Genomic DNA, 101,647 nt, shown 5'->3' with positions numbered 1-101,647 from the left:
GTCCTGGCTCACCAGCTCATCGAGCATCAGCGGAAACAGCGTCGCCTGCCCCCGGTCCTGTCCGTGCCGATGTCCCATTGATCGCTCTCCAATGAAAAATGCCCTCCAGACCAACGTCTGAAGGGCATTCAAGGCAGACTCAACGCCGACTATTTACACAGACTGCATGCTCGGCTTTTTCTTTGACTGACGGAGCCTCAATGCAGCGTATGGTTGCCCGGCGCCATCGGCGCGACCTTGAAGAAGCCCGTGCCCGCCGAGCCGCGGCCGACTTCCTCTTCGGTGGCCTCGCGCACAGAGCGGACCGTGATGTCGAGCCGGATCGCGATGCCTGCCAGCGGATGGTTGCCGTCCAGCACCAGGTGCTCCGGATAGATCTCGGCCACGGTGTAGATCGCGTCTTTCGGAATGTCGCTGTTCACGCCCTGGGGAAGGGCGGAGCCGTCGAAGGTCATGCCTTCTTCCGTGCCTTCGGGGAAGAGCGAGCGCGGCTCCAGGAAGAGCAGCTGGTCGTTGAAGTCGCCGAAGCCCTGTTCGGGTTCGATCTGCAGCTGCACCCGGGCGCCGGGCTCATGGCCTTGCAGGGCCGCTTCGATCACGTCGAAGAGGTCGTCGCCGCCGACCATGAATTCCACCGGCTCGTCGAGCACGTCGAGCACGTCGCCGAGCGTGTCTTTCATGGTCCAGGTCAGGCCGACCACGCATTGTTCAGAGATTTCCATTGCAGAATTCTCCCATGGAGATCAATCAACCCCTGCCGTTGCTTGGCGGCCTGAGTGCCGCGCAGTTCATGCGGCGGCACTGGCAGAAAAAACCCTTGCTCGTCCGACAGGCGATACCCGCGATGGTGCCACCGATCGAACGTGCTGCGTTGTTCGCGCTGGCCGAACGCGAGGAGGTCGAATCGCGGCTCATCCGGCATGGCAAGGCCGGCTGGTCGCTCAAGCATGGGCCGCTGGCCCGGCGTGCCTTGCCGCCGTTGAAGCAGCCAGCCTGGACGCTGCTGGTGCAGGGCGTCGACCTGCATCACGAAGGCGTACACGAACTGTTGCAGCAGTTTCGCTTCCTGCCTGACGCGCGCCTCGACGACCTGATGATCAGCTACGCCAGCGATACCGGCGGCGTCGGCGCGCATTTCGACAGCTACGACGTGTTTCTGCTGCAGGCGCAGGGGCGCCGCCGCTGGTCCATCGGCAAGCAGAGCGACCTGCGCCTGCAGCCGGGCGTGCCGCTCAAGATCCTCGAGAACTTCGAACCCGAGCAGACCTTCGTGCTCGAGCCCGGCGACATGCTGTACCTGCCGCCGCGCTATGCCCACGACGGCGTGGCCGTGGGCGACGACTGCATGACCTGTTCCATCGGCCTGCGTTCGTCCGCATTGGGTGAACTCGGCGCCGACCTGCTGGCGCGCATGGCGCAGGCGTACGCCGAAGACCTGGAAGATGCGGGGCCTGCCGAGCTGGCGCGCTACCGCGACCCGATGCAGCCGGCAGTCGATGCACCCGCGCAGATGCCCGCCGCATTGCAGGGCTTCGCGCGCAAGGCCGTGGAGGCCGCGCTGCGCGATGCCGACGCCGTCGACCGCGCACTCGGCGAATCGCTCACCGAGCCCAAGGCCAACGTCTGGTTCAGCGAAGGCGGCGAGGCCCCCGATGCAATGCAGCGCGTGGCACTCGACCGCCGTACGCGCATGCTCTACGACACGCGGCACATCTACATCAACGGCGAGAGCTTTCGCGCCGGCGGGGCCGACGCCACGCTGATGCGCCGCCTTGCCGACCGGCGCGCGCTGGGCTCCCGCGAACTGGCCCGTGCCAGCGAAGGTGCGCTGGCGTTGCTCGGCGAATGGTGCGAGGCAGGCTGGCTTCATGCCGAATGACCACGCTGCAGCGCCGCTGAGCGAAGGCCGCTTCGATGGCCGCGAAGCCTTCGATGCGATCCTGCGCGCCGCACTGTCGGCCGCCGCGCGCGAGGGCTGGAAGGAGATCGTCTTCAGCGACCCCGACTTTGCCGACTGGCCGCTGGGCGAGCGCGCGAGCATCGAGGCGCTGCAGGCCTGGTCGGCGAGCGGGCGCCGCTTCGTGCTGCTCGCGCAGCGCTTCGATGTTCTCGAACGCGGCCACGCGCGCTTCGTGCCGTGGCGCCGCATGTGGGACCACATCATCGAATGCCGCGCGACGGGCAAGGCCGCGGGCTCCGAAGTGCCCAGTGCCATCTGGACGCCCACCTGGTTCGTGCATCGCATCGACCCCGAACGCAGCCGCGGCGTGAGCGGCACCGATGCGCCCGCCCGCCGCGCCTTGCGCGAGTCGATCGACGAATGCTGGCGCATCGCGCGGCCGGCGTTTCCGGCATCGACATTGGGCTTGTAAGCCAATGCCGCGAATGCGGCTGCGAGACATATTTGGACAGGGAGGCGGGTCTAGAATTTTTTAGTTCCAGCCTTCATTGCCAAAGGAGTTTCCATGAAGAAGTCATCGTCCGTCCTGGTCGCCTCGCTGATTGCCGCTGCCGCGCTCGTCGCCTGCGGAAAGAAGGAGGATGCCGCGCCGGCTGTCGTGACGCCGCCTCCTGCGCCCGTGACCGAACCCGCGCCCGCTCCGGCCCCTGCGCCTGCCACCGATCCGGCCGCATCTGGCGCGGCAACGCCGACTCCCGGCGCATCGTCCGCGCTCGATGCCGCAAACGCAGCCACCGAGGCAGCGAAGAAGAATGAAGCGCCGAAGCAATAGGCAAGGCCTCGGCACCCCGTGATGAAAGCCGCCATGAGGCGGCTTTTTTTTCTTAGGAGAGCGTGAGGACCACGCGGCTCACACGTCGAGCCAGGGCGAGCCCTGCGATGCCGTGGCGGTGAGCATCTCGGCCTCGTTGCCGCCGAGGGCCTCGGCCATCAGGCGGCGCACGATGTCGGGCCGGTTGTTCTGCTCGCTCAGGTGCGCCGCGACCACATGGCGCAGGCCGTCGTGCAGCACCGCGCGCGCAATCTCTGCGGCGGCTGTGTTCGACAGGTGGCCGTAGTTGCCGCCGACACGGTGCTTGAGAAAGGGCGGATAGGCCGAATTCGCCAGCAGCTCGCTGTCGTGGTTGAACTCCAGCAGCAGCGCATGCACGCCGCTCAGGCGGGCCAGCACATGGGCCGTGGCGTGGCCCAGATCGGTCAATACGCCCAGCGTGCGGTTGCCGTCGGTGCAGCGAAGCTGCAGGGGCTCGCGCGCATCGTGGGGCACGGTGAAGGGCTGCACGCAGATGTCGCCGACCTCGAACTGCGCGTCGTCGCGCGCCAGGTTCAGCAGGCCCTCGAAATCGCGCCCGGCGGTGGCGAGCCACGTGCCTTCGCTCATCCAGACGGGAATGCGGTTGCGCCGCGACAGCGAATGGGCGCAGCCGATGTGGTCGCCGTGCTCGTGCGTGACGAAGATCGCATCGATGTCGCTGGCCGCAAGGCCTGCCTGGGCCAGCCGCAGATCGAGCTGCTTGAGGCCGAAACCGCAGTCGATCAGGAGGCGGGAGGTTCGGCCGGCGCTGGTCGCTTCGACCAGCGCGGCGTTGCCCGTGCTGCCGCTGCCGAGGCTTCGGAAGCGGAGCATGCGGGTTACTTCAGGTCGTCTGCAATGACCTTGACGATGCGTTCGGCGTTGGCCGAGGTTTCAGGTGCACCGGCTGCGTCGAGCACGGACACCGTCGTGGCTTCGCCCTGTCCCTTGACCGAGATGCGGAACTTGATCGGTGCTTCGTCCTTGGGCGAGCTGCTGAACAGCTTGCCGAAGAAGCCCGGCTCCTTCTTGTCGGGGTTCGGGGTCACGTAGCGCACGTAGTACAGGCCGGCGCTGCGGTCGCGGTCTTCCACGGTGAAGCCGGTGCGGTCGAGCGCGAGGCCGACGCGGCGCCATGCGCGCTCGAAGCCTTCGCTGATCTGCACGACCGGCTGGTTGCCGACCTTGGCGACGGTGGCGGTCTTGGTCGGCGCGGTGGTGGCGGCCAGGATCTTCGACTGCTCTTGCGAGACGCCGAGCTTGACCATCAGGCGGCGCAGGAATTCGGTCTCGAGTTCAGGATCGCTGGGGCGGGGCTGCCACACGGTCTGGTCCTGGCGCGAGTTGTTGTAGACCTCCTGCATGCCGCGGTGGCTGATGAAGATCTCGGTGCCGTTGGGCGTGCGTTCCAGGCGGGTGCGGAAGCGGTCGAGTTCGCCGGTCGAGTAGACCGAGTCGACCAGCTTGCCCAGCGTGCCGCGGATGATGTCCTGCGGCAGCTTGGCGCGGTTCTCGGCCCAGTCGGTTTCCATGATGCCCAGGTTGCGCTGGTCGGTGGTCAGCAGGAAGCCGCTTTCCTGCCAGAAGTCCTTCACCGGGTCCCACAGCTGGTCGGGCGTACGGTTGACGACGATCCAGCGCTGCGTGCCCGAGCGCTCCATGCGCACGTCGCCGAGGTTGCTCACGGCGGTGGGCACGCCCGGGGCGTTGGCGATGCCGGCCTGGTAGGCATTGGCGGTCACGGCGCCGCCGGGGATGGCGTAGCGGTTGTCGCGCGAGAGTTGGGAGAGATCGGGTGGGACTTCGAGCGTCGGGGCCTTGCCTGCACTCTTGTAGTCGATCTTGTCGCTCTCGAGGACGGAGCAGGCGGCGAGGCTGGCAACGAGGGCCAGCAGTGCAAGTCGCGAAAGGTTCTTCAACGTCGTCTTCCTTGTTGGAATGGTTCGGTCAATCTAGGGGCCGCAGTGCCCGCCATCTCAGAGCACGGTTCGGGCAAAAGGTTGCTTAACCTTGCTGCGGCCAGGGGAAAGAGTGCTCAGCCCTTCAGCAGGCCGGTGGCGCGCAGAGCGCCTTCGACTGCGGGGCGGCTCGCTTCGCCGAGTTCGGTGAGCGGCAGCCGCAGCGTGCCGCCGCACAGGCCGAGCCGGGCCATGGCCCACTTCAGCGGGATCGGGTTGGGCTCGACGAACAGGTTGCGGTGCAGCGGCATCAGCTCGAACTGGATCTGCATGGCGCGCTTGACGTCGCCCGCCAGTGCAGCCACGCACAGTTCGTGCATCTTGCGCGGCGCGACGTTGGCCGTGACGCTGATGTTGCCCTGGCCGCCGCAGAGCATGAGTGCGACCGCGGTCGGGTCGTCTCCGGAATAGACGGCAAAGCTCTTCGGCAGGTCGCGAATGAGCCACTGGGCGCGTTCGATGTTGCCGGTGGCTTCCTTGATGCCGATGATGCCGGGCACCTGCGCCAGTCGCAGCACGGTGTCGTGCGCCATATCGGCGACGGTGCGGCCGGGCACGTTGTAGAGCACGACGGGCAGGTCACCCACGGCTTCGGCGATGGCCTTGAAGTGCTGGTACTGGCCCTCTTGCGTGGGCTTGTTGTAGTACGGCACGACCTGGAGCTGCGAATCGGCGCCCACGCCCTTGGCGAACCTGGCGAGCTCGATGGCTTCCTTGGTCGAGTTCGCGCCGCAGCCGGCCATCACGGGCACGCGGCCCCGGGCCTGCTCGACCGAAACACGGATGATTTCGCAGTGCTCTTCGACATCGACCGTCGGCGATTCGCCGGTGGTGCCGACCACGCCGAGGCAGTCGGTGCCTTCTTCGATGTGCCAATCGATGAGCCGCCGCAGGGCGGGGTAGTCGACACTGCCGTCGTCGTGCATCGGCGTGACGAGCGCGACGATGCTGCCTGTCAGTTGCTCCAAGGGGAATCTCTTTGTCGGTGGACGAAAGTGCCGATTCTACTTACTCCGGCGTGCCGCAAGACAGCCGCCCCGGCCCCCTCAGTTTCCCGCAAGGAGGTGCCGGGGCGGCTGGCCGGCGTCGGTGCCAGCGGGGCGGATGGCGGCAATGCGCTGCACGAAGCGCGCCGGTTCGGAAATGAAGCCGTCCTCGTAGGCCACTACGCGCAGCCCGGTGCAGGCCGCCAGCAGTTCGCCGGGCTGCAGCAGGAAGTCGGGGCGCGAGGGCTTGCCGACGGTCTCGTTGCCCGCCGCAAAGGTTTCGTAGAGCAGCACGCCGCCCGGCGCCACCGCGGCCACGATGTCGGCCATGCGTGGCCGCCAGAGGTAGTTGGTGACGATCACGGCGCCAAAGGCCTGGCCGGGGAAGGGCCAGGGGCCCGACTCGATGTCCGCCGCGACGGTGCGGCCGAAGGCGCCGGCCGCCGCTACGGCTTCAGGCGAGCGGTCGACGCCGGTGGCCGGATGCCCGCGGCCCGCGAACCACTGCATGTGCCGTCCGGCGCCGCAGGCCACGTCGAGCACCGTGGCGCCGGGCGCGAGCAGGTGCGACCAGCGGACGATCCATTCGGAAGGCGCGGACAGGCCGTGCATCGGTGCGGCATCTTTCATGGCGGGGGCGGGCCTCAGAAGCAGGACCAGATCTGGTCGACCAGCGTCACGAGGAAGTCCGGGTGCACGTAAAGCGCGAACACGCCGCCCAGCACTGCCAGCGCGGCGGCCAGCCAGCCCGCGTGGACGATGTGGTGGCGCATTTGCGAAGTCATGACCGTGTTTATACGCAATCAGCCCGCGGCCCCCAGCGGCTGTGGCGACGAGCGCGAGATGGCGCTTTCCTTCACCGGCAGGTTGATCAGCGCCGCGAACACGCCCAGCGCGATGGCGATGTACCAGACGATGTCGTAGCTGCCCGTGGTGTCGTACAGGTAGCCGCCGAGCCACACGCCCAGGAATGAGCCCACCTGGTGGCTCAGGAACACGAAGCCGCTGAGCATCGACAGGTGCGCCACGCCGAAGATGCCCGCCACGATCGCGTTGGTCGCAGGCACGGTGGACAGCCACAGGAAGCCCATCGCCGCCGAGAACACATACACGCTGAGCGGCGAGATCGGCACCAGCAGGAACAGCGCGATCGACACGGCCCGCGCGAAATAGATCGCCGCCAGGATCTTGCGCTTCGCCAGCTTCTGCCCCAGCAGCCCCACCGTGTAGGTGCCGAAAACGTTGAACAGCCCGATCAGCGCCAGCGCATAGCCCGCCACTTCGGCCGGCAGGCTCCGGTCGCGCAGGTAGGTCGGCATGTGGATGCCGATGAACGCAAGCTGGAAGCCGCAGACGAAGTACCCCGCCATCAGCAGCCCGAAGCTCGGATAGCGGAAAGCCTCGCCTACCGCCTGCAGCACCGATTGTTCGCGGTGCCCGGCCAGCGCGGACGTCTTCGGTTCGCGCAGTCCGAAGGCCATCGGGATGATCACCAGCACCAGCACCGCCACCACGGCAAGCGCCGTCTGCCAGCCGAGGTGGCCGATCAATCGCCCCTCGATGGGCGCCATCAGGAACTGCCCGAAGGAGCCGGCCGCCGCCGCAACGCCCATCGCCCACGATCGCCGTTCGGCCGGAATCTGCCGGCCGATCACGCCGTAGATCACCGCATAGGTCGAGCCCGCCTGCGCCGCGCCGATCAGCACGCCCGCGCTCAGCGTGAAGAGCAGCGGCGTTGGCGAATGCGCCATGCCGAGCAGCCCCAGCGCATAGAACACCGAGCCGCCGATCAGCACCCGGAACGCGCCGAAGCGGTCGGCCAGCATGCCAGCGAACACCCCGAAGATGCCCCATGAAAGATTCTGGACCGCCAGCGCGAACGAGAAGGTCTGCCGGCTCCAGTCCTGCGCCTGCGTGATCGGCTGCAGCCAGAGCCCGAAGCCGTGGCGGATGCCCATCGACAGCGTGACGATCATGGCCCCGCAGAACAGGACTTGCTTGATGGAGAGGGCGGGGGCTGGGGCTTGCATCGCGTCGAATGTAGCGACATGCGGGCTTCGGCAGGCGGCAGGGTGGCCGACGGCATTGATGATTTATCGAGGCGGCTTTGATGCGATCGGCGCATCAAAACCGGTGAGGGCCTCGCAAACCCTTGTGTGTGATTCGTTACATTTGTCTTCCAGCGCACTTCCCCACAAGGAATCCAGACAATGAGAAGAACCGCCCTGAAGTTCGCCGCGCTCGCGGTGCTGACGATCCTCGCCGCAGGCTGCGCCAGCACCGGCGTCAAGCACCAGGACATGGCCGGCACCATTCCCGCCGTGAAATCAGGCGAGGGCCGCATCTACTTCTTCCGCGCCGCGACACCCTACGGTTCGGCACTGCAGCCCCTCATCCGCCTCAACAAGGTGGTGGTGGGCGCATCGAAGTCCGGTGGTTTCTTCTACGTAGACCGTCCGGCCGGCACCTACCTGGCCGCGACCACGACCGACGCCGGGAAGACGCTCGGCATACCCCTGGAAGCGGGCGAAACCAAATACGTGCGCATGTCGCCATCGTTCGGCCTGGTGATCGGCAGTATCGTTCTCGACCTCGAGCCGGCCGAAAAGGCCACGCACGAACTCGCCTCGCTGGCCTATACCGGCCAGGCCATCATCAACAAGTAAGTCCGGTCATCGTGCAAACCTTCGGCTTCCGGCCGAAGGTTCCTGTATGGGTATCCAGTCATTTGGTGGCGACTGACTACAATCCGCCCCCATGGCGACTCCCCTCAAGACTCCCCCCAGTTCAGCGTCCGCATCGTCCGGCTACTCGGAAGGCTCCATCCGCGTGCTCAAGGGCCTCGAGCCCGTGAAGCAGCGCCCGGGCATGTACACCCGCACCGACAACCCGCTGCACATCATCCAGGAAGTGCTCGACAACGCCGCCGACGAGGCGCTGGCGGGCTACGGCAAGAAGATCAAGGTCACGCTGCATGCCGACGGCTCGGCCAGCATCGAAGACGATGGCCGGGGCATTCCGTTCGGCCTGCACCCCGAAGAAAAAGCGCCCGTGATCGAGCTCGTGTACACCCGGCTGCACGCGGGCGGCAAGTTCGACAAGAGCTCGGGCGGTGCCTACAGCTTCTCGGGCGGCCTGCATGGCGTGGGCGTGTCGGTGACCAATGCGCTGTCCAAGCGGCTCGAAGTCACCTCGCACCGCGAAGGCTCCGTCGCCAAGCTGGCCTTCAGCGCCGGCGATGTGATCGAGGCGCTCGAAATCCGCAAGCTCGAAGCCGGCGAGCGCCGCCAGGGCACCACCGTGCGCGCCTGGCCTGACGCCAAGTATTTCGAGACCGCGGTGCTGCCCATGGGCGAACTCACGCACCTGCTGCGCAGCAAGGCCGTGCTGATGCCCGGTGTGAGCGTCACGCTCGTCAATGAGAAGACCAAGGAAACCCAGCAGTGGCTCTACAAGGGCGGCCTGAGCGACTACCTCATGCAGACGCTCAACGGCGACCCCGTCATTCCGCTGTTCGAAGGCAGCGGCCATGCCGACAAGAACGCCGACAACTTCGCCGAAGGCGAGGGCGCCGACTGGTGCGTGGCCTTCACCGAAGACGGCCAGCCGGTGCGCGAGAGCTACGTCAACCTGATTCCCACCAGCGCCGGCGGCACGCACGAAAGCGGCCTGCGCGATGGCCTGTTCACCGCGGTCAAGGGCTTCATCGAGCTGCACTCGCTGCTGCCCAAGGGCGTGAAGCTGCTGCCCGAAGACGTGTTCGCGCGCGCCTCGTACGTGCTGAGCGCCAAGGTGCTCGATCCGCAATTCCAGGGGCAGATCAAGGAGCGCCTGAACTCGCGCGACGCCGTGCGCCTGGTGTCGAGCTTCGTGCGTCCCGCACTCGAACTGTGGCTCAACCAGCACGTCGACTATGGCCGCAAGCTCGCCGAACTGGCCATCAAGGCCGCGCAGACGCGCCAGCGCGCCGGCCAGAAGGTCGAGAAGCGCAAGGGCTCCGGCGTGGCCGTGCTGCCCGGCAAGCTGACCGATTGCGAAAGCAAGGACATCAGCCACAACGAAGTCTTCCTGGTCGAGGGCGACTCCGCCGGCGGCAGCGCCAAGATGGGCCGCGACAAGGAAAGCCAGGCGATCCTGCCCCTGCGCGGCAAGGTGCTCAACACCTGGGAAGTCGAGCGCGACCGGCTCTTCGCCAACACCGAAATCCATGACATCTCGGTGGCCGTGGGCGTCGACCCGCACGGCCCCGCCGACACGCCCGACATGAGCGGCCTGCGCTACGGCAAGATCTGCATCCTGAGCGATGCCGACGTGGACGGCTCGCACATCCAGGTGCTGTTGCTCACCTTGTTCTTCCGGCACTTCCCGAAATTGATCGAAGCCGGCCACGTGTATGTCGCGAAGCCGCCATTGTTTCGGGTCGACGCACCTGCGCGCGGCAAGAAGCCGGCCTCCAAGGTTTATGCGCTGGACGAGGGCGAACTGACCGCCACGCTCGACAAATTGCGTAAAGACGGCGTTCGCGAAGGCGCCTGGAGCATCAGCCGCTTCAAGGGTCTGGGCGAAATGAGCGCGGAACAATTGTGGGAAACCACGCTCAATCCAGACACCCGGCGCCTGATGCAGGTCCAATTGGGGAGGTTCGACTTCACGGCCACCCAGGGCGAGATCACCAAGCTCATGGGCAAGGGCGAAGCGGCAGCGCGGCGCGAACTCATGGAGTTGCGGGCCGACGATGTCGATATCGACGTCTGATTCCTCCACCACGCATGCCAGCTTTCAAGCGTTCGTTGTTGCTTTCGGCCTTCCTGCTGTGCATGCAGCAGGAGGCGGCGCACGCCGCTGACATCTACGGCTACGTCGACAGCAAGGGCGTCGCGCATTTCGCTGCCGAGAAAGTCGACGAGCGCTACCAGGTCTTCTTCCGTGGCGGCCAGAGCTTCGACACGGCGCAGGGCCTCTCTCCGCTGGGCCGCGGCGCCCGCAAGGTCGACGGCAAGGTGCCGGCCGCGTCGCAGTCGCTGCTGGCCATGTTCGAGGCCTCGCCCGGCTACAAGACCGCCAAGTCCGCGCTGCGCGACGCATCGAACAAGCACGACATCGACTACGAACTGCTCCAGGCCCTGGTCGCGACCGAGTCGGGCTTCGACGCGCAGGCCGTCTCGCCCAAGGGCGCCATGGGTCTCATGCAGTTGATGCCCGCGACGGCTCAGCGTTATGGCGTGTCGGCCGACAAGCGCGCGACCATCGAGAAGAAGCTGTTCGACCCGCGCATCAACATCGCCGCCGGCTCACGCTACCTGCGCGACCTGATCGCGATGTTCCCGGGGCAGATCGAATTGGCGCTGGCTGCCTACAACGCAGGCGAGGGTGCGGTGCAGCGTGCGGGCAACAAGATCCCGAACTACAAGGAAACGCAGAACTATGTGCAGACCGTGCTGCAGCTGTATGCGTACCTGAAGCCTTCGGCAGTGACGGTGGGCGGCAATCTTCGGGGTGGCAGTGGCGGCGGCAGGATGCCGGGGCGCATCCGCATGGAAATGGCGGTGCCCAAGGGCGGCGCGATCGGCCGCGGCAACATGCCCTCCGAATCGCCGCGCAGCGCGCCGGCGATACCCGAACTGCCCGACGCGCCGACCGGCGCGGCCGAGCCGGGCGCCACCGCGCCGCCGTCCCCGCTGTCCTGACTTCCGGGGACTGCCAAGTACCGTCGAAGCTCCGTCCTCGCGACCACAAACTGTTTTTCTTTCCCTCTCATTCATGGACGACTCCCAACCTCCGCTCGATCTCCAGGGTCCCACCGACGGTGACACGACCCTGACCCTCGCCGACTACGCCCAGACCGCCTACCTCGAATACGCGCTCAGCGTGGTCAAGGGTCGCGCGCTGCCCGATGTGTCCGACGGGCAGAAGCCGGTGCAGCGCCGCATCCTGTACTCGATGTCGCGCATGGGCCTGGGCTTCGGCGGCACCAACGGCACCGTGGGTGCCAAGCCCGTGAAGAGCGCGCGCGTGGTCGGCGACGTGCTCGGCCGCTTCCATCCGCACAGCGACCAGGCCGCGTACGACGCGCTGGTGCGCATGGCGCAAGATTTTTCGCAGCGCTATCCGCTGGTCGACGGCCAGGGCAACTTCGGCAGCCGCGACGGCGACGGCGCCGCGGCCATGCGCTACACCGAAGCGCGCCTGGCGCGCATCACCAGCCTGCTGCTCGACGAGATCGATGAAGGCACGGTCGACTTCATTCCCAACTACGACGGCAGCACCGAAGAGCCGCGCCTGCTGCCCGCGCGGCTGCCGTTCACGCTGCTCAATGGCGCCAGCGGCATCGCGGTTGGCCTCGCCACCGAGATCCCGAGCCACAACCTGCGCGAGATTGCCGACGCCTGCGTGGCGCTGATCAAGTCGAACGGCAAGCTCAGCGAGGAGGAACTCTTCGGCATCGTGCCCGGCCCCGACTACCCGGGCGGCGCGCAGATCATCAGCAGCGCGAGCGACATCGCCGATGCCTACCGCACCGGCCGCGGCTCGCTCAAGGTGCGTGCGCGCTGGAAGATCGAAGACCTTGCGCGGGGCCAATGGCAGTTGGTGGTCAACGAACTGCCGCCGGGCGTCAGCACGCAGAAGGTGCTCGAAGAGATCGAGGAAATCACCAACCCCAAGGTCAAGACCGGCAAGAAGGCGCTGAGCGCCGACCAGACGCAGCTCAAGGCCGCGATGCTGTCGGTGCTCGACGTGGTGCGCGACGAGTCCAGCAAGGACGCGGCCGTGCGCCTGGTGTTCGAGCCCAAGACCTCGCGCATCAGCCAGGACGAGTTCATCACCACGCTGCTCGCGCAGACCTCGCTCGAGACCTCGTCGCCGATCAACCTGACGATGGTCGGCATCGACGGCAAGCCCACGCAGAAGTCGCTGCGCCAGATGCTCAACGAGTGGATCGCGTTCCGCGAGGTCACCGTCGAGAAGCGCTCACGGCACCGGCTCAACAAGGTGCTGGAACGCATCCACATCCTCGAAGGCCGGCAGCTGGTGCTGCTGAACATCGACGAGGTGATCGCGATCATCCGCGCGGCGGAAGACCCGAAAGCGGCGCTCATTGCGCGTTTCAACCTCAGCGAACGGCAGGCCGAGGACATCCTTGAAATTCGCCTGCGCCAACTTGCGCGGCTCGAAGCCATCAAGATCGAGCAGGAGCTCTCGGGCCTGCGCGACGAGCAGAAGAAGCTCGAAGACATCCTCGGCAGCCCGACCGCATTGCGCCGCCTGCTCGTGAAGGAAATCGAGGCCGACGCCAAGACCTTCGAGGACGTGCGCCGCACGCTCATCCAGGCCGAGAAGCGCGCCGTGGCCGAGGTGAAGGTGGTCGATGAGCCCGTCACCGTCATCGTGTCGCAGAAGGGCTGGGTCCGCGCGCAGAAGGGCTGGGCGAGCGAGAAGGCCGCGGGCAACGGTGCGAACGGAGAGAAGGGCGCAGCGCCCGAATACAGCTTCAAGTCCGGCGACTCGCTCTACGGAGCCTTCGAATGCCGCAGCGTGGACACGCTGCTGGTCTTCGGCAGTGCCAAGGATAAGAGCGTGCGCGTCTACACCGTGCCCGTGTCCTCGCTGCCCGGTGCGCGCGGCGACGGCCAGCCGGTCACCACGCTCATCGAGCTCGATGCCGGCACGCACGTCACGCATTTCTTTGCCGGCCCCGTCGGCGCCAGTCTGCTGCTTGCCAACACCGGTGGCTACGGCTTCATCGCCACGGTCGAGAACATGATGTCGCGCCAGCGCGGCGGCAAGGCCTTCATCGACGTGGGCGAGGGCGAGCAGCTGTGCCGTCCGTCGCTGGTGGGCGGCGCGAGCGGCGCCGAGCCGATGCCTGCCGCCACGCACGTGGCCTGCGCCTCGACCGGCGGCCGCATCCTGACCTTCGACATCGCCGAGCTCAAGAGCCTGCCGAAGGGGGGGCGCGGCCTCACGCTGATCGACCTCGAGGCCAAGGACACCCTGGCCGGCGCCGCCGCCTACACGCGCAGCGTGAAGATCGAGGGCATCGGGCGCGGCGGCAAGGAGCGCGATGAAACGCTGGAAATCCGCACGCTCAACAACGCCCGCGGCAGCCGCGCGCGCAAGGGCAAGGCTGCCGATCTCGGCTTCAAGCCGTCGAGCATCGTGCGGGTGCAGTGATGGGCGGCATCGACATCAGCGTCATCGGGATCTTCATTGCCGTGGTCACCGGCTTCGGCAGCTATGTGCTGGGCCGGCGCATGCGCGAGAAGCGGGCGGCGAAGAAGCGCGAGAAGGACCGCATCGCTTCGCAGGCGAACGAGACGCGGCAGGTGCGGCGGGCGCGGGAGCGCAAGGAGCGCGGCGAGTAGATCGGTAACGAGCAGCAGGGCCGGTCAGCGCAGGCCGGTCCACCAGCGCACATTCGTGCGCGCCTGCCCCACCGTCACCACCTCCCCGATCACCGGCGTCGCCAGTTCGATCTTCTTCGCTTCGGTGAGGTTCGCGATGCGGTCCAGCGGGTCGTGCCAGGTGTGGAAGGAGAGGTCGAAGGTGCTGTTGTGCACCGAGAAGAACACCTTGCCGCGCAGGTCCTCGAAGGCCTGCACGCTTTGCTCGGGCGTCATGTGCACGGCGGGCCACATGCTGTCGTAGGCGCCGTTTTCCATCAGCGCGATGTCGAAGCCGCCGAAGCGCTCGCCGATCTGCTTGAAGCCGGGGAAGTAGCCCGAGTCCCCGCTGTAGAACAGGCGCTGCTCGCCGCTCTGCACCACCCATGAGGCCCACAGCGTGCGGTCGCGGTCGCCCAGCGTGCGGCCCGAGAAATGCTGCGCAGGCGTGGCGGTGAGCTTCACGCCGTCGTGTTCGCCGCTTTGCCACCAGTCGAGCTCGCTCACGCGCTCGGCTGGCACGCCCATCACGGCGAGCCGCGCGCGCACGCCGAGCGGCACGAAGTAGTGCCGCACGCTCTTCGAGAGGTACTCGATGGTCGCCACGTCGAGGTGGTCGTAGTGGTCGTGCGAAAGGATCACGCCCTCGATCGGCGGCAGCTGTTCGAGCGCGATCGGCGGCTGGTGAAAGCGCTTCGGTCCGGCCCACTGCACCGGCGATGCACGGTCGCTGAACACGGGGTCGATCAGCCAGTACTTGCCGCGCAGCTTCAGCAGATGCGACGAGTGGCCTAGGCGCACCACGTGGTTGGCCTTGGTGTCGAGCGCATCGAGCGCGCTGCGGTCCAGCGCCTGCACGGGGATCGCATCGATCGGCACGGTGTCGACCTTGCTGCCCACGACGAAGCGCGACCAGATGCGCCATGCGCTGGCCTGGGCCGGCAGGTCGGGGTTGGCCATGTTGTGGAAGCCGCCGTCGCGGAACTGCGGCGAGTTGTCGTAGCGCGTTTCGCCACCGCCGGCGGCGCCGCAGCCCGCCACGAACGCGCAGCCAGCGGCCGCCAATGCGGTGCCGCGGCGCAGCAGCTGAGGCAGGTAGGAGCCCTGCGAACCTGAATCGTCAGCCATGGGAGTGCCTTCTGGATTGTGTTTGTCGGATGGCGCGAGACTAGCGACGATGCGCGTTTCAATGGTTTCAGCCGTAGAAACATTTGGGGAGCGGGGGTATCTGGGGCGCTTGTCCGGGGCGCGTGCACAGGCCACCGGGTACTCCCCTCCGCGAATGTCCCCCGGCCTTCGGCCTCCTCCTTTATTTCGCTGCGGGGAGCACCCGGTGCCCTGCGCACGAGGGCACGCTGCCGGTGCACCGCCGGCGTGAGCGCGCCCCGAACAACGAACAGTCCTATGCCATGCGCGATATGGCGCCCCCCTTCACCCCTCGGCAAACTGAAAGTCTTCATCGATCCCAAGGAACGAGGCGGCAGATCCATGAGCACCAATCGCTATCCCATCATCTACGTGCGTGGCTACGCCATGACCGAAGCGGAGCGCGACGACACCGCCGCCGATCCGTTCTGCGGTTTCAACATCGGCTCCACGGTGTATCGCGCCACCGTCAAGAAGGAGGCGCCGGCGCGGAAGTTCGTCTTCGAGTCGCCCATGGTGCGGCTGCTGGCCGACTTCCAGTACCAGAGCGTCTACCAGAACGGCCTGGACATCCTCGACCCCGACTGGAAGCCCTCGCCCGACGAGAACGGCAGGGACGTCGACGGCATTCCCTCGGCCTCGGTCATCATCTATCGCTACTACGACTCGGGCTCCGAGCTGCTCGGCGACGGCCGGGCCAGGGACATCAAGGTGTACGCGCAAGGCCTGAGCCAGTTGATCCTGCGCGTGCGCGACCTCGTGGCGCTGCGCGAGGGGCCCGGCTCCTCGCCCGCGGATTTCCGCTGCTACCTCGTCGCGCATTCGATGGGCGGCCTGGTGGTGCGCGCCTTCCTGCAGAACCCTGAGCTCGGCGACGCGGCCGCGCGTGCGTGCGTCGACAAGGTGTTCACCTATGCCACGCCGCACAACGGCATCGACATGGGCGGCATCAACGTGCCGGCCTGGCTCACGGCGGCCGAGATGAACACCTTCAACCGCGAGAAGATGTCGGAGTTCATGGCCACGCCGGCGGTCAACGGCCGCATGGACTACCTGCCGGCCACGGCCTTTCCGGCCGAGCGCTTCTTCTGCATGGTCGGCACCAACCGCGGCGACTATGAAAGCGCCAAGGGCCTGTCGCGCATGTTCGCGGGCCACGGCAGCGACGGGCTGGTGCGCATCGAGAACGCCTCGCTCTGGGCCTCCGACGCGGCGGGCAAGACGCAGCCGGTGGCCACCGCCTACACCTACCGTTCGCACTCGGGCTTCTTCGGCATCGTCAACTCCGAAGAGGCCTACCAGAACCTCGCGCGCTTCCTGTTCGGCGACGTGCGGGTCGACCTGTGGTTCGACGTCGAGGGCGTCACGCTGCCGCCCGACCTGCCCAAGGGCGCCGACGTCGATGCGCTCTACCAGGTCGAGCTGCTCGCCGCACCGCGCGGCAAGCGCTGGTACCTGAGCCGGCGCGTGGCCGAGGAAGATTCGCCCGCCTGCCGCACGCACAAGGAACTGACCGATCCGGCCAAGGCGGATCGCCGGTCGATCTACCTTTCCACCGTGTTTCTCGCCAACAGGGCCCGCGTGAAGCAGGACCGCCCGACGCTGGCCTATGCCATGACGCTGGGCGTGCGCGTGCCCGACTACCAGGTCAATAACAAGTTCTGGCTCGACGGCCACTACGAAGGCAGCTCGCTGTTCCGCGACACGCTGGTCATCGAGATCGCGCCGCCCGCGCCCGGCGATCCGGCGCAGAAGTGGAACGTCAAGTACGGCTGGCAGACCGACACGGCGGGGCAGGCCTCGCTGCCGATGAACCCGAAGCAACTGGCCAGCGGCAAGCTGCAGTTCATGGTGCCGCTGTCGAGCCTCGGCGCCGCACCGGCGGCGCCCGGCATCAGCGGGAAAGTACGGCTCGAAGTGAGTGCCTGGAACTGAGGGGGGCGGCTACGATTGGCGCATGAACACTGCCGTCCTCGTCATCGATGTCCAACGTGGCCTTTGCGACGATCCGCCGCGCCCCTATGAAGCCGGGCAAGTGATGCAGCGCATCAACGCGCTCACCGAACGTGCCCGTGCAGCCGGTGTGCCCGTGGCCTTCATCCAGCACGAAAACGCGGTCGACCTGGAATTCGATTCCGAGCGCTGGCAGCTCGCCGGCGCGCTGAACACCGATTCGCGCGATGTCCGCATCCGCAAGACCACGCCCGACTCCTTCCTGCGCACGCCACTCGAAGCCTGGCTGTCGGAGCATGGCATGAAGCGCGTGGTGATCTGCGGGTATTCGTCGGAGTTCTGCGTCGACACCACCGTGCGTCGCGCCGCCGCGCTGGGCTACCACGTGGTGCTCGCGGCCGACGCGCACACCTCGCACGACAAGCCGCATGCCACGGGCGCGCAGATCCGTGCGCACCACAACGCCACGCTGTCGGACATCACGAGCTTCGGGGTGCCGATTCGCGCGGTGGCCAGCGCCGACATCGCGTTCTGATCAGTCGGCCCCCGGCCGCCACACCCGCGCCAGCGCGGCCATCTTCCCCTTGAAGCCCAGCTTGTCGTTCGACAGCGCGTCGATGAAATCCGACAGCCGCTGCGACTTCACCATCGTGTAGATGGTGAGCCAGGTCGTAAGGACGAACACCACGCCGAACCACAGCGCCTTGCGCCACAGCGGCGCGTCGGCCTCGGCCAGCAGGTTCATGCCGAGGAAGCCGGTGGTGATGGTGCCGATCAGGCCGAACAGCGTGACCACCGTGAGGCGCACCACGGTGCTGGCCTGCCGGCGCAGGCTGTCGGCGTCGAGATACGTGTTCATGTCGGCGATCCGTGCCTTGACCTCGTCGTAGAGCGGGTCGAGCCCGAGGTGCGTGGCGCACATGTGCGACAGCGCGCGCACCTGCGCCTGTTCCGAGATCTCGTGGAACCAGTAGCGGTGCGTGAAGCGCAGGAAGCGCTCGAAGCTCGCTCGGATCGCGCGCTTGAACTGCTTCACGCTCGGCGTGCTGCGGATGTCGAGCCGCTTGAGCGCCTCCACCAGCTGGTCGGAGAACATCAGCAGCGAGGCCTTCTGGAAATGCGCGATGAGGAACAGCAGGAAGTGCTGGTGCCTGAACTGCGCGAGCACGCCGCGGTCGCGGCAGCAGAAGAACTCGGAGTGCGTATCGCCCACCACGATGAGGGCGTGGCCGTTGCACAGGTAGCGCGTGTTGGGCGCCGCGCCGGCGTTGACCCAGAAGCGGTCGTAGCAGTACTTGTGTTCGAAGTCGGCGAGGTGGTGGTCGGCGTAGGGCAGGTGCGCGTCGGTGGTGCCGGCACCCGTTACCAGCGCGAGCCGCACGAAGTCGTCGCGTGTGAGGCGGCGCGGATCGTCCAGAGAGAGGTAGGCCATGACCGGCATGCGGTAGTACTCGATCTGCCGGTAGCGCAGCACGCCGGGGTCTTCCGAATGGTCGCTCACCAGCGGCTGCATCAGGTAGGCCCAGTGCGAAGAGATGCGCGGCGCGCGGTGCTGCGCCACGTGCGAGAGGAAGCTCTCGCGCTGCTGCGCGTCGGAGCTTGCGAGGACGCGGCCGTCGGCGCCCAGCCATTCGACGCTGGCCATGCAATGCAGCGCCGAACCATCGGGCTCCCAGCCGGAAGGGTAGGCGCGGCCGAAGCGGTAGAGAACGTCCTGCGCCTGCGCGAGGCTCAGGTGGTCGGCCCCGACCTCGAGGTTCACCATGACCACGTCGATGTCGAAGAAGAAGTAGAGGTCGCAATGCACCACGTCGAGCGTGACGGGTGCGTCGCCCGCGCGGGCCACCACGCGCACCGATGCGATGTCGTGGCGGCGGAAGACGCGCATCGGCGAATCGCCGTCGTTGCCGGAGGCCGGGCCGCCGCTGCTGCCGTTTCGCGAGCGGCCCTCGCCATAGAGAAAGCGCTGCACGTACGGCAGGAAGCTCACGAACTCGTTGTAGTGCCGCTCGTGAAAGCGGCTGCTGTCGCCGGTGTATTCGTCGACCTCTTCGCGCCATGGCGAGGCATCGCCCATCTCGCGCAGCACATGCCAGGGCGCGTGGTGGTGCGCGTGCCCGGCGTCCGGCGCAGGCATCAGCCGCAAGGGCCAGAGCAGGGCCTGGCGGAAGTGCTGCACGGTGGGGGCGCCTGGGGAGAGCGCAGTTGCCTCTGTGGGCATGGTGGCCGCGGGTGGGTTCAGCATGGCTCAGTGTAGGCAGAAGGCGAGACAAAACGACCACCTAGGGGAATCCCTAGGCAATCGTGAAACCGGTTTCAGATAAGCTGCAAGCATTGCTTTCGAGGCATGCACGCGCCACGCGCGCACCTTCCGGGTTCGCCCTCCATGAACTACCAGTTTCAATTCGACGCCGTCTTCGCCGCCTGGCCGTTGTTGCTCAAAGGCACGTGGATCACGGTCCAGCTCTCGCTCGTGGCCACGGTGCTCGGCCTCGTGGTCGCCGTCTTCTGCGCCTGGGGCAAGACCTCCGGGCCGGGCTGGCTGCGCTTCATCGTGAATGCCTATATCGAGGTGATCCGCAACACGCCGTTCCTCGTGCAGCTGTTCTTTTTCTTCTTCGCGCTGCCGGCCATCGGGCTGCGCTGGTCGCCGCAGACGGCCGCACTGGTGGCCATGGTGGTGAACCTCGGTGCGTATGCGACCGAGATCATCCGCGCGGGCATCGAGTCGATCCCCAAGGGGCAGATCGAGGCGGGCAGGGCGCTCAACCTCAAGCCCTGGGAAATCTTCCGCTTCGTCATCATCAAGCCCGCGCTGAAGGCCATCTACCCGGCGCTCACTAGCCAGTTCATCCTGCTGATGCTGAGCTCGGCGGTGGTGTCGGTCATCTCGGCCGACGACCTGACCTCGGTGGCCGCCAACCTGCAGTCGCAGACCTTCCGCAGCTTCGAGATCTACATCGTCGTGGCTGCGATCTACCTCGCGCTGGCGCTGGCCTTCTCGACGATGTTCAAGCTGATCTACAGGCGCACGCTCAACTATCCGGACCGCCGGTAAGAAACGACGGACGGAGACAACACCATGCGCACCTTCGGCTTTCCCGAATTCCTTTTCATCCTCGAAGCGGCCAAGTGGACGCTTGCGCTGTCGGCCATCGCCTTCGTGGGCGGCGCGATCCTGGGGCTCATCGTCGCGTTGATGCGCACGTCGCAGTCGACGTGGGCGCGCGGCGTGTCGACCACTTTCATCCAGATCTTCCAGGGCACGCCGCTGCTGCTGCAACTGTTCCTGGTGTTCTTCGGCGCACCGGTGCTGGGGCTGGACATCAATCCGTGGGTGGCTGCCGGTGTCGCGCTCATCCTGAACAGCGCTGCTTTCCTCGGCGAGATCTGGCGCGGCTGCATCGAAGCCATTCCGCGCGGCCAGTGGGAAGCCGCCGAGGCGCTGAGCCTCAAGTACACGTCCCGCATGCGCGACGTGGTGCTGCCGCAGGCCTTCAAGATCGCGCTGGCGCCCACGGTGGGCTACGTGGTGCAGATCATCAAGGGGACGTCGCTCGCGGCCATCATCGGTTTTGTCGAGGTCACGCGCGCCGGGCAGATCGTCAACAACGCCACCTTCCAGCCGCTCATCGTGTTCTCGGTGGTGGCGGCCATCTACTTCGCGATCTGCTGGCCGCTGTCGCTGCTGGCCGCGCGCATGGAGCGCCGCCGCGCCCGGGCGCTTGCCCGCTGACCCTTTCCGTTTTCTCTTTCTCGTCGCTTCCTTTCTTATTCAGGAGACACACCCATGACCCGTACCACCACCCGCCGTGCCGCGCTCGCCGCGCTGGGCCTCGGCGCCGCCCTCACCGTGTTCACGTCTTTCGCCTCTGCGCAGAGCGTGGCCGACATCAAGAAGAAGGGCGAGATCACCATCGGCATGCTGGTCGACTTCCCGCCCTACGGCACCACCGACGCGAAGAACCAGCCCGACGGCTACGACGCCGACGTGGCCAAGCTGCTTGCGAAGGACTGGGGCGTCAAGGCCAACATCGTGCCGGTCACGGGCCCCAACCGCATCCCGTTCCTGCTGACCAACAAGGTCGACCTGCTGGTCGCCTCGCTGGCCATCACGCCCGAGCGTGCCAAGCAGGTGCAGTTCTCGCAGCCCTACGCGGCCGCGACCATCGTGCTGTACGGCGCGACCAAGGCCCCCATCAAGGCGGCAGGCGACCTGAAGGGCGTGCGCGTGGGCGTGGCCCGCGCTTCGACGCAGGACGTGGCCGTGACCAAGGCCGCGCCCGAAGGCACCGAAATCCGCCGCTTCGACGACGACGCCTCGGCCATGCAGGCGCTGATCTCGGGCCAGGTCGATGCCATCGGCTGCTCGGTGACCGTGGCGGCGCAGATCGCCAAGCGCGTGCCTGCCGGAACCTACGAAAACAAGTTCACGCTGGTGCAGCAGTCGATGGGCATCGCAATGCGTCCGGGCCAGGAGGAGCTGCACAAGGCCGTGAACGACTTCGTGCAGAAGAACACCGCGAACGGCGAGCTGAACAAGCTCTATCAAAAGTGGCTGCAGGCTGACCTGCCGAAGATGCAATAAGCGAAAGCGCTTGAAGGGAATCCTGGCATGACGACGGAATCGATCATCCGCATGGAAGCGGTCAACAAGTGGTACGGTGAATTCCAGGTGTTGACCGGCATCGACCTGTCGGTGCGCCAGGGCGAGCGCATCGTGATCTGCGGGCCCTCTGGCTCGGGCAAGTCCACGCTCATCCGCTGTATCAACCGGCTGGAGACGGTGCAGAAGGGCCGCATCGTGGTCGACGGCATCGACCTTACGGCCGGCGGCAAGAACGTGGATGCCGTGCGCGCCGAAGTCGGCATGGTGTTCCAGCAGTTCAACCTGTTCCCGCACCTCACCATCCTGGAGAACTGCACGCTGGCGCCGATGCGCTCGCGCGGCATGACGAAGGCGCAGGCGGAAGAGGTGGCCATGAAGTACCTCACGCGCGTACGCATTCCCGAGCAGGCCGGCAAGTATCCGAGTCAGCTCTCCGGCGGCCAGCAGCAGCGCGTGGCCATTGCCCGCGCGCTGTGCATGGCGCCCAAGATCATGCTGTTCGACGAGCCCACTTCCGCGCTCGACCCCGAGATGGTCAAGGAAGTGCTCGACACCATGATCGGCCTCGCCGAGGACGGCATGACCATGCTCTGCGTGACGCACGAAATGGGTTTTGCCCGCAGCGTGGCCGATCGCGTGATCTTCATGGCCGAAGGCAAGATCGTCGAGCAGGCGCCGCCGGAGGAGTTCTTCGGCAACCCCAAGGACGAGCGCACGCGCCAGTTCCTCGGCCAGATCCTCAGCTCCCACCAAGCGCACTGAATGTCCTTTTCCGTTCTGATTTCTCTGTCGTCCTTCGGTGCGGCCGAGGTGGGGCGGCATGGCCAGCTCTGGTGCTCGCAGCTGGCGTTGGCGGCTGGCGCCGATTCGGTGGAAGTGCGCGGCGAGATGCTGCGCGACGCCGAGGCCGAACTGCCCGCGCTGAGCGGCCTCGCTTCCGTGTACTCCAGCCCCGAGGGCCTGTGGGCCCAGGGCGGCTGGCTCGACAGCGCCGCGCTCAAGCGCGGCATCGCCGCGGCCATGCGCATAGGTGCCAAGCGGCTCAAGATGTCCATCGGCGACTTCCAGGCCTCGTCGCACGGCTCGCTCTGGGGCCTGAAGGTGGAGCTGGCCGAAACCCGCGTCGAACTGCTCATCGAGAACGACCAGACCGCGCGCGCCGGCACGCTGCCCGCGTTGCAGACTTTCTTCGAGGTGGCCGACCGCGCCGGCGTGTCGCTCGGCATGACCTTCGACATGGGCAACTGGCACTGGCTCGGTGAATGCCCGCTGCAGGCGGCGCAGGCGCTGGGCCACCGCGTGCGCTACGTGCATTGCAAGGGCGTGCAGCGCCTGCCGCACAAGTGGGTGGCGGTGCCGCTGGGCGATTCGGCCGCGCCGTGGCGCGCGGTGCTGCGTGCATTGCCGGCTGACGTGCCCCACGCCATCGAATACCCTCTTGCAGGCGACGACCTGCTGGCCGTTACCCGCGCGCAGATCGATTTCATCCGCGCCGCGCGCGCGTAGATCGAGAGATACACACATGACAGAACCAACCGCCTTCGACGTCGCCCTGTTCGGCGAAGCCATGCTGCTGCTCGTGGCCGACCGGCCCGGTCCGCTGGAAGACGCCCAGTCGTTCCACAAGCGCACCGCCGGCGCCGAGACCAACGTGGCCATCGGCCTCTCGCGCCTCGGCCTCAAGGTTGGCTGGGCCAGCCGGCTCGGCACCGACTCGATGGGCCGCGCGTTGCTGGCCGCGATGCGCGCCGAAGGCATCGACTGCTCGCACGTGATCACCGATGCGACGCAGCGCACCGGCTTCCAGTTCAAGGGCCGCGTCACCGACGGCAGCGACCCGCCGATCGAATACCACCGCAAGGGCTCGGCCGCGAGCCAGATGGGCCCGGCCGATGTCGACGAGGCCTGGCTGCGCTCGGCGCGCCATTTGCACGCCACCGGCGTGTTCGCCGCCATCTCAGACACCAGCCTGCAGGCCGCGCTGAAGACCATGGACGTGATGCGCGCCGCGGGCCGCACCATCTCCTTCGACACCAACCTGCGCCCGACGCTGTGGTCGTCCACCGAGACCATGCGCCACTGGGTCAACGAACTCGCCTCGCGCGCAGACTGGGTGCTGCCCGGCATCGAAGAGGGCCTGCTGCTCACGGGCCACGACAAGCCCGAGGATGTTGCAAAGTTCTATCGCGAACGCGGCGCGAAGCTGGTGGTCGTCAAGCTCGGCGCCGAGGGCGCCTACTACGACAGCGACGTGGCCGGCACCGGCCGTGTCGACGGCTTCCCGGTGAAGGAAGTGATCGACACCGTGGGCGCGGGCGACGGCTTCGCGGCCGGCGTGGTGAGCGCGCTGCTCGAGGGCCGCAGCGTGCCCGATGCCGTGCGCCGCGGCGCGTGGATCGGCGCGCGCGCCGTTCAGGTGCTGGGCGATACCGAAGGCCTGCCGACGCGGGCGCAACTCGAAGAAGCGGGGCTCTGATGACCATGACCCAGAAGAAAAACATCCTCGTCTTCCGGCCGCTGCCTGAAGACCAGCTGGCGCGCCTGCAGGCCGCGCACCACGTCACCGAAGCCGATCCGCGCAAGGAGCCCGAGGCATTCGCCGCCGCACTGCGCACCGCGCACGGGTTGATCGGATCGAGCCATACGGTCGATGCCGCGCTGCTCGATGCGGCGCCGCAGCTGCAAGTCATTTCGAGCGTGTCGGTCGGTGTCGACAACTACCCGCTGGCCGAACTGCACAAGCGCGGCATCGTGCTGTGCCACACGCCCGACGTGCTGACCGAGACGGTGGCCGACACAGTGTTCGCGATCCTCATGGCCACGCAGCGCCGCGTGGTCGAACTCTCGAACCTCGTGCGCGAAGGCCGCTGGACCAGGAACATCGGCGAAGAGCTCTTCGGCACCGACGTGCATGGCAAGACGCTGGGCATCCTGGGCTTCGGCCGTATCGGGCAGGCCGTGGCAAGGCGCGCCGCCCTGGGTTTCGGCATGCCGGTGCTGTACCACTCGCGCCGCGCGGTCGACCTGGCTGCGCAGGCACCCGAACTGCAGGGCCGTGCCACGCACACGCCGCTCGACGATCTGCTCGCGCGCGCCGACATCGTGCTCGCGATGCTGCCGCTGACCGACACGACGCGCGGCATGATCGACGCGGCCTTCTTCGCGCGCATGAAGCCCGGTGCGTCCTTCATCAACGGCGGCCGAGGCGCCACCGTGAACGAAGACGCGCTGCTGCACGCCCTCGATCACGGCACGCTGCGCGCCGCCGGCCTCGACGTGTTCGCGAAGGAGCCGCTGCCGGCCGAGTCGCCGCTGCGCACGCATCCGCGCGTGACGCCGCTGCCGCACATCGGCTCGGCCACGCACGAGACCCGGCACGCGATGGCGGAGCTGGCGACGACCAATCTGCTGCAGGTGCTGGCCGGGGAGAGGCCGACGGCGCCGTACGACACGGCGGCCGCATGAGCTCAGCCGGGCTTTACTCCCTCCCCCTCTGGGGGAGGGCAGGGGTGGGGGCAAGCGGCGCATCCAGCGGGCACTCTGCCTGCCCCCATCCCAACCTCGGTGCAGGCAGCCAGAGGCTGCCGCTCTTCAGGCCGTCCAGTTCCGCGCAGGCGGAACTGGAGCCGCGGCCTTCAGCCCCAGAGGGGGAAGGGGCAAGACCATGAAGCCGACCGGCCGTGCCACCATCGCCGATGTCGCCGCGGCGGCCGGCGTCTCCAAGGCCACCGTCTCGCGCTTCCTCAATCATCGCGAGCGCCTGCTGAGCCCCGACATCGCCGCGCGCGTCGAAGTCGCCATCGCCGCGCTGGCCTATTCGCCGAGCCCGATGGCGCAGGCCCTGAGCCATGGCCGTTCGCGCCTCATCGGCCTGATCGTGGCCGACATCACCAACCCGTATTCCGTCGCGGTGCTGCGCGGCGCCGAGAAGGCCTGCCAGGACGCCGGCTATCTCGTGATGCTGTTCAACCTCGGCAACGAGAGCGAACGCGAGCGCGAAGCCATCGATGCGCTGGCGGGCTACCAGGTCGACGGCTTCATCCTCAACACGCTCGGTCGAGGCAGCAACGTGGTCGATGCGGTCACGCTGCACGGCAAGCCGGCGGTGCTGGTCGATCGCCGCCATGCGGGCATGCACACGGACTTCGTCTCGCTCGACAACCCTGCCGCGATGACGGCCACCTGCGGCCACCTGGTCGAAGGCGGCTACCGCGATCTGCTCTATGTCACGGAGCCGCAGAAGGACGTGAGCTCGCGGCGCGAACGCACGGCAGCGTTCGGCGCCTGCGTGGCCGCGCATGAGCCACGCGTGGCGGGCGAGGTGTTCGAATCGGTGGAGGGCGAGAGCGATGCGCTCGACGAGGCTCTGCGCGCCTTGCGCCAGCGCGCCAAACGCGGCCGACGCGCGGCCGTGGTCGCGGGCAATGCGGTGGTCACGCTGCGCATTGCGCAGGCGATGGCGCGGCTGGGCTGGCAGTTCGGCACCGACCTGGGCTTTGTCGGCTTCGACGATCCGGAATGGGCCTCGCTCATCGGCCCCGGCCTGAGCACCGTGGCCCAGCCCACCGACGCCATCGGCCGCACCGCCGCAAGCTGCCTGATCGAGCGGCTGCGGGGACTGGATGCGGCGCCGCGCCAGTTGCTGCTGCCTGGGGAGCTGGTGGTGCGGGGCTCGTCGCGGGCGCTCTAGCATCCGCGAACAGTCGAAGCTGGCATCATCGCGTGCCCAGACCGCCATGTCACCTTCCGCAGACTCCTTCGTTCGCCGCGTTCGCAGCCAGCTCGACCAGCTGTCCGCGACGGAGCGCCAGCTTGCCGACTTCGTGCTGGAGTTCCCGGGCGAGCTGGCGAGCTATGCCGGCAACGAACTGGCGGAGCTTGCGGGCGTGTCGCCCTCGACGGTAAGCCGCTTCATCCGCCGCATCGGGTACGAGAACTACGAGGAGGCCCGGCGGCAGGTCCGTGAGGAAAAGCAGACCGGCTCGCCGCTGTTCCAGAACGCCACCGAGGCCTCCAAGCGCGGCCACCTGGTGGCCACGCATTTCCAGCAGTCGCAGGCCAACCTGGCCAGCACCTTCGATCGGCTCGACGACCGGCAGATGGCAGAGATCGTCAAGGCGATCATCGGCGCGAACCAGGTGCTGATCTTCGGCAGCCGCAGCAGCCATGCCTTCGCGCAGTACCTGCGCTGGCAGATCATCCAGGTGGTCCCGCGCGTCACCGCCATTCCGGGGCCTGGAGAAACGCTGGCCGAGCACCTGGCCGGGCTGGGCACGCGCGACTGCGTGATCGTCTTCGGCACGCGCCGGCAGACGCGGCAGATGGACACCCTGCTGGAGGCCGCGAGCCGCATCGGCGCGCGCATCGTCTACATCAGCGACCGGGCGTCGCCGGACTTTGCCGGTGCCACCTGGTCACTGCAGTGCGATTGCCGCGGCCCCGGGCTGCTGGACAACCACACCGCGGTGATGGGCGTGTGCGATCTGCTCGCCACCATGGTGATCGAGGCTTCCGGCTCCGCCGGCCGCAAGCGGCTGGCAGCCATCGAGCTCGGCCACGAGGAAAACGGCGAGCTCTGAGCCGCACGCCAACGGTGCGCACCCGCACGTTCACAGTGCGCCCGGCCTGAAATTTCCCCTGTACGTCTCCGAAAGTTCGGGCATGGCGCTTGCTCATGCTTGCCTGTGACTGAAATTTTGATTTCACGAAACATATATAGGTGAAATCGATATGTCATTGCAACGAGGTCGCCGATAGCATGCGAAAGGCGATTCCGGACAGCACCGAGCAAGTACTTCTTCCTTTCTCAAGGGGTTTCCAATGGCTGGACCTGCACTTTCCTCCGGGCCTGACTCGCCCCGGGTTGCCGAGCTCGACCGCGCGCTCGACAAGATCGGTGTCACGCGCTCGCATCACACGATCATCTTTCTGATCCTGATCGGTTGCCTGTTCGACAGCTTCGAGCAGAACGCCGTCGGCATCGTGGGGCCCATGCTGCGCCAGCAGTGGGGCCTGAGCGCATCGGACATCGGCCTGCTGAACACCGTCACCTTCACCTGTGCGGCGATCGGGCGGATCGTTTCGGGCTTCATTGCCGACCGCTACGGACGCCGCGTGATGCTGTCGCTCGATCTGCTGCTGTTCACGCTCGGCGCGGGCGTCTGCGCGACGGCGCCGAACTTCACGGTGATGGCGCTCGGGCGCGCCATCGTCGGCTTCGGACTCGGCGGCGAGATTGCCATTGCGGTGACCATGCTGGCAGAGTTCTGCTCGACCAGATTCCGCGGCACGGCTGTGGGGCTGGTGAACGTGGGGGCGGGCGGCCTCGGCAACTTCCTCGCGCCGGGCTTCGGCCTGCTGGTGTTCTGGATGTTCCCGGGCGACAACGCGTGGCGCTGGCTCTTTGCGTGCCTCATGGTGCCGGCGCTGCTCGGCGCGTTCTATCGCCGCTACATTCCGGAAACGCCGCGCTTCCTGCTCTCGCAGGGCCGCGTGAAGGAGACGAACGCGGTGCTGTCGCGGCTGGCGTCGGGCCGGCTCTCGGCGAAGAAGGTACCGCAGCAGAAGTACATCAACGAGGACGGCGCGGACGCGCAGCCCGCGAAGGTCAAGGTGCGCGTCACCGAGATCTTCCGCGGTGCGCTGGCGCGGCGCACCATCCCACTGTGCATCACGATCTGGATGACCTACGGCGCGCAGATCTCGGTGCTTACGCTGATGCCGACCATCCTCGTCACGCTGGGCTACAGCATGTCGAAGAGCCTGGTGTTCACGATGGTGATGCAGGGCGGCAGCCTGCTCGGCGCCATTGCGGCGTCGCTGCTGGGTTTTCACTTTCCGCGCAAGCGCGTGCTGACGGCCGGCGCCGTGTGCGCCTGCCTGGCGGCCCTGACGATCGGCTTCGTGGCCAAGAGCATCGCCGTGATCCTCGTTGCGGGCGCGGTGTTCCAGTTCTTCGTGCTGCTGCTGAACACGACCATCTGGATCTTCGCGCCCGAGCTCTACCCGACGCGCGTGCGGGCCTTCGGCACTGCCTTCATCCTGGCCACGGGCACCGCGGCGGGCGCGTTGATGCCGCTCGTCGCCGGGCGCCTGTTCGATGCCTTCGGCCTCGTCGGCGTGTTCGGGCTGGCGGCCGGCATGTACGCGGTCTTCGTGATCAGCGTGCAGAGCGTGCCGGAAACCTACGGCCAGTCGCCCGACGCACTGCCCCTGCCCGGTGAAGGCCGGGCCACCGACGCCACCCCGGCCGCCAAGATCGCGCAGCCGGGTTGAACTTCCAGAAAGCCTCTTGCATGACGGACATCCTGCTCATCAACCCCAACTCGTCGAGCGCCACCACGGAGATGATGGCGAAGATCGCCAACGGCGAGGCCCCTGCGGGCTGCCGCGTGACCGGCCGCACCGCCACGGGCGGGCCCTCGATGATCGTCAACGAGCAGGAGCTCGAGGCCGCCGCCGCCGAGGTGCTGAAGGTGTGGCGCGAGGCTGGCGCTGCGCGCTGGGACGGTGTGATCGTCAGCGCCTTCGGCGACCCGGGCATCGACCTCGTGCGAGCGAACGCGAGGGTGCCGGTGGTCGGCATCGCGGAGGCGTCGATGCGCGAGGCGAGCGATGGGTATCGGCGCTTCGGCATCGCCACGGTGACGCCCGAGCTGGTGGCACCCATCGAGCGGCGCGCTCGTGCGCTCGGGTTGCTCGGGCTGTACGCCGGCACCCGCCTGACACAGGGCGACCCGCGCGAACTGGCGGCCGAGCCGCAAGCGCTGGAGGACGCGCTGGCACGGGCCGTGCAGCGCTGCATAGACGAAGACGGCGCGCAGGCCGTGATCATCGGCGGCGGCCCGCTGGGCCAGGCCGCGCTGGCGCTGGCACCGCGCTTCGGCGTGCCGGTGATCGCACCGATTTCCGCCGCGATGCGGCAGCTGTGTGCGCGACTCGAAGTCGCGTCCTGAACACGAGGAGCAAGACATGAGCACGAGCACGGCGGCAAATCCGGGCGCATCTGCAGCGGCGTCCGGCACGGGCGTGGACTCGCTCGCGGAACGCGACCTGACCTTCAGGCGCATCGTCTGGCGCCTGATTCCCTTCCTCACGCTGGTGTGGTTCCTGGCGTGGATCGACCGCGTCAACGTCGGCTTCGCGAAGCTTACGATGATGAGCGACCTGCAGTGGTCCGACGCCATCTACGGCGCGGGTGCGGGCGTGTTCTTCATCGGCTACTTCTTCTTCGAAGTGCCCAGCAACATGCTGCTGCAGAAGTTCGGTGCCAAGAAGACCATCATGCGCATCACCATCGGCTGGGGCGTGGTGTGCGTGCTCATGGCCTGGGTGAAGACACCGCTGCAGTTCTATGCGCTGCGCTTCCTGATGGGGGCGTTCGAAGCGGGCCTGCAGCCCGGCGTGATCCTGTACCTGACCTACTGGCTGCCCGCGCACCGGCGCGGCAAGGCGCTCGCGTTCTTCGTCTCGGCTTCGGCGCTGTCGCTGATGTTCGGCAGCCCGATCGCCGCCTACCTGATGGAAGCGCTCGGCGGCGTGGGTGGCTTTCGCGGCTGGCAGTGGCTGTTCGTGATCGAGGGCATTCCATCGATCGTGGCGGGGGCCGTGGCGTACTTCGTCCTCAGCGATCCGCCCGCCAAGGCACGCTGGCTGAGCGCGCGGCAGAAGGCGCATGTCGATAGCGAACTGGCGCTCGAAGCCAGGAGCCTGGGCCACCGCGAGCACAGCTTCCTGGCATCGATGCGCAACCCGCAGCTCTGGGTGCTCACGCTGATCTTCTTCTGCATCGTGGCGGGCAATGCCACGCTGGTGTACTACGGGCCGAGCATCGTGCGGGAGGTCGGCGTGAACGACATCAAGACGCTGGGCTGGGTCATGGCGGGCATCTACGCCTGCGGCTGGATCGGGATGATCGGCAACGGCTACCTCTCGGACCGGCGCAAGGAGGTGAAATGGCACACGGCCATCGCGGCCGGGCTGGGAGCGCTGGGCCTGCTGCTCACGGCCTACTTCCTGGGCCAGAAGAACATGGCCGGCGTGATCGTGTCGCTGGCGCTGTCATCGGCCGGCACGATGGGCTCGATCCCGATCTATTGGCAGATACCGAGCCGCTACCTGTCGGCCACGGCGCTGGTGGTGGGCCTGGCGTTCATCAATTCGGTGGCCAACCTCGCGGGGTATTTCTCGCCGCAGCTGCTGGGCTACCTGAAGAGCAGCACGGGGCAATATGCGCAGGGCCTGACGATCATCGCGGCGGTCGAATGCATGGCGACGGTGCTGATCGTGCTGTTCGTCTCGCGCGAGAAGGCGCGCAGCCCCGCGCCGGGGGCGTGACTGGACGAGCGCTGCCCGCTACGGCGGCGGCTCGCCCGAGCCGGGCGTCAACTGAAAGAGACTGACGGGATCAGCCGACTTCGGCGATCAGCTCGATCTCCACGCAGGCTCCCATCGGCACCTGCGCCACGCCGAAGGCGCTGCGTGCATGCGCGCCCTTTTCGGGGCCGAAGACTTCGGCGAAGAATTCGCTCGCGCCGTTGGTCACGAGGTGCTGCTCGGTGAAGGTGCCGACCGAGTTCACGAGGCTCATCACCTTGACGATGCGCTTGACCTTGTTCAGGTCGCCCACGGCCGCGTGCAGCGTGCCGAGCAGGTCGATGGCGATGGCGCGTGCGGCTTGCTTGCCTTCCTCGGTGCTGATGTTGGCGCCGAGCTGGCCGGCCCAGACCTTGCCGTCCTTCTTCGCAATGTGGCCCGAGAGGAACACGAGGTTGCCGGTCTGCACGAAGGGCACGTAGGCGGCCGCCGGGGCGGCGACCGGGGGCAGGGTGATGCCGAGGCTGGAAAGTTTGTCGTAAACGCTCATGGAGACTCCTTGTCTTGGGAAGGCGATTGTGTCTGTGTTTGCGGCAGGCCCTCGACCACTTCCCCCACGGGCTGCACGGTCACGCCGACCCGCAGCGTGTGCCTGGCGCCGCCATGGAGTACGCCGCGCATCGGCGACACGTCGGAATAGTCGCGGCCAATGGCGAGCGTGACGTAGTCCTCGCCCGGCTGGCGGCCGTTGGTGGGATCGAAATCGGCCCAGCCGCCCGCGCTCTCGGGACCGTCGTCCTCGCCCTTTCCGGGCAAGTACACCGACACCCAGGCGTGCGACGCATCGGCGCCCACCAGCCGGGGCTGGCCGGGCGGCGGCTGCGTCAGCAGATAGCCGCTGACATAGCGCGCGGGCAGGCCCATGGTGCGGAAGCACGCGATCATGATGTGGGCGAAGTCCTGGCACACACCCTTGCGCTGCGCGAGCGCCTCGACAGCGGGGGTGTTGATCTCGGTGCTGTCGGCGTCGTACGCGAAGTCTTCGTACATGCGCTCGGTGAGGTCCATCGCCACGTCGAAGGTGGGGCGGCCGGGCACGAAGCTGGCGCGCGCATAGGCCGCGAAGTCGCCGTGGCGCGGCACGTAGGGCGAGGGAAAGACGAACTCCGAAGCCGCATCGAAGGTGGCGTCCTTGCGGAAGCGGAAGCGCTCGCGCACGGCCTCCCACGGCAGCTCGCGCGCCACGGCGGGCGACAGCACGGGCTCCGAGGTTTCGACCACGCTCTCGGCCGTGACGACGAGCCGGTCGTGCGTGGCTTCGAGTGCGAAGAAGGCGCGCGTGTTGCCGTACAGGTCGGCCAGCTCGTTGCGCTGCGCAGGCGCCGGCTCGATGGCAAGCCGGTGGCTCACGAGCCGCTGCGAATCGGTGGCCAGCGGCTTGAGGTGGGCGAGGTGCTGCGCGGTCTCGACCGGCGGCGAGTACTCGTAGCGCGTTTCGTGGGTGACGTGAAGCAGCATGATCGACAGTGCCCGTTGCGTGGATCTACTTGGCCTCGGCGCCGAAGTGCGAAGCGTAGATCTTCGCGTAGGTGCCGTCGGCCCGGATGCCTTCGAGGCCCTGGTTGATCCTGGCCAGCAGTTCGGCGTTGCCCTTCTTCACGGCAATGCCGTACTTCTCGACCGGAAAGCCTGCGTCGCTCACGGTCTTGAAACCGCCCGCGGTGTTGTTCGCGATGTAGTGCACCACCACGCCGTTGTCTGCCACCACGGCCTGCACGCCGCCGGCCTCGAGTTCCTTGAGCGCGAGCGGCGTCGATTCGAAGCGCTTGATGGCGGTGCTCGACTTGCCCAGCAGCTTGCCCACGACCTCGTCGCCGGTGGTGCCGTTCTGCACGCCGACCTTCATGTCCTTGATGTCCTCGAATTTCGCGACGGGCGAGTCGCTCTTCACGGCGATCAGCTGCCTGGCGTCGAAGTAGGGCTGCGAGAAGTCCATGGTCTGGCGGCGCTCGTCGGTGATGGTGATGGCCGACACCAGCAGGTCGCGGTCGCCCTGGTCGAGCGCATTGAAGATGCCTTCCCACGGCGTGTTGACGAACTTCACCTCGAAGCCCGCCTTCTGCGCGACCGCCTTCACCACGTCGATGTCGAAGCCCACGATCTCGCCCTTGTCGTTCTGCGATTCGAAGGGCGTGTAGGCGGCGTCGGTGCCGACCACGAGCACGCGCGCGGCGGCCGGTGCTGGCGGGGCGCTTGCGGCGGTTGGCGTGGCGGGTTCCTGCTTGCTGCAGGCGGCGATGGCAAGGGCCACGCACAGGCCGGCGGTGGTGAGTGCGAAGCGGCGGTTGATGGTGACGCGGTGGGGCATGGCGGTGCTACTCCTTGAACTTATTGTGGAACGCCGCGGAACCGGCTTTGCCGGGCCGCAGGCGTTGCCCCCAGCGAGGGGGTGTGCGCAGCGACACGAAGTGCGCGAAGCATGGGGGAGTGCCTGTTCACGCCCCGACGGAGCGCAGCGATTCGGAGGTCAGCGTGAAGTAGCGTGTGCCGATGGCGTCCGACACATGGTAGGCCGCTGTCTCGCAGTTGGCGAGCAGTTCGGCGAGGGCCGGATAGTTGCCGTGAGGCCCCGTGGCGCAGAGGTGTTCGAGCGTCCAGCTGGCCGGGTCGGACAACTCGTACGACAGCGCCGTCAGCTTGCCGGGCGCACTGCCGGCCAGCCGCGCGATGCGTCCGCGCAGCGTCTGCGTGACCCATGCGAGCGAGCGCGGGTTCTCGGCGTCGAGCACCAGCAGGTCGACCATGGTGGCGACGTCGCGGCGCTGCTGGTAGCGGGCATGGAAGGTGATGGTGCTGTCGAACAGCGCCACCATCGCCTCGAAGCCGCTGACCTCGTGCACGGCGCCGTTCTCGAAGCCGGCCTCCAGGGCGTTCGACAGGAAGCCCAGGCGTTCGATATGGCGGCCGATGGACAGCAGGCGCCAGGCATCGTCGCGCGTCATGCGGTCGGTTTGCGCGCCGGTCATGGCGGCCAGCGCGGTGCTGGCGGATTCGAGGGCGCGCAGCGCGGCGCCGGTGGCAAAGTTGCCTTCGCCGGCCTGCTCGGCCGCGCGGCGCAGGAAGTCGGTCTCGGCGCGCACGATCTGGTTCCAGTTGTCCTGCGACAGGCGTTCGCGCACGGCGGCCGCGGCCTGCCGGATGCACCTCAGGCTGAAGCCCACGCTGCCGCCGCGCTCCACGTCGCCGAGTTCGGCGATCAGTGCGCGTTCGAACACCCGGCGCGACTTCGGCGCGCTGGGCGCCTCGGCGGGCACCAGCGCATTGCGCAGTGCCATGCGGTGCAGCCATTCGAGCAGCGGGCGCGACGACTGGTCTTCGCTGCCCAGCAGGTTGAGCGTGAGGCGCGCGAGGCGCACGGCGTTCTCGGCGCGCTCGGTGTAGCGCCCGAGCCAGAACATGTTCTCCGCGGCGCGGCTGGTGACGGGCGCGCGGTGCCGCGCGAGCGAAGCCGGCGTGGCGTGCGGCTGCAGCAGCGTGGTGCGGTCGACCTCGCCATGGGTCTGCACCCACACGTCGGCGCTGCTGCCGCCGCGCTGCATCGAAGCGATCTGCGCGTCGGGGCCCGCGAGCCGGGCCAGGCCGCCGGGCAGCACGCGCCACGACTGCGCGCCGTCGCTCACCGCGAACACGCGCAGCAGCACTGCGCGCGGCGCGATGTGGCCCGGGCCCATGTCGTTGGCCCAGGTGGGCATCTGCGACAGCGGCAGATAGCCCTGCACGGTGTGGCCGTCGCCTTCGCGCACGATGCGGCCGGCCCATTCGTCGAGCTCGCGCCGCCCGAGCTGGCTGCCGAGCACGGCGTCGAAGCTGGCGTGGCCGTCGAAACCGGGGTAGGTGGGCTTGATGGCGCAGTCGGCCAGTTGCGGCAGCACCGATTCGAGCGCCGCGCGCTCGCCGCACCACCAGGTGGGCAGCGCGGGCAGCTTGAGCTTCTCGCCGATCAGGCGGCGCGCCAGCCCCGGCAAAAAGCCGAGCAGCGCGGGCGATTCGAGGAACGCCGAGCCCGGCATGTTGGCCACCAGCACATTGCCGGCGCGAATGGCCTGCAGCAGGCCGGGCACGCCGAGCGTGGAATCGGGGCGCAGCTCCAGCGGGTCGAGGAACTGGTCGTCGAGCCGCTTGATGAGGCCGTGCACCGGGCGCAGGCCCTGCAGCGTCTTGAGGTACAGCCGCTGGTCGCGCACCGTGAGGTCGCTGCCCTCGACCAGCGTGAGGCCCAGGTAGCGCGCGAGGTAGGCGTGCTCGAAATAGGTTTCGTTGTACGGGCCGGGCGTGAGCAGCGCGATGTGCGGCGGCACGCCGGCCGGGCACATGCGCTGCAGGCCTTCCATCATGGCGCTGTAGGTGGCGGCCAGGCGCTGCACGTGCAGCGCCTCGAAGGCCTGCGGAAACTGCCGCGTGATGGCCAAACGGTTCTCGAGCAGGTAGCCCAGGCCCGAAGGCGCCTGGGTGCGCTGCGACACCACCCACCAGTTGCCGTCGGGGCCGCGCGCGAGGTCGAAGGCCGCGATGTGCAGCCAGGTGTCGCCCGGCGGCTTCACGCCGTGCAGCGCGCGCAGGTAGCCGGGGTGGCCGCGCACCAGGGCCGGCGGAATGAGCCCTTCGGCCAGCAGCTGCTGCGGACCGTAGACGTCGGCCATCACGCGGTCGAGCACGCGCACGCGCTGCAGCACGCCGGCCTCGATCTGGCTCCAGCTCTCGGGCGAGACGATCAGCGGGAACAGGTCGAGCGACCAAGGCCGCTGCGGGCCGTTGGCGTCGGCGTACACGTTGTAGGTGACGCCGTTGTCGCGGATCTGGCGCTCGAGGCTGGCTGCACGGCGGGGCAGGTCGCTGAAGCCGTCGGGGCCGAGCTGGTCGAAGAAGGCGTTCCAGGCGGGCGTGAGCGGCGGTTGTTCGCCGGGCGGGGCCTGTGTCTGCGTCTGGGACTGCGATTGAGACTGGCCGGGCGCCACCGGCCGTTCCCCGGCGGTGTCATAGAGCGGCGCAGCGGCGGCAGGCACGGCTCCCGCCGCCGGCCGCACGGGCGCAGCCGCCGTGGCCGCTCCGCGCAGTTCATCGAAATGACCGGGCAGGGCCGGAGGGGCGAGCGCCGACGCCAGGGCCGCTGGAAACTCCAGCGCCTCGGCGTCGAACAGGGATTCGTTCAAAGGTTCCACAGGGGTGGATTGTCACACTGCCGTCACGGGGTGTCCGTTTGGGCAGTGTGCCGGATGACCCCCTACCGCCGCAGGTCCAGCGTGAACGGGAATTCGCGGCTGCCCGGCAGCTCGATGGTCGCCGGGGGCGTGCGCATGAGCCCGGGCGTGTGTCCGGTGCGGGTGAAGCGCGAATGGCGGCGGCTTTCGGCCTCGTAGGCGTTGACCGGGAAGGTGTCGTAGTTGCGCCCGCCCGGGTGGGCGACGAAGTACTGGCAGCCACCCAGCGAGCGCTTCATCCAGGTGTCGACCAGGTCGAAGGTCAGCGGCGCATGGGCCTTGATGCTCGGGTGCAGCGCCGAGGGCGGGTTCCAGGCCTTGTAGCGCACGCCCGCGACGAATTCGCCGGTAACGCCAGTGGGCTGCAGCGGCAGCACCTTGCCGTTGACGGTGACGACGTGGCGGCTTTCGTTCAGGCCGGTCACGCGCACCTCGATGCGCTCGAGCGACGAATCGACATAGCGCACCGTGCCGCCGGCCGAGCCTTCCTCGCCCATCACGTGCCAGGGCTCGAGCGCGTTGCGCAGCGACAGCTCCACGCCCATCGCCTGCATCTGGCCCACGAGCGGGAAGCGGAACTCGAAATGCGGCGCGAACCAGTCGGCGTCGAAGGCGTAGCCGGCCTGGCGCATCTCGCTGATGACGTCGTCGAAGTCCATCTTCACGAAGGTCGGCAGCAGGAAGCGGTCGTGCAGCTCGGTGCCCCAGCGGGTGACGGGGGCCTTGTAGGGTTCGTCCCAGAAGCGGGCCACCAGCGCGCGGATCAGCAGTTGCTGCGCGATGCTCATGCGCGCATGCGGCGGCATCTCGAAGGCGCGCAGCTCCAGCAGGCCGAGGCGGCCGGTGCTCGAGTCGGGCGAGTAGAGCTTGTCGATGCAGAACTCGCTGCGGTGCGTGTTGCCCGACACGTCGATCAGGATGTTGCGCAGCGTGCGGTCGACCAGCCATGCGGGCATGTTGGCGCCGTAGATCTCGCGGTTCTTCGCGATCTCCTTCAGCGCGATTTCCAGTTCGTAGACCTGGTCGTTGCGCGCCTCGTCCACGCGCGGCGCCTGGCTGGTCGGGCCGATGAACATGCCCGAGAACAAATAGCTCAGCGACGGGTGGTTGTGCCAGTACAGCAGCAGGCTGGCCAGCAGCTCGGGCCGGCGCAGGAAGGGGCTGTCGGCCGGCGTGGCGCCGCCCATCACGAAGTGGTTGCCGCCGCCGGTGCCGGTGTGGCGGCCGTCGGTCATGAACTTCTCGGCCGACAGGCGGGTTTCGAACGCGGCGTTGTAGAGGAACTCGGTGTGATCGACCAGTTCCTTCCAGTTGTGCGCCGGGTGGATGTTGACCTCGATCACGCCCGGGTCGGGCGTGACGGCCAGCATCTTCAGACGCGGATCGCGCGGCGGCGGATAGCCTTCCATCACGATGCGCATGCCGAGTTCGCGCGCGGTGGCTTCGACGGCCGCGACGAGGTCGAGGTAGTCCTCCAGGCGCGCGAGCGGCGGCATGAAGACGTAGAGCACGCCCGAGGCATTGCCCTTCTTCTCGGCCGCGGGGCCGTTGGCGCGACGCGGGTCGCGTACCTCGACGCACAGCGCGGTGCGCGTGACCCAGTGGGCCGATTCGCCGCGCAGTGGCTGGCGCGTGGTGGTGGACGACTTGTCGGCAGCATCGTCGGCGGCCGTGGCTGCGTCGCCTTCGCCTGCACTGCCCGGCGCCTGCATGCGCAGCGAGGCCGGCACGACGGGCGGCGTGCCGAAGGCATAGGGAACGGCGCCGCGGTCACCCTCCGCACCGCCTGCCGCCACGGCATAGCGCGCACTGTAGTCGGCCGCGCTCGGCAGTGCGCCGCGCGGCGCGGTCGGGTCGCGCTCGATCAAGTAGGGATAGTCGCCTTTGCTCGCCCACGGCTGCGAGTCGAGCGGCAGGCGGTAGCCCATGGGCGAGTCGCCCGGGATCAGGTAGAGCCGGTCGTCGCGCAAGAACCAGGGCCCGGTCTTCCAGCCGGGGCCGGCGAGCGCGGGTGCATCGCTGTTTGCGTTGCCGGGCTCGATGGGCAGCATGTAGCCGATCACCGCGTCGAGCTTCTGCGTGAACACGCGGCGCAGGCGCACGCGTTCGAGTTCGTCGTCGAGCTTCGACTCGAAGGGGTCGACGTTCACCGGCAGGCGGCGTTCGCGCCAGAGGTAGTAGTAAATGTCTTCGTAGCCGGGCTGGATGTAGCGCTCGGTCAGGCCGAGCTTGTGCGCCAGCACGGTGGTGAAGCGGCGCGCGTCCTCGCTCGTGTACTGCGTGGGAAAGCGCTCGTCGGCGAAGAGCTCGGGGTCGTGCCACAGCGTCTGGCCGTCGGCGCGCCAGAAGATCGACAGCGCCCAGCGCGGCAGCTGCTCGCCCGGGTACCACTTGCCTTGGCCGAAATGCAGGAAGCCGCCCTTGCCGTACTCGGCGCGCAGCTTGTGCACGAGTTCGGTGGCGTAGCCGCGCTTGGTGGGGCCGAGCGCGTCGGTGTTCCATTCGGGCGCGTCGCGGTCGCTGGTGGCCACGTAGGTGGGCTCGCCGCCCATGGTGAGGCGCACGTCGCCGGCCTTCAGGCGCGCATCGACGGCGTCACCCAGGGCCAGCACTTCGGACCATTGCTCTTCGGTGTAGGGCTTGGTGACGCGCGGCGATTCGTAGATGCGCGTGACCTTCATTTCATGGCCGAACTCGACCTCCGACTCATCCACGCCGCCCTCGATGGGCGCGGCGCTCGACGGCGTGGGCGTGCAGGCCAGCGGAATGTGGCCTTCGCCGGCCAGCAGGCCCGAGGTGGCGTCGAGGCCGATCCAGCCTGCGCCCGGCAGGAACACCTCGCACCAGGCGTGCAGGTCGGTGAAGTCGACCGTGGTGCCGCTCGGGCCGTCGAGCGCCTTCACGTCGGGCGTGAGCTGGATCAGGTAGCCCGAGACGAAGCGTGCGGCCAGGCCCATGTGGCGCAGCAGTTGCACCAGCAGCCAGCCCGAGTCGCGGCAGGAGCCGCTGCCGCTGGCGAGCGTTTCTTCCGGCGTCTGCACGCCGGGCTCCATGCGGATCAGGTAGTTGACGTCCTGCTGCACCTGCTGGTTGATGCCGACCAGGAAGTCGATGGTGCGCTGCTCCTTGCGGTCGACCTTGTCGAGGTAGGCCTCCAGCAGCGGAGTGACCGGGTCGGCCACGAGATAGGGCGCGAGCTCTTCGGCCTGCGAGGCCGTGTACTTGAAGGGGAAGTTCTCGGCCTGCGGCTCGAGGAAGAAGTCGAAGGGGTTGTAAACCGCCATCTCGACCACGAGGTCGACCGTGACCTTGAATTCGCGCGTCTTCTCGGGAAACACCAGCCGCGCCTGGTAGTTGGCGAACGGGTCCTGCATCCAGTTGACGAAGTGCTCGGCCGGCTCGACCCGAAGCGAGTACGAGATCACGTTGCTGCGGCAATGCGGCGCGGGCCGCAAGCGCACGACCTGTGGGCCCAGCTGCACCGGGCGGTCGTATTTGTAGTGGGTGACGTGGTGGAGAGCGGCGTGAATGGACATGCGTTTTTATGTGCAGTGCTGCGAGATTGCATCGAAAAGATGTCTCTTGTGAGACGCATACTAGCCCAGTTGCAAAGCAATTAACGCGCCACTGAGCGTGACTTTGGGGAGGGTTTGCATCATGGGTTCGGGAGTTTCTCGTTGACGCCGTTTCGCGCGTCCGGCGCCGCCGCGGGCAGATCGTGGGTGTTCGCGGCGCTGTGTGGTTCGCTGCTCGGTGCGGTCCTGCAGTTGCAGCAGGCGGGGCTTTGGCGGGCATGGGTGTATGCGGGTTTGCTGCTCGTGGCCGGGGCCGGCCTGTGGTGGCGGCGCCTGTCGGGCCGGGGGCTGTTGATGGCCTCGCTCGTGTGCGGCGCAATGGCGGGTGCGGGGCTTGCGGGATGGCGCGCCGCCGTCTACGCGAGCGGTGCGCTGGACCCGGCGCTCGAAGGGCGCGACCTGCAGGTCACCGGTGTCGTGTCGGAGATGCCCCAGCGCAGCGAGGGCGGGACGCGGTTCCGTCTGGATGTCGAGTCTGCGGGCTGGGCCGACCCCGGGGAGGAGGGGCGGCCCACCGTGCCTGATCGCATTGCCCTCGGCTGGTATTCGGAAGGCTCAGGCCTGTGGGATCGGGCGTCCGAAGGCCGGACGCCGTCGGCCAGCACCGTTGGCTCCCTCCACGCCGGCGAGCGATGGCGCCTGACGGTGCGCCTGAAGGCGCCGCACGGCAACCGCAACCCCCACGGCTTCGACAGCGAACTCTGGATGTGGGAGCAGGGCCTGCGCGCCGGCGGCCATGTGCGAACCGGCGCGCGCGATGCGGCGCCCGCGCTCGTTGCGCCTACGCGGCGGCATCCCATCGAGCGCGCACGCGAAGCCGTGCGCGACGCCGTCTTCGAACGCGTGCCCGACCGCGCCCAGGCAGGCGTGATCGCGGCCCTGGTCACCGGCGACCAGAGCGCCATCGACCGCTCGGGCTGGGACGTCTTCCGCGCCACGGGCGTGGCGCACCTGATGTCGATCTCCGGCCTGCACGTCACCATGTTCGCCTGGCTGGCCGCGCACGTCGTCGGCCTGCTCTGGCGGCGCAGCGCGCGGCTGATGCTGCGCGTGCCCGCGCAGCAGGCCGCGCTGGTGGGCGGCGTGCTGCTCGCCACGCTCTATGCGCTGTTCAGCGGCTGGGGCGTGCCTTCGCAGCGCACGGTCTGGATGCTGGCGGCGGCCGCGCTGCTGCGCCTCACGGGCCGGCGCTGGCCCTGGCCGCATGTGTGGCTGTTGACGGCGGCCGTGGTGGTCGCTCTCGATCCCTGGGCCTTGATGCAGGCGGGTTTCTGGCTCAGCTTCGTGGCGGTGGGCGTGCTGTTCGCCACCGACGCCGGGGTGCCCGGAGAGCGGAAGGCCGGCGCGTCTTTCCGGCTGCTCCAGTTCCTGCGCGAGCAGTGGGTCATCACGCTCGCGATCACGCCGCTCAGCCTGCTGCTGTTCCAGCAGGTTTCGCTGATCGGCCTGCTGGCCAATGCGGTGGCGATCCCCTGGGTCACGCTGGTGATCACGCCGCTGGCGATGCTCGGCGTGGCCGTGGCGCCGCTGTGGGACCTGGCGGCCCGCGCCGTGCAGGTGCTGGCGCTGCTGCTGCAATGGCTGGCCGGACTGCCGTATGCCACGCTCTCGGTGGCCGCGCCGCCCTGGTGGATGGCCGCCTGCGGCGTGGCCGGTGGCGCGCTGCTGGCCATGCGGCTGCCCTGGTCGCTGCGCACCCTCGGCATTCCACTGCTGCTGCCGGTGCTGCTGTGGCAGGCACCCCGGCCCGCGGCGGGCGAATTCGAACTGCTCGCTGCCGACGTCGGCCAGGGCAACGCGGTGCTCGTGCGCACCGCGACGCACAGCCTGCTCTACGACGCCGGCCCGCGCTACAGCCTGGAAAGCGATGCCGGCCATCGCGTGCTCGTGCCGTTGCTGCGGGCGTACGGCGAGCGCCTCGACACGCTGGTGCTGAGCCATCGCGACCTCGACCACACCGGCGGCGCGCCCGCGGTGCTCGCGATGCAGTCACAGGCCGCGCTGCTGAGTTCCATCGAGGCCACGCACCCGCTGCAGGCGATGCGTGCGGCGCGGCGTTGCGAAGCGGGGCAGGCCTGGAGCTGGGACGGCGTGCGCTTCGAGGTGCTGCATCCGTTCGACACCGACTACCGCGGCTTCACCAAACCCAATGCGGTGTCGTGCGTGCTGCGCATCGACAGCGGCCGCGCCGTGGCGCTGCTGGCCGGCGACATCGAGCGGCTGCAGGAGACCGCGCTCGTCACGCGCACGCCGGAATTGCTGCGCGCCGACGTGCTGCTGGCGCCGCATCATGGCAGCAAGACCTCGTCGAGCCCGGCGTTCCTCGACGCGGTGAAGCCGCGCATCGCCATCGTCCAGGCGGGGTACCGCAACCGCTTCGGCCATCCGGCGCAGGAAGTGGCGGCGCGCTACCTGGAGCGTGGCGGGCAGTTGGTCGAGAACACCCGGTGCGGCGCGGCGCACTGGAGCAGCGTGCGCCCCGGGGACGTGGCCTGCGAGCGTGAGCGGAACGCGCGATATTGGCAGCACAGCCTGCCCTGAAGCCGGCTCAGGATTTTCGGGGGGAGGCCGTTGTTCCTGCCATGATCTGGGGGCTTGCATCAGGCCGGAAAAAAAGTCGCTCGACCCGTACGCGGCCCCGACATAAGGGGTTCTACTGGCCCTGAACTTGCTAAGCTATAGCTCAAGGAGATTGGTCGTCCCATGCACAAATTCGACGAGATGTATGAGCAGTTGCCCTATGCGGGGGCTGCGATCCGACAGCACTACAAGCGCTACGACCAATGGCTCGCGAAGCAACCCGGTGAGGTGATGCGTTCGCGGCGTGAAGAGGCGGAAATGATTTTCCGTCGGGTCGGTATCACCTTCGCGGTGTATGGCGCGAAGGATGAAGATGGCTCCGGCACCGAGCGGCTCATCCCGTTCGACCTGCTGCCTCGCATCATTCCGGCCCACGAGTGGGAGAGCATGGAAAAGGGGCTGGTGCAGCGCGTCACGGCGCTCAACCGCTTTCTTCATGACGTCTACCACGACCAGGAAATCATCAAGGCCGGCATCATCCCGGCCGAGCAGATCCTGAACAACGCGCAGTTCCGCCCCGAGATGATGGGCGTCAACGTGCCGCACAACGTCTACTCGAACATCTCGGGCATCGACATCGTGCGCGCGCCCGATGCCGAGGGCAACGGCGAGTACTACGTGCTCGAAGACAACCTGCGCGTGCCCAGCGGCGTGAGCTACATGCTCGAGAACCGCAAGATGATGATGCGGCTCTTCCCCGAGCTGTTCAACCAGAACCGCATCGCGCCGGTCGCGCACTACCCAGACCTGCTGCTAGAGACGCTGCGCGCCAGTGCGCCGCCAGCCACGGCTGAGCCCACGGTGGTGGTGCTCACGCCGGGCATGTACAACAGTGCCTACTTCGAGCACGCCTTCCTCGCGCAGCAGATGGGCGTGGAGCTGGTCGAGGGACAAGATCTGTTCGTCAAGGACAACTTCGTCTACATGCGCACCACGCGCGGGCCGAAGCGCGTCGACGTCATCTACCGCCGCGTGGACGACGACTTCCTCGACCCCGAGGTGTTCCGCCCCACGTCCACGCTCGGCTGCGCCGGCCTGATGCGCGCCTACCGCGAAGGCAACGTCGTCATCTGCAATGCCGTGGGCACCGGCGTGGCCGACGACAAGTCGATCTACCCGTACGTGCCGAAGATGGTCGAGTTCTACCTCGGCGAGAAGCCGATCCTGAAGAACGTGCCCACCTACATGTGCCGCAACAAGGACGAGCTGCAGTACACGCTCGACAACATGAAGGACCTGGTCGTCAAGGAAGTGCACGGTGCCGGCGGCTACGGCATGCTGATCGGACCGGCCGCCACGCAGGCCGAGATCGAGGACTTCAAGAAGGCCGTGATCGCCAAGCCCGACGGCTACATCGCCCAGCCCACGCTGAGTCTGTCGACCTCGCCCACCTTCGTGGACGCAGGCATCGCGCCGCGCCACATCGACCTGCGCCCCTTCGTGCTCTCGGGCAGCGAGGTGCAGATGGTGCCCGGCGGCCTCACGCGCGTGGCGCTCAAAGAGGGGTCTCTGGTGGTCAACTCGTCGCAGGGCGGCGGCACCAAGGACACCTGGATTCTCGAAGCCGACCGCGTGCCCAAGCCCAAAGCGGCGCCCGCTCAGTCGCAAAGCCAATCGTAGTAGGAGCACCACCGATGCTGTCACGCACCGCCGACCATCTCTACTGGATGTCCCGCTACACGGAGCGCGCCGAGAACACGGCGCGCATGCTGGACGTCAACTACCAGACCTCGCTCCTGCCGCAGTCCGCCGAAGTCGCCAAGTACGGCTGGCAGGGCGTGCTCTCCATCAGCGAGCTGCTGCCCTGGTACAACAAGAAGTACGACCAGATCGCGCCCAAGGAGGTGATGGAGTTCATGGTCAAGGACGAGAGCAACGCCTCGTCGATCGTGTCCTGTCTCAAAGCCGCACGCGAGAACGCCCGTGCCGTGCGCGGCGCGCTCACCACCGAAGCCTGGGAAACGCAGAACACCACCTGGCTCGAAGTGAACCGCATGCTGCGCGCAGGCGACTTCGAGCGCGACCCGGGCCAATTCTTCGAATGGGTCAAGTTCCGCTCGCACCTCTCGCGCGGCGTCACGCTAGGCACCATGCTCCAGGATGAGGCGTTTTATTTCTCGCGCCTGGGCACCTTTTTGGAGCGCGCCGACAACACCGCGCGCCTGGTCGACGTGAAGTTCCACGCACTCAACAGCGAGTTCTTCGGCACCGCGACCGAGGAAGACCAGGAGTACGACTTCTATCACTGGAGCGCGATCCTGCGCAGCGTCTCGGCCTTCGAGGTCTACCGCAAGGTGTACCGCGACGTGATCAAGCCCGAGCGCGTGGCCGAACTGCTGATTCTTCGCGCCGACATGCCGCGCTCGCTGCACGCGAGCCTGGTCGAGGTGGTGAACAACCTCGCGAAGGTGCAGAACGAGCAGAGCGCCGAAACGCAGCGCCGCGCCGGCAAGCTGCTGGCCGACCTGCAGTACGCGCGCGTCGACGAGATCCTGGCGACCGGGCTGCACGCGTACCTCACGCAGTTCCTCGACCGGGTGAACGAGCTGGGCGGGCGCATCAGCCAGGACTTCCTGGTTCCTGCGCACTGAGCGCGGCCCCGGCCGTCCTCAGCGCGAGAACGACTCGACGGCCACCGGTATCTGCGGCGCCTGCCAGCGGTAGGCGCCGCCCAGCACATTGCGCTCGGGCCTTTGCCCGCTCCACTGGATGTGGAGCAGGTCCATCAGCGCCCACCCCGTCCAGTCCGCGCGAAACGGTTGCTGCTGCGCCTCGGCCGTAGGCAAGGGCTGCCGGTTGCGCCACACCACGGCCGGAATGCGATAGCCCGATGCGGTCGATGGGCTGTGGCCGGCGCGGTCGCTGACGTGGCCCACTTCCTGGCCGTGATCCGAGAGGTACATCCACGCGCGGTAGTCGCCAGGTTTGCCCGCGGTGCGTGTTTGCTGCAGCAGCTCCGACACCACGAAGTCGTGATACAGCAGCGCAGCGTCGTACTCCTGGCGGAAGCGGCGCACCCAGGCCGAGCGGCCGTCTTTCACGAGGCCGTTCTCGACCGCGTCGACATCGTCGTCGAAGGGATTGGCGTTCTCCGGAAAGCGCAGGCTGTAGTGCGGATGCGCGCCCATCAGGTGAACGACGATGAGCTTGCGGTCGGTGCTCGCATCCTGCAGTGCCTCCTGCACGCAGTCGAGGATCTCGCCGTCGAGCGAGGCGCTGGCGCGGCCCGGCGTGCGGTTGACCATGTCCACCACGTCGGCGAGGCGCGCATGCTGCTGCTCGATGGCGAGGTCGTCGTGGTTGCTGATCCACCAGACCTTGTAGCCCGCGGCGCGCGCCAGCGCCAGCACATGCGGCGGGTTGTCGCTGTCGGGCAGGCCGAAACGGAACATGTTGCGCAGTGCGGGCAGGGTGCTGGCGTCGACCGACCATGCGTTCTTCAGCACCGCCATCTGCCCTCCGGTCTGCGCCCTGTGCGCCAGCAGGCGCGGCGTGGTTGGGCGGCCGTAGCCGTACAGGGCCATGTTGTCGCGGTTGATGCTGTCGGTGATGACCAGCACGACGGTGGAGGGGCCTGCCTGCGATATGACGGGCGCGATGCTCCTGGCCTGCGCCATCAGGCGGTCGCGCTGTGTCTGCTGGTCAGCCCAGGCGGAGCGCAGCGTGTGGACGGAGTTCGCCCACTGCGTCCAGAAAATCGCGGGATGCAGCCGGCGCCAGGGCTTGCTTGCATAGGCCGCGCATGCGGCGAGCAGCAGCAGCGCGAGCAGCGCCACGGCCCATCGCGCGGGCCGGGCAGATGGGGCCATCGCACCGCGCCGCGCGAACATGCCCACGAGCGTGCCCGCAACGGCCAGCACGGCACACCACACGGCCGCGGAGCGCCAATGCATCCACAGGTATTCGGTGCCTTCGCGCGCGTTGGTGTTGGCTGCGGCGCCGAGCACCATCGCGCTGTCGGGCGCGGCCTGGTAGGTGTCGAGCAGGTAGGCGCGCACTGTACCGTCGAGCGCGAAGCCCATGGCCCAGAGCCAGACCAGCAGGGTGCGCAATCGCCGCATCTGCGTGCTGCGCAATGGCCACGCGAGCCACAGCACCATGGGCGCTGCAAGCACCGCGAGCTGCGCGATGCGCCGGCCGTCGTGGCCCAGCGCGATGAGCGCCAGCAGTGTTGCACCTACTACGCCGCAGGCGGGCAGGGCATTGCGCGGCGGGGAGGGACGGGTGGTCAAGCAGGTAGCGCGGGAGGTCGGGGCGGGCGCATTCTGCCCCGGGGCCTGCGCTGCGCGCCCCAGTGCCCCGATGGTGGCGAGGTATTTGCGCCGCCCACGGGGCTGGTAGCCTCCGGGGCGATCAGGTCGCCGTGGCCTGCCGCACCGCGCGCTCCCAGCGCGCCATCGATTCCTCGGCCTGCGCGCGGCCCATGGTGGGCATGAAGCGCCGTTCGATCTTCCACAGCTTCGACAGCTGGCGCGCGTCGGTGTAGACGCCGGTCGACAGGCCGGCAAGGTAGGCCGCGCCGAGTGCGGTGGTCTCGATCACTTCGGGCCGCACCACCGGAATGCCCAGCAGGTCGGCCTGGAACTGCATCAGCAGGTCGTTCACGCTCGCCCCGCCATCCACGCGCAGCTCGGCCACGGGCTTGCCGCCGGCGGCCACTGCGTCGCGGCTCATGGCCTGCAGCAGCGCGGCGCTCTGGTAGGCGATGCTTTCGAGTGCGGCGCGCGCGATGTGCGCGACGGTCGTGCCGCGCGTGAGCCCCGTGATCGTGCCGCGCGCGTCCGCGTCCCAGTAAGGCGCGCCGAGGCCGGTGAAGGCCGGCACCATCATCACGCCGCCCGCGTCGGGCACGCTCTCGGCGAGCGACTGCACCTCGGCGCTGCCCTTGATTGCCTTGAGTCCGTCGCGCAGCCACTGCACCACGGCGCCGCCGACGAACACGCTGCCTTCCATTGCGTACTGCGGCGTCTTGTCGGTCTGCGCGGCGCTGGTTACGAGCAGTCCGTTGTGCGAGGGCTGGAACGCGCCGCCCGTGTGCATCAGCAAAAAACAGCCGGTGCCGTAGGTGTTCTTGGCCATGCCGGCCTCGAAGCAGGCCTGGCCGAAGAGGGCGCTCTGCTGGTCGCCGGCGACGCCGCCGATGGGCAGCGCATGGCCCAGCAGTGCCGCGTCGGTATCGGCGAAGTGCGAGCTCGACGGCTGCACTTTCGGCATGAGCGCGGCCGGGATCTCCAGCGCGGCGAGCAGGTCGGCGTCCCATTCGTTCCGGTGCACGTTGAAGAGCATGGTGCGCGAGGCATTGCTCACGTCCGTCACGTGCACCTTGCCGCCGGTGAGCTGCCACATGAGCCAGCTGTCGACGGTGCCGAAGGCCAGTTCGCCGCGCTCGGCCTGCGCGCGCGCGCCGGGCACGTTGTCGAGCAGCCAGCGCAGCTTGGTGCCGGAGAAGTACGCGTCGATCACCAGCCCGGTCTTCTCGCGGATGGTGTCGGTCATGCCCGCGTCGCGCAGCTGCGCGCACAGCGGCTCGGCGCGGCGGTCCTGCCAGACGATGGCGTGGTGCACCGGCTGGCCGGTCTTGCGGTTCCACAGCACGGTGGTCTCGCGCTGGTTGGTGATGCCGATGGCGTGAATGTCGGTGGGCTTGAGTTTCGCCTTCATCAGCACTTCGCGCGCGGTGGCGAGCTGGCTGCGCCAGATTTCCATCGGGTCGTGCTCGACCCAGCCGGGCTGCGGATAGATCTGCGTGAGTTCCTTCTGTGCGATGGCGACGATGTGGCCTTCGCGGTCGAACACGATGCTGCGCGAGCTGGAGGTGCCTTGGTCGAGGGCTAGCAGGTAGGTGGTCATAGGGTCAATGTTTCTCTGAGTCCGTGCTCATGATTCACGCGCGATTTCCAGGCGGACCTGCGCCGCATGCAGCAGGTCCGCAAAAGGCGCCGGCGGCTCCGCATCCGTGAACAGCCGGTCGATCTGCGACAGCGTGCCCAGCTGGATCATCGCGGGCCGGTTGAACTTGCTCGCATCGGCCGCCAGCCACACCTCGCGTGCCTGGGCAATGATGGTCTGCGCGACCTTCACCTCGCGCAGGTCGAAGTCGCGCAGCGAGCCGTCGGCCTCGATGCTCGACACGCCGATCAGTGCGATGTCGACCTTGAACTGGCGAATGAAGTCGATGGTGGCCTCGCCCACGATGGCGCGGTCGCGGGGGCGCACCGAGCCGCCCGCCACGATCACCTCGCACGAGGTGTTGCCGCTCAGGATGGTGGCCACGTTCAGGTTGTTGGTGATCACGCGCAGGCCGGTGTGGCGCAGCAACGCCTTGGCGATGGCCTCGGTGGTGGTGCCGATGTTGAGGATCAGCGAGCAGTCGTTGGGCACCAGCTCCGCCACGCGGCGGGCGATGCGCGCCTTGCCTTCGGCATGCAGCGTCTCGCGCTGCTGGTAGCCGATGTTTTCCGTGGTCGAGCTGGGCGTGCGCACGCCGCCGTGAAAGCGCGTGAGCAACCCCTCGTCGGCCAGCCGCTGCACGTCGCGCCGCACGGTCTGCAGGGTGACGCCGAGCATGTCGGCCAGCTGTTCGACGGTGACGGAACCGCGCGTGCGCACGGTGTCCAGGAGGTTGATCTGGCGCGGGTTGGAGTTCACAGGGGCGTCGTGGAAAGCGGGAAGACTGGGGGCAAGGGTACAGCGCGTGCCACTTTAAAACGAACGAAAACGAAGACGACTAAGGGAAAACTCGGAGGAAAATCGCGCCAAAAGGAATCCAAATGAAAAAACACGAAAATACAATGGCCCCCGTTAGTGACCAACGTCACGCTTCAACGGACTCCTTTCTGTGAGCGATTTTTCTTCCAGTTCGCCTGCGCCAGCCACCGATTGCGACGTGCTGATCGTCGGCGGCGGCATCAACGGCTGCGGCATCGCGCGCGACCTCGCTGGCCGCGGCTGGCGCGTGGTGCTGTGCGAAAAGGACGATCTCGCCTCGCACACTTCTTCTTCCTCCACCAAGCTGATCCACGGCGGGCTGCGCTACCTCGAGTACTACGAGTTCTCGCTTGTGCGCAAGGCGCTGCAGGAGCGCGAGGTGCTGCTCAAGAGCGCGCCGCACATCATGTGGCCGCTGCGCTTCGTGATGCCGCATGACCCGTCGATGCGCCCGGCCTGGATGATCCGCATCGGCCTGTTCATGTACGACCACCTCGCCAGGCGCGAGGTGCTGCCGGGTTCGCGCAGCGTCGATCTGCGCAAGCACGCGGCCGGCAGGCCGCTGAAGGATCAGTACAAGCGCGGCTTCATTTACTCCGACGGCTGGGTCGACGACGCACGCCTCGTGGTGCTCAACGCGCTCGATGCGCAGGCGCGCGGCGCCGAGGTGCTGACCCGTACGCGCTGCGTGCACGCGCAGCGCGACGCCGACGGCTGGACCGCCACGCTGCAGGGCGCCGACGGCGGCAAGCGTGTGCTGCGCGCCCGCGCGGTGGTCAATGCCGCGGGGCCGTGGGCCGAATCCTTCCTGCGCGGCGTCGCACAGTCGGCCAAGGGCGAGGCGCTGGCCACCAAGAGCCTGCGGCTCGTGAAGGGCAGCCACATCGTCGTGCCGCGCCTGTTCGAGCACGACCACGCCTACATCTTCCAGAACCCCGACAAGCGGATCATCTTCGCCATTCCCTACCAGGACGAGTTCACGCTGATCGGCACCACCGACATCGAACTCACCGGCGACGACCCCGGCGCAGCTCGCATCGCGCAGGAAGAAATCGACTACCTCTGCACCCAGGCCAGCCGCTACTTCGAGAAGCCCATCGTGCCTGCCGACGTGGTGTGGACCTACTCGGGCGTGCGCCCGCTGCTCGACGACGACTCGGGCGACCCTTCGGCCGTCACGCGCGACTACATGCTCGAATCGAACACCACGGCCGCGCCGCTGCTGTCGGTGTGGGGCGGCAAGATCACCACCTTCCGCAAGCTGGCCGAAGACGCGGCCGACGAGGTCGGCAAGATGCTCGGCCAGTCGAGCGCGCAACGCCCGGCCTGGACCGACGGCGCCTTCCTCGCGGGCGGCGACCTGTCGGCCTGGATCGGCGCCGCCAGCCGGCCCGACGACGATTTCGAGCGCTTCGTGTCGGCCGTGCAGGCCAGGTATCCGTGGCTCTACGGCCAAATGACGCGACGCCTTGCGCGCGGCTACGGCGCCCGCATTGCGGACCTGCTCGGCGACGCGAAGTCCTTTGCCGACCTGGGCGCCGAAGTGGCGCCCGGCCTGTACGAACGCGAACTGCGCTTCCTGCAGAACCACGAATGGGCCGTGAGCGCCGAAGACGTGCTCTGGCGGCGGTCCAAGCTGGGGCTGCACTACACGGCCGAAGAGCGCGGGCAGGTCGCGCTCTGGCTGCAGTCCCATCCCAAGAGCAACTAGATCCGTAAAAGAGAGCAGCGCCAATGCAATTGACACTGGAGCGCGTCACCAAGAAGGTGGGAGCGCAGACATGGCTCTACGAGCAGAGCATCGCGCCCCGAAGCGGCGCGGTCACCGTGCTGCTCGGCGCCACGCAGGCCGGCAAGACCAGCCTCATGCGGCTGATGGCCGGACTCGACACGCCGACCGAAGGCAAGGTGCTGGTCGACGGCAAGGACGTGACCGGCATGCCCGTGCGCGAACGCAATGTCGCGATGGTCTACCAGCAGTTCATCAACTATCCGTCGCTCAAGGTGTCGGACAACATCGCCTCGCCGCTGAAGCTGCGCGGCGAGACGAACATCGAGGCGCGGGTGAAGGCGCTGGCCGAGAAGCTGCACATCGGCATGTTCCTCGACCGCTTGCCGGCCGAGCTCTCGGGCGGGCAGCAGCAGCGCGTGGCGCTGGCGCGCGCGCTTGCCAAGAACGCACCGCTGATGCTGCTCGACGAGCCGCTGGTCAACCTCGACTACAAGCTGCGCGAAGGCCTGCGCGAAGAACTCACGCAGCTCTTCGCCACCGGCGACTCGACCGTGATTTATGCCACCACCGAACCCGGCGAGGCCTTGCTGCTCGGCGGCTACACGGCGGTGATGGACGCCGGCGAACTGCTGCAGTACGGCCCGACCGCCGAGGTGTTCCATGCGCCGCAATCGCTGCGCGTGGCGCGAGCCTTCAGCGATCCGCCGATGAACCTGCTGCAGGGCACGGCGGCTGCCGGCAAGGTGCAACTCGCTGGTGGCCCCGCGCTGGCGCTGGCCTTGCCTGAAGGCGTATCGGGTGCGGTCACGGTCGGCCTGCGCGCGAGCGCATTGAACGTGGGCGCGAGTGAGGGCGACATCGCCTTGCCCGGCAAGGTGGAGCTGGCCGAGATCTCGGGCTCCGACACCTTCGTGCACGTCGAGACCGCGGTGGGCGAACTGGTAGCGCAGCTCACCGGCGTGCATCGTTTCGAGCTGGGCGCGCCGATCACGCTGTACTTCAGCGCGTCGCAGGCCTATGTGTTCGATGCCAGTGAAAAACTGGCGCTGGCGCCCGCATGGCGCAAAGGAGCTTGAGATGGCACGCATCGATCTCGACCTGGCCCACGCCTACCGCGCGAACCCCACGCAGGACAGCGACTACGCGCTGCTCCCGCTGAAGATGAGCTTCCGCGACGGCGGCGCTTATGCCTTGCTCGGCCCCTCGGGCTGCGGCAAGACGACCATGCTGAACATCATCTCGGGCCTGCTCGTGCCTTCGCAGGGCACGGTGAGTTTCGACGGCCGCGACATGACGCGGGCCACGCCGCAGGAGCGCAACATCGCGCAGGTGTTCCAGTTCCCGGTGATCTACGACACCATGACCGTGGCCGAGAACCTCGCGTTCCCGCTGCGCAACCGCAAGGTGCCGGCCGACCAGATCAAGAAGCGCGTCGGCGAGATTGCCGAGATGCTCGACATGAGCGGGCAGCTCAACCAGCGCGCTGCAGGCCTCGCGGCCGACGCCAAGCAGAAGATCTCGCTGGGACGCGGGCTGGTGCGCAGCGACGTGTCGGCGGTGCTGTTCGACGAGCCGCTCACCGTGATCGACCCGCACCTGAAGTGGCAGCTGCGCCGCAAGCTCAAGCAGATCCACCGCGAGCTGAAGCTCACGCTGATCTACGTGACGCACGACCAGGTCGAGGCGCTCACCTTCGCCGAAGAGGTGGTGGTGATGACGCGCGGCAAGGCCGTGCAGGTGGGCAGCGCCGAGGCGTTGTTCGAGCGGCCGGCCCACACCTTCGTGGGGCATTTCATCGGCTCGCCGGGCATGAACTTCCTGTCCGCGACGAGCGCGAACGGCACCATCGAAGTGGCGGGCACGCCGCTGGCGTCCACGCGTGAATTGCCGCAGGGGGCGCTGAAGATCGGTATTCGTCCCGAGTACCTGCGCCTGTCCAGCGCCGGCGCCCCGGGCGCGGTGCCGGGCGTGGTGAAGCAGGTGCAGGACGTGGGCACGCACGCGATGCTGAGCGCGGAGGTCGACGGCGGCGTGGTCAAGGTGCGCATGCACTCGGACGAACGACCACCGTCGGTGGGCGACACGGTGTGGCTGCGGGTGCTGGATGCGCATACCTGCTACTACAAGGATGAGGAGCTGGTGGCATGAACAACCTGATTCCAGAGAGGGAAGGAGCCAAGCCATGAACGCAACCAACAAACCCATCAATCAAAAAGCCTGGTGGCTCGTGCTGCCGGTGCTGATCTGCGTCGCCTTCTCGGCCATCGTGCCGCTCATGACGGTGGTCAACTACTCGGTGCAGGACATCATCTCGCCCGAGCGCCGCGTGTTCGTGGGCACCGAATGGTTCGCCTCGGTGATGCGCGACGACGAGCTGCACCAGGCGCTGTGGCGCCAGCTGGGCTTCTCGCTGTCGGTGCTGCTGGTCGAGATTCCGCTGGGCATCGGCCTCGCGCTGTCGATGCCGGCCAAGGGCTGGAAGTCGTCGGCCGTGCTGGTGGTGGTGGCGCTGTCGCTGCTCATCCCATGGAACGTGGTCGGTACCATCTGGCAGATCTACGGGCGTGCCGACATCGGCCTGCTGGGCCACGCGCTGCAGACCCTGGGCATCGAATACAACTACACAGGCAGCGCCGCCGATGCATGGCTCACCGTGCTGGTGATGGACGTGTGGCACTGGACGCCGCTGGTGGCACTGCTGTGCTACGCGGGCCTGCGCTCCATTCCCGACGCCTACTACCAGGCCGCACGCATCGACGGCGCGAGCAAGTTCGCGGTGTTCCGCTTCATCCAGCTGCCGAAGATGCGCGGCGTGCTGATGATCGCCGTGCTGCTGCGCTTCATGGACAGTTTCATGATCTACACCGAGCCCTTCGTGCTGACGGGCGGCGGGCCGGGCAATGCGACCACCTTCCTGAGCCAGTACCTCACGCAGAAGGCCGTGGGGCAGTTCGATCTGGGACCGGCGGCGGCGTTCTCGCTGATCTACTTCCTCATCATCCTGCTGTTCTGCTTCGTGCTCTACAACTGGATGCAGCGGGTCGGTACACAGGAAGCGGAGGTGGAGAAATGAACGAGAAGAGATTTCACAAGCGCAGCATCTTCCTGGTGCTGTACATCCTGTTCGCGCTGTTGCCCATCTACTGGATGGTCAACATGAGCTTCAAGACGAACGAGGAGATCCTGTCGAGCTTCTCCTTCTTCCCGACGCAGCTCACCTGGGCCAACTACGCGCGCATCTTCACCGACGAGTCGTGGTACTCGGGCTACATCAACAGCCTGATCTACGTGGCGATCAACACGGTGATCTCGCTGACCGTGGCGCTGCCCGCGGCCTATGCGTTCTCGCGCTACTCGTTCCTGGGCGACAAGCACGTGTTCTTCTGGCTGCTGACCAACCGCATGACGCCCCCCGCGGTGTTCCTGCTGCCGTTCTTCCAGCTCTACAGCACGGTCGGCCTGATGGACACGCACCTGGGCGTGGCGCTCGCGCACCTGTTGTTCAACGTGCCGCTGGCGGTGTGGATCCTGGAAGGCTTCATGAGCGGCATTCCGCGCGAGATCGACGAGACGGCGTACATCGACGGCTATTCGTTCCCGCGCTTCTTCCTCACCATCTTCCTGCCGCTCATCAAGGCCGGCGTGGGCGTGGCGGCGTTCTTCTGCTTCATGTTCAGCTGGGTCGAGCTGTTGCTGGCACGCACGCTCACCAGCGTGAACGCCAAACCCATCGTCGCGACGATGACGCGCACCGTGAGCGCGTCGGGCATGGACTGGGCCACGCTGGCAGCGGCCGGCGTGCTGACCATCGTGCCGGGCGCGATCGTGATCTGGTTCGTGCGCCACTACATCGCGAAGGGTTTCGCGATGGGGCGCGTTTGAAGGATGGTTTCTCTCCCTCCCCTTCCGGGGGAGGGCAGGGGTGGGGGCAAGCGGCACATCCATCGAGCGCCGATGCCCCCATCCCAACCTTCCCCCGGAAGGGGAAGGAGCAAGAAAAGACAAGGAGATAGAGCATGTTCGACTGGATGGTATGGACCACCCCCGTGGCCGTTTTCTTCAGCTGCATCGCACTCATGCTGGTCGGCATGACGGTGTGGGAATTCAAGTCGCCCACTACGCTGCGGCGCGGCTGGCTGCCGATGGCCACCACGCGTGGCGACCGGCTGTTCATCGGGCTGCTGTCGGCGGCGTATGTGAACCTGGTCTTCATCGGCCTGGCGGGCAAGTTCCAGGAGTGGTTCAGCCTCGAGGCCGAGCCTTCGATCTGGATCAGCTTCGTGCTGTCGATGGGCCTGCTCGCGCTGGTGATGCGCAAGGGCTGAACATTTCCTTTCGTCTTCTCAGACGCGTTCCGGCTCTCCGCCTCCCCGGAGCCGTGATCGAACACAACACCGGGGAAGCAACAACCGAGGAGACAACTTCATGAAGATGCGCTACACGGCATTGGCACTGGCGGCGGCGATGTTCGCCGCGCATGGTGCGGCGACGGCTGGCGAGGCCGAAGCCAAGAAATGGATCGACAGCGAGTTCCAGCCATCGACCTTGTCCAAGGACAAGCAGATGGAGGAAATGAAATGGTTCATCGATGCGGCCAAGAAGCTGCAGGCCAAGGGCGTGAAGGAGGTGTCCGTCGTCTCCGAAACCCTGACCACCCACGAATACGAATCGAAGACGCTGGCCAAGGCCTTCGAGGAAATCACCGGCATCAAGGTCAAGCACGACCTGATCCAGGAAGGCGACGTGGTCGAGAAGCTGCAGACCTCGATGCAGTCGGGCAAGTCGATCTATGACGGCTGGATTTCCGACTCCGACCTGATCGGCACGCACTATCGCTACGGCAAGATCATGTCGCTGACCGACTACATGAAGGGCGCCGGCAAGGAGTTCACCAACCCCGGCCTCGACCTGAAGGACTTCATCGGCACCAGCTTCACCACCGCGCCCGACGGCCAGCTCTACCAGTTGCCCGACCAGCAGTTCGCCAACCTGTACTGGTTCCGCGCCGACTTGTTCGCGCGCAAGGACCTGCAGGACAAGTTCAAGGCCAAGTACGGCTACGACCTGGGCGTGCCGCTGAACTGGAGCGCCTATGAAGACATCGCCGAGTTCTTCAGCGTCGACGTGAAGACCATCGACGGCAAGCCGATCTACGGCCACATGGACTACGGCAAGAAAGACCCGTCGCTCGGCTGGCGCTTCACCGATGCATGGCTGTCGATGGCCGGCTCCGCCGACAAGGGCATTCCCAACGGCATGCCGATCGACGAATGGGGTATCCGCGTGGCCGACGACAAGTGCACGCCTACCGGCGCCTCGGTGTCGCGCGGCGGTGCCACCAACTCGCCAGCCGCCGTGTACGCGCTCACCAAGTACATCGACTGGATGAAGAAGTACGCGCCCAAGGAAGCCATGGGCATGACCTTCGGCGAATCCGGTCCAGTGCCGGCCCAGGGCCAGATCGCGCAGCAGATCTTCTGGTACACGGCCTTCACCGCCGACATGACCAAGAAGGGCCTGCCGGTCGTGAACGACGACGGCTCCCCCAAGTGGCGCATGGCCCCCGGCCCGAACGGTCCGTACTGGAAGCAGGGCATGCAGAACGGCTACCAGGACGTGGGCTCGTGGACCTTCTTCAAGGGCCATGACGCCAACAAGACGGCGGCAGCATGGCTCTACGCGCAGTTCATCACGGCCAAGACCACCTCGCTGAAGAAGTCGATCACCGGGCTGACGTTCATCCGCGACAGCGACATCCGTGCGGACTACTTCACGCAGAACGCCAACAAGTACGGTGGCCTGATCGAGTTCTACCGCAGCCCGGCACGCGTGGCATGGACGCCGACCGGCACCAACGTGCCCGACTATCCGAAGCTCGCGCAGCTCTGGTGGAAGAACGTGGCCGAGGCCGTCACGGGCGAGAAGACCCCGCAGAAGGCAATGGACAACCTGGCCGACGAGATGGACAACGTGATGGCTCGCCTCGAGCGCGCCGGCATGGCCCATTGCGCGCCCAAGCTCAACCCGAAGGGCGACCCGGCCAAGTACCTGAGCGACGACCACGCCCCGTGGAAGAAGCTGGCCAACGAAAAGCCGAAGGGCGAGACCATCGACTACAACAAGCTGCTGACCGCCTGGAAGGAAGGCAAGGTGCGCTGAGCCTTGCGCACAGCGTCCGCGTTCTGAAAAGATCGCCGCGACAGGGGGCCGTGCCGCGAGGTGCGGCCCTTTTTTGTTCTTTTCCCGCATTGCGGCCATATGACCGATCCGGCCGTCTGATTGGCGCGACGCATGACCAATGGCAGATGCGCTTGGCACGGGCTTCGCGTACATTCGACGGCCCCCGAAACGCCACCGCCAGTGACTTCCAGCCTTTCCAGCCCCCCACGCACGGACCCAGCAGCCGCCCCTCGAAGCGTCAAGCGCGTCCTGGTTCTGCGCTATTCGCAGTCCGGCCAGCTCGACGAGGTCGCCGAGCAGATCGTCGCCCCGCTGCGCGCCGACCCGTCGATCCAGGTGCACGAAGAAACACTGCGGCCGCAGAAGCCGTATCCCTTTCCCTGGCCCTTCCTGACTTTCTTCGACGCCTTCCCCGAGTCGGCCCACATGAAGCCGCAGCCGCTCGCGCCGCTGTCGCTCACGGGCGAGGAAGACTTCGACCTGATCGTGCTGCCGTACCAGGTGTGGTTCCTGGCACCTTCGCAGCCCGTTGCGGCCTTTCTGAAACACCCGGTGGCGGCGCGCCTGCTCGAGGGCAAACCGGTGGTCACGGTCATTGCGTGCCGCAACATGTGGCTGCTGGCCCATGAGAAGCTCAAGGGCATGCTCGACGACGTGGGCGCGCGCCTGATCGACAACGTGGTGCTCACCGACCCCGGCCCCACGCTCGCCACCTTCTTCACCACGCCGGCCTGGCTGATCTGGGGCCGCAAGCGCGGCTTCTGGGGCATGCCCGATGCCGGGCTCAGCACCGCACAGATCCGCGGCACCGCCCGCTTCGGACGTGCCCTGCGCGATGCATTGCACAGCGGCCAGGAGCGCGGCACGCAGCCTTTGCTGGCCGGCCTGGGCGCCGTGCGGGCCGACGCGAAACTGCTCATCAGCGAGAAGGCCGGCACCCGCAGCTTCTACCTGTGGGGCAAGCTGATCATGGCGGCCGGCGGCCCCGGTGCATGGCAGCGCAAGCCGCTGCTGCTGCTGTACGTGCTGTTCCTGATCGCGCTGATCGTCACGGTGGTGCCGGTGAGCCTGACGCTGCAGGCGCTCCTGCGGCCTTTGTTCAGAGGGTGGCTGACTAAAATGACGGCTCAATTCGAGTGCCCGTCGGGCTCGGCCACGGATCGCACCGCTCTCTATGACAACTGATGTCTTCCTGACCCGCACCGCCGCCTTTCTGCCGTTTCCCCCCGTCAGCAATGAAGACATCGAAGACGTCCTCGGCCGCATCGGCGGCAAGGCCTCTCGCGCGCGGCGGCTGATTCTTCGCAGCAACGGCATCCAGTCGCGCCACTACGCCATCGATCGCGCCACCGGCGAGCTGGCCATGACCAATGCGCAGCTCACCGCGTCCGCCATCCGCGCGCTCGGCGATATCGGCCCGGTCGACTGCCTCGTCACCGGCACCTCGCTGCCCGACCAGCTCATGCCCAACCACGCTGTGATGGTGCATGGCGAACTCGGCTGGCCGCGGCTCGAAGTGGTGGCCTGCGCGGGCATCTGCCTGGCCGGCGCCACCGCGCTGAAGCATGCGTGGCTCTCGGTGCGCGCGGGCGATGCGCGGCGTGCGGTGGCCACGGGTTCGGAGCTGGCCTCGGCCGTGATGCGCGGCTCGCGCTTCGAGGCCGAGCTGGAGCACAAGCTCGAGGCGCTGGAGGCGCGGCCCGAATTGGCCTTCGAGAAGGACTTCCTGCGCTGGATGCTGTCCGACGGCGCTGGCGCCGTGCTGCTGGAGCGCGAGCCGCGCGGGCCGCTGTCGCTGCGTGTCGATTGGATCGACCTGTCGTCGGCTGCGCATGAGCTGCCGGTGTGCATGTACGCAGGTGCCGAGAAGAATGCCGAAGGCGGCCTCGACGGCTGGGGGCGCAAGACGCCCGCCGAATGGCAGAGCGAGTCGACCTTCGCCGTGAAGCAGGACGTGCGCCTGCTCAACGAGAACATCGTGCGCGCCACGCTGGGCGAGCCCCTCGCGGCCATCATCGAGCGGCGCGGACTGAAATCGGCGGACATCGACTGGTTCCTGCCGCACCTCTCGTCGCAGTATTTCGTCGAACCGGTGAGCCAGTGCCTCGAATCGCTCGGCTTGCACATTCCGCGCGAGCGCTGGTTCAGCAACCTCGCGAGCAAGGGCAATACAGGTTCGGCGTCGCCGTACATCATGCTCGACGAGCTGTTCCGTTCGGGCCGCATCAAGCCAGGCCAGAAGCTGCTGATGTTCGTGCCCGAAAGTGGCCGCTTCTCCAGCGGCTTCATCTACATGGAGGCGGTGTAGCCATGGACCTCGACGCAGTACCGCAGGAGGGCAATGCGACCCTCGACGGCCATTCCAAGCTGATGTACGCCCGCGACGCGCAAGGCCGTGTCGTCACCACCACGTCGCGCGGCTGGGAGGCGGAGGAGATCGTCACCAGCCATGCGGTCGACGTGCTCATCGAGCAGGCGCAGGCCGCGAAAGAGCGCGTGAAGGCGGGGCAGGCCTCGCCGCTCGAATACTGGATGTACGAGCGCCGCATGGACGTGGCGCTGCTCTCGCAGACCAGCGGCTTCTGGCAATGGCGCGTGCGGCGCCACCTGCAGCCGCACCATTTCGCGGCGCTGTCGCCGGCCCAGCTCGCGCGCTACGGCGAAGCGCTGGGGCTTTCCGTCGCCACCTTGCAGGGCCTGCCGTGAACTTCCAACACCAACAGGCGGCGCACTGCGAAAGCGGCGTCATCTCCAGCCTGATGCGCCACCACGGTGCACCGATGAGCGAGAGCATGGCGCTCGGCCTGTCGTCCGCGATCTCGTTCGCGTACCTGCCGTTCATCAAGCTGTCGGGCCTGCCGCTCATTTCGTACCGCATGCCGCCCAAGGCGATCATCAAGGGCCTGCTGGCGCCGATGGCCGCGCGCTTCCGCTTCGAGACCTTTCGCAGCGCCGAGGCCGGACAGCAGCGGCTCGATGCTTTGCTGGCCGATGGCCAACTCGTGGGCCTGCAGACCTCGGTCTACTGGCTGCCGTACTTTCCGCCGAACATGCGCTTCCACTTCAACGCGCACAACCTGCTGGTGTACGGCAAGGACGGCGACGACTACCTGATCAGCGACCCGGTGTTCGAGGAGCCCGTGCGCTGCCCGAGCGGCGACCTGGCACGCGCTCGCTTCGCCAAGGGCGTGCTGGCGCCGAAGGGGCTCATGTACTACCCGCAGGCCATCGATCGCAAGACGGTCGATGCGGCCTCCGTGGTCAAGGCCATCCGTAAGACGGTGCGCAACATGCTGGCGCCCATTCCCATCGTCGGCGTGCGCGGCATGCGCACGCTGGCCAAGCGCATGCAGAAGCTGTCGCCGACCGATCCGCGCAGCGTCGACTTCATCGGCCACGTGGTGCGCATGCAGGAGGAAATCGGCACGGGCGGGGCGGGTTTCCGCTTTATCTACGCGGGTTTCCTGCAAGAGGCGGCACAGCTGCTCGACAAGCCGCAACTGCAGCAGATGTCCGAGCGGCTGATCGCCATCGGCGACGGCTGGCGCGCGTTCGCGCTCAAGGCGGCGCGCATGGTGAAGGGGCGCGAAGCAGTCGACCCCGCCGCGCTGGCTGCCAAGCTGCACGAGCAGGCGCAGCAGGAAGAAAACTTCTTCCGCGACCTGAAGGCTGCCGTGGCCTGAGATGGGTCGTTGTTCTTTTCTTCTTGCTGTTCGTTGTTCGGGGCGCGATCACGCCGACGCGGTGACCTTTTTCGCGAATGTCCCCCGGCCTTCGGCCTCCTCCTTTATTTCGCGAAAAAGGCCCCCGCATCGGCGTGATCGCTCAGAGCACTGGTTGATCGGCACAGGGCACCGGGTGCTCCCCGCAGCGAAATAAAGGAGGAGGCCGCAGGCCGGGGGACATTCGCGGAGGGGAGTACCCGGTGGCCTGTGCACACGCCACAGTCACCCGGCAACTCGAGGCCAAACCCATGCTCGAGTTGAAGACCCTCAGCCACCGGTATCCGAACGCCGGCGCCCCCGCGCTGGTGGACGTGTCGCTCGCCGTGCCACGGGGCTGCGTGCTGGGCCTGCTGGGCCCCAACGGCGCAGGCAAAACCACGCTGATCTCGCACTTGTCGGGCGCGCTTGCGGTGCAGTCGGGCGAAATCCGCATCGACGGCCAGCCACTGCAGCAGGTGCGTGCGAAGGCCCCGACGCGCATCGCGGTGGCGCCTCAGGAGCAGGCGTTCTATCCGATGCTCACCGTGGCGGAGAACCTGGCGGTGTTCGCTGCTGCGGGAAGGCTGTCGGGCGCGCGCAAGAAGGAACGCATCGAAGCCTGCACGCAATTCGCGCAGCTGGAGCAGTTCGCGGGCGTGCGCGCCGAGCGGCTCTCGGGCGGCCTCAAGCGCCGGCTCAACCTTGCGATCGCCTTGCTGCCCGAGCCCGAGCTGATGCTGTTCGACGAGCCCACCGTGGGCGTCGATCCGCAATCGCGCGCGTTCATCCTCGACGCCATCCGCAGCCTCGCGCAGCAGGGCGCGGCCGTGATCTACGCCTCGCACTACATGGAAGAGATCGAGGCCATTGCAGATCGCGTCGCCATCCTCGACCGTGGACACGTGCTGCGCGAAGGCTCGCTCGACGAGCTGCTGTCGAAGAGCGCGATGCTGCTCACGCTGGCCGCCGATGGGCTCGACGCCGGCATGCTCTCGCGCTTCGGTACGGTGGAGCAGGGCGGCACGCAATGGCGCATTCACCTCAACGCCGGCAGCGGCCCGGGGCCGGTGCTGGCTGCTTTGGAAGCGGCGGGCATCGAGGTGCGCCACGCCGAATTCGGCCGCCATGACCTGGAGCAGCTGTTCATGGCGCTCACCCACCGCTCGTTGCGCGACTGAAGAACCTCATGCTCCTCGCGCTCATCAAGAAAGAACTGCTCGCCCTCGTGCGCGACATGCACGGCCTTGCCGCGCTGTTCCTGATGCCGATGGTCTTCATCGTGCTGATGTCGCTCACGCTGAAGGACATCTACCGTCCACCCCTGGCGGAGCTGACCTATGCCATCGACATGCGAGACACGGCCACGCCCGCGCAGTGGCTCAAGCAGCTCTGGCAGCGCAACCATGGCGCGCCGCAGCCGCTTGGCGACGGCTGGCAGGCACGGCTGCGCAACGGCTCGCTCAAGTACGTGATCGTGATGGAGCCGGGCCTGTCGCAAGAGCTGGAGTCGGCCGCGCTGTCGACCAGGGCGTCCATCCATCTGCTGACTGAACCCGGCATCGACGCCAACCTGTTCAACGCACTGCGCGCCGAACTCATCGGCGCATCGGGCGAGCTCAAGGCGCGCCTTGCGCTGGCGGTGCCCGGCACGGCCAGCCCCGCGCCCGAGGCTTCCATCGAGGCGATGGTGCGCGCCGAGCGCTTCTCCACCGCCGGCCCTCGGCCGACCTCGGTGCAGCAGAACGTGCCGGCCTGGCTGGTGTTCGGCATGTTCTTCGTGGTGGCCTCGCTGTCGAGCCTGTTCGTGCAGGAGCGCAGCTCGGGCGCCTTGGGCCGGCTGCAGGGCCTGGGCGTGTCGCGCACCATGCTGCTGATGTCGAAGGCGCTGCCGTACCTGGGCGTGAACGCGCTGCAGGCCGTGCTGATGCTCGCGGCCGGTGTCTGGTTCATGCCACTGATCGGCGGCGACGCGTTGTCGCTCGCGGGCATCCACTGGGGCGCGCTGCTGTTGTCGCTCGCAGCCGTGAGCCTCGCTGCGGTCAGCCTGTCGCTCGCGCTGGCCTGCCTGGTGCGCAGCCACGCGCAGGCCGCCACCATCGGGCCGATGGTCAATGTGCTGATGGCGGCGGCGGGCGGCATCATGGTGCCCAAGTTCGTCATGCCGGGTTTCATGCAGCGGCTGGTCGAGATTTCCCCGATGAACTGGGGGCTCGAAGCGCTGCTGACCGTGCTGCTGCGCGGCGGCGGCGTGGCCGATGCGCTGCCGCAGATCGGCCGGCTGGCCGTGTTCGCGGTGCTGATGTTTCTTCTGGCTGTTTTTCTGTTTCGCAGGCGCGCATCGTGAGCACCACCGTCACCCCTGAATTCATTGCCAGCCTCAAGGCCATGGTGCTCGAAGCCGTCGAGAAGGACGCGCCCCCGGGCGGCCTCGGCGACGACGAGCCATTGTTCGGCCCCGAGGCCCGGCTCGACCTCGACTCGCTCGATGCCCTGCAGGTGTCGATGACGATCCAGCAGCGCTTCGGCGTGCGCATGCCCGACAGCAAGGAAACGCGCCGGGCGATGACTTCCATCGCTCATCTGGCGGAACACCTCGCGCTGGCGGGCAAGGCATGAGCGATGTCTACCTGGGCGGCACGGGCCTGGCCTGTGTGCTCGGCGACGACGTTCCGTCCGTGCTGGCGTCGCTGCGGCGCGGCGGCGTGCCGCCGACGCCGGTGGCGGTGGCAGAGGGAATCCACTGGCCGGTGTACGCGCTGGCGCCGAGCGAGGGCGACTGGACGCAGCGCCTGTGCCGCACCGTGCGCAGCGTGGCCGCGCAGACTGGCGACTGGGGGCCGCGCACGGCGCCGCTGTTCGTGGCCTCGTCGTCGCTCGACATCGGCTTCATGGAGCACGAGAAGAAGGACCTGCGGCTTGGCGGCGACCTGCAGGACTTTGCCGGTGTCGTGGCCTGCGCGCTGGATTGGAAGGGGCCGGTGTTCACCGTCTCGACCGCCTGTACCTCGGCGCTGAACGCGGTGCTGGCGGCCGCCGACCTGATCCGCAGCGAAGAAGCCGACGAGGCACTGGTGATCGGCATCGAACTCGACAACCGCTTCACGGTCGCCGGCTTCGGTGCGATGCAGTTGTTGGCGCCCGACCGCGCGCAGCCCTTCGGCGCACAGCGCAAGGGGCTGGTGCTCGGCGAAGCGGTGGCCGCGCTGCGCCTGACCTCGCGCCCTGCGCGCTGGCAGGTCGCGGGTGGCGCCAACGTGGTCGACGGGCGCAACCCATCGGGCACCGAAGCCACGGCCGTGCATGCGATGTGCCGCGGCGCGCTGGCGCAGAGCGGCCTGCAGCCCGGCGACATCGACCTGATCAAGGTGCAGGCTGCCGGCAGCCCCGTCAACGACGCCATCGAGGTGGAAGCGCTGAAGCAGGTGTTCGATCCGCTGCCGCCGCTGGTGTCGCTCAAGTCGGCGATCGGCCACACGCTCGGAGCGGCGGGTACGGCGGAACTGGCCTTGCTGGTCGGCTGCATCGAGGGTGGCGTCTGGCCGTCGGTGGACTATCCGCTCGATGCATCGCTCGGCATTGCGCTGAGCAAGGAGGCGCCGCGGAAGCTGCGCAACATCCTGCTCAACGTGGTGGGTTTCGGCGGTGGGCATGCTTCGCTGGTGCTGAAGGATGCCGGCCCATGAGCACCTGGCACACCACCGCCCATTTCGTCGCGCATCCGCCGCCGGTCGACTGGCGCGATGACCTCGCTCGCCGCATCGGCCGCCGGCCGCGCCGCGTCGGCCTGTGGACCGAGCTGGCGATGTACGGCGCACGCTGCTGCCTCGACGCGGCGGGCGAGGCTGCACTGCCGGCCGGCGCGCGCATCCGCGTCGCCAGCCAACGCGGTGCATGGGGCGCCACGCATGCCGGCCTGACCCAGCTCGATGCAGGCCTGCCGATGCCCTTCACCTTCATGCAGAGCCAGCCCGCGCTGATGCTGGCCGAGGTCGGCCGCTGTCTCGAATGGCAGGGCGACGCCAGTTTTGCGCTGTGCCGCGATGCAGCGCGCACGCTGCAACTGGCGAAGCTGGGTGCGGCGCGCGACGGCCTGCTGTTCGGCATCGTGGAAGAAGAGCGCAATGGCGAGCCGCCGCGCTCCGAATGGTGGCGGCTGGTGCCCGCCTGACGAGGCCGGTCAGCCCGCGATGGAACGCTGCAGATTGAGGCGCGCCTGCGCTTCAAGCTGCGCGTGCATCCGCGGCGTTGCGTAGATGGCTTGGCGGTCGAGAAAGCGTTGAAGAATCGCGCGGCGGCGCGGCAGGCGCACCTCGTCCGGAACGAAGGCGTACTCGGCATGCACCTGCCGCTCGTATTCGTCGAAACGCCCACGTTCCGCGCCGAGGATCGACAGGTCGATGTCGATCAGCAGCTCGGCATCGCGGCCTTCGGGCACGGCGTCGTGGCGCGTGGCCATCACGAGCGCATGGACGCGTGCGGCGGTTGCTCTGTCCGCACCGGCTTCGAGCAGTGCCTCGCGCGCCCAATCGGCGCTGCGTGCCTCGTTGTCGTGGGCGTGCACGTCGTAGATGGCGTCGTGGAACCACAGCGCGAGCGCCACTTCACCGGGGCGTTCGGCCAACGCCTTCTCGCGCTCGAACCACGCGAGGCATTCGCCCAGGTGCTGCACCGTGTGGTAGTGGCGCTGCGGTTCGCCGTAGCGGCTCTGCAGTTCGGCGCACAGCGCCTCGCCGGGCGAGTCGATCCCCAGCGCATGCCAGGCCTCGTTCCAGTTCGCGTGCAGCGCCTCGGGTGTCATGGCGCTATTGCTCCATCGCCGCCTTGACCTCTTGCCCAAGGTCGAGCACGGACATGGCGTAGTAGCTGCTCCAGTTGTAGCGCGTGATCACGTAGAAGTTGCGCGTGCCGGCCACGTAGGTCGGTGGTGCATCGGCGCCGTTCTGCAGCTCGATCAATGCGAGCAGGCCCTTGTGGTTGATGCCGTCGCCTTCGGGCACTGCGCCGGCAGCCACGAAGCTGTCGGTGCTGAAGGTCGGCAGGATGTCGGGCGCCAGCAGCAGCGCCTTCTGCAGCCGCGCTTCCTCGAAATGCACCGGATAGATCGCCGGCATGCCGGCCTTCCAGCCGAAGGCCTTGAAGTAGTTGGCAACCGAGCCGATCACGTCTGCCGGGTTGTTCACGAGGTCGATGCGGCTGTCGCCGTCGAAGTCGACCGCGTACTTGGCGATGCTGCTGGGCATGAACTGCGGCATGCCCATCGCGCCGGCATAGCTGCCGACGGGCGTGAGCGGATCGTCGGCGGTGCGGCTCTCGGTGCTCAGGAAGCTTTCGAGCTCTCCGCGGAAGAAGGCCTGGCGCTCGGCCGCGCGTGGATGGCCTTCGGGAAAGTCGAACGAGAGCGTGGCCAGTGCGTCGATCACGCGGAAGTTGCCCATGTTGCGGCCGTAAATGGTCTCCACGCCGACGATGCCGACGATGATTTCCGGCGGCACGCCGTACGCCTGCTCGGCGCGGGCGAGCGTGTCGGCATTGGCGCGCCAGAAGCGCACGCCGGCCGCGATGCGCACCGGATCGATGAAGCGGCTGCGATAGGTCTGCCAGTTCTTCACCGTGCCGACCGGGCCCGGCAGCATCAGCCGCGGCACGTTGGGCAGGAAGCGCGCGCTGCCGATGGTGGCGCGCACCCAGTCGCGGTCGAGGCCGCGGCGCTCGGCCACTTCGTCGGCGAACTTCATCGCGTCGTCGCGCGTGGCGTAGGGCGTGCTGCCGCGCACCGGGCTGGCCGCTGCGCTGCGGCCGTTGGAAGACTTCTGGGCTACAGCCCCCGTGGACCATGCGCAGCAGGCGGCGAGGAGGGCGGCTGCCGCAGCGGCGCGCGAAGGCGTGGGGAGGAAAAATCGCATGGGCCGATTGTGCCGTCCGCCCACATGGCCCCTCTTCGGGGACACATGTGGTTTCAGCCGCGTGGGTGGTCGGTCGGCCAGGCGATGCGCCGGAACTCGGCGCGCAGGGTGGAGAGCGAGTCGGGCGTGGCCGGCGCGTAGCGCTGTGCCTCGAGCTTGAGCAGCCAGTCGCGCACGGCCTGCGCGGCGGGGCCGAAGTGTGCGTCGGCCGCCTGCGCCATCTGGCGCGGCGGGGCAGTGTCGGGCACCTGCAGGCCGGCCTTGGCGAGCCGCGCGCGCGCCCGGCCCAGCAGGCGCAGCCATGGGTCGTGCCGGCTGCGCTCCCACAGCGTCCAGCCGGCGCCAGCCAGGCTCGCGCCCACCAGCAGGTAGAGCAGCACGTAGGCCAGGTCTTCGAGGCTCGGCGCCTTGAAGCCGATGTTCTTCAGCAGGTTGAGCTGGCGGCTCTGGGTGTAGTTGAGCACCCACTGGTTCCAGCCGTTGTTGACGGCTTCCCACGCCGCGCGGATGTTCTGCACGAGGGTGGGGCTCATCGAGCCGAAGGCGCCCGCGATCAGACCCGGTTGCGGCTGGAGCCGCTGTGTCTGGCCGATGCGCCCCGGGGCCACCGAGCCCGTGGGATCCACGCGCGTCCAGCCGATGCCTTCCTGCCAGATCTCGGCCCATGCATGGGCATCGCTCTGGCGCACGATCCAGTAGTTGTCGACGCCGTTGAGTTCTCCGCCCTGGTAGCCCGTCACGATGCGCGCCGGGACGTTCAGGTTGCGCATCAGCACCACGAAGGCCGAGGCGATGTGCTCGCAGAATCCCTCCTTGCGGTCGAACCAGAACTCGTCGGCCGTGTCGTTGCCATAGATGCCCGGCTCCAGCGTGTAGCTGTAGCCGCCGGTGCGCAGGCGCCGCAGGGCAGCCTGCACGAAGGCTTGTGCGTTGGCGTTGGCCAGCGCGGGGTCGGCGCGCATCTCGGCGGCGAGGGCAGCGGTGCGCGGGTTGGTGCCGGGCGGCAGCGCCAGGTAGGCCTGGAGCTGGCCGCCCGTGCGCTTCAACGGGCCGCTCTGGAACTGCGTGTAGCTCTCGGCGCGGTAGCGCACCAGGTCGGTGACGGGACGGTTCGCGATCCATTGCAGGTCGGGCGTGCCCGTGACCTCGAAGCCGGGTGCTGCGGGAGGTTGCTGCGACGCGTCGAGGGTCAGCAGCCAGGGGCGGTTGCTGGCTTCGAGCGTGACCTCGTAGCGCACGGGTTCGCCGCTCACGCGCAGGTTGGGGGACCATTGCGCGCCGCGCGCCCATGACGGCAGCGCGGTCCATTCGCGGCCGTCGAACTGCGCCAGCACCGGTCCGCGGAAATAGAGTTGGCTTTGCGGCGGCGCCCGGTCACCGTCGAACTTGATGCGCGCGGCGATGCGGTCGTCGAGCGCCAGTTCGGCGATGGTGCCGACGCGCATGGTGTTCGACAGGCCGCTGCGCCCCACCATGGCGTCGCTGGGTGTGCCCCACAGCGGCGCGAGGCGTGGGAACAGCAGGAACAGCGCGAGCATGATCGGCGCGCCCGCCAGCGCCATCCAGCCCGCCATGCGTGCGGCCTGCATGAGCGGCGGCCGACCCACCGGCATGTGCGCGTTGACCAGCGCGGTCAAAAGGCCCAGCAGCGCCAGCAGCATCGTGAACGCGGTCAGCAGCGACTGCGAATAGAAAAAGTTCGTGAGCATCGCGAAGAAGCCCAGGAAGAAGATGACGAACGCATCGCGCCGCGCGCGCAGTTCCAGCGTCTTGAGCGCGAGCAGGCTGACGATCAGCGTCACGCCCGCGTCGCGGCCCAGCAGCGTGCGGTGCGTGGCGTAGGTGGCGCCGAGGATCAGCGCCAGCAGGGCGAGGCGCCACCACTTGCTGGGCAGGGAGCGCCCCTGTACGGACAACGAGGCGCGCCAGAGCAGCACCATGGCCGTGATGGCCGTGCACCACCAGGGCAGGTTCTCGATCTGCGGCAGCAGGATCAGGCCGATCACGCAGAGCAGGAAAAGGGTATCCCGCGCGTCCCGGGGGAGTGCGGCGAGTTCCCGTATGACTCGGTTCATGCGGCGGTTCCGTTCAACACAGCGCCAAGGCCTCGAGGCAGGCGCGCCGGTGGGCTTCGCCTTGCGACGGCTTCACGACCCGGCCCTCTACCCGGATGCCGTAGTCCACGCCCAGCCGGTCGGCCATCAGTACCCACGCGCACAGGCGCGAGAGGCGGGCTTCGGCATCGGCAAGGCCGGTGCTCCGCGCGTCGAGCCAGAGTTCTTCGCGCTGGGTCTGCTGCGCGTCGCGGCTCACCAGCTCTTCCGATCCGGCTGCCTGTGCGCGCGCGGCCTTCTTCCAGACCACGAGCTTCAGCGGATCGCCGCGGCGGTAGGCGCGCACGCCGTCGTACTCGCCGGCGTTGTGCGCCCGCAGCGAGGCGGACATCGCCGCGGGCCCCGACAGCGGCTCGCCCGGCGGCAGCGGCGGCGGATGCGCCTCGGGCGTGGGGTAGACCAGCATCTGCGCGGCCGGCCGCCAGACTGTCCACACGCGGAACGTGCCGAGCGGGAAGCGCGTCTCGGCCGTGAGCGGCGGCACCGGGTGCAGGCCGCGCCGCTCGGGCTGGAACGCGATCTCGACGGTGGACGTTCCCTCGGCCGGCACGTCGGTCCAGGCCCATTGCCCGCTGCCGCGCACGGCCATGCCGATGCCGTAGCGCACGCGGCGCCGGGTGTTGTGCAGCACCACCCGGAAGACGGCGGCGGCGCCCGCGTAGTGGGCATCGGGCGGCACCAGGTGCATCGCCAGCCCGCGCAGCGTGCCGTGGCATACGTGCATGCCCACGGCCACGCTGCCGGCGAGCAGGAAGGTCAGCAGGTAGCCGAGATTGAGCTGGTAGTTGATCGAGGCGATCAGCAGCACCAGCAGCGTCGCGCCCAGCGTCCATCCGGCCCGCGTGGGCACGATGTAGACATTGCGCTGCGTGAGCTCCAGCGTGTCCGACGGCGGACGGCGCGACAGGAACCAGCCGTCGATGCGCGAGCGCAGGGCGCCGACAGGGTTCACGGCAGGGGTACGGCGGCGATCATGGCGCGCACCTGCTCCACGGCACCGCGCCCGGCGTCGCCCACCGGCGTGAGGCGGTGCGCGATCGTTTGCGGCAGCACGGCCTGCACGTCGTCGGGCGCGACGTAGCTGCGGTTGGCCAGCAGCGCCTGCGCCTTGGCCGCACGCAGCACCGCGATGCCGGCGCGCGGCGACAGGCCCTGCAGGAACCAGCGGCCAGAGCGCGTGGCCGCGATCAGGTCCTGCAGGTAGTTGAGCAGCGGCTCGGCCGCATGCACCTGCTGCACGCGCTGCTGCAGGGCCGTGAGTTCGCCGGCGGTCAGCATGGCGGGCAGGGAGGCCAGCATTTCGCGGCGGTCGCCGCCCGCGAGCAGCAGCCGCTCGGCGGCGCGGTCGGGGTAGCCGAGCGAGATGCGCATCAGGAAGCGGTCGAGCTGCGACTCGGGCAGCGCAAAGGTGCCGAGCTGGTCCTGCGGGTTCTGGGTGGCGATCACGAAGAAGGGCGTGGGCAGCGGGCGGGTTTCGCCTTCGACGGTGACCTGCTTTTCCTCCATCGCCTCGAGCAGCGCGCTCTGGGTCTTGGGGCTGGCACGGTTGATCTCGTCGGCCAGCAGCACCTGCGCGAAGATCGGCCCGGGGTGGAACACGAAGGCCTGCTGGCCCCGGTCGTAGATCGCCACGCCCGACAGGTCGCCCGGCATCAGGTCGGCCGTGAACTGCACCCGCGAGAACTGCATCCCGAAGGTATGCGACAGCGCGTGGGCGAGGGTGGTCTTGCCCACCCCCGGCACATCCTCGATCAGCAGGTGCCCACCCGCCAGCAGGCAGGCCACGCAGTCGCGCACCTGGGCCTCTTTGCCCACGATCACCGTGTTAAGCTGACTCAGCAAAGTGGCTAGCTTCGCAGCAACGTCCATATTTGTATCCATATGCAAACGATACCGTAAGACCCGCCGGCCCCATGCCGAATGAGGTCTAGGCGTGGCGATAGGGACACATGGGCAAGACAGGCTACTTCACACACCGCGACTTCTGGAAGCACGACATGGGCGAGGGACACCCCGAGTGCCCGGGTCGGCTGGATGCCATCGAAGACCGCCTGCTGCTCACCGGCGTGGGCGATGCGCTGGAGCACTGCGAGGTGCCGCTGGCCACCCTGGAGCAGATCACCCGGGCGCACAGCACGGCGCACGTCGAGTACCTCGAGGCGCTGAACCAGCGCCTGGTGGCCGACGAACCCGCCGGCGGCCCCGACCATGCGCAGGTCGACCCCGACACGGTGCTCAACCGCTTCACCCTGCTGGCCGCGCGCCGCGCCGCCGGCGCCGCGATCGCCGCGACCGACGCAGTGATTGCCGGCAACCTGGAAAACGCCTTCTGCTCGGTGCGCCCGCCCGGCCACCATGCCTGCCGGGAGCAGGCGATGGGCTTCTGCTTCTTCAACAACGTCGCCATCGCGGCGCGCCACGCCATCGAGGTGCACGGCATCGAGCGCGTGGCCATCGTCGATTTCGACGTGCACCACGGCAACGGCACCGAGAACATCCTCTCGAACGATCCGCGCGTGCTGATGGTCGGGTTCTTCCAGCATCCGTTCTACCCGTACAGCGGCACCGAGCACCCGGCGCCGAACATGCTGAACCTGCCGATTCCGGCCTACACAAGGGGCATGGACGTGCGGGAGATGATCGAAGCGGCCTGGATGCCGCGGCTGGAGGAGTTCAAGCCGCAAATGGTCTTCATCAGCGCCGGCTTCGACGCCCATCGCGAAGACGACCTGGGCCAGCTGGGCCTCAACGAAAACGACTTCGCCTGGATCACGGGCCGCATACACGATGTTGCGAGGCGCCATGCGAAGGGCCGTATCGTCTCGATGCTCGAAGGCGGCTACAACCTCGATGCGCTCGCGCGCAGCGTGGAAGCCCACATCCGCGTTCTCGCGGACCTCTAACGCAGCCGGCGCGGAAGGCGCTCCGCTACCTTTCAATAGATGAATTTCAACGATTTCACTCAACGTCTGAGCCAGGTCGATGCGCGCGGCCTCGGCATCGAGCTTGTCGCGCTGGTGGTCTGCGTGGCGCTGGCCTGGGCCGTTTGCAAGTGGTTCGGCCGCGACCAGCCCAAGGATTCGATCTGGTTCGGCGAGAGCACCTTCGACGGGTTGCTGTTTCCGCTGCTGGCGCTGGTGTTCACCGATCTCGCCCGGCGCGTGGTGCTCGATTTCCAGACCGTGCTGGTGCTGCGCATCGCGGTGCCGGTGTTCCTGTCGCTGGTGGTGATCAGGCTGTTCGCGCGGGTGCTGCGGGCGGTGTTTCCCGCGTCCAACCTCGTACGGCTGATCGAGCGCACGATCTCCTGGCTGGCGTGGATCGCGGCGGTGCTCTGGATCGTCGGGCTGCTGCCGCCGGTGCTGGCCGAGCTCGACGACATCACGCTGGCCTTCGGCAAGACGCGCGTGAGCCTGCAGACAATCTTCCAGGGCGTGCTGTCGGCGGGGCTGGTGCTGGTGGTCGCGCTGTGGATCGCGAGCACCATCGAGAAGCGCATCCTGCGCGAGGCCGTGACCGACCTGTCGATGCGCAAGGTGGCGTCGAATGCGGTGCGTGCCTTCCTGCTGCTGATCGGCCTGCTGTTCGCGCTGTCGGCGGTAGGGGTGGACCTGACGGCGCTGTCCGTGCTCGGCGGCGCGCTCGGCGTGGGCCTCGGTTTCGGCCTGCAGAAGCTGGCGGCCAACTACGTGAGCGGCTTCGTGATCCTGCTCGAACGCTCGATCCGCATCGGCGACAACGTGAAGGTCGACACCTTCGAGGGCCGCATCACAGACATCAAGACCCGCTACACCCTGATCCGCGCGGGCAACGGGCGCGAGGCCATCGTGCCGAATGAATCGCTGATCACCAGTCGGGTCGAAAACCTGTCGCTGGCCGACCGCAAGTTCAACATCACGACCACCATCGTGGTCGGCTACGAGAGCGACGTGGCGCAGGTGCAGTCCATCTTGTGCAATGCGGCCAAGGCCCAGCCGCGCGTGATGTCCGACCCGGAGCCAGTGGCTTTCCTCATGAACTTCGCGCCCGACGGCCTGGAGTTCACGCTGAACTTCTGGGTCGCCGACCCCGACAAGGGCAAGGACAACCTGCGCTCGGCCATCAACATCGCGATCCTCGACGGGCTGCGCGGCGCGGGCATTGACATTCCCTATCCGCAGCGCGTGCTGCGTGTGGAGTCTTTACCGCCAGGAGTCGTCCAGGCGCCCGACGCTGTTTTATAATCACGGAAAAGCACGATCGTTCTTTTTTTCTTGGTCCCCGTGCCGACGAGAAGAATGGAGAGGCGACAAAGGTCGCGTCCTAGAATGACCGGTTGCCCTCGAAGCCCCCTTTTTGCAATCCAATGGAGTCAAGTCAATGAAGGTTCTCGTACCTGTCAAACGGGTCGTCGATTACAACGTCAAGGTGCGCGTGAAGAGCGACGGCACCGGGGTGGACATTGCCAACGTCAAGATGAGCATGAACCCCTTCGACGAGATCGCGGTCGAAGAAGCGGTTCGCCTGAAGGAAAAGGGCGTGGTCACCGAAGTCATCGCCGTCTCCTGCGGTGATGCCAAGTGCCAGGAAACCCTGCGCACCGCCATGGCCATCGGCGCCGACCGCGGCATCCTGGTCGAGACCACCGAAGAACTGCAGCCTTTGGCCGTCGCCAAGCTGCTCAAGGCCCTGGTCGACAAGGAACAGCCCCAGCTGATCATCCTGGGCAAGCAGGCCATCGACGACGACGCCAACCAGACCGGCCAGATGCTGGCTGCGCTGGCCGACCTGCCGCAAGCCACCTTCGCCTCCAAGGTCGAAGTCGCAGGCGACAAGGCGACCGTGACGCGCGAAGTCGACGGCGGCCTGGAAACCGTCGACCTCAGCCTGCCGGCCGTCATCACCACCGACCTGCGCCTGAACGAGCCGCGCTACGTGACGCTGCCCAACATCATGAAGGCCAAGAAGAAGCAGCTCGACACCTTCAAGCCCGAAGACCTGGGTGTGGACGTCAAGCCGCGCCTGAAGACCCTGAAGGTCGCCGAGCCGCCCAAGCGCGGTGCCGGCATCAAGGTGCCGGATGTCGCCACCCTGGTGGACAAGCTGAAGAATGAAGCCAAAGTGATCTGAGGAAGAGAACGACATGACCGCACTTGTTATTGCCGAACACGACCACGCGACCGTCAAGCCCGCGACCCTCAACACCGTGACCGCGGCGCTGGCCTGCGGCGGCGACGTCCATGTGCTCGTGGCCGGTGCCAACNCTCTTCCGATCTGACATGACCGCACTTGTTATTGCCGAACACGACCACGCGACCGTCAAGCCCGCGACCCTCAACACCGTGACCGCGGCGCTGGCCTGCGGCGGCGACGTCCATGTGCTCGTGGCCGGTGCCAACGCCGCCGAAGCCGGCAAGGCCGCCGCGCAGATCGCGGGCGTGGCCAAGGTCATCGTGGCCGACAGCCCGAGCCTGGCCGAGAACCTGGCCGAGAACGTCGCCGCCCAGGTGCTGGCGATTGCATCCAACTACAGCCACATCCTGTTCCCCTCGACCGCCAACGGCAAGAACGTGGCGCCGCGCGTGGCCGCCAAGCTGGATGTGGCCCAGATCAGCGACATCACCAAGGTCGACAGCCCCGACACCTTCGAGCGCCCGATCTACGCTGGCAATGCCATCGCAACGGTGCAGAGCAGCGATGCCACCAAGGTCATCACCGTTCGCACGACCGGCTTCGACGCCGCAGCGGCGACCGGTGGCAGCGCAGCGGTCGAAACGGCCGAAGGCGTGGCCGACAGCGGCAAGAGCAGCTTCGTGGGCCGTGAAGTCACCAAGAGCGAACGCCCCGAGCTGACGGCCGCCAAGATCATCGTCTCGGGTGGCCGGGCGCTGGGCAGCGCGGAGAAGTTCACCGAGGTGATGGCGCCTCTCGCCGACAAGCTCAATGCGGGCCTGGGCGCCAGCCGCGCAGCGGTCGATGCGGGCTACGCCCCGAACGACTGGCAGGTGGGCCAGACGGGCAAGATCGTTGCGCCGCAGTTGTACATCGCCGCGGGCATCTCGGGCGCTATTCAGCACTTGGCCGGCATGAAGGACTCCAAGGTGATCGTGGCGATCAACAAGGACGAGGAAGCGCCGATCTTCTCGGTGGCCGACTACGGGCTCGTGGCCGACCTGTTCACGGCTGTGCCGGAACTGGTGAAGGCGCTCTGACCGCACCGGCGCAATGAGCCAGAGGGCATCGTTCGCGATGCCCTTTTCGTATCCGCTGTATCTGGAGACAAGACATGAGCTACACCGCCCCCCTCAAGGACATGCTGTTCGACATCGAACACCTGGCCAACATCGGCGAGATCGCCAAGCTGCCGGGCTTCGAAGACGCCGGCCTCGAAACCGCGCAGGCCGTGCTCGAGGAATGCGCGCGCTTCAACCAGGATGTGGTTGCGCCGCTGAACGTGGCGGGCGACCGCAATCCCTCGTCGTTCAAGGACGGCGAGGTCACGACCACGCCGGGCTTCAAGGAGGCCTTCGCGCAGTACGTGTCGGGCGGTTGGCAGGGCCTGCAGCATCCGGCGGACTTCGGTGGCCAGGGCCTGCCCAAGACCATCGGCGCGGCTTGCGGCGAGATGCTCAACTCGGCCAACATGAGCTTCGCGCTGTGCCCGCTGCTGAGCGACGGCGCCATCGAGGCGCTGCTCACGGCCGGCTCCGACGAACTGAAGGCGGTGTACCTCGAGAAGCTCGTGAGCGGCCAGTGGACCGGCACGATGAACCTCACCGAGCCGCAGGCCGGCAGCGACCTCGCCATGGTGCGCAGCCGCGCCGAGCCGCAACCCGACGGCACCTACAAGGTGTTCGGCACCAAGATCTTCATCACCTACGGTGAGCACGACATGGCCGAGAACATCGTGCACCTCGTGCTGGCGCGCGTCAGCGGCGCGCCCGAGGGCGTGAAGGGCATCAGCCTGTTCGTCGTGCCCAAGTTCCTCGTGAACAAGGACGGCTCGCTCGGTGAGCGCAACGACGTGCACTGCGTGAGCATCGAGCACAAGATGGGCATCAAGGCCTCGCCCACCGCCGTGCTCCAGTACGGCGACCACGGCGGTGCCGTCGGCTACCTCGTGGGCCAGGAGAACCGCGGCCTCGAGTACATGTTCATCATGATGAACTCGGCCCGCTACGCCGTGGGCATGCAGGGCATCGCGATTGCCGAGCGCGCCTACCAGCACGCCGTGGCCTACGCCAAGGACCGCGTGCAGAGCCGCCCGGTCGATGGCTCCATCAACGCCAGTGCGCCGATCATTCACCACCCGGATGTGAAGCGCATGCTGATGACGATGCGCGCCTACACCGAAGGCTGCCGCGCGATGGCCTCGGTGGCCGCCGCTGCCTACGATGCCGCGCACCACCATCCCGATGCCGATGCGCGCAAGCAGAACCAGGCCTTCTACGAATTCATGGTGCCGCTCGTGAAGGGTTACAGCACCGAGATGAGCCTCGAAGTGGCATCGCTGGGCGTGCAGGTGCATGGCGGCATGGGCTTCATCGAGGAGACGGGCGCGGCGCAGTACTACCGCGACGCGAAGATCCTCACGATCTACGAAGGCACCACCGCGATCCAGGCCAACGACCTCGTGGGCCGCAAGACGGCGCGCGACGGCGGCCAGACCGCGAAGGCGATTGCCGCGCAGATCGAGAAGACCGAAGCCGAACTCGCCAAGAGCGACAGCCCCGCCGCAGCGGCAGTGCTCAAGCGCCTGAAGGCCGCGCGACTGGCGTTCATCGACGTGGTCGACTTCGTCGCGGGCCAGACCAAGGCTTCGCCCAACGCCGTGTTCGCAGGCAGCGTGCCCTACCTGATGCTCGCGGGCAACCTGGTGGCCGGCTGGCAGCTTGCGCGCTCGCTGATCATGGCGCAGGACCTTGCCTCGCGCAGCTTCGATACCGACTTCATGCTGGCGAAGATCGCCACCGCGCGCTTCTATGCCGAGCACATCCTCAACAAGGTGCCGGGCATGCGCGACAGCATCGTCGACGGCGCCGAGAGCGTCACGGCGCTCGCGCTCGACGCTTTTTGAGCCCCGCCCGGTGTCGCCCACCTGACGGGTGGCAGGGGCTCCCCTCTCTTATAAAACCGACATCCATTTCCGGAGACAACATGTCCAAGCTCCCCCCCGTCCTCGCGAACCTGCCGCTGCCGATCATCGGCTCGCCGCTGTTCATCATCAGCAACCCCAAGCTCGTGATTGCGCAATGCAAGGCCGGCGTGGTCGGCTCGATGCCCGCGCTCAACGCGCGTCCCGCGGCGCAGCTGGAAGACTGGCTCGCGGAGATCACCGAGGAACTCGCGGCCTACAACAAGGCCAATCCGACCAAGCCCGCCGCGCCGTTCGCCATCAACCAGATCGTGCACAAGAGCAATGACCGCCTCGAGCACGACATGGAAATGGTCGTGAAGTACAAGGTGCCGATCGTCATCACCTCGCTGGGCGCGCGCACCGACGTGAACGACGCGGTGCACAGCTACGGCGGCGTGACGCTGCACGACATCATCAACAACAAGTTCGCGCAGAAGGCGATCGAAAAGGGCGCCGACGGCATCATCGCCGTGGCGGCGGGTGCAGGCGGCCACGCGGGCGTGAAGAGCCCGTTCGCGCTGGTGCAGGAAATCCGCCAGTGGTTCGACGGCCCGATCGCGCTGTCGGGCTCCATCGCCAACGGCGGTGCGGTGCTCGCCGCGCAGGCCATGGGCGCCGACTTCGCCTACATCGGCACTGCCTTCATCGCGACCGAGGAAGCGCGCGCCAGCGAAGACTACAAGCAGGCCATCGTCGACGGCACCTCGGACGACATCGTCTATTCGAGCCTCTTCACCGGCGTGCACGGCAACTACCTCGCGCCCAGCATTGTCAAGGCCGGCATGGACCCGGCCAACCTGCCCGAGGGCGACGTGAAGACCATGAACTTCGGCGGCGGCGATGGCAGCAAGGCCAAGGCCTGGAAGGACATCTGGGGCTCGGGCCAGGGCATCGGCGCCGTGACCGAAGTGGCGAGCGCCGCGGCCTTCATCGAGAAGCTCAAGCGCGAATACCAGGAAGCAAGGCAACGGCTCGCGCTTTGACTTCCGCCGCGAACGGCGCGGCGCCTGCTGCCGGCGCGCCGTCGTCATCCGTGGGGCGCATGCCGCTGCTCGATGCGGCAAAGGGCATCGCCTGTGCGGTGATCGTTGGACACCATCTTTCGCGCTACGGCCCGATGCCGGCCGGCGCGTATGCGCTCGCGCCCGATTTCTTCGCCTGGCTGGCCGACGAGGGTCGGCTGGCGGTACAGGTGTTCCTCGTGATCGCCGGCTTCCTGGCGGCCGCCAGCCTTGCGCCGGACGGCCTGCTGCGCGTGGAGCGGCCGGTGACGCGCATCCTGCAGCGCTATGGGCGGCTGGTCATGCCATACCTTGCTGCGCTCACGGTCTGCGTGCTGGTCGCGGCGGTGGTGCGGCCATGGCTCGACGAGGAGGTGGTGCCTGCGGCGCCGACCTTCGGGCAGTTGGTCGCGCATGGATTGCTGCTGCAGGACCTGCTGGGCTTCGAGTCGCTGTCGACGGGTGTCTGGTACGTCGCCATCGACTTCCAGCTGTTCGCGCTGGCGTTGCTGCTGGTGGGCTTGCCCTCGATGCTGCAGCGCTCTAGCGGCTTGCCGCCGCCGGGCGCGCAGGTGCGCTGGATGCCCGTGGCGCTGGTGATTGGCCTGGCCGTGGCTTCGCTCGTGCTCTTCAACCGCAATGCGGGGCTGGACGACACCGCCTTCTATTTCTTCGGAACCTACGGCCTTGGCATGCTGGTGTTCTGGATCGGCCGCGCCACGCGCGCCAGCACCTGGCAGAGCGCCGTCGCGCTGATGGCGCTGATGGGAGCGGGCGCGCTCGCCCTCGACTGGCGCAGCCGCATCGCGACCGCGCTGGTCACGGCGCTGCTGCTGGCCGTCGCGCAGCGCCGGAACTGGCTGTCGCCGCCCCATTGGCCTGCCGTGGCCATGCCGTTGCTGCGGCTGGGGCGCATGTCTTACTCGCTGTTCCTGATCCACTTCCCGGTGCTGCTCGCTATGAATGCGGCGGTCGCGAATTCCGGGCCGCACGGCGCGTGGTTCGATGCGGCCGGCCTCGTGGCGACCTTTGGCCTGTCGGTGGCCGCGGCGGCGCTGCTGTATCGCTGGGTGGAAGCGCGCCCGGCCTCGTGGCGCGCGGTCTTCGCGCTGTTTGCCGCACTGCTGGTCAGCGGAATAGTCGTTTCTCATTAAAGGTCAGGCGCGCCAGCGCAGGCGCACTGGCCGAATCTTCCTGAATCGGTTGCGCTCGGGCGCGGGAGCGTGCAGTCTGCGGGCTCGTCAGTCGCTCCCGTCTCCGGTATGATTGTGGAAATTTCAGTAAATACTGAAAATACACGAAAACAAGGAATGACCAAGCACTCGCCACCCCGATCGCCGCTGCGGGCTTTCGCGTCGCCCGACGTCGGCGGGATGGTGCAGGGCGCCGCGGCGCTGTTCTGGCTGCCGCAGGCGGCGCTGCTGGCGATGGCGGTGCAGGGGCTGGCGTCGGGTCGCGGCTTGGCGGCCGTGGCCTGGCCCGCCGGTGCGATCCTGTTGCTCGGGCTGCTGCGTGCAGGCTGCGAGGCCTGGGGCGCGCGCCGGACCTTCGCCCGGGCGCGCGCGCAGCTCACGGCGCTGCGTGCGCAAACGGCAGCGGCGCTGGCCGGCGGCTCGCCGCTGGATCGCGGCCGCGCGCCTTCCGGGCTGGCCGCCAGCGTGCTCGCCGAGCAGGCCGAGGCGCTGGTGCCGTACCTCGTGCGCTACCAGCCCGCGCGCTGGCGCGCGACGGTGGTGCCGATCTTCATCCTGTGCGCGGTGGCCGCCTTTTCGTGGGTGGCCGCGCTGGTGCTGCTGGTCGCTGCGCCGCTCATTCCGGTCTTCATGGCTATCGTCGGCTGGCGCGCCAAGGCGGCGAGCGAGGCGCAGATGGTGGAGATGGGCGGCATGAATGCGTTCCTGCTCGACCGGCTTCGCGGGCTGGCGACGCTGCGTGCGCTCGATGCGGTGGAGGCCACGGCGCAGCGGCTGGACGACGCCGCGCAATCCCTGCGCCGGCGGACGATGGCGGTGCTGCGCATTGCGTTTCTCTCGTCGGCCGTGCTGGAGCTTTTCTCGGCGCTGGGTGTGGCGATGGTGGCCGCGTACGTCGGTTTTCACTTGTTGGGCACGCTCGGCTTCGGCACCTGGGGCCGGCAGCTGAGCCTGGGCGAGGGGCTGTTCGTGCTGCTGCTGGCGCCGGCATTCTTCGAGCCATTGCGCGAGTTGTCGGCGGTCTGGCATGACCGGGCTGCAGGCGAAGCGGCGCTGGAGGCGCTCGACCGGTTGCAGCGCAACGAACTGCCGCTGCCCGGTGCGAACGCTTCGCTGACGCGCGCAGCGATGTCTCCGACCGGCGGGGCACCGGCTGTCGCCGTCCGCAACCTGCATTTCTCCTGGCCCGGTGAGCCGCAAGAAGTCTTCGAAGGCTTCGAGCTTCGCATCGCGGCCGGCGAACACGTCGCGTTGATGGGGCCCAGCGGCTCGGGCAAGACCGCCTTGCTGTCCTTGCTCGCAGGCCTCGTGCCCGCGGCGCGTGGCGAGATCTCGGTCGGCGGCGTGGTGCTCACGGATCGCACGGTGGCGGCGCTGCGCCAGCGCATGGCATGGATGGGCCAGGCGCCGCACGTCTTCGCCGGCTCGGTCAGGACCAATGTGGCATTGGGGCGCGCGGAGGCGGGCACCTCGGAGGTCGTCGAGGCGATGCGCTTCGCATCGCTCGACGCTGTGGCGCAGGCGCATCCCGGCGTGACGCTCGGAGAGGGCGGCCATGGCCTGTCCGGCGGAGAAGCCGTGCGGCTCGCGCTCGCACGCATCGCGGTGCATCCGCATGCCGACCTGCTTCTGGTGGACGAACCGACGGCCCACCTCGACACCGAAACGTCCGAGCGCGTGGCCGATGCGCTGGTGGCGCTGGCGCACGGCAAGACCCTCGTCGTCGCCACGCACGACCCGGTGCTGGCTGCGCGCATGGACCGTGCGGTGAACCTTGGCACCGAAACGATGGAGAAGGCCGCATGAAGGCGTCGCCTCTCTTTGCTTCGAACTGGAGCGATCTGCGCCTGGTGCTGCGCCCATTCTTTGCCGCGCAGCCGCGTCCCCTGCTGCTGGGCTGCCTGCTCGCGGCAGTCACCGTGCTTGCAGGCATGGCACTGCTGGGGCTTTCGGGCTGGTTCATCACCGCGACCGCATTGGCCGGCCTTCATGCAGCCACCGCCTTCACCTTCGACGTGTTCATGCCGTCGGCCGGCATCCGCTTGCTGGCGCTCGGCCGCACGGCATCGCGCTACGGCGAGCGGCTGGTGACACACGACGCGACCTTCGCCGTGCTCGCCGCGCTGCGCGTTCGCCTGTTCCGCGGCTGGGCCAAGGCCGAGGCGGCGCGCGAACTGCTGATGCGCCCGGCCCGCCTGCTGTTTCGCCTGACGGCCGACATCGATGCGCTGGAGTCGCTCTACCTTCGCCTGTTCGTGCCGGCCGCCGCCGCATTGGGCGCCGCATCGCTGGCCGGCCTCGTGCTCGGCTTCATGCACGCCGGCATGGGCATCGCGCTGATGCTCTGGCTCGTGGTCGTCGGCTGGGGCATCGCGTTCCTCGTCGCAAGGCGCGCGCGCCGGCCGGCCGTGCGACGGGCGCATGCCATGGAAGCGCTGCGCGCACGCGCGGTCGACCTCGTGGCGGGGCAGGCCGACCTGGTGATGGCAGGCCGCGTCGGCGCACAGCGCGAGGCATTGATGAATGCCGACATGCATCTCGCCAAGGCCGACCTCGCGCTGAACAAGCTCGAAGCGGCTGCTGGTTTGGCCTATGGCAGCGCAAGCACCCTGACCCTCGTCGGCGTGCTGCTGGCTGTCGGCGTGCTGGCAGGCGAGGGCGTCATCGGCGCGCCCGCCGCGGCGCTGGCGTTGCTGGTGGCGCTCACTGCGGCCGAACCTTTCGCGGCCTTGCGCCGTGGTGCGCTCGATGCGGGCCGCACGTGGCTGGCGGTGCGGCGCCTTACGCCGCGCATGACTGCTGAAGGTAATGAGGTTGCCGCGACGTACGAGCGCGACGCGGCCTTCGCAGTGCAGCTGAAGGGCGTCACGGTGGTTCACCCCGGCAGCCGCACGCAAGTGTTGCGCGACGTGTCGCTGACCCTGAACGCGGGCGAGCGCGTCGCACTGATCGGCGCAAGCGGCGCCGGAAAGTCCACGCTGCTCGCAGCGATCGCCAACGAGATCACGCCGCAGTCCGGCAGCACGAGCGCGCAGCCCGCATGCCTGCTCACGCAGCGCACCGAACTGTTCCAGGACAGCCTGCGCGACAACCTCCGCCTTGCAGCCCCCGACGCCACCGACGACCAGTTGCACGCCGCCCTGCGCGCCGCAGGTCTCGAGAGCGACGTGCGCGCGATGGCCGCGGGCCTCGGCACCCGCCTCGGCGAAGGTGGCCTCGGCCTCTCGGGCGGGCAGTCGCGCCGACTCGCGCTGGCCCGCCTGCTGCTGCGCCCCGTGCCGCTCTGGCTGCTCGACGAGCCGACCGAAGCGCTCGATGCCGCTACCGCGCACGACGTGCTGCACCGCCTTGCGCAACACGCCGGCCGGAGCACCTTGCTGATCGCCACGCACCTGCGCCGCGAAGCCGCGCTGGCCGACCGCATCGTGTGCATGAACCAGGGCTGCATCACCGCCGACCTGCGGCGCGGCAGCGGTGCCTTCGACGCTGCGCTGCGCAGCCTGCGGCCGGATTGATTTCAGAACGGGAAAACAGGGAACACAAAGGAAGACTCATGGACCTCGACATCGTCGCGCTATCACGCCTGCAGTTCGCCGTCACGGCGCTGTATCACTTCCTGTTCGTGCCGCTGACGCTCGGGCTTTCGATCATCCTTGCCATCATGGAGACGGTCTACGTGATGACCGGCCGCACGATCTGGCGCGACATGACGAAGTTCTGGGGCGTGCTGTTCGGCATCAACTTCGCGATGGGCGTGGCCACCGGCATCGTGATGGAGTTCCAGTTCGGCATGAACTGGAGCTACTACAGCCACTACGTCGGTGACATCTTCGGTGCGCCGCTGGCCATCGAGGGGCTGATGGCCTTCTTCATGGAGGCCACCTTCGTCGGGCTGTTCTTCTTCGGCTGGGACAAGCTGTCGAAGGTGGGCCACCTCATTGCGACCTGGGCCGTGGCCATCGGCTCGAACTTCTCGGCGCTGTGGATCCTGATCGCCAACGGCTGGATGCAGAACCCCGTGGGCGCGGCCTTCAACCCGCAGACCATGCGCATGGAAGTGACCGACTTCGCCGCGGTGCTGACCAACCCGGTGGCGCAGGCCAAGTTCGTGCACACCGTGTCGGCGGGGTACGTGTGCGCGGCCGTGTTCGTGCTCGGCGTGTCGGCCTGGTATGTGCTCAAGGGCCGTCATCTCGAACTGGCGAAGCGCTCGATGACCGTCGCGGCCTCCTTCGGCCTCGCCGCGGCGCTGTCGGTGGCGGTGCTCGGCGACGAAAGCGGCTACCTCTCCGGCGAACACCAGAAGATGAAGCTGGCCGCCATCGAGGCCATGTGGGAAACGCAACCCGCGCCCGCCGCCTTCACCGTCGTCGGCTTCCCCGACCAGGAGGCGCGCGAGACGCACTACGCCATCCACGTCCCGGCGGTGATGGGCCTGATCGGCACGCGCTCGCTCGACACCGTGATGCCCGGCATCGACGAACTCGTGAAGCGCGCCGAAGCCCGCATCCGCGAAGGCCTCAAGGCCTACGACGCGCTGCAGAAGATCCGCGAGGCGGGCGGCACAGGCAAGGTGACGCAGGGCGTGCGCGGCGACTTCGAGGACAACGGCATCAACATGGGCTATGCGCTGCTGCTCAAGCGCTACGTGGACGACCCGCGCACCGCCACCGACGAGCAGATCGCCAAGGCCGCGTGGGACACCGTGCCGCAAGTGGCGCCGCTGTTCTGGCTGTTCCGCGTGATGGTGGGCATCGGCGTGCTGCTGATCGTGCTGACCGCCACCTTCTTCGTGCTGTCGGCACGCCGCAGGCTCGACCGCTATCGCTGGCTGCTGAAGCTCGCCGTGTTCGCGATTCCGCTGCCGTGGATCGCCATCGAGTCGGGTTGGCTGGTGGCGGAGTTCGGCCGCCAGCCGTGGGTGATCGAGGGTGTGCTGCCAACCGCGGTGGCCGTGTCGAACCTCGGCGTGAAGACGCTGCTGCTCACGCTCGCGGGCTTCATCGCGATCTACAGCACGCTGCTCGTCATCGAGATGAAGCTGATGCTCAAGGCCATCCGCAAGGGGCCCGAAGCCGAGCATGCGCCCGACGAGGGCGACACCCGCTCGCACGTTCCGCCGGCGCACGCCAGCGCCGCTGTTGCCACTACCGGGAGCGCCGCATGATCCTCCACACACTCCTCGACTACGACACCCTTCGCATCATCTGGTGGCTGCTGATCGGCGTGCTGCTGGTGGGCTTCGCAGTGACTGACGGTTTCGATCTCGGCAGCGGCATGCTGCTTCCCTTCGCGGCGCGCAACGACATCGAACGCCGCGTCGTCATCAACAGCGTGGGACCGGTGTGGGAGGGCAACCAGGTGTGGCTGATCCTCGGCGGCGGCGCGATCTTTGCGGCGTGGCCGCAGCTGTACGCCGTGTCCTTCTCGGGCTTCTACCTGGCGATGTTCGTGATTCTCACGGCGCTGATCCTGCGGCCCGTGGCCTTCAAGTTCCGCAGCAAGCGCGAGTCGCCGCAATGGCGCGCGCGCTGGGACGGCGTGCTGTTCTTCAGCGGCTTCGTGCCCGCATTGATCTGCGGCGTGGCCGTGGGCAACGTGCTGCAGGGCGTGCCGTTCCGCTTCGGGAGCGATATGCACATCTTCTACGACGGCGGCTTCTTCGGCCTGCTGAATCCGTTCGCCGTCCTGTGCGGGCTGGTGTCGGTGGCGATGCTCGTGATGCACGGCGCGTCGTGGCTGCTGCTGAAGACGGCGGGTCCGGTGGCCGAGCGTGCGCGCAGCTACGGCATGGTCGCCGCGGTGCTCACCATCGCACTGTATGCGCTGGCCGGCGTGCTGCTGGCGACGAGCATCGGGGGCTACCGCATCAGCAGCGTGGTCGATACGGCAGGACCGTCGAACCCGATGCTGAAGACTGTCGAGCTGCATGCCGGTGCGTGGACCGCCAACTATGCGGCGCACCCGTGGACGTGGGCCGCACCGGCCGCGGGCTTCGTCGGCGCGCTGGGTGCGCTGCTGGGCCTCGCGCTGCGCCGCCCGGTGCTCGCGCTGCTCGCGGCGGCGCTCGGCATCGCCGGCATCATCCTCAGCGTGGGGGCGTCGATGTTCCCGTTCATCCTGCCGTCGTCGATCGATCCGCGCGCGAGCCTCACGGTGTGGGACTCGTCGTCGAGCCACCTCACGCTGTTCATCATGCTGGTGGTCACGGCCTTCTTCATCCCCCTGATCGTGGCCTACACCAGCTGGGTCTACCACGTGCTGTGGGGCAAGGTCGACGAACAGGCGATCCGCGACGAGAGCGGTCACGCCTACTGAACGGAGGAAAAAAGATGTGGTACTTCGCCTGGATCCTCGGTCTGCCGCTGGCAGCCGCTTTCGCCGTACTCAATGCGATGTGGTACGAACTCATGGACGCCGACGCCATCCGCAGGGAGAAGCTCGAGATGCCTGAAGCGCCGCAGGGGCAGGAGCGGCTTTGAGAGTCCATTCGCTTTACGCGGTCAGCCCGGGGGCGCGTGCTCAGGCCACCGGGTACTCCCCTCCGCGAATGTCCCCCGCCTTCGGCTCCTCCTTTATTTCGCTGCGGGGAGCACCCGGTGCCCTGAGCACAGGGCACGCTGCTTGTGTACGGTCGATCAACGACCGCTCTGTCCAACGATCACGTCGACGGGGTGCCTTGCGCAGCGAAATAAAGGAGGAGGCCGAAGGCCGGGGGACATTCGCGGAGCAAGGTACCCCGTCGGCGTGAGCGCGCCCCGAACAGCGCCCCCTTCAACCCGCCGGCTTTTTATTCTTCGCCGAGCCCCCCGTGATGCGGTCCTTGAGCGTCAGTACCTTCGTCACTGTCGCGCCCATGCCCATGAGCTTCATGGCGGTCTCGGGCGCGAGCCGCTGCACGTCGTCGAACCATTTCATCAACCGGTCGATCAGGTCGTGCATCTCGCGCATGCGCTCCTGCGCGTGGCGTTCGGCGTCGCTGGTCGGTGATTCGAGCAGCGCGTTGCGCAGCATCGAGAGCGTGGGTTCGATCTCGCGGCGGCGGCGCTCCTCGGCCAGCACGCGAAAGATTTCCCACACGTCCGAAGGCGCTTCGAAATATTCGCGCCGGTCGCCCGCGTGATGCCGCAGGTGCACCAGCCGCCAGGCCTGCAATTCCTTCAGGCCCATGCTGACGTTCGAGCGCGAGAACTCGAGCAGCTCGGCGATCTCGTCCGCGTTGAGCGCGCGCTCCGACAGGAAGATCAGAGCGTAGATTTGCCCGACGGTGCGGTTGATGCCCCATTTGCTGCCCATTTCGCCGAAGTGCGCAACGAACTGGCGGTTGAGGGGAGGGAGGTCGGAGGAGGTGGCCATGCGCGAATTGTCGCGCCGGATTGCTGGAATTCCGGGATGTTCTGAAAACTCAATCCGGCAGTACCACCGACGACCCGTCGGCGCGGTCCGTTCGCTCAGGCCTTCTTCTTGAACAGCTTCGCGATGCCCCACAGTGCCGCCCCGCCCGCCACCACAGCCAGCTTCGCGAACTTGGCCAGGAAGGCCAGCGCAATCGCGAACAGACCCAGCTTCTTCACCGCCACGCCGGCCACCAGCGCGGCCAGGCCGTAGGCGGCGACCTTGTCGGTCGATGAGTTGAAGTCCGCGTACTTCTTGCCGTCGTCGTACTGGATCGCGGCCAGCAGCTTGCTGGCGTCGGGCTTGTACTTGTCGAGATCCTTGGCGTTGGTGATGAGGTTCAGGCTCAGGTAGCCGTCGCGGCCCAGCGCGTAAGTGTTGTAGTTGACGCCCTGGTTGCCGTCGGTGCTGCCCTTGCGCTGGGACAGGGCCGACCACACGAGGCGGTGCGATGCGGCTTCGTACTGCGGCTTCTGCGCCCAGCCCGTCACCTCGATGGCGGGGATGCCGCGCTTGGCGCGCTCCTCGTTCGCGGCCTCGGTGCCTTCCTTCAGGCTCTTGAGCAGGTCGTCGGCGTTCCAGTCCTTCGCGTCGTCGTCCTTGATGTAGCCCTCTTTCACGAACTTCACGACGGCCATCCAGTCGGCGTCGTCGGCGGGGAAGATCGCGCCGACGAAGGTGTCGTCGGTGCGGTTGCCCATGCTGCGCATCAACTGCGCGGCGGCGGGCGTCGGCACCCACACATAGCCCGCGGGCAGCTGAAGGTGGGCCTGGTCGCGCAGCACGATGTCGGCGGGGCCGGCCTTCTGCACGGCCTTGGCGGCCTTGAAGGCGGCGTCCTGTTCGGCTTCCAGCGAACTGGCGGTCGAAGCGGGGGCGGCCGGGGTGGTGCTGGTCGGCGATGCGGCGTGGCCGGTGTGGGCCACGAAAGCGGCGCACGCGAGCAGTACGCCGGCCGTCAGGCGGGTGGTTTGAATACGCAAGTTCTCTCTCCTGGGTTGTTGTATGTCTGGTGAGCCGGGAGAGTTTAAAGAACTAGGTGTCGCTCCACTTTCTAAGCAGGTTGTGGTACGTGCCTACGAGCGTGCGGCGCGCCGATTCGTCGGCGCCGCTCTGGTTGAGTCGCTGGATCGCGTTGTCCATGTCGAACAGCAGCGCACGGTCGCCTGCGTCGCGCACGAGGCTCTGCACCCAGAAGAAACACGCGACGCGCACGCCGCGCGTGATGGGCGTTACCTGATGCAGGCTGGTGGCGGGGTAGAGCACCATGTCGCCGGCCGCGAGCTTCACGGTCTGCATGCCATGCGTGTCTTCCATCTGCAGCTCGCCGCCGTCGTAGCTGTCGGCGTCCGACAAAAACAGCGTGGCCGACAGGTCGGTGCGCAGCTTGCGGCCGCTGCGCGGGTCGATGCGCACGCCGCCGTCCACGTGCAGGCCGAAGCGCATGCCTTCGCTGTAGCGATTGAACATCGGCGGGTACAGCAGGTTCGGCAGCGCCGCGCTGATGAAAGTCGGGTGGCGTTCGAGCGCGCTCGCCACGATGGACTGGCATTCGTGCGCCACCGCCGAGCCTTCGTCGATCTGCTGGTTGAACTTGACCGGCGCGCCCTGGTGGCCCGCGGTGACGCGGCCGTCGACCCACGCATCGCCGCCCGCATCGAGGCGCGCGCGGACTGCCGCGAGCGCTTCGCGGTCCAGGACGCCGGGAATGCAGACCAGCATGGCGAATCGTCTTCTTCTTCAGGGCCTCAAAGGCGGTAGGTGAGCGACAGCGTGGCGGCGCGGCCCGAGCCCGGCACCGCACGGCCGCCGTCGGAGGGGATCAGCGCGTCGTAGTAGTGGCGGTTGGCCAGGTTGAACAGGTTCAGCCGGATGTCGTACTTGGGCTGATGGTAAGCCACCATCGCGTCGAGGCGCGCGTAGCCGCCGACCTGCACGAGGTTGGTGTTGTTCGCGAAGCGCTTCGCGCTGTAGGTGGTGCCGCCGCCGATCTCCCACTCGGGCGTGATGGCGTAGGTGGCCCACAGGCTGGCCGCGTCCTTCGGCGTGTTGGCGGGCGTCTTGCCGAGCGTGCCGGGCGCGATGCCGTTGACGATGGTGGCGTCCAGGTGCGTGTAGGCGCCGAACAGCTGCAGCTTGTCGGTCACCCGGCCCGCGACACCGGCGCGCGCGCCGTTCACGCGCACCGTGCCGGTCGCGCTGTAGGTGCCGTCGCTGTTCTGCGAGCGCGCGTTGGTCTGGGTGATCTGGAAGGCGGCCGCGGTCAGCGAGAGGTTGCCGTCGTTCAGGTCCCACTTGCCGCCGAGTTCGTAGGCCTTGTTCTTCTGCGGCGGCAGCGGCTGCGTGGCACCCGTGGTGGCGACGAGCTGTTCGAGCGAAGGGTTGAACGACGTGCTGTACGACACGTAGTACGACTGCGAGGGCGTGGGCTGCCAGATCGCACCGGCGCGCACGCTGGTGAAGTCGACGGTCTGGCTTTCGCTGGCGAGCGTGGTCGCGGTCGGGATGCTGTTGTAGACGCTTGCGCGGTAGTGGTCCTGCCGCACGCCGGCCACCAGTTTCCATTGGGGGCTCAGCTCGATGGTGTCGTTGACGTAGCCGGCCACCGTGGTGGCGCTCGCGGTGGCGAGATTGCCGGCCAGGGTGGGCGCGGTGCTCGGTGTGTTGCCCTGGTACGGCGCGAGCAGCGGCGAGCATGTCGCGTAGCCGCTGGTGCCGCCCGCCGGATTCAGCGCCACGCCGTTGCAGGTGCCGTTGCGGTAGTAGGTCTGGTTGTCGTAGGTGTCGTGGCCCAGTTCCAGGCCCGCGAGCAGGGTGTGCTTGACCGAGCCGGTGGTGAACTTCGTGTTGAGCTCGGTCAGGTTGAACAGCGACTTGTCGTGGATCGTGCGGTCATGGCTTTGCTGGCGCACCCACAGGCTGCTCAACGGCAGCGACGAGAACGCGGCCGCGGGCGCGGCCGTGGTGCCGGTGGACAGGGGCGTGAACACGCCCTTGGTCGACAGCGTGCCGATGCCTTGCGGCGCGGTCTCGCGCGCGTCGGTGGTCACGTCGTTGTATTGCGTCTGGTTGCGGATCGACGTGTCGGGCGTGAGCTTGTGCTGGACCACGGCGCTGAAGGCCTGGATGTCCGAGATCGTGCGGTCGTCGCTGAAGCCGTAGGCCGTGTCGCGGTCGACCTTGGCCGGGCGGCCGTTGAGCGGCGGCACGCCGTAGTCGGGCTGGTCGCGGTTGTGCTGCACCAGCGCCGAGAGCGTGACCTGCGTCGGCGTGTTGATGCCGAACTTCAGCGAGGCGTCGAGGCCGAAGTCCTTCAGCTTCGTCTGTTCGCGCGTGCTGGCGTCGCCCTGCTGGCCCATGGCCGCGATGCGGAAGGCCGAGGTGTCGGACAACGGGCGGTTGACGTCGACCGTCGAGCGCACGAGGCCCGTGGTGCTGGCCGACACCGAGACCTCGCCCGCGGGCGTGAGCGAAGGCTTCTTCGTGACCTGGTTGATCACGCCGCCGGTGGAGCCACGGCCGAACAGCATCGACGAGGGACCCATCAGCACCTCGACCGATTCGAGTGCGAAGGTGTCGCGGTAGTACTGGGCGCGGTCGCGTGCGCCGTCGAGGTAGACGTCGGTGCGCGCCGAGAAGCCGTTGAGGTTGATGTTGGTGCCGATCTGCCCGCCCTCGGCGCCGCCGATGGTCAGGCCCGGCACGTTGCGCAGCGCGCTCGCGAGCGAGGTGGCGCCTTGCGACTGCATCACAGCCTGGTTGATGACGGTGACGGACTGCGGCGCATCGCGCAGGTCGGCCGGCAGGCGGTTGAGCGAGGCGGGGTTGGCACCGAAGCCGGTCTTGTCCTGCGCATCCTGGACCTGCACTTCGCGCAGCGTGGTGGGCACGGAGGTGCCGGCAGCGGGCGAGGGCTTGGGGGCGGGCGAGGACGCGGCGGGCTGCGCGACCTGTTGAGCGAACGCCGAGGGAAGGGAGGAAGCGCACAGGCCGAGCAGGGCCAGTGCGATGGGCGTGCGGCGACGCATCGGGCGGGTGGGGGGAGTCATCGTAGAACCTTCGGGAGGACGCAAACAAAAGCGTCGGCCGGGATTCTGACTGCGAATCACTCTTGTTTGACGCTTTCCTCGCCCGATGTTTGGCCGAGGAGACAGCCCGCCGTCTTTACGTGCGAGGTCAGGTTGTAGACAGGTTGTTCGGCGTATACGCCGCCTGCCGGTAGCCGTGCGGCTCTACTTCCAGGGCGTCGGCGGCGGAATCTCGCACACCGGCTCCACGTCGACGCTCTTGAAGTCCGCCGGCGAGACGATTTCCAGGTACTCCATGTCGGGCGAGTAGTCGAACAGGAAGTGCCGGATGCCTGGCCGCTGGTGCACCACGTCGCCGGCTTCGACCAGCGTTTCCTTGTCCTCGTACATGAAGCGGGCCCAGCCCTTGACCATGATCACGATCTGGAAGTCCGCCTCATGGCGGTGCCAGCCCGTGCCCGTTTCCGGTGCCATGTTGGCCTTGACCAGATGCGCGATTACCTTGCCGTTGGTGGCTTCGGCAATACCCAGGTCGCGATAGAGAAAAAAGTCACGCAAACCACCCGATACGAACTCGGTGTCACCGGGCTTCACATGGGAGAACTGGGTGGCGGTACGGTCCGGCATGGGGCGCTCCTTCGTAGGTGATGGGTGTTGCGGTGCAACACGCATAAAGCGTTCCCAGGTCGGGCTGGCCAGGCGCGATTCAGCGGCCTGCGAAACTGTCGGTCGCGCTCAGCAGCCGGTCGAGGATGCCGGGCTCCGAGTAGGCATGCCCCGCGCCCTCGATCAGGTGGAACTCGGCCTCGGGCCAGGCCTTGTGGAGCGCCCAGGCGTAGCGCGCGGGGCAGGGCATGTCGTAGCGGCCGTGCACGATCACGCCGGGGATGCCGTGCAGCTTGTGCGCGTCGCGCAGCAGCTGGCCGTCTTCGAGCCAGGCGTCGTGCACGAAGTAGTGGTTCTCCAGCCGCGCGAAGGCCAGCGCGAAATGATCGTCGGCATGCGTCTCGGCGAGCGCGGGGTTTGGCAGCAGGGTGATGGTCTCGCCCTCCCACACGCTCCAGGCGCGAGCCGCCTCGATGCGCGCCACCGGATCGTCGCCGGTCAGGCGCTTGCGGTAGGCCGCGATCATGTCGCCGCGTTCGGCCTCGGGAATGGGCGCCTGGAACTTCTCCCACTTGTCGGGGAACATCTCCGACACGCCGAACTGGTAGTACCACTGCAGCTCGGCGCGGGTCACGGTGTAGATGCCGCGCAGCACCAGTTCGCTCACGCGCTCGGGGTGCTTCTGCGCATAGGCGAGGGCGAGCGTGGAGCCCCACGAGCCGCCGAACACCAGCCAGCGATCGACGCCCACGCGCTCGCGCAGGCGCTCGATGTCGGCCACCAGATGCCAGGTGGTGTTGGCCTCCAGGCCGGCGTGCGGCTGCGACTGGCCGCAGCCGCGCTGGTCGAACAGCATCAGGTCGTAGCGCGCCGGATCGAACAGCCGCCGGTGCTCGGGCGAGATGCCGCCGCCGGGCCCGCCATGCAGGAAGACCGCCGGCTTGGCGCCGGGCGTGCCCACGCGTTCGTAGCGGATGCGGTGGCCGTCGCCCACGTCGAGCATGCCGGTTTCGTAGGGTTCGATCGGGGGGTACAGCTGGTGCAGGTCGGGCATCGATGGTTCTCCTTTGGCGGGTGTTGGCGTTGTGAGGTCGAGCATATGGCCCCGGGGAAGGTGAGCGGCGGCAACGTGTCGGAGCTTGCCACGCACGTCGTTGAAACACGGCTTGACGAGGCCATGGGCCCTCCAGATACTCAACCGTATGGTTCACTCAATCGCCCTCCCGGACGCCGGCACCCTCGACGCGGTCTTCGCCGCGCTCTCCGATTCCACGCGCCGCGCGGTGCTCGAAACCCTGGGCGAACGCAGCCTCAGCGTGACCGAACTGGCCGAGCCGCACGGCATGTCGCTCACCGGCTTCATGAAGCACCTGCGCGTGCTCGAAGAGGCCGGCCTCATCTCGCGCACGAAGGAGGGCCGCATCGTGCGCTGCGCGCTGTCGCCCCTGCCCATGCAGGAGGCTGCTGTGTGGTTGTCGCGCTACGAGAAATTCTGGACCGGGCGCCTCGATGCACTGGCGCGCTTTCTCTATCACCAGGAGGAGACCGAATGGAGAACCCTTCCGCCCGAGACGCCGCCGAACGCCCCTCGCTCACGCTCCGCCGGCACTACCGCGTCGCGCCCGACAAAGTCTGGCGCGCGTGGACCGACCCGCAAGCGCTGAAGCGCTGGTTCGGGCCCGCGGAGATCGTCTCGGTCCCCATCGCCGAGGTCGACCTGCGCGTGGGCGGCCGCTTCCGCGTGGCCATGCTGGCGGCCGACGGTGAAACGCACGACGTGAGCGGCACCTACCTCGAGGTGGTGCCCCATCGCAAGCTGGTCTTCAGCTGGGCATGGCGCAGCACGCCCGAGCGCGAGTCGCGCGTCACCGTGCGCATCGAACCCGATGCCGAGGGCTGCGAACTGGTGTTGCTGCACGAACAGTTCTTCGACGAGGCCGCGCGCGACAGCCACACCCACGGTTGGACCGGCGCTCTCGCCAAGCTCGAAGGCTGGCTGCTGCCGCCATCGTGAAGCGTGTGCACCCGAAGCCCCGGGTGGCGCCGCATTGCCGCAGCGCTGACGAAACCCCATACTGGGGCTTCCACGACGCGATGATCACCGGAGCCTCCCATGAGCAACGAACTGCGCAAGAAGCTGCACGACCTGGCCGAACTCTGCGACAACACCTCCGACCCGCAGACCAAGGCCATCATCGAGGCGATCCGGCTTCAGACGGCCGTGCTGAACGAACGGCTGTTCTCCATCGAGCTGCAGGTGGGCGCGCTGACCAAGCGCCTGGAAAACACGACCGACTGAGGGGCGGCCGCTTTGTGGGGATAATCCCGACCATGAGCGGCAACACCTTCGGAACACTCTTCGCGGTCACCAATTTCGGCGAGTCGCATGGCCCGGCCATCGGCTGCGTCATCGACGGCTGCCCCCCCGGCATGGCACTCAGCGAGGCCGACATCCAGGCCGACCTGGACCGTCGCCGCCCTGGCACCAGCCGCCACGTCACGCAGCGCGCAGAACCCGACGCGGTGCAGATCCTGTCCGGTGTCTACGAGGGCAAGACGACCGGCACCCCCATCGCGCTGCTGATCCAGAACACCGACCAGCGCAGCAAGGACTACGGGCAGATCGCCCAGCAATTCCGCCCCGGCCATGCCGACTTCACTTACTGGAAGAAGTACGGCATCCGCGACCCGCGCGGTGGCGGGCGTTCCTCGGCGCGGCTCACGGCCCCCACGGTGGCGGCCGGTGCGGTTGCCAAGAAGTGGCTGGCCGAGAAGTACGGCATGGTGTTCCGGGGCTGCATGACGCAGATCGGCGAAATCGCCATTCCATTCGAGAGCTGGGACCACGTGCCCAACAACCCCTTCTTCGCCCCCGTTGCCGATGTGAGCGCGCTCGAGGATTACATGGACCGCCTGCGCAAGGCCGGCGATTCGTGCGGCGCGCGCATCCGCGTCACCGCCACCAAGGTGCCCGTCGGGCTGGGCGAACCGCTGTACGACAAGCTCGACGCCGAAATCGCCTACGCCATGATGGGCCTCAACGCGGTGAAGGCGGTGGAGATCGGTGCGGGCTGGGACAGCATCACGCAGCGCGGCACCACGCACGGCGACTCGATCACGCCCACCGGCTTCCTGAGCAACAACGCGGGCGGCATCCTGGGCGGCATCAGCTCGGGACAGGACCTCGAGGTGAGCATCGCGATCAAGCCGACCAGCTCGATCATCAGCCCGCGCCAGTCCATCGACATCCACAACAATCCCGTCGAGGTCGTCACCAAGGGCCGCCATGACCCGTGCGTCGGCATTCGCGCAACGCCTATCGCTGAGTCGCTGCTGGCGCTAGTGGTCATGGATCACGTGCTGCGCAACCGCGCGCAGTGCGGCGATGTACAGCAGGCTCCAGAAGCCACGTCGCCCCAGGCGTCCTTCCTGTAGTGTCCGCCCCGCCACCAGTGGCCGCCGGGCGCGGCCACCTGCTGGCGTTCGCTGGTCTGTCGGCCAGCTATTTCGCGCACATCGGCTTCTTCAATCCCTACCTGCCACTCTGGCTCAAGGACCTGGGGCTTCCGATCTTCACCATCAGCCTGCTGGCGTCGGTGCAGTCGATCACGCGGGTGTTTGCGCCGTACGCATGGGGCGCGCTCAGCGACCACACGGGGCAGCGCGTCAAGCTGCTGCGCTTCAGCGCGGCGGTGGCGCTGCTCAGTTCCTTCGGGCTGTGGTGGCACGGCGGCGCCTGGTGGCTCGCGCTGGTGCTGCTCGTGATGTTTACCCACACCAGTTCGATGATGTCGCTCACCGAGGCCGCAATGGCGCAGCTGGTGGCCGGCGACTGGGGGCGCTACGGCCGCATCCGGCTGTGCGGCTCGGCCGGCTTCCTGCTCACGGTGTTCGTGGCGGGCGAGTGGTTCGAGCGCTTCGGCATGAAGCACTTTCCGGCCTGGGCGGCCGGCACGCTGGCCATCGTGCTGCTCGCGACGATGAAGCTGCCGGACGTGCGCGAGCCGCCCGCCGCCCACGATGCGGTGAGAGCGCCCATCGGGCCTGTGCTGCGCAACCCGGCGGTGCGATGGTTCTTCGCGGCGCTGTTCTTTCAGGTGATGTCGCACTTCTCGGTGTACGCGTTCTTCTCGCTGTATCTCGATTCGATCGGCTACGGCAAGAGCACCATCGGCCTGCTGTGGGCGCTGTCGGTGGTGGCGGAGATCGTCTGGTTCTTCCTGCAGGGCCGGCTCATCGGCCTGATGCCGATGCCGCGCTGGATGCTGGTGTGCGGCATCGCGGCCGTGGCGCGGCTGGGTTTGACAGCAGGGCTCGGCGGCTGGATCGCGGCGCTCGTCGTGGCGCAGTGGCTGCATGCGCTGAGCTTCGCGGCGCACCACACGACCTGCATCGCGGTGGTGTCGCGCCGTTTTCCCGGCCATCTGCGCGGACGTGGCCAGGCGCTGTTCACGGTGATCGGCTATGGCTTTGGCGGCGTGCTGGGTGTGCTGCTTGGCGGCGCGGCCGCGCAGGCTTTCGGCTACCGCACGATGTTCACCGCGGCGGCGCTGCTGGCGGTGCTCGGCAGCCTGTGCGCGTGGCGGGTGATGAAGCTGGACCGGATGGAGCGAGCGCGCAACGCCTGAAGGCGAACCGGTGCACCGAAGTGACACGAGCCTTGCATGCCCGTGTCATAGCAGCCTCCTACGCTGCGCGCTTCGCAATTTCTCCTCATTTCCCATGTCCGTTTCCGACGATTCGCGCGGCGCCCGCGCGCCGCGCATTGCCGCGCCTGCCGAACCGAGCAATTCCCCATCGAATGGCGGTGACAACCACGGCACCCCGCCGCGCCGCCAGGTGCTCAAGCTGGGTGCATCGCTGCTGACGGTCGGCAGCAGCAGCGCCTTGCTTGCCGCCTGCGGCGGTGGTGGCAGCGGCGGTTCACCCGCCTTCGGTCCGCTGCCAGCGCCTGCACCGGCGCCAGCACCGGCATCCACGCCGGCACCTGCACCCACGCCGGCACCGCCGGCCGCCGCAGCCAAGATCTCCAGCTTCGCGCTCGCCGTGATGCCCGACACGCAGTTCTATGCGCGCTACGCCACCGCCGCCGAGAGCGACCAGTACGACAAGCGTTTCGGCAGCGCACCTTTCGCCGCGCAGACGAAATGGATCGCCGCCAACGCCAAGGCGTTGAACATCCCGTTCACCATCCATCTCGGCGACGTGGTCGACCAGGTCGGCAAGCCCGACCAGTGGAAGGTGGCCGATGCCGCCATGAAGGTGCTCGAAGACGCGAAGCTGCCCTACAGCGTGCTCGCCGGCAACCACGACGTGCTGAAGGATTTCGACTACAGCGTTGACCCCGTCGGCGGCACCGATGCCGACCGCGACCCCACCAAGGAGCCTTACATCCAGTGGTTCGGCCCCGAGCGTGCGAAGAAGCAGGCCACCTTCGGCGCGCGCGACCCGAGTGGCTTTCACGAATACCACGTGTTCGAGGCGCAGGGCCAGAAGTTCATGGTGCTGTCGCTGTCGTGGCGCATCTCCGCCGCGGGCATTGCCTGGGCTCGCCAAGTGATTGCGAAGAACCCGACGCTGCCCGTCATTCTGGTGAACCACCAGTTGCTCAATATCGACGCCGACGGCAAGAGCCCGCTCGAAACCGACTACGGCAAGATGCTCTGGGAGAAGCTGATCCGCGACAACGACCAGATCTTCATGACGCTCAACGGCCACCATCACGGCGCCGCGCACCTCACGAAGACCAACGACTTCGGCCACAAGGTCGAGGAGATGGTGGTCGACTACCAGATGGCCTACCAGGGCGGCAACGGCCTGATGCGCCTCTACGAGTTCGACCTGACGAACAGGCAGATCAAGGTGCTGTCGTTCTCGCCTTGGGTGCCGCAGAAACCGGCCGACACCCTGAATACCTTCGACCAGGCCGTGCTCGCCACCCCCAACGAGGCCTTCGTCATCGACATGGACTTCGCGCAGCGCTTCGCCGGGTTCAACAAGAGCTTCGGCACCGGCAGCGCCACCATCGACAGTTCCCTGGTAGACCAGGCCCGCGCGATGATCCTGGCCAACTACAAGGACCCGGCGACGGTCGAGCAGCGGCCCGCCGCGAATTCGGACGACTACCCGAAGGTCGCGAACACGCTGGCGCACTGGCGCTTCTTTGGCGGCGCGTTCAACCAGCCGGTGCTGCCCGGCACCGTCGTTGCGGACGTCACGGGCAATAACCCGCTGCACCGCGATGCGCTGAACCAGGGCGGCATCGTCGGCGCCGCCGATGGCGACATCGTGTGGACCGACGACCGCCACTACCTGTCGGCGGCGCCGGGCTCGGTGCGCTTCCTCAACACCAACAAGAACACGCCGCGGCTGAGCTACTTCCTCACCGACGCGGCGGCGCCGATCAACGCGCAGACGCTGGAGAACGGCTACACGGTCGAGGCCTTCATCAAGATCGACAAGAGCTGGACCAGCGGCAACCAAGCGTGGATGAACATCATGACGCGCGACGGCCGCCGCGGCGATCTGGCGGGCTACTCGGGCGGAGACCCGGAGTCCCCGCCGATGCTGTTCGCCATTTCGAGCTTGCGCGAGGTGCAGTGGGAAGTGGTGCCGAGCCCGGCCGGCACGCGAGCGCCCAAGGCCAATTGGTCGGGCGAAGTGATTGCCGACCGCTGGGTGCACGTCGCGATCGTGAACGACCCGGTGTCGCACGACACCACGATGTACGTCGAAGGCGCGCCAGTGCTGCGCAATGCGTCGGCCATCCCGGGCCTGGCCACGCTCTCGGCCACCTCGCCGTGGGTGGTGGGCGGCGGCTCGTGGGACGGTGCTCGCGCGGACGGCTTCTTCGGCAACATCGGCGAGGTGCGAGTGGTGGCGTCAGCGTTGACGCCCGCGCAGTGGCTGACGGCGCGCAAGGCGGCATGAGCCATTGGATTTCTTGCGGGGATGAATTGCGGGGCTGATCCCGGGAGCATGGGATTTTTGCTATTCCGCACGGGTCTGCAATAACCCGCTCGAGTTGCCGATCGCCAGCAAGGCCTTTGATTGGGCTGCGCTGTCGGTCGGCCGCATCTCCATTTTTTGCATTGGGTCTTACGCAAATTGACCATTTAGAATAATTGGAAAGGTAATTCACGGGGAGGTGAGCATGGTGCTCATTTTTAAAACAATATTCTTATTCGTTTTATTGCAATTGAGTAATTTGGCTTATTGGCCAGATGCAGCGGCGCAATGAGCCGCCGCGTCAGCATCCAGACGCCGGTGGGCGAGGCGTTGCAATTTCGCCAATTGGTGGGCCGCGAGACGCTGAGCCAGCTCTACGCGTTCGACATCGAACTGCTGGGCAGCAGTAACGGCATCGACCCCAAGGCACTGCTGGGCAAGGCGGCCACCGTGGCGGTGGAAACCGAGGGCGGCGTGCGCTACCTCGGCGGCATCGCCACCCGGTTCGGCCTGCAGCAAGAAGACGCGCGCCATTCCTTCTACCGCCTGCAATTGCGTCCCTGGTTGTGGCTGGCCACGCGGCGCAGCGACTTCCGCATCTTCCAGGGCAAGAGCGTGCCCGACATCCTGATGGAAGTGCTCGGCAGCTACGGCTACCCCATCGAGAAGAAGCTCACGCGCGGCGACTACCGGCGCTGGGACTACTGCGTGCAGTACCACGAGAGCGACTTCAACTTCGTCTCGCGCCTGTGCGAGCTCGAAGGCATCTACTTCCACTTCAGGCACGAAGCGTCGCAGCACGTGCTCGTGTTCGCAGACGACATCGCGAACTCGCACAACCCGCTGCCCGGCGGGGAGGAGGTGCGCTACCACCCGCTGGAGAAGTCCGGCATGGGCCAGCGCGAGCGCATCTACGCGTGGGAGATCGCCGAAGAGGTGCGACCCAGCCATCACTACAACGACGACTACGACTTCGAGAAGCCCAAGGCCGAGCTGTCGCACCTGCGGCAGATGCCGCCCGGGCACGACCACGACGCCTACGAACAGTACGAATGGCCGGGCGGCTTCGTGCAGCACGGCGACGGCGAGACCTATGCGCGCATCCGCAACGAAGAACAGCTCAGCCAGCGCAACCGCGTCACCGGCAGATCCAACCTGCGCGAGCTGGCCACCGGCCATACCCTGCGGCTGACCGGCCACCCCAAGGCCGACCAGAACCAGCAGTACCTGCTCGTGGGCGTGAGCTACCACCTGCAGGAGAACCTGCAGGCCAGCGAAGGCGCCGACGGCACCGAAGGCTCTGTGCAGCGCTTCGCCTTCGACGCGCAGCCCACCAGCTACGCGTGGCGCCCGCAGCGCACCACCCCCAGGCCGCGCACACGCGGCCCGCAGACGGCCAAGGTGGTGGGTCCGGCGGGCGAGGAGATCTGGACCGACCAGTACGGGCGCATCAAGGTGCAGTTCCACTGGGACCGCATTGGCCAGGACAACGAGAACTCCAGCTGCTGGGTGCGCGTGTCCACCGCGTGGGCCGGTGCCACCTTCGGCATGACCAGCGTGCCGCGCATCGGCATGGAGGTCATCGTCGACTTCCTCAACGGCGACCCCGACTACCCGATCGTCACCGGCTGCGTGCACAACGCCGACACCATGCCGTCGTGGGAGCTGCCCGGGCAGAAGCACCTGTCGGGCATCCGCAGCCGCGAGTTGGGCGGAGGCCGCGGCAACCACATCGTGCTCGACGATACGGCAGGGAAGATCCAGGCGCAGTTGCGCAGCGATCACCAGGCCAGCCAGTTGAGCGTTGGGCATATCGGGCGCATCGAGGACACGGCCGGGCGCAAGGAGCCACGAGGGCAGGGCTTCGAGCTGCGTACCGATGGGCATGGGGCGGTGAGATCGGCCAAAGGATTGCTGGTGACCACCGAGGCGCGGGCCAACGCGCAGGCGCACATGACGGACATGGGCGAGACCGTGGGCCGCCTCACGCAGGCGCGCGACATGCACGAAGGCCTGAGCGAAGTGGCGCGGGGTGCGCAGGCGCACGACACCGGCGACCAGGACGAGGTCACGGAGATCCTCAAGGCGCAGAACGATGCCATCAGAGGCCAGGGCGGCAACCGCGAGCAGGGCGACTTCCCCGAGTTCCAGGAGCCGCACCTGACGCTGGCCAGCGCCCGCGGCCTGCAGACCGTGGCGCAAGGTTCCACCCACGTCGTGAGCAGCGAGCACACCGCGCTCACCAGCGGCGGCCACACCAGCGTGAGTGCGGGCAAGAGCCTGCTGGTGAGCGTGCAGAGCGCGATCCGCCTGTTCGCCGCCAAGGCCGGCATGCGGCTGGTGGCGGCCAGCGCCGACATCGACATCAAGGCGCTGAAGGACAGCGTCAACGTGCTGGCCAAGCTCAACATCACGCAGACTGCCAACAAGATCACCATCCAGGCGAAGGAAGAGGTGGTGATCAACGGCGGCTCCAGCTACAGCCGCTGGAGCTCGGGCGGTATCGAGCACGGCACCTCCGGTACCTGGCGCGAGCACGCCGCGGTGCACAGTCTGGTCGGGCCGGCCAGCGAGGGCAAGCCTGCGCTGCCCAATCCGCCGCAGGTGCCCAAGGGCCAGCTCGATCTGTATCACCAGTACATCAAGCCGAGCGGAGAAAAGCGGCAGGGCGTGGCGCAAGGCGACTTCACCGTGGTCGATTCGGAAGGCGGCACGCATGCCGGCACCTTCGACCGCAACGGCTTCGCGACGGTATCGGGCCTTCCCATCGGCTCTGCCAAGGTCACGTTCGGCAAGGACCCACGCGACCCATGGGACGAGGGCAGCTACTACGGCACGCCCGAGGACTGGAAGGCGAAGGGCGCGACTGGCGGCGGCTCCGAAGGCGCCGGAGGCGGCGTATCCGGATTCTCGGGTCTGGCCGGCGGCTTCGCAGGCATGACCGGCGCGGCCGGCGGTGCTGCAGGAGCGCTCGCCGGCGTCGCAGGCATGGGCAGCAAGGCTGCGAGCGCATTGGGCCAGGTCACACAGTCGGCCGGCATCGCGCAACAGGCCGTGGGTGCGGCGCAGGCCATCCAGCAGGGCGGCGCCAAGGCGCTGCTGGGCCAGGCGAGCCAGGCCGCGACAGGCATGGCGATCCAGGCAGCGGGGGCCAAGCTCGGGCCGATGGGCGTGCCGATCACCGGCGTGATGAGCGGCGTGGCTTCCGGTGGCATCAAGCAGGGCATTGCAACTGCTGCCGCCAGTCCCGTGGCCACAGGCCGAACGCCTGGCTTCATGGGCTGACCCGCGCGCGGCGCGCCGCACTCACTTCATCAATCCGAAGCACAAGCTCTAAGAGAACAAGAAAAAGATGGCAGAACAGGAAGCAGGCGCGAAGCCGCAGGCGGCGGAAAGAGAACCGCAAACGGCAGTAGCGCCACTGAACACGATCGTGAAGGAAGACATCGCCGCGGCAAGCAAGGCGGTGGACGACTGGCTGCGCTCCTTCAGCGGCGGCTACGTG

Annotated in this window: 88 protein-coding genes and 1 pseudogene; 61 read left to right on the top strand and 28 right to left on the bottom strand. The window is 67.6% G+C overall.

Annotation, left to right across the window (positions count from 1 at the left end; all coding sequences use genetic code 11):
- Positions 1 to 197: 197 nt before the first annotated feature.
- Entirely contained in the window at positions 198 to 722 is a 525-nt protein-coding gene (locus ASD05_RS09930) for an FKBP-type peptidyl-prolyl cis-trans isomerase (RefSeq protein ID WP_056591127.1), read from the bottom strand.
- Between the two features lie 14 nt (positions 723 to 736).
- On the opposite strand from ASD05_RS09930, the gene ASD05_RS09925 reads away from it, so the two are divergent.
- From ASD05_RS09925 to ASD05_RS09915, 3 genes are all read left to right on the top strand, one after another.
- Positions 737 to 1,879 carry a JmjC domain-containing protein gene (locus ASD05_RS09925; RefSeq protein WP_056591125.1) on the top strand — a complete coding sequence of 381 codons (1,143 nt, stop codon included), beginning with the start codon at positions 737 to 739 and terminating at the stop codon, positions 1,877 to 1,879.
- On the top strand, positions 1,869 to 2,372 hold the full coding sequence (locus ASD05_RS09920; protein WP_056591122.1) for a hypothetical protein: 504 nt from the start codon (positions 1,869 to 1,871) through the stop codon (positions 2,370 to 2,372). Before ASD05_RS09925 ends, ASD05_RS09920 begins: the two co-directional genes overlap by 11 nt.
- 93 nt (positions 2,373 to 2,465) lie before the next feature.
- Positions 2,466 to 2,732, top strand: coding sequence for a hypothetical protein (locus tag ASD05_RS09915; RefSeq protein ID WP_056591119.1), 267 nt, complete (start codon positions 2,466 to 2,468; stop codon positions 2,730 to 2,732).
- A 78-nt stretch (positions 2,733 to 2,810) separates the two neighbouring features.
- Here the strand turns inward: ASD05_RS09915 and ASD05_RS09910 are convergent, their stop codons facing one another.
- From ASD05_RS09910 to ASD05_RS09890, 6 genes are all read right to left on the bottom strand, one after another.
- Positions 2,811 to 3,587, bottom strand: a complete 777-nt coding sequence (locus tag ASD05_RS09910) for an MBL fold metallo-hydrolase (protein ID WP_056591116.1) — start codon at positions 3,585 to 3,587, stop codon at positions 2,811 to 2,813.
- A gap of 5 nt (positions 3,588 to 3,592) precedes the next feature.
- Complete coding sequence (gene bamC, locus ASD05_RS09905) at positions 3,593 to 4,672, bottom strand: outer membrane protein assembly factor BamC (protein ID WP_056591110.1); 1,080 nt, start codon at positions 4,670 to 4,672, stop codon at positions 3,593 to 3,595.
- A 116-nt stretch (positions 4,673 to 4,788) separates the two neighbouring features.
- Positions 4,789 to 5,679, bottom strand: a complete 891-nt coding sequence (gene dapA, locus ASD05_RS09900) for a 4-hydroxy-tetrahydrodipicolinate synthase (RefSeq protein ID WP_082519697.1) — start codon at positions 5,677 to 5,679, stop codon at positions 4,789 to 4,791.
- 78 nt (positions 5,680 to 5,757) lie between these two features.
- Positions 5,758 to 6,327 carry a class I SAM-dependent methyltransferase gene (locus ASD05_RS09895; RefSeq protein WP_056591107.1) on the bottom strand — a complete coding sequence of 190 codons (570 nt, stop codon included), beginning with the start codon at positions 6,325 to 6,327 and terminating at the stop codon, positions 5,758 to 5,760.
- A 14-nt stretch (positions 6,328 to 6,341) separates the two neighbouring features.
- Positions 6,342 to 6,482, bottom strand: a complete 141-nt coding sequence (locus tag ASD05_RS30440; RefSeq protein WP_200936025.1) for a hypothetical protein — start codon at positions 6,480 to 6,482, stop codon at positions 6,342 to 6,344.
- Between the two features lie 18 nt (positions 6,483 to 6,500).
- A complete protein-coding gene (locus ASD05_RS09890; RefSeq protein WP_056591104.1) occupies positions 6,501 to 7,727 on the bottom strand; it encodes an MFS transporter in 1,227 nt (408 codons plus the stop codon).
- A gap of 180 nt (positions 7,728 to 7,907) precedes the next feature.
- Between ASD05_RS09890 and ASD05_RS09885 the strand changes: the two genes are divergently transcribed.
- From ASD05_RS09885 to ASD05_RS09865, 5 genes are all read left to right on the top strand, one after another.
- Positions 7,908 to 8,363, top strand: a complete 456-nt coding sequence (locus tag ASD05_RS09885; protein WP_056591101.1) for a DUF2846 domain-containing protein — start codon at positions 7,908 to 7,910, stop codon at positions 8,361 to 8,363.
- A 91-nt stretch (positions 8,364 to 8,454) separates the two neighbouring features.
- Positions 8,455 to 10,452 carry a DNA topoisomerase IV subunit B gene (locus ASD05_RS09880; protein ID WP_056591096.1) on the top strand — a complete coding sequence of 666 codons (1,998 nt, stop codon included), beginning with the start codon at positions 8,455 to 8,457 and terminating at the stop codon, positions 10,450 to 10,452.
- Between the two features lie 14 nt (positions 10,453 to 10,466).
- The gene (locus ASD05_RS09875) at positions 10,467 to 11,384 is read left to right on the top strand and encodes a lytic transglycosylase domain-containing protein (RefSeq protein ID WP_056591094.1); all 918 of its coding nucleotides are present in this window, start codon (positions 10,467 to 10,469) and stop codon (positions 11,382 to 11,384) included.
- Between the two features lie 73 nt (positions 11,385 to 11,457).
- Positions 11,458 to 13,869 carry a DNA topoisomerase IV subunit A gene (gene parC / locus ASD05_RS09870; protein WP_056591091.1) on the top strand — a complete coding sequence of 804 codons (2,412 nt, stop codon included), beginning with the start codon at positions 11,458 to 11,460 and terminating at the stop codon, positions 13,867 to 13,869.
- On the top strand, positions 13,869 to 14,060 hold the full coding sequence (locus ASD05_RS09865; protein WP_007835650.1) for a hypothetical protein: 192 nt from the start codon (positions 13,869 to 13,871) through the stop codon (positions 14,058 to 14,060). The genes parC and ASD05_RS09865 overlap by 1 nt, the downstream gene beginning before the upstream one ends.
- Before the next feature lie 24 nt (positions 14,061 to 14,084).
- On the opposite strand, the gene ASD05_RS09860 is transcribed toward ASD05_RS09865, so the two are convergent.
- Complete coding sequence (locus tag ASD05_RS09860) at positions 14,085 to 15,206, bottom strand: MBL fold metallo-hydrolase (protein WP_056591083.1); 1,122 nt, start codon at positions 15,204 to 15,206, stop codon at positions 14,085 to 14,087.
- A 360-nt stretch (positions 15,207 to 15,566) separates the two neighbouring features.
- Here ASD05_RS09860 and ASD05_RS09855 point away from each other — a divergent pair, with 360 nt between their 5' ends.
- The gene (locus tag ASD05_RS09855; protein WP_056591079.1) at positions 15,567 to 17,159 is read left to right on the top strand and encodes an esterase/lipase family protein; all 1,593 of its coding nucleotides are present in this window, start codon (positions 15,567 to 15,569) and stop codon (positions 17,157 to 17,159) included.
- Between the two features lie 22 nt (positions 17,160 to 17,181).
- Positions 17,182 to 17,712: a cysteine hydrolase family protein gene (locus ASD05_RS09850; protein ID WP_056591076.1), complete on the top strand. Its 531-nt coding sequence runs from the start codon at positions 17,182 to 17,184 to the stop codon at positions 17,710 to 17,712.
- Here the strand turns inward: ASD05_RS09850 and ASD05_RS09845 are convergent, their stop codons facing one another.
- Positions 17,713 to 19,422, bottom strand: coding sequence for a hypothetical protein (locus ASD05_RS09845; RefSeq protein ID WP_082572022.1), 1,710 nt, complete (start codon positions 19,420 to 19,422; stop codon positions 17,713 to 17,715).
- A 141-nt stretch (positions 19,423 to 19,563) separates the two neighbouring features.
- On the opposite strand from ASD05_RS09845, the gene ASD05_RS09840 reads away from it, so the two are divergent.
- The 12 genes from ASD05_RS09840 (at position 19,564) to ASD05_RS09785 (ending at position 31,122) form a co-directional block, all read left to right on the top strand.
- Positions 19,564 to 20,235, top strand: coding sequence for an amino acid ABC transporter permease (locus ASD05_RS09840; protein WP_056591075.1), 672 nt, complete (start codon positions 19,564 to 19,566; stop codon positions 20,233 to 20,235).
- A 24-nt stretch (positions 20,236 to 20,259) separates the two neighbouring features.
- Positions 20,260 to 20,913, top strand: coding sequence for an amino acid ABC transporter permease (locus tag ASD05_RS09835; protein WP_056591074.1), 654 nt, complete (start codon positions 20,260 to 20,262; stop codon positions 20,911 to 20,913).
- A gap of 54 nt (positions 20,914 to 20,967) precedes the next feature.
- Entirely contained in the window at positions 20,968 to 21,765 is a 798-nt protein-coding gene (locus tag ASD05_RS09830; RefSeq protein WP_056591073.1) for a transporter substrate-binding domain-containing protein, read from the top strand.
- A 27-nt stretch (positions 21,766 to 21,792) separates the two neighbouring features.
- Positions 21,793 to 22,548, top strand: a complete 756-nt coding sequence (locus tag ASD05_RS09825) for an amino acid ABC transporter ATP-binding protein (RefSeq protein ID WP_056520516.1) — start codon at positions 21,793 to 21,795, stop codon at positions 22,546 to 22,548.
- Positions 22,549 to 23,292 (top strand): sugar phosphate isomerase/epimerase family protein, encoded by a 744-nt coding sequence (locus ASD05_RS09820; protein WP_056591067.1) that lies wholly within the window; start codon positions 22,549 to 22,551, stop codon positions 23,290 to 23,292. It begins immediately after the preceding gene.
- A 16-nt stretch (positions 23,293 to 23,308) separates the two neighbouring features.
- Positions 23,309 to 24,262, top strand: a complete 954-nt coding sequence (locus ASD05_RS09815; protein ID WP_056591064.1) for a sugar kinase — start codon at positions 23,309 to 23,311, stop codon at positions 24,260 to 24,262.
- Positions 24,262 to 25,251, top strand: coding sequence for a 2-hydroxyacid dehydrogenase (locus ASD05_RS09810; protein ID WP_056591061.1), 990 nt, complete (start codon positions 24,262 to 24,264; stop codon positions 25,249 to 25,251). Before ASD05_RS09815 ends, ASD05_RS09810 begins: the two co-directional genes overlap by 1 nt.
- Before the next feature lie 199 nt (positions 25,252 to 25,450).
- A complete protein-coding gene (locus ASD05_RS09805) occupies positions 25,451 to 26,476 on the top strand; it encodes a substrate-binding domain-containing protein (protein ID WP_056591058.1) in 1,026 nt (341 codons plus the stop codon).
- 46 nt (positions 26,477 to 26,522) lie between these two features.
- Positions 26,523 to 27,365 carry a MurR/RpiR family transcriptional regulator gene (locus ASD05_RS09800; protein WP_007838561.1) on the top strand — a complete coding sequence of 281 codons (843 nt, stop codon included), beginning with the start codon at positions 26,523 to 26,525 and terminating at the stop codon, positions 27,363 to 27,365.
- Between the two features lie 241 nt (positions 27,366 to 27,606).
- On the top strand, positions 27,607 to 29,061 hold the full coding sequence (locus ASD05_RS09795; protein WP_056591055.1) for an MFS transporter: 1,455 nt from the start codon (positions 27,607 to 27,609) through the stop codon (positions 29,059 to 29,061).
- Positions 29,062 to 29,081: 20 nt separating this feature from the next.
- Complete coding sequence (locus ASD05_RS09790; protein WP_056591049.1) at positions 29,082 to 29,741, top strand: aspartate/glutamate racemase family protein; 660 nt, start codon at positions 29,082 to 29,084, stop codon at positions 29,739 to 29,741.
- Positions 29,742 to 29,757: 16 nt separating this feature from the next.
- Positions 29,758 to 31,122: an MFS transporter gene (locus tag ASD05_RS09785; protein WP_056591142.1), complete on the top strand. Its 1,365-nt coding sequence runs from the start codon at positions 29,758 to 29,760 to the stop codon at positions 31,120 to 31,122.
- Positions 31,123 to 31,192: 70 nt separating this feature from the next.
- Here the strand turns inward: ASD05_RS09785 and ASD05_RS09780 are convergent, their stop codons facing one another.
- The 5 genes from ASD05_RS09780 to ASD05_RS09760 all read right to left on the bottom strand — a co-directional run bounded on the left by ASD05_RS09780 (position 31,193) and on the right by ASD05_RS09760 (position 39,895).
- Entirely contained in the window at positions 31,193 to 31,651 is a 459-nt protein-coding gene (locus ASD05_RS09780) for a RidA family protein (RefSeq protein ID WP_056591047.1), read from the bottom strand.
- The gene (locus ASD05_RS09775) at positions 31,648 to 32,619 is read right to left on the bottom strand and encodes a transglutaminase family protein (RefSeq protein ID WP_056591040.1); all 972 of its coding nucleotides are present in this window, start codon (positions 32,617 to 32,619) and stop codon (positions 31,648 to 31,650) included. Before ASD05_RS09775 ends, ASD05_RS09780 begins: the two co-directional genes overlap by 4 nt.
- Positions 32,620 to 32,644: 25 nt before the next feature.
- Positions 32,645 to 33,469 carry a basic amino acid ABC transporter substrate-binding protein gene (locus ASD05_RS09770; protein ID WP_056591037.1) on the bottom strand — a complete coding sequence of 275 codons (825 nt, stop codon included), beginning with the start codon at positions 33,467 to 33,469 and terminating at the stop codon, positions 32,645 to 32,647.
- A gap of 127 nt (positions 33,470 to 33,596) precedes the next feature.
- Complete coding sequence (locus tag ASD05_RS09765; protein WP_056591034.1) at positions 33,597 to 36,320, bottom strand: circularly permuted type 2 ATP-grasp protein; 2,724 nt, start codon at positions 36,318 to 36,320, stop codon at positions 33,597 to 33,599.
- Between the two features lie 62 nt (positions 36,321 to 36,382).
- The gene (locus tag ASD05_RS09760; protein WP_056591032.1) at positions 36,383 to 39,895 is read right to left on the bottom strand and encodes a DUF2126 domain-containing protein; all 3,513 of its coding nucleotides are present in this window, start codon (positions 39,893 to 39,895) and stop codon (positions 36,383 to 36,385) included.
- A 141-nt stretch (positions 39,896 to 40,036) separates the two neighbouring features.
- Between ASD05_RS09760 and ASD05_RS09755 the strand changes: the two genes are divergently transcribed.
- The 3 genes from ASD05_RS09755 to ASD05_RS09745 all read left to right on the top strand — a co-directional run bounded on the left by ASD05_RS09755 (position 40,037) and on the right by ASD05_RS09745 (position 45,105).
- Entirely contained in the window at positions 40,037 to 42,475 is a 2,439-nt protein-coding gene (locus ASD05_RS09755; protein WP_056591030.1) for a DNA internalization-related competence protein ComEC/Rec2, read from the top strand.
- A 162-nt stretch (positions 42,476 to 42,637) separates the two neighbouring features.
- Positions 42,638 to 44,134, top strand: a complete 1,497-nt coding sequence (locus ASD05_RS09750) for a circularly permuted type 2 ATP-grasp protein (protein ID WP_056591025.1) — start codon at positions 42,638 to 42,640, stop codon at positions 44,132 to 44,134.
- 14 nt (positions 44,135 to 44,148) lie between these two features.
- The gene (locus ASD05_RS09745) at positions 44,149 to 45,105 is read left to right on the top strand and encodes an alpha-E domain-containing protein (protein ID WP_007831588.1); all 957 of its coding nucleotides are present in this window, start codon (positions 44,149 to 44,151) and stop codon (positions 45,103 to 45,105) included.
- A gap of 18 nt (positions 45,106 to 45,123) precedes the next feature.
- Here ASD05_RS09745 and ASD05_RS09740 read toward each other — a convergent pair whose 3' ends face one another.
- From ASD05_RS09740 to ASD05_RS09730, 3 genes are all read right to left on the bottom strand, one after another.
- Positions 45,124 to 46,746: a phosphoethanolamine transferase gene (locus ASD05_RS09740; protein ID WP_056591021.1), complete on the bottom strand. Its 1,623-nt coding sequence runs from the start codon at positions 46,744 to 46,746 to the stop codon at positions 45,124 to 45,126.
- A gap of 121 nt (positions 46,747 to 46,867) precedes the next feature.
- Positions 46,868 to 48,364 carry a glycerol kinase GlpK gene (gene glpK / locus ASD05_RS09735; protein ID WP_056591017.1) on the bottom strand — a complete coding sequence of 499 codons (1,497 nt, stop codon included), beginning with the start codon at positions 48,362 to 48,364 and terminating at the stop codon, positions 46,868 to 46,870.
- Between the two features lie 27 nt (positions 48,365 to 48,391).
- Positions 48,392 to 49,162: a DeoR/GlpR family DNA-binding transcription regulator gene (locus ASD05_RS09730; protein ID WP_056591013.1), complete on the bottom strand. Its 771-nt coding sequence runs from the start codon at positions 49,160 to 49,162 to the stop codon at positions 48,392 to 48,394.
- A 190-nt stretch (positions 49,163 to 49,352) separates the two neighbouring features.
- On the opposite strand from ASD05_RS09730, the gene glpD reads away from it, so the two are divergent.
- The 16 genes from glpD to ASD05_RS09650 all read left to right on the top strand — a co-directional run bounded on the left by glpD (position 49,353) and on the right by ASD05_RS09650 (position 65,006).
- Positions 49,353 to 50,933: a glycerol-3-phosphate dehydrogenase gene (gene glpD, locus ASD05_RS09725; protein WP_056591010.1), complete on the top strand. Its 1,581-nt coding sequence runs from the start codon at positions 49,353 to 49,355 to the stop codon at positions 50,931 to 50,933.
- Between the two features lie 23 nt (positions 50,934 to 50,956).
- Entirely contained in the window at positions 50,957 to 52,030 is a 1,074-nt protein-coding gene (locus ASD05_RS09720) for an ABC transporter ATP-binding protein (RefSeq protein ID WP_056591006.1), read from the top strand.
- A gap of 1 nt (position 52,031) precedes the next feature.
- Positions 52,032 to 53,102: an ABC transporter ATP-binding protein gene (locus ASD05_RS09715; protein ID WP_056591003.1), complete on the top strand. Its 1,071-nt coding sequence runs from the start codon at positions 52,032 to 52,034 to the stop codon at positions 53,100 to 53,102.
- Positions 53,103 to 53,136: 34 nt separating this feature from the next.
- Positions 53,137 to 54,027, top strand: a complete 891-nt coding sequence (locus ASD05_RS09710) for a carbohydrate ABC transporter permease (protein WP_056591001.1) — start codon at positions 53,137 to 53,139, stop codon at positions 54,025 to 54,027.
- Positions 54,024 to 54,836 carry a carbohydrate ABC transporter permease gene (locus ASD05_RS09705; RefSeq protein WP_056590998.1) on the top strand — a complete coding sequence of 271 codons (813 nt, stop codon included), beginning with the start codon at positions 54,024 to 54,026 and terminating at the stop codon, positions 54,834 to 54,836. The genes ASD05_RS09710 and ASD05_RS09705 overlap by 4 nt, the downstream gene beginning before the upstream one ends.
- A gap of 134 nt (positions 54,837 to 54,970) precedes the next feature.
- Positions 54,971 to 55,279 carry a DUF2160 domain-containing protein gene (locus ASD05_RS09700; protein WP_007831606.1) on the top strand — a complete coding sequence of 103 codons (309 nt, stop codon included), beginning with the start codon at positions 54,971 to 54,973 and terminating at the stop codon, positions 55,277 to 55,279.
- Between the two features lie 100 nt (positions 55,280 to 55,379).
- Positions 55,380 to 57,113 carry an ABC transporter substrate-binding protein gene (locus tag ASD05_RS09695; protein ID WP_007831607.1) on the top strand — a complete coding sequence of 578 codons (1,734 nt, stop codon included), beginning with the start codon at positions 55,380 to 55,382 and terminating at the stop codon, positions 57,111 to 57,113.
- Between the two features lie 201 nt (positions 57,114 to 57,314).
- Positions 57,315 to 58,319, top strand: coding sequence for a hypothetical protein (locus tag ASD05_RS09690; protein WP_056590988.1), 1,005 nt, complete (start codon positions 57,315 to 57,317; stop codon positions 58,317 to 58,319).
- Positions 58,309 to 59,442, top strand: coding sequence for a beta-ketoacyl-ACP synthase III (locus ASD05_RS09685; protein ID WP_056590985.1), 1,134 nt, complete (start codon positions 58,309 to 58,311; stop codon positions 59,440 to 59,442). Before ASD05_RS09690 ends, ASD05_RS09685 begins: the two co-directional genes overlap by 11 nt.
- Positions 59,443 to 59,444: 2 nt before the next feature.
- Positions 59,445 to 59,840, top strand: coding sequence for a hypothetical protein (locus tag ASD05_RS09680; protein WP_056590982.1), 396 nt, complete (start codon positions 59,445 to 59,447; stop codon positions 59,838 to 59,840).
- Positions 59,837 to 60,817 (top strand): BtrH N-terminal domain-containing protein, encoded by a 981-nt coding sequence (locus tag ASD05_RS09675; RefSeq protein ID WP_056590979.1) that lies wholly within the window; start codon positions 59,837 to 59,839, stop codon positions 60,815 to 60,817. The genes ASD05_RS09680 and ASD05_RS09675 overlap by 4 nt, the downstream gene beginning before the upstream one ends.
- Before the next feature lie 290 nt (positions 60,818 to 61,107).
- On the top strand, positions 61,108 to 62,016 hold the full coding sequence (locus ASD05_RS09670; protein ID WP_056590977.1) for an ABC transporter ATP-binding protein: 909 nt from the start codon (positions 61,108 to 61,110) through the stop codon (positions 62,014 to 62,016).
- 8 nt (positions 62,017 to 62,024) lie between these two features.
- Positions 62,025 to 63,182, top strand: a complete 1,158-nt coding sequence (locus tag ASD05_RS09665) for an ABC transporter permease (protein WP_056590973.1) — start codon at positions 62,025 to 62,027, stop codon at positions 63,180 to 63,182.
- The gene (locus ASD05_RS09660) at positions 63,179 to 63,454 is read left to right on the top strand and encodes an acyl carrier protein (protein WP_007831618.1); all 276 of its coding nucleotides are present in this window, start codon (positions 63,179 to 63,181) and stop codon (positions 63,452 to 63,454) included. Before ASD05_RS09665 ends, ASD05_RS09660 begins: the two co-directional genes overlap by 4 nt.
- Positions 63,451 to 64,521, top strand: a complete 1,071-nt coding sequence (locus tag ASD05_RS09655; RefSeq protein ID WP_056590971.1) for a beta-ketoacyl synthase N-terminal-like domain-containing protein — start codon at positions 63,451 to 63,453, stop codon at positions 64,519 to 64,521. Before ASD05_RS09660 ends, ASD05_RS09655 begins: the two co-directional genes overlap by 4 nt.
- Complete coding sequence (locus ASD05_RS09650; RefSeq protein WP_056590968.1) at positions 64,518 to 65,006, top strand: hypothetical protein; 489 nt, start codon at positions 64,518 to 64,520, stop codon at positions 65,004 to 65,006. The genes ASD05_RS09655 and ASD05_RS09650 overlap by 4 nt, the downstream gene beginning before the upstream one ends.
- Before the next feature lie 9 nt (positions 65,007 to 65,015).
- Here the strand turns inward: ASD05_RS09650 and ASD05_RS09645 are convergent, their stop codons facing one another.
- From ASD05_RS09645 to ASD05_RS09625, 5 genes are read right to left on the bottom strand one after another with little or no spacing between them, the layout of a single operon-like run.
- Positions 65,016 to 65,636, bottom strand: coding sequence for a hypothetical protein (locus ASD05_RS09645; protein ID WP_056590965.1), 621 nt, complete (start codon positions 65,634 to 65,636; stop codon positions 65,016 to 65,018).
- Positions 65,637 to 65,640: 4 nt separating this feature from the next.
- Entirely contained in the window at positions 65,641 to 66,741 is a 1,101-nt protein-coding gene (mltB, locus tag ASD05_RS09640; RefSeq protein WP_056590962.1) for a lytic murein transglycosylase B, read from the bottom strand.
- A gap of 53 nt (positions 66,742 to 66,794) precedes the next feature.
- Positions 66,795 to 68,816, bottom strand: coding sequence for a transglutaminaseTgpA domain-containing protein (locus tag ASD05_RS09635; RefSeq protein WP_056590957.1), 2,022 nt, complete (start codon positions 68,814 to 68,816; stop codon positions 66,795 to 66,797).
- A gap of 13 nt (positions 68,817 to 68,829) precedes the next feature.
- Positions 68,830 to 69,807: a DUF58 domain-containing protein gene (locus tag ASD05_RS09630; RefSeq protein WP_056590955.1), complete on the bottom strand. Its 978-nt coding sequence runs from the start codon at positions 69,805 to 69,807 to the stop codon at positions 68,830 to 68,832.
- Positions 69,804 to 70,724 (bottom strand): AAA family ATPase, encoded by a 921-nt coding sequence (locus ASD05_RS09625; protein ID WP_007831639.1) that lies wholly within the window; start codon positions 70,722 to 70,724, stop codon positions 69,804 to 69,806. The genes ASD05_RS09630 and ASD05_RS09625 overlap by 4 nt, the downstream gene beginning before the upstream one ends.
- Before the next feature lie 80 nt (positions 70,725 to 70,804).
- Between ASD05_RS09625 and ASD05_RS09620 the strand changes: the two genes are divergently transcribed.
- From ASD05_RS09620 to cydX, 13 genes and pseudogenes are all read left to right on the top strand, one after another.
- A complete protein-coding gene (locus ASD05_RS09620) occupies positions 70,805 to 71,758 on the top strand; it encodes a histone deacetylase family protein (protein ID WP_056590953.1) in 954 nt (317 codons plus the stop codon).
- Positions 71,759 to 71,797: 39 nt separating this feature from the next.
- A complete protein-coding gene (locus tag ASD05_RS09615) occupies positions 71,798 to 73,078 on the top strand; it encodes a mechanosensitive ion channel family protein (RefSeq protein WP_056590951.1) in 1,281 nt (426 codons plus the stop codon).
- A gap of 136 nt (positions 73,079 to 73,214) precedes the next feature.
- Positions 73,215 to 73,964, top strand: coding sequence for an electron transfer flavoprotein subunit beta/FixA family protein (locus ASD05_RS09610; RefSeq protein ID WP_056590947.1), 750 nt, complete (start codon positions 73,215 to 73,217; stop codon positions 73,962 to 73,964).
- A gap of 13 nt (positions 73,965 to 73,977) precedes the next feature.
- Positions 73,978 to 74,097 (top strand): annotated as a pseudogene (locus ASD05_RS30055) (electron transfer flavoprotein subunit alpha/FixB family protein); the annotation flags it as partial.
- A 16-nt stretch (positions 74,098 to 74,113) separates the two neighbouring features.
- Positions 74,114 to 75,046, top strand: coding sequence for an electron transfer flavoprotein subunit alpha/FixB family protein (locus ASD05_RS09605; protein ID WP_056590944.1), 933 nt, complete (start codon positions 74,114 to 74,116; stop codon positions 75,044 to 75,046).
- A 74-nt stretch (positions 75,047 to 75,120) separates the two neighbouring features.
- Positions 75,121 to 76,911, top strand: coding sequence for an acyl-CoA dehydrogenase (locus tag ASD05_RS09600; RefSeq protein ID WP_056590940.1), 1,791 nt, complete (start codon positions 75,121 to 75,123; stop codon positions 76,909 to 76,911).
- Between the two features lie 80 nt (positions 76,912 to 76,991).
- Entirely contained in the window at positions 76,992 to 77,954 is a 963-nt protein-coding gene (locus ASD05_RS09595; protein WP_056590937.1) for an NAD(P)H-dependent flavin oxidoreductase, read from the top strand.
- Positions 77,955 to 78,013: 59 nt separating this feature from the next.
- Positions 78,014 to 79,126, top strand: a complete 1,113-nt coding sequence (locus ASD05_RS09590; protein WP_056590935.1) for an acyltransferase family protein — start codon at positions 78,014 to 78,016, stop codon at positions 79,124 to 79,126.
- 156 nt (positions 79,127 to 79,282) lie between these two features.
- The gene (cydD, locus tag ASD05_RS09585) at positions 79,283 to 80,971 is read left to right on the top strand and encodes a thiol reductant ABC exporter subunit CydD (protein ID WP_056590933.1); all 1,689 of its coding nucleotides are present in this window, start codon (positions 79,283 to 79,285) and stop codon (positions 80,969 to 80,971) included.
- Positions 80,968 to 82,680 carry an amino acid ABC transporter ATP-binding/permease protein gene (locus ASD05_RS09580; protein ID WP_056590931.1) on the top strand — a complete coding sequence of 571 codons (1,713 nt, stop codon included), beginning with the start codon at positions 80,968 to 80,970 and terminating at the stop codon, positions 82,678 to 82,680. The genes cydD and ASD05_RS09580 overlap by 4 nt, the downstream gene beginning before the upstream one ends.
- Before the next feature lie 38 nt (positions 82,681 to 82,718).
- A complete protein-coding gene (locus ASD05_RS09575; RefSeq protein WP_056590928.1) occupies positions 82,719 to 84,332 on the top strand; it encodes a cytochrome ubiquinol oxidase subunit I in 1,614 nt (537 codons plus the stop codon).
- Positions 84,329 to 85,483, top strand: a complete 1,155-nt coding sequence (gene cydB / locus ASD05_RS09570; protein WP_056590926.1) for a cytochrome d ubiquinol oxidase subunit II — start codon at positions 84,329 to 84,331, stop codon at positions 85,481 to 85,483. The genes ASD05_RS09575 and cydB overlap by 4 nt, the downstream gene beginning before the upstream one ends.
- A 14-nt stretch (positions 85,484 to 85,497) precedes the next feature.
- Positions 85,498 to 85,647, top strand: coding sequence for a cytochrome bd-I oxidase subunit CydX (gene cydX / locus ASD05_RS09565; RefSeq protein WP_056590923.1), 150 nt, complete (start codon positions 85,498 to 85,500; stop codon positions 85,645 to 85,647).
- A 292-nt stretch (positions 85,648 to 85,939) separates the two neighbouring features.
- Here the strand turns inward: cydX and ASD05_RS09560 are convergent, their stop codons facing one another.
- The 6 genes from ASD05_RS09560 to pip all read right to left on the bottom strand — a co-directional run bounded on the left by ASD05_RS09560 (position 85,940) and on the right by pip (position 92,248).
- On the bottom strand, positions 85,940 to 86,521 hold the full coding sequence (locus tag ASD05_RS09560) for a GbsR/MarR family transcriptional regulator (RefSeq protein ID WP_056590920.1): 582 nt from the start codon (positions 86,519 to 86,521) through the stop codon (positions 85,940 to 85,942).
- Between the two features lie 95 nt (positions 86,522 to 86,616).
- Entirely contained in the window at positions 86,617 to 87,543 is a 927-nt protein-coding gene (locus ASD05_RS09555; RefSeq protein WP_056590917.1) for a DUF2167 domain-containing protein, read from the bottom strand.
- A 52-nt stretch (positions 87,544 to 87,595) separates the two neighbouring features.
- On the bottom strand, positions 87,596 to 88,282 hold the full coding sequence (locus ASD05_RS09550; protein WP_056590914.1) for a Fe2+-dependent dioxygenase: 687 nt from the start codon (positions 88,280 to 88,282) through the stop codon (positions 87,596 to 87,598).
- Between the two features lie 26 nt (positions 88,283 to 88,308).
- Positions 88,309 to 90,609 (bottom strand): TonB-dependent receptor, encoded by a 2,301-nt coding sequence (locus ASD05_RS09545; protein ID WP_056590911.1) that lies wholly within the window; start codon positions 90,607 to 90,609, stop codon positions 88,309 to 88,311.
- Positions 90,610 to 90,792: 183 nt separating this feature from the next.
- Complete coding sequence (locus tag ASD05_RS09540) at positions 90,793 to 91,215, bottom strand: cupin domain-containing protein (protein ID WP_007828846.1); 423 nt, start codon at positions 91,213 to 91,215, stop codon at positions 90,793 to 90,795.
- A gap of 79 nt (positions 91,216 to 91,294) precedes the next feature.
- Positions 91,295 to 92,248 (bottom strand): prolyl aminopeptidase, encoded by a 954-nt coding sequence (gene pip, locus ASD05_RS09535; protein ID WP_056590908.1) that lies wholly within the window; start codon positions 92,246 to 92,248, stop codon positions 91,295 to 91,297.
- A 148-nt stretch (positions 92,249 to 92,396) separates the two neighbouring features.
- Between pip and ASD05_RS29425 the strand changes: the two genes are divergently transcribed.
- The 7 genes from ASD05_RS29425 (at position 92,397) to ASD05_RS09505 (ending at position 101,427) form a co-directional block, all read left to right on the top strand.
- Positions 92,397 to 92,858, top strand: a complete 462-nt coding sequence (locus tag ASD05_RS29425; RefSeq protein ID WP_157610058.1) for an ArsR/SmtB family transcription factor — start codon at positions 92,397 to 92,399, stop codon at positions 92,856 to 92,858.
- Positions 92,744 to 93,208: an SRPBCC family protein gene (locus tag ASD05_RS09530; protein WP_056590905.1), complete on the top strand. Its 465-nt coding sequence runs from the start codon at positions 92,744 to 92,746 to the stop codon at positions 93,206 to 93,208. The genes ASD05_RS29425 and ASD05_RS09530 overlap by 115 nt, the downstream gene beginning before the upstream one ends.
- Positions 93,209 to 93,307: 99 nt before the next feature.
- Complete coding sequence (locus tag ASD05_RS09525; protein ID WP_056590903.1) at positions 93,308 to 93,493, top strand: hypothetical protein; 186 nt, start codon at positions 93,308 to 93,310, stop codon at positions 93,491 to 93,493.
- 32 nt (positions 93,494 to 93,525) lie between these two features.
- The gene (gene aroC / locus ASD05_RS09520) at positions 93,526 to 94,629 is read left to right on the top strand and encodes a chorismate synthase (protein WP_056590900.1); all 1,104 of its coding nucleotides are present in this window, start codon (positions 93,526 to 93,528) and stop codon (positions 94,627 to 94,629) included.
- Positions 94,629 to 95,822 carry an MFS transporter gene (locus tag ASD05_RS09515; protein ID WP_056590898.1) on the top strand — a complete coding sequence of 398 codons (1,194 nt, stop codon included), beginning with the start codon at positions 94,629 to 94,631 and terminating at the stop codon, positions 95,820 to 95,822. The genes aroC and ASD05_RS09515 overlap by 1 nt, the downstream gene beginning before the upstream one ends.
- A gap of 94 nt (positions 95,823 to 95,916) precedes the next feature.
- Entirely contained in the window at positions 95,917 to 98,124 is a 2,208-nt protein-coding gene (locus ASD05_RS09510; protein WP_235507920.1) for a LamG-like jellyroll fold domain-containing protein, read from the top strand.
- A 306-nt stretch (positions 98,125 to 98,430) separates the two neighbouring features.
- A complete protein-coding gene (locus tag ASD05_RS09505; RefSeq protein WP_056590894.1) occupies positions 98,431 to 101,427 on the top strand; it encodes a type VI secretion system Vgr family protein in 2,997 nt (998 codons plus the stop codon).
- The last annotated feature ends 220 nt before the right edge of the window (positions 101,428 to 101,647 follow it).

Source organism: Variovorax sp. Root434 (assembly GCF_001426595.1).
Lineage (GTDB): Bacteria > Pseudomonadota > Gammaproteobacteria > Burkholderiales > Burkholderiaceae_C > Variovorax.
Note: the sequence above shows the minus strand (reverse complement) of the source record. Positions and strands in the feature narration are given on the sequence as shown.

What these genes read in the sequence shown, in the direction of transcription:
- ASD05_RS09580 (WP_056590931.1), top strand. Translation starts at nt 80,968, where the DNA reads ATGAAGGCGTCGCCTCTCTTTGCTTCGAACTGGAGCGATCTGCGCCTG.
- ASD05_RS09830 (WP_056591073.1), top strand. Translation starts at nt 20,968, where the DNA reads ATGACCCGTACCACCACCCGCCGTGCCGCGCTCGCCGCGCTGGGCCTC.
- ASD05_RS09655 (WP_056590971.1), top strand. Translation starts at nt 63,451, where the DNA reads ATGAGCGATGTCTACCTGGGCGGCACGGGCCTGGCCTGTGTGCTCGGC.
- ASD05_RS09615 (WP_056590951.1), top strand. Translation starts at nt 71,798, where the DNA reads ATGAATTTCAACGATTTCACTCAACGTCTGAGCCAGGTCGATGCGCGC.
- ASD05_RS09650 (WP_056590968.1), top strand. Translation starts at nt 64,518, where the DNA reads ATGAGCACCTGGCACACCACCGCCCATTTCGTCGCGCATCCGCCGCCG.
- ASD05_RS09710 (WP_056591001.1), top strand. Translation starts at nt 53,137, where the DNA reads ATGAACGCAACCAACAAACCCATCAATCAAAAAGCCTGGTGGCTCGTG.
- ASD05_RS09835 (WP_056591074.1), top strand. Translation starts at nt 20,260, where the DNA reads ATGCGCACCTTCGGCTTTCCCGAATTCCTTTTCATCCTCGAAGCGGCC.
- ASD05_RS09885 (WP_056591101.1), top strand. Translation starts at nt 7,908, where the DNA reads ATGAGAAGAACCGCCCTGAAGTTCGCCGCGCTCGCGGTGCTGACGATC.
- ASD05_RS09815 (WP_056591064.1), top strand. Translation starts at nt 23,309, where the DNA reads ATGACAGAACCAACCGCCTTCGACGTCGCCCTGTTCGGCGAAGCCATG.
- ASD05_RS09775 (WP_056591040.1), bottom strand. Translation starts at nt 32,619, where the DNA reads ATGCTGCTTCACGTCACCCACGAAACGCGCTACGAGTACTCGCCGCCG.
- cydB (WP_056590926.1), top strand. Translation starts at nt 84,329, where the DNA reads ATGATCCTCCACACACTCCTCGACTACGACACCCTTCGCATCATCTGG.
- ASD05_RS09695 (WP_007831607.1), top strand. Translation starts at nt 55,380, where the DNA reads ATGAAGATGCGCTACACGGCATTGGCACTGGCGGCGGCGATGTTCGCC.
- ASD05_RS09745 (WP_007831588.1), top strand. Translation starts at nt 44,149, where the DNA reads ATGCTGTCACGCACCGCCGACCATCTCTACTGGATGTCCCGCTACACG.
- ASD05_RS29425 (WP_157610058.1), top strand. Translation starts at nt 92,397, where the DNA reads ATGGTTCACTCAATCGCCCTCCCGGACGCCGGCACCCTCGACGCGGTC.
- cydX (WP_056590923.1), top strand. Translation starts at nt 85,498, where the DNA reads ATGTGGTACTTCGCCTGGATCCTCGGTCTGCCGCTGGCAGCCGCTTTC.
- ASD05_RS09920 (WP_056591122.1), top strand. Translation starts at nt 1,869, where the DNA reads ATGCCGAATGACCACGCTGCAGCGCCGCTGAGCGAAGGCCGCTTCGAT.
- ASD05_RS09685 (WP_056590985.1), top strand. Translation starts at nt 58,309, where the DNA reads ATGACAACTGATGTCTTCCTGACCCGCACCGCCGCCTTTCTGCCGTTT.
- ASD05_RS09850 (WP_056591076.1), top strand. Translation starts at nt 17,182, where the DNA reads ATGAACACTGCCGTCCTCGTCATCGATGTCCAACGTGGCCTTTGCGAC.
- ASD05_RS09925 (WP_056591125.1), top strand. Translation starts at nt 737, where the DNA reads ATGGAGATCAATCAACCCCTGCCGTTGCTTGGCGGCCTGAGTGCCGCG.
- ASD05_RS09715 (WP_056591003.1), top strand. Translation starts at nt 52,032, where the DNA reads ATGGCACGCATCGATCTCGACCTGGCCCACGCCTACCGCGCGAACCCC.
- ASD05_RS09810 (WP_056591061.1), top strand. Translation starts at nt 24,262, where the DNA reads ATGACCATGACCCAGAAGAAAAACATCCTCGTCTTCCGGCCGCTGCCT.
- ASD05_RS09720 (WP_056591006.1), top strand. Translation starts at nt 50,957, where the DNA reads ATGCAATTGACACTGGAGCGCGTCACCAAGAAGGTGGGAGCGCAGACA.
- ASD05_RS30440 (WP_200936025.1), bottom strand. Translation starts at nt 6,482, where the DNA reads ATGACTTCGCAAATGCGCCACCACATCGTCCACGCGGGCTGGCTGGCC.
- ASD05_RS09575 (WP_056590928.1), top strand. Translation starts at nt 82,719, where the DNA reads ATGGACCTCGACATCGTCGCGCTATCACGCCTGCAGTTCGCCGTCACG.
- ASD05_RS09670 (WP_056590977.1), top strand. Translation starts at nt 61,108, where the DNA reads ATGCTCGAGTTGAAGACCCTCAGCCACCGGTATCCGAACGCCGGCGCC.
- ASD05_RS09910 (WP_056591116.1), bottom strand. Translation starts at nt 3,587, where the DNA reads ATGCTCCGCTTCCGAAGCCTCGGCAGCGGCAGCACGGGCAACGCCGCG.
- ASD05_RS09525 (WP_056590903.1), top strand. Translation starts at nt 93,308, where the DNA reads ATGAGCAACGAACTGCGCAAGAAGCTGCACGACCTGGCCGAACTCTGC.
- ASD05_RS09705 (WP_056590998.1), top strand. Translation starts at nt 54,024, where the DNA reads ATGAACGAGAAGAGATTTCACAAGCGCAGCATCTTCCTGGTGCTGTAC.
- ASD05_RS09780 (WP_056591047.1), bottom strand. Translation starts at nt 31,651, where the DNA reads ATGAGCGTTTACGACAAACTTTCCAGCCTCGGCATCACCCTGCCCCCG.
- aroC (WP_056590900.1), top strand. Translation starts at nt 93,526, where the DNA reads ATGAGCGGCAACACCTTCGGAACACTCTTCGCGGTCACCAATTTCGGC.
- ASD05_RS09820 (WP_056591067.1), top strand. Translation starts at nt 22,549, where the DNA reads ATGTCCTTTTCCGTTCTGATTTCTCTGTCGTCCTTCGGTGCGGCCGAG.
- ASD05_RS09680 (WP_056590982.1), top strand. Translation starts at nt 59,445, where the DNA reads ATGGACCTCGACGCAGTACCGCAGGAGGGCAATGCGACCCTCGACGGC.
- ASD05_RS09930 (WP_056591127.1), bottom strand. Translation starts at nt 722, where the DNA reads ATGGAAATCTCTGAACAATGCGTGGTCGGCCTGACCTGGACCATGAAA.
- ASD05_RS09510 (WP_235507920.1), top strand. Translation starts at nt 95,917, where the DNA reads ATGTCCGTTTCCGACGATTCGCGCGGCGCCCGCGCGCCGCGCATTGCC.
- ASD05_RS09890 (WP_056591104.1), bottom strand. Translation starts at nt 7,727, where the DNA reads ATGCAAGCCCCAGCCCCCGCCCTCTCCATCAAGCAAGTCCTGTTCTGC.
- ASD05_RS09600 (WP_056590940.1), top strand. Translation starts at nt 75,121, where the DNA reads ATGAGCTACACCGCCCCCCTCAAGGACATGCTGTTCGACATCGAACAC.
- ASD05_RS09540 (WP_007828846.1), bottom strand. Translation starts at nt 91,215, where the DNA reads ATGCCGGACCGTACCGCCACCCAGTTCTCCCATGTGAAGCCCGGTGAC.
- pip (WP_056590908.1), bottom strand. Translation starts at nt 92,248, where the DNA reads ATGCCCGACCTGCACCAGCTGTACCCCCCGATCGAACCCTACGAAACC.
- ASD05_RS09545 (WP_056590911.1), bottom strand. Translation starts at nt 90,609, where the DNA reads ATGACTCCCCCCACCCGCCCGATGCGTCGCCGCACGCCCATCGCACTG.
- ASD05_RS09635 (WP_056590957.1), bottom strand. Translation starts at nt 68,816, where the DNA reads ATGAACCGAGTCATACGGGAACTCGCCGCACTCCCCCGGGACGCGCGG.
- ASD05_RS09590 (WP_056590935.1), top strand. Translation starts at nt 78,014, where the DNA reads ATGCCGCTGCTCGATGCGGCAAAGGGCATCGCCTGTGCGGTGATCGTT.
- glpK (WP_056591017.1), bottom strand. Translation starts at nt 48,364, where the DNA reads ATGACCACCTACCTGCTAGCCCTCGACCAAGGCACCTCCAGCTCGCGC.
- ASD05_RS09915 (WP_056591119.1), top strand. Translation starts at nt 2,466, where the DNA reads ATGAAGAAGTCATCGTCCGTCCTGGTCGCCTCGCTGATTGCCGCTGCC.
- ASD05_RS09530 (WP_056590905.1), top strand. Translation starts at nt 92,744, where the DNA reads ATGGAGAACCCTTCCGCCCGAGACGCCGCCGAACGCCCCTCGCTCACG.
- ASD05_RS09595 (WP_056590937.1), top strand. Translation starts at nt 76,992, where the DNA reads ATGTCCAAGCTCCCCCCCGTCCTCGCGAACCTGCCGCTGCCGATCATC.
- ASD05_RS09865 (WP_007835650.1), top strand. Translation starts at nt 13,869, where the DNA reads ATGGGCGGCATCGACATCAGCGTCATCGGGATCTTCATTGCCGTGGTC.
- ASD05_RS09625 (WP_007831639.1), bottom strand. Translation starts at nt 70,724, where the DNA reads ATGGACGTTGCTGCGAAGCTAGCCACTTTGCTGAGTCAGCTTAACACG.
- ASD05_RS09750 (WP_056591025.1), top strand. Translation starts at nt 42,638, where the DNA reads ATGCACAAATTCGACGAGATGTATGAGCAGTTGCCCTATGCGGGGGCT.
- ASD05_RS09880 (WP_056591096.1), top strand. Translation starts at nt 8,455, where the DNA reads ATGGCGACTCCCCTCAAGACTCCCCCCAGTTCAGCGTCCGCATCGTCC.
- ASD05_RS09795 (WP_056591055.1), top strand. Translation starts at nt 27,607, where the DNA reads ATGGCTGGACCTGCACTTTCCTCCGGGCCTGACTCGCCCCGGGTTGCC.
- ASD05_RS09610 (WP_056590947.1), top strand. Translation starts at nt 73,215, where the DNA reads ATGAAGGTTCTCGTACCTGTCAAACGGGTCGTCGATTACAACGTCAAG.
- ASD05_RS09845 (WP_082572022.1), bottom strand. Translation starts at nt 19,422, where the DNA reads ATGCTGAACCCACCCGCGGCCACCATGCCCACAGAGGCAACTGCGCTC.
- ASD05_RS09825 (WP_056520516.1), top strand. Translation starts at nt 21,793, where the DNA reads ATGACGACGGAATCGATCATCCGCATGGAAGCGGTCAACAAGTGGTAC.
- ASD05_RS09665 (WP_056590973.1), top strand. Translation starts at nt 62,025, where the DNA reads ATGCTCCTCGCGCTCATCAAGAAAGAACTGCTCGCCCTCGTGCGCGAC.
- cydD (WP_056590933.1), top strand. Translation starts at nt 79,283, where the DNA reads ATGACCAAGCACTCGCCACCCCGATCGCCGCTGCGGGCTTTCGCGTCG.
- ASD05_RS09700 (WP_007831606.1), top strand. Translation starts at nt 54,971, where the DNA reads ATGTTCGACTGGATGGTATGGACCACCCCCGTGGCCGTTTTCTTCAGC.
- ASD05_RS09895 (WP_056591107.1), bottom strand. Translation starts at nt 6,327, where the DNA reads ATGAAAGATGCCGCACCGATGCACGGCCTGTCCGCGCCTTCCGAATGG.
- mltB (WP_056590962.1), bottom strand. Translation starts at nt 66,741, where the DNA reads ATGCGATTTTTCCTCCCCACGCCTTCGCGCGCCGCTGCGGCAGCCGCC.
- ASD05_RS09855 (WP_056591079.1), top strand. Translation starts at nt 15,567, where the DNA reads ATGAGCACCAATCGCTATCCCATCATCTACGTGCGTGGCTACGCCATG.
- ASD05_RS09785 (WP_056591142.1), top strand. Translation starts at nt 29,758, where the DNA reads ATGAGCACGAGCACGGCGGCAAATCCGGGCGCATCTGCAGCGGCGTCC.
- ASD05_RS09620 (WP_056590953.1), top strand. Translation starts at nt 70,805, where the DNA reads ATGGGCAAGACAGGCTACTTCACACACCGCGACTTCTGGAAGCACGAC.
- parC (WP_056591091.1), top strand. Translation starts at nt 11,458, where the DNA reads ATGGACGACTCCCAACCTCCGCTCGATCTCCAGGGTCCCACCGACGGT.
- ASD05_RS09560 (WP_056590920.1), bottom strand. Translation starts at nt 86,521, where the DNA reads ATGGCCACCTCCTCCGACCTCCCTCCCCTCAACCGCCAGTTCGTTGCG.
- ASD05_RS09760 (WP_056591032.1), bottom strand. Translation starts at nt 39,895, where the DNA reads ATGTCCATTCACGCCGCTCTCCACCACGTCACCCACTACAAATACGAC.
- ASD05_RS09790 (WP_056591049.1), top strand. Translation starts at nt 29,082, where the DNA reads ATGACGGACATCCTGCTCATCAACCCCAACTCGTCGAGCGCCACCACG.
- ASD05_RS09875 (WP_056591094.1), top strand. Translation starts at nt 10,467, where the DNA reads ATGCCAGCTTTCAAGCGTTCGTTGTTGCTTTCGGCCTTCCTGCTGTGC.
- ASD05_RS09605 (WP_056590944.1), top strand. Translation starts at nt 74,114, where the DNA reads ATGACCGCACTTGTTATTGCCGAACACGACCACGCGACCGTCAAGCCC.
- ASD05_RS09860 (WP_056591083.1), bottom strand. Translation starts at nt 15,206, where the DNA reads ATGGCTGACGATTCAGGTTCGCAGGGCTCCTACCTGCCTCAGCTGCTG.
- ASD05_RS09770 (WP_056591037.1), bottom strand. Translation starts at nt 33,469, where the DNA reads ATGCCCCACCGCGTCACCATCAACCGCCGCTTCGCACTCACCACCGCC.
- ASD05_RS09505 (WP_056590894.1), top strand. Translation starts at nt 98,431, where the DNA reads ATGAGCCGCCGCGTCAGCATCCAGACGCCGGTGGGCGAGGCGTTGCAA.
- ASD05_RS09800 (WP_007838561.1), top strand. Translation starts at nt 26,523, where the DNA reads ATGTCACCTTCCGCAGACTCCTTCGTTCGCCGCGTTCGCAGCCAGCTC.
- ASD05_RS09805 (WP_056591058.1), top strand. Translation starts at nt 25,451, where the DNA reads ATGAAGCCGACCGGCCGTGCCACCATCGCCGATGTCGCCGCGGCGGCC.
- ASD05_RS09645 (WP_056590965.1), bottom strand. Translation starts at nt 65,636, where the DNA reads ATGACACCCGAGGCGCTGCACGCGAACTGGAACGAGGCCTGGCATGCG.
- ASD05_RS09550 (WP_056590914.1), bottom strand. Translation starts at nt 88,282, where the DNA reads ATGCTGGTCTGCATTCCCGGCGTCCTGGACCGCGAAGCGCTCGCGGCA.
- ASD05_RS09840 (WP_056591075.1), top strand. Translation starts at nt 19,564, where the DNA reads ATGAACTACCAGTTTCAATTCGACGCCGTCTTCGCCGCCTGGCCGTTG.